Origin of the sequence: Paenibacillus sp. ISL-20 (assembly GCF_018613005.1) — a bacterium.
In the GTDB taxonomy this organism is placed as follows: domain Bacteria; phylum Bacillota; class Bacilli; order Paenibacillales; family Paenibacillaceae; genus Paenibacillus_AQ.
Window position 1 is genome coordinate 57,672 of record NZ_JAGGRD010000019.1, and the last position, 110,930, is coordinate 168,601.

Sequence of the window (110,930 nt, forward strand, 5' to 3'; positions counted from 1 at the left end):
AATGAAACCAAATACGTTGCTAAATATCTGCTTAAGGCCCATAGTCACCACTTTCCAAGCCCCGAATGCGGCCATCGCAGCGATAACTAAAGAAATTAACAGCATAAGAGGATTAGCCTTAACCACCATATTAAATAATCTCATTGCACCTGCCGCTATATTCGTAACCGTAGCCATCACAGTTTGTGCCGCAGTAAACGCGTAAGCCGATATTCTTCCCATAATCATCCCTGCATTTAACATCGCAAAGAAAACACCCACTAAAGCGATAACAGGAAGCAACCCCATAAATATAGTGACCAGATTCCATATAGTGTTACCGACACCAGCAATCGTAGCTTTAATGAATTCCCAGGCTGGAGGGATCATTTGCGCTACCCACAAAAACCCCTCAGCAATTACGGTTAATCCTATGGATATAGCATCAATAAAAGGCTGGAAAGTCCCGTTTTCAAAAGCTGCATTCAACATATCCAGAATTGGCATGATTGCAGCTAATGCGCCACCCCCCATCTGAACAAAAGAATTGTTGACGGATCCCATTAATTGCTGCCACTTATTAACAGGCGAATCCAGCATGGTTTCCATAGCTTCCTGTGTCATGCCTGATTTTTGCAGCAGTTTGTCCATAGATGAAAGAAATGCAGTAAAATTGCCTTTAGATGATATGATTTCTGCATTAAAGCTTTTAATCTGGGAATCAGGAATATTAAAATCTTTAGCTAGAGAGCTGGTATCGCCACGCATCGCACTCATAATCGCCCCTGTTGCATCTTTTGAACTCTTGCCGTCTGTTGATAGTGTGCTCATTCGATCAGCGAAGCCATTTAATTGCGCAATTTGATCTGAGTTTTTAGTCATTGACATGAACGTTAAAGCATTATTTAACGAATCGTTAACATCTAACCCGGTTTTCAATGCATTCTGTTTAATGTTTTCGAATATAGCTGAACCTACCTCAGCATCACCAGTCTTAACTTTAAAGAAGTCTTCCGTTACTTGTTCTTTTGCTACTGGAATAATCGTCATTTTCGCAACAAAGTCGGCCATATTATTTAAGCGCAGGAGTGCATCCTTTACACTCGCCATTCCTTCACCCCCTTTTTCTACAACCTATCTCCGCTTCCGGACTCTCTCGAGCTTCTCCTTCTCCACCCGCATCGAGATCATGGCATAGATGGCGGCCCGTTCCCGGACCGTCATCGCCATGAGCTGGTGAGGAAGGATGTGCAGTTCATGGAGGGCGTAGTACGCATAGTTCGCGTCACCGTCACCCTCTTTGATTAGTTTTTTACGTCATCCACCAGTTCGTTCATATCCCGGTCAAACCCGTTAAGGGCTTGCACCCGCTCACCAAGCGCGGCAAATTCGCCGGGCAGCAGCATTTTGCGGAGCAGAGATTCTGCACCGAGCACGCCGTAGGATTTTTGCAGCTCGCTATTTTTCAAATCAGGGAAGATGACGCTCGATACCATCAGCTTCGCCATATAGTCATTCGGGTCGATTTCCGGCGTGAATACGCCGTTCTTGCCCTTGACCTTACGGGTAGCCGCTTTGCGGCACTCCTGGTTCTCTTCCTCCGTGATGCTGCGCAGCTTCCAAGGCACGGGGCTCCCTTCAGCATCCTTAAAACGAACAGAGACCACGAATTCCTCCGTGATCTCTGCAGACGACTGCCCAGCAAAAAACATACTAAAATCACTCATATTCCTTCCTCCTCATTCAATGTTAAGTATTAGGCCAATGGGTTAAACGGCGTCTCAATCCGCACATTCTCAAACGTGAAAGCCACTTCTTCCTCCAGCGCCTCCGCTTCGGTGTCGAGAGATGCCATAATCACGCTGTCGAGATTGACCCCTTCCAAAATCACCGTCTGACGCCCCGTCGACGAACCTGGATCCTCATTGCGCACTTCAATCATGAAGTAGGCGTCTTTCCCTGTCTGGATGTATTCCATCATCAGCTCGCGGAACAGTGAGGTCACATAATAAATGGTCATCGTGCCGCTGCCCTTCCAGCCAATGGCTTTATGCTGTACGGCGCGTTGGCCCATCGTTTTCAGCTCGGCTTTTTCCTTCTCCACCGTAGCTTCCAGTGTTTTAATGTAGAACATTTCCTCCATACGCTCGCCAATTTTGACGAATGCCTTGCCCTCTTGCCCGGAAATCGTGTCGTTTGCCCGCAAAAATGCCATCTTAGACCACCTTCACTTTCATGTATACTTTTTCAATTGCATCCACTGGCTGTACCTTAATATCCACAAACAGCACATCACCTTCTGAGCCCGGCGTCACCACAATATCCTCGTTCGCATCAAAATTCTGGATGGCACCGATATTCTGCAGAGATGCAAAATACGCCGCACATTCCGCCCAGAACAGCGTCCGGCCATCCACATTGTTATCTACCTTACCGATATAAGACTTCTCGAAAATCAGCTTTAGATCGTTTGCAATTCCATCCAGCACGCGGACCACCCGGTTTTTGGAAAAATGCCGCGCTTTCGCCGGCTCAATCGAGGTAAAGCTATTAATATCCTGCTCGACCACGGCCTTGCCGCCGCTGTAGTTAAACAGAAACTCACCCTTCGTGAGCGCTGCTTCAATCTCCGTATGGCTCAAGCGAACATCGGTATCCACCGCTTCATCGTAAGCCGCATACGTAAGGGATTCGTTAACGGCTGCCGCAGCTGTAGCGCCAGTGACCCAGGCAACTGCCTTCACCTTATCCACGACGGTGCTGTCGGTGAGAACAACGCCATTTTTCACGGAGATGACTCCTTCATAATCCGCAGCCGAATAATCAGACAGCACAGCTTGAACCTTCTTGCCTTCCTGCTCACGAAGACGCTTGACGAATGCGGTATACAGAGACTTAAGCGTTGGGTCACCCGACAACAGGCCTACAGTCTGGAAGTCTTGAACCTCAAGCGCGGCAAGAAAATCAACATGCTCTTGGTTGGTTACGGTGCCGTTCGCGCCGCCTGTGAGAGCAAAGCCAGCCGTAGCTGCCAAATCGCCGGTATCCGGTGCGAAGGCTACGTACAAGTTCGGTTTCAGTTCGGCCGCACTGGCTACAAGCTGTTTTTCTACGACTTTGCCGCTCAGCAGGGTGCTGACCACGAACTTGCCGGGATCATCAACGGCGTTCTCAATGACGATCTGGATGTCATTTCCGCGTTCGCCGCCATAAAGTGCGGTTACTTTGAGACCAGCAACAGAAGCTGCAGCCTGGGCGCCGCTATTTAAGCGGTACAACAGAAGCGTGCCAGCACGCTTAAGTACTTCTTTTACCGAGAGCAACTGTGGTGATGTGATATCATAACCCAGCACCTCCACCAGATTGGTACCTGGTTTGATCGTCAGGATTTTATGGGGCTCTCCCCATGGAAGGGTCAAGCCCAACGCCGCAATCCCCCTTTCACCTACGCGCCCAATCGGCTGCTCCTGCGATGAGATTTGGGTGTATACGCCTGGTCTTACTTTGTTTGGTGTTGTCCATGTTCCTCCGGCCATTTAGATGACCTCCTTTTTCAAAAATGTGGTTAACTGGTCTTTCGCTTGCTGAACGGTGTACGTCTTGCCCTCTTCGAGAATGGCGCTCAGCACATCCTTCTCGCGATTACTGAATTGATTGGATTGTGCCAACTGGTGCTTGTTGAACGCTGGTGCTGTTTCTTTTTTACTCATTTCAATCCGCCTCCCTGTTTCAATGTTTGCATCTTCATGTCGTTCTCTTCCTGATCCGTTGTCATCTGAATGACATACTCTGCACGAAAATATCCTTCTCCCGCTGCCCCATCATTCCGCATTGGTCGCTCCCACGCCACTGATGAGGCGCGACAAAGCTGGCCTTCAACTTCAAGGGAGGTTAGGCTCTCCAGTAACTCGTCCATGATTGTTGCCACCGGCTTCCCGTCAGCGGGCATATAAGAGATGCGGAAGCGAAAACGAGCCGCATATCGACTTGTCGATATCGGCTCGAGCTCGGATAGGGTTAGTTCGGTTAGGAAGTATGGGAGTGCTGGTAATGGTGCGGCATCCTCTTTGGTGATGAGGGGGATGTCTTTAAATTTCGTTTTCAAGGCGCTTTTCAGAGAAGTTTGCATTTCCTGAACAATCATATCTATTGTTCCTCTCTTAAATGAATGTTTACTATCTCAAGAAGACCCGGCGATTGCACACTTAAGCCATTTTTGATTGTCTTTAATTTTGTCTAATGTTCTGATTTTGATTTAACTAAAGCTTCGCTTGCTGTTTGATTTGCATGGATCGCTCAATTCAGATTCAAGTCCATGTTATCAACTTTGGTCTCAAACGCGGTGATCCGCTGGAGCATCTCCGACTGTACCCCGTTCATACCCTTCCCCCTTGTTATATAAAAGAAGACCCGGGTAAACGAGGGCATAAAATAAGATCACTTGTTACTTAAAAGAGTGTATTATAACCCATTCTATTTTGAGGATCAGAAGAAATTAACGCTTTAATTACATCCGATTCTGTTCCTCCATTATTAATTGCAGCTTGACCAGCTTCACCATACACTGTAAGGACAAAGCTAATCGGCGTAAATACCGGAAATCCTTGCTTCCTCAAAAAAAATATAAAACATTCTTGATCATAATCGTTATATCCTATTGGATAACGATCCCTCATAAATTCTTCAAAAGTAGAAATCGTCTCGTTTACTGGCATATTAATTTTTCCTCCCTATTATTATGGCTTGGGCATTATTTCCTGTGCCGCATAACTGCATTGATAAGAGTTCGTACCACTGCTTATTCCCAAATTGACTCTATTAGCGGCTACCCGATTAAACGTAAATTGATAATGACTTCCCGTATTTCCCGTCACATCTTGTGATTTAATTGTTTCACCGGACCAAGCCGCAACAGTTCCTATGGCCGTTCCTGCTAAGAATAGACCATAGTCAAAAGGTAGAGTCACGCCCACCGTGCCATTTAATGGGATAATAATTGATTCACGGACAAATTGCATAGCATAATTACCAGTTACCCCGAATAAGTTAACACCCTTCCGTATATTCCCAGATACTAAGGCTGCACTACCTTGAACAATGATATCCGATGAATAATAACCGGATTGTCTAGTTACATTGGTTGTTCCTGGTGTAATAGTTCCTCCAGCACCTCTATCCGGGATGGTCCCTGTGAGGATGCCGTCAGGAGTCCCTATTGTTTTTGGAGCAAGGACATCAGTCGCTGTTGCTGTTCCATAATCCCCCCCCCTCACCCTGTAAGATAAAAGCCGATCCATCCCGGAACAAAGTATAGACACCAGCGTATAACTTTGCGTTATTGCCATTCGCTTTTTTAATAGGTAATGCTGTATCGTTATTGATTTTGAGTGTCGGAGCTGTAGAACTTGCGACATTGAACTTTATCGTAAACTTTTGATTCGTGCTGATAGGCGTATTAGATGTAACGCTATAAGAATTGCCGCTATTGGTTGTTGTGCCAAGATGTGGGACAAGGCCCGATGCCGTCGCCGAATCCATCTCCTGCGCTGTTATTCCCTTTGGCATATGTGTTCATCTCCTTTGTTACAAGTTGAATCCCTTAATGTTTTCAGCGAGCCTGCGCAATGATCTGAGATATTTCATACAGTCCCCCTGTCTATAAAAGAGCCCCCGGACACCCAGGGGCAAAATAAAAACGCCTCACGGCGCACTATGCTGCATAATCAACATTTGTGATTTGCTCGTATTCTTCTGAAGTGATCATCTTGGCTGCTACAAAGATTTTCAGGCTGTCATTGTTGTACAACAGATGCTGGTTATCATAATAACGCTTGATGATCGAATACCACATTTATTCTGTACCTCCCTTCAGTGCAGCCACTTCGAAGAGCAGGGTTCACACCGTGTCCTCCTTGGATGCAATTGTCGCCTTATCGTTGGCGTTCTCTAGAATAAGGTTGCCCAGGGTTAAGTTCAAATCGGCATTTTCCTGCTGCAAACCAGATATCTTATTTTTAATCGTCTCGGGGGCATAGTAATCGTAGTAAAGATCATTTGTCTCCAAATTGATCATTAGCTTTGATGTCATTCCTGGAATATTATCTGGGTAGACCATCGGTTTTTGACCAATATCTCGACCTGACCCTCGGTTTGACACGGTTGGTATAAAGACAATTTCCTTAACAACTCCCGATACTTCTGACACTTGATCATAAATAACATACATTGATAAAAACACCTGTCTTTATGTTATAATTAAATACCCTTTAACAAACCCTTCCGCCCTATTTGTCGATGCCGGATTTGAAATGTGCCTTATTTTTACTTTTATATCTCCGAAAATATTAAAGTCTGAAGGTAAGGTATATACATTCGTTGTAGGGCTAGTACCAATATGCCTATAAATCCTCAAAAATGTTACTTTACGTGCGACCCTATCCAGAATCATCCCCTGATAGCCATTACCGTTATTGTATTCACCTGAGCTTGGGAGCATATTTTCATATCTCTTTCCCTGATCATCTTCGAATGTTAAACTGACCCTACTTAATCCGGCACCTCCTCCCCCGTTTGTGCTGCCACGGATAACAAATTCTGAATCTGTAGTTGGCACATCAGTACCAGAATACATATCCGCAAAATTTTCACTTGCAGGAATAGTAAATAAATCTTTGTATAGAGTAGTACTAGGCGGCATAGGCTCATTATACGACAAATCAAAATACAACCTACTAACCTCTTCCATTGACGGGCCATCCAGACTATAAGCGTCCAGTCTGTAGACATCTATCTTCGGCATTACGGCGTCACCTCTTTGCCGCTGATGTAGTAGTTAAGAGATCCGCTTGCAATTTCAATAGTCTCTCCAGAATGCAATACTTGGTCTAAAAAAGGGATAGTAATTGTGTCATTCGCTTTTATCGTGTGTGCATTTATCACATTCAAGCCAGCCAAAATTAAAGTGAAAAGTACATTTGTACTAGAGGTATTGCAAAGTGTGACTGCCTTAATCATAGTAGTCGTTCCGCTAGGTACGGTGTAAGCAATTACTAAAGCGTTCGAAACCGTACCTTTACCCAACCTTTTCGCTACATCTGCCATTTATAGCGCCCCCCATCTAGTAATATTATTGAGAGCTTCTTCAAGCCCATTCACCCTGTTAATAGGTAGGCTATTAACCGCCAGCACTGCACCATTGATCGATCCGTCCGGGCCGATTGGAACATTTTTCAGGACTACCATGGTCACCTCAGACGTTGAGGCCACGCCTGAAAGAAGAGTGATCTTCGCCCGTTGCGTGACCTCACCAGCACCGTTCCGAACCGTGTTGGTCACGGTGTACTGAGTCGAATCCAATACCGCCCGGTTAATTGCTACTAGCAAGGTGTCGGTGTTGGCGTCGAAAAGATCAAGCGGAATCTCGAATACCTTCTGATTATCGGCTGTGGCCGTCACCAATAGCGGATAGCTGACCAGCTTCGGGATGCCTGTTTCCGTAACCAGGCTAATCTGTTGGTCGGTGTATGACTTCGCCTGAAGAGCAACATCCTTTATGGCCTTCTCTGTAGCAGCCACATTCTCCCGAGTGCCGTTTGTTGCATTGGAGAGCTGCACTATACCCTTCTCCGTCAACGAAGCGTCTGGAACTTTGATGTTCCCCACGGCCTCATCAACCTTATCCCAGTTCTCATTCAGCATCGTCTCGATGTTAAAGGTCTCGTTGCCATCCACCATCGGGTCTTTCTTCAACAATCCTAAATTCGGTGTGTTACTGGACAACTCAAACACCTCCTGCAAATTTGTTTAATGGCGTTTGGCCCATGTCAAACAGGGTCATCACGTCATGAATATCGCGTATCAGCAAGTAGTTGAATGCATACGCCACCGCCAGATGCGCCGGCTTGATCTCCTCAATCGCAGCCTTCAGATCCTCCAGATTCGGCGGGATGCCGAGCGTATCCACGAATTTAACCGTGAAGCCCCATTCCTCGGGCTGGAAGGATACCTCGACCGTGCCGCCGTCATAAGCTTCCGCCACGTTTTTCACGAGCGCCCCGGAGAAGGTTCCCGCTCCGCGCAGCTTGGACTCCAGCACCGCCCGTCGCTGCTCGATCGGCTTGTTTCGGTCAGTTGGAATGCCGAGCTCCATCTCCCAGCGTTCCAAACCCCAGGTCGCTGTACGGACAAAAAACTGATCTGCAGCTGAGTTCAGCGCTTGGTAAAGCGCGTCCAGCTCGCTGCCCTTGGCATCCATATCGGATTGCATGACGCGGGAGGTCTCATAATAGGCCGGTAGATAAGAAAACAGCTCGCGACCGCGCAAGCTGTTCATTCGGACATTATTCACTTACGCTCACCGTCCCCAGCACCGCTACCTGACCAGAGCCAATTTCGATATTTTGCTGCTCGGTGTGGCCGTTAATCGTCAAATCCGTATAGTCGATAATAATCGGGATATCCAGCAATACGGCGGCAATTCGCGTATACCTCACCAAAGGATCCTTTCGGTTAAAAGCGATCTGCTGTAAATACGTGCGAACGCCGTCCTCGATCAGCTTCCGGATTTCTTCCATCGTCGAAGGCTGCTCTTGCGTGCGCTGCACTTTGACGGAGATATCAATCGCCACTTCCGCCGCAGGCATCACCGTGATAACCGGACCGGCCGGGGCAACGCCTTCACCCTGTCCATCCTGGGACGGGTCAATGTACTGCTGAACGGCATTCACGATATCCTGGCTTGCCGCACGCTTGTCAGTATCTATGAGATACAGCCCGACGGTACCGGGTCCTTTCCACAACGGCGCCACTTCCACGCCGCCAACACCCGCAATCTCATTAGCCCACTGCATGTACTGCGCTTTGTTGCCGCTCGTTCCCTGACTTCGGACTTTGGCGTAAAAACGCTCCAGGAGCGACTGATCGCTTTCGGTATCCGTCCCGCTCCGTGTGGGTTCCGGGTTCGTAACCGATGTCACACCGCTGACTGACGTCATCATGAGCTGAATGACGCCTGCGGGAACATTGCCATTACTGCCCGGCGTGACAGCTCGGATCGGCGCCGTGCCGGTACCCAAGTCACCCAGCGTAACGCCTGATGTGGTCACATACTCCACTGAGGATTCCCCGGAACCCTCATCGGCTGGTGTAGCGACATAGGTTCCGGCAGGCACGGTTGTCCCCGGCTTCCCCGTAAACAGAACGCCGCCGGACGAAGCGACCGCTTCCCGCCTAGTAATCCCATGCTCTGCCGTCCTCAGATCGAGTTCAGCGGACCGAATATCTGGACGATCGCTTACCACCGTGCTTGCAAAGCCTCGACGCAGCAGCTCCTGTGCCCACAAGGCTGCCTCAGACAGCATAAATGCCACCGGCGCCTGCGCATCCCAAATAAAAGAGCCTTCCGACTTGTCGATGTCCGAAGGCACTTTGTTCAACATGCGGTTCATAATGTTCTCTTCCGTCTGATCCAACAAATATAACGGCAAATCTGCCATCATATCACCACGCTTTCTATGATTTCCGTCTCATCCCGGACGCTCGTAATGCGGCAGCTGAAACGGCAAGCTTCTCCTTCCCATTCAAAAAGGAACTGATCCACACTCTCCGTCCGAGCGTCCGCCAGCAGCGTCTCGGTCACCATGCGCTGAATCTCGCTCTCTTGCAGAGATCGGTCATAGCCTTTGCCGACCAGTTCCTCCAGCTCGCTGCCATAATCGCGCGTATAGATCAGATGACGGTAACGCGGCGTGCGGATCGCTTTTTCGCACCAGATGACCCAGGCTTCCTTCTCGTCCGCAACCGGAATCTTCCGGGTCGGGGACATCACGAACTCGCCGACTTCAAAATCATACCGCCAGCTCCGTCCAAAAACAGCCCCGTCTCCTTCCAGTACCTCTGGATCGGTCGCATCCGTCCAGATCATGTCATCGCCTTCCGGGAATAAATTAGCCACCACTGCTCACCACCTTGCATACAACCACCACGTCGTTACCGCTGTTGACCCGAACGGCGAGCACACGGTCTCCCGGTTTCAGGCCTTTTCCCAATTCAAAAAGGGTATCTTCAACTTCGTTCTCTTCAGCATCAAACGTCATATCCTGCTGCTGGCCCCCCAAAGTCACGATGCCCTTTGCCGTATAACGGGGCAAGGACAGCATTCCTGGCAGTTCCGCCACCATATAGTCCTGCAGCTCATGCTTGAAATCATCCAGCTTGAGTCCCGTCGAGGTAATCGTGCCGAGCACGGCCCCTACGCCGCCCATGGCTTGACGGGTTTGCTTATTCATTGAGGCATATAAGGAGGACGCCAATTGTCCATAGGGGTCTTTATTCAAGGTAAAACCTCCTTTTTACATCGTCATAACTCCCCAGCTCAAGCATCATGCTCCCGGGATTCCCCAGCTCCCGGCTGACAGAAATCACGAGCAGTTTCATCGAGCCCAGCATGACCGCATCTCCGGCGCGGATCGTATTGACATCAGGTGCATTCAGGGAGATGGTCTCCCGAATCCCCCTCAGTTTGCTCCGGGCCAGCTGGCGGGCAGCCGCAGGCGACTTCACTTCATCGTCCTGAATAATAGCCTGGAGTTGGCCGTATTTTGCGATATCCTTCTCCTCGATGGCCATTACCTTGGAAGGAACCTCTTTTCCCGTCTCGCTTGCGGCTGTCGCCAGCACTTTGACCTTGGTCGCCGCGCCCTCCAGCGTCCGCGATTGCGTAGTATCCGTGATGGCCTCCAGGATGTAGACATCTTTGTTCGTTCCTAACTCATACAGCTCAAGCCCTGAAGAGATCATCCGCGGATGATACAGCTTGCCGCCGGCTTTGGCCGTCTCCCGCAGATCAGCAAACATGCTCGCATAAATCGACTGTGTCCGGTAAACGGAACGCCCCAGCTGCTTCTCGGTATCCGGTAAAAGCGCAATTTTCAGGTTCCAGTCCGCCGCGTACTTTTTGAACCGCTGGGTAGCGGTCTGCTTCGCCGGGAACAGATATTCATCCTCCGATTTGTCCAGATATACCGTCCGATCGTACAGCGTGAGGGTCATCCGCTTCACCCCGTAATTCGAGGTTTCTACTTCCCACACGACAGCCGGGTGCAGCAGGGGGACATAATCCTTCTTACCGTAAGGAATTCCGCTGATTCGGATCGCCATTCCCGGCGAGATCGGCGGCATATCCGGCGTTACGACCAGATTGACGGTTCCCTGATATGCAACTTGTTCAAGCGAATCCCTTAGACTGATAGCTTCCACCAAAGGGGATAAATCGTATTGATCCTGCAAAATCACCTTATAACTCATGAAAACACCAGCTTCTGGCCAGGTTTGATGGCGTTCGGATCTTTACCAATCATCTTCTGATTCAGCTTGTAGATCTGGTTCCATTTCGAGCTGTCCCCGAGCTCCAGCTTGGCGATTTTGGAAAGTGAGTCCCCTGGCTTCACGGTGTACGTCTTGTTCTGTTCCTTCATGTCGGCCCGGGGCTTTTTATTCGTTCCAGATGCCCCGCTGCTGCCAGCCGTTTTGGCCACCTTCATTTCGCTCCATGTCCGGAGCGTGATGTCAAAATACACATCCCCGACCTCCCCGCCACGAAACGTGGACTGATGGGAAGCGACATACACCGGTACATTCACCGCCGTCTTGGTAATGACGAATTGCAGCGGTGTTTTATACGCCAAAAACTCATTAAGTTTATTCATCGCGATTTGTGGTTTAATATGATCCTTCTTTTGTCCTTTGCAAAAAGCTGCATCATACTCTTGGGGAAAAAATGAAGAGAACGATATCTCCTTGATCCGATTGCCTTGCGGAAAATCAAATTCCCCATAGTTGAGAATCGTAGCCGTTTCCAGTCCCTTTTGGCGTGAAATGCTCACCTCTTCGGGATTAACCGGGAATAGGAACGTCATGCCTTTTCCATTCTTCAACATAAACTCCACCTTAGCCCCCCCCTCCTTTCTGTATGGATGCCTTCGGACCGACTTCATGCCTGCTGTTAACCATCATCTTCAATAGGCCATCGGAGTCGGCTTCCGGTTCTGTGCCGCTTTACTGAATTCGGCTCTCAGCCGCTGCCCGATCTGAAGGATCAACCCTTCCACATCGATCGGGTGTTCCTCATGCACCGTAACCTGCACCGCGCCTGGAGGTAGATTGTAATTTACCGTTGTCTCCGTTTTGAAATCCATTAACAAGCCGGATAGAGTGGTCATCTGCTCGGGACTAATTTTCACGGATTGTGAAGACATCGTGTCCTTGGTCAAGGGAAGTTTACTTGCTAGTTGATTATCTTCACTCACCCTACCCCCTACTGAAGAAGGAGTCGGGCTAGCCGGCATTATTGGGCCCCCATGTAATTTCTCATAAAGCGTTGACGGTTTTTCGGGCCATGAGGGCTTTGGCACAATAGGATCAGGTAGCTTTGGTACATTAATGTAAGGCACATGTTTGGAAGGCAACTCGGTTTGAGTAGAGTTTGCTGCTGATTTTCCTGTTAAAATAGCAGGTTTCTTCGCAATCTCCTCGAAACTAGGTGTCTTCTTCTTCCCGAAAGAAAACCAATCTTTAATCTTGATTGCTTCACCCAAATCATAGGTTAGCCCACCAATTTTATCACCAATATAATATCCTGCAGTTCCTCCGAGCGCAGAACCAATTATATTTCCTATCACAGGAAGACTCGACCCTAATCCCCCTACGACGGTTGCACCAATCGTTCCCACCGTAGCAGCGCCAATGGCCCGAGACCTGTCTCTTTCAGAACTGGCAGTCGCAATAGACGCAGCATCTACAGCAATACTTGCTGGACCTAGAACCTTTGTAGCACCTTTGATACCACTTGAAACGGTTCCTCCCCCTCCGCCAAACCATTTTTTTCCTTGATTCCAGACACCTTCTATACCATCCATTAACCCTCCGGCACCTGTACTTACGGTTTCAATTAAGTCAGCAGTTGTGGTCATTCTATTCCAGAACTTTCCTTTCCTTGAACCTGGTTCGATGTCTCCCCCTCTCCAAGCTTCCTTTGTTTTTTTCCACTTATCTGGTGTTTCGCCGATGCTTCTAACCGTTTCTCCAGACGCTTTACCAAATCCAAAGATGCCCCTAATAGTTCCCCACAATCCATCAGACACTTGTTCGCTGGAACCAACTCCAGCACTTAATTTGTCAAAAACACTCGTCAGTTTAATGGTTGCGTCAGTATTTGCCGCCAACGCATCTAACATACGAGAATAATCGATCGCACCAACAGACTGTATGATCTCAACTTGTACATGTGTATCCATCTTCTTGGCCACTTCCAGCTTCACGTTCCCCGACGCATTTATCACCTGCGACCTCACCCGCTCCATCTTTGCCAGCAGGTTGTCCAGCCCCTTCGAGGCGCTGTCCTTCAGCACGATTTCAGGCGCCATGCGGGTACGTCCGATTCGCATGACGCGTCCCTGGATCCGCTCAAAATAACGCTCCATCGCCCGCAGCTCGCGGTTGGCCTTGATCACGTTTTTCGGATCGATGACCAGATTCATGCGGTAGTTCATGGCTTCAGCCATTTCGTTTCACCCCCTGTTCACTTCAAACTCTGACCGGCCATGCCCTCGATCTCCTCCTGGGAGAAAGCGAGCAGCAGCAGGCGCTCGCCTCGCGGGAGCCGCCAAAAATCTCCGGGACGAAGGTGATGCCGGACCCACAGATGATACAGCATCGTCGTCATTCCCCCGGAGCCGATCAGTTTTTTAGGTCAGCAATCTCGACACCAAAGCCGGACAGCTCTAGCACTTTATCCCCTACGGCGTCCAGCTCTCCGGCCAGCAGCATACGGCGGACCGCCTGCTCTCCGCCCGACAGCTTCAAGCGGCTTGTAATCCGCGGATCGCCCCAGCCGCTGAGCGTCAAACCCTTCACCGACAGACTGCTCGTGGCCTCGGAAATCAGCAATGCATTAAACGTTTCCGTATCCACCTTCTCATCCACTGCACCCTTTACCGTACGGCGAACGGTGCAGCGCTCGCGGATGCTGTCCACCTTGCTCGAAGTCAAACCCTGCAGCACCATCTTCATATCCAAGCGCTTAATGCGGACCGTTTCCTCCGGCAGCTTCTCGGCTGCCTCAAACAGGCTGTCCAAAATTTGCTCTTCGCTCATGTTCTCATGTAAGCTCATGCGTATATCTCCTTTGCTCATTAAATAATAGATTCCATTTCCTATTGCAGCGGGCGATACTCGCCCGTATGAGGTACACCATCCCGGGCGAACCCCCGCTTTTTGACGTACTCAAGCACCGCTTAAGCAGAAACCTCTAAACCTCTTAATCCCCCCGAATCGGATCCAACAGCTCGTACCCCTCGAAGGTAAATGAGGTTTCTTCCTGCACTTCTTCACCGGCTGTCCAGTTAGCCAGCTGGATTTTGTCCGGCATGCAGCGGATCAGGCGAACACGCTCATGACCGTAGGACTCGGGATCATCCAGCTTGGAGATAATATCGAATTTGGTGAATCCGCGGGCGATCATATCGGAAGTGACCTTGTAACCGCTCATCGTGCCGGTTCCTTTTTTGCTGCCGTTTTTGTGCACCGTCCAGTCGTTGCCGACCAGCTTCAGCTCGCGCTTCTCCAATTCCACGCTGGCTTCCAGCTTGTTAATATGCGTCTGCCATACCCCGTCAATATACGCCTGGCCGTATGTCCCCATAATGACTCTTGAAGCATCCAACATGTTAAGTTCCTCCTCGATTTCTTTAAGTTTTTATAAGAAAAATATTGATCGACGTTCTAGTTATTGCACGTAAAAAGTACCGAACAACTGCTCCATCACATCGGTCAGCTTCACATTCCACTGCAGGAAGACCTGATCCGGCTCCGGCGTGTTCACAGCGGAATCGCCATAGTATGCCGGATCGAGAATGACGTCGTAACCGTCTGGCTCGATGACATTACTCAGCGACAACGAAGCGAGATATTCCTTCACGGCGCCGATCAGCGCCAGACGGCCTTCCTCCGTATTGTTCACCTTTCCGATGTAGGTCTGTTCCGCAGCCAGCTGCAAATCCGCATGAATCGCATCCATCACGCGGATAGAACGGATTTTTTTCCAGGCATTGTTTTGGCCTTCCGCCGGATTCACCAACGTGTTGATGCCGCGCAGCGCCTTCACCTGACGTCCGTCATAGAAAAGCACGAACACGCCGTTGCGTACAGCCTGCTCTTGCTCGGAGCGCGTCCAGCGGCGAGTCACATCTTCGAATGGTGTTACCGCGTATGTAGCGGATTGGTTCAAACGTTGACCGGCAATAAGCCCGGCCACATAAGCAGCCGTCTGGGCAGAACTATAGTTCACGCCGGACAGGCGAACCCCCGTACCTACATTGATAATCCCTTCATGGTTCAATGCAAGCGACCTGGCTGCCGCCAGTTTGGCTGCATCCTTGGAGGTATCGTCCGCAGCGCTGCCGCCGAATACGGCCATCACGCCGCGTCCTTCTTGACGAAGACGCTTCACCCAGGCCGCAAAGCTCTGCAGCAGAGCCATATCCGCAGCATAATCCAGCGCAAGTACGTTGAATTCCTGGCCTTCGACCGCATCCTGCATCTCGATATAATCTGCATTCGTCAGGCCGCCGTTGCCGCTTTTGCCTCCGGACAGAGCAGCTCCGTTCACATCAGCAGGAATGCCGGCCGCCTCCAGTGCGGTAGCCGTTACCCACAGATTCTCATCGTCTTCATTGATCTGCGCCGCAATCGACGCTGCTGTCCCGTCCAGGCTTGTATAAGTACCAAGCAGCTTGGCGCCTTCATAGAGGCGAAGCTCACGCGCTGCCGGGTCGATCAGCGACGGTTGCACGGTTACGGAGAAGCCGTTGCCTCGACTGCCCGGATATTTGGCCTGCAGCTTCAACACGTCGGAAGGCGTGGCTTCCGCATTTTGCAGCGTTACGCTAGCCGCTGCCGCCGTGCTATCTGCCAGGCGATAAGCCAGCAGCTTCTTCGGCCCGCCAAGTAAAGCCAGATAAAGCGTTTCGTATGCCGTAGCCCCATCGTGGCTATCTGCAGAATACAGTTCGGAAATCGCGAACTCGCTGCCGATCTCCACGAACTCGCGCACCGGTCCCCAATTGGCTTTAACGGGCACGACGACCGTGCCGCGTGATCCGCCCTGAATAGCCGACGCGGCTGCCGCCTTGAAATTCATATACAAACCCGGGAGTACCGGTTTATTTGTGCTTTCCCATGTTCCACCTGCCATGATTAGACCACCTTCGCTTTCATAAATTGTTGGATTCTTTCTTTGACTTCGGTTACCGTGAACAGCTCTCCGTCTGTTCCATACATGGCACCTGCGAGCACTTCCGCCCGAACCTCGAACAGTTCCTTGGCGTGTGCTTCGAGTTCATTCAGCGTATATCGTGGAGCGCTGAAACTTCGAGATTCTGCCTTGAGTGTTTTTTTCACAGCCATTTGTAACCACCTCACTTTAAAATTGGATGAACGTTAATGCGCCTGATTAAGGCGGCTTCCTCCGGAGAACGCATCTTTCGCTGCGCCAGGGTCAGCTTCAGCTGCCCGTCCAGAATGGGATCGGCCTGCATATCGGAGGAAATCTCCGCAACGGATAAATAGCGGCGATCCTGTGAATCCAGCATCAGCTGAACCTGGGTTCCAAGTTCCTCCACCAGCCTCGCAGCCGTAAGCTGCTCGTCCGCGGAATCAAGAGCGGCAATATGCCCGGTAAAGGTTTTGCGAACCTCGAACATCGAAGCGCCCGCCATCTTGGTCTCGCAGCCCGTCATCCGCCATAGTACGGCGTGATCTTCCCGTCCCGCCGGCCATGCCGTATGATAGATGCGCCAAGGATCACCCAGCACATCTCCTGTCCAGGCTGTCAGCGTATGCAGCCATTCGTCGGGTTGTCCGGTGGAACCGGCCCCGGATGCCTGCGGCATATAGACGCCGAATCGCATGATCCGGATCATTTTGCCTGAAACAGAATCGAACTTGTCGGCTTCCGGCACACCCAAATAATGCAGCTTGAATGCTTTCCCATCAGCTCCGATAACCCGCTTGCGATGAAGTCCCGGGATTAGAAGTTCCACCAAGCGATCCAACTGAAGCAATTCGGAACGATCCGCATACAGCTTCAACCGCACCACCTGCCGGTACCCTGCCCATGAAGATTTCCAGACGTCCTCGCCGAGCGTGATCACAGCATAAAAAGGCTCGCTTACCCCATCCGGCGGATGTACGTCATATATTTGGCCTTCAAGCTCCGGAACGATATCTAGAGCGGCCTGCTTAATCGCCCCTCTCATTCCGCAGATAGCCGAGTGGCTTCCGGTCGGTTATAGGTTAGCCAGCTTCTTACGACGGTCACATGCTTGCGCAACACGGCCCCCTCCTTTCTAATTCATATAGGGATCGGAAATGAAGAAATCAAAGCCTAAAGCCGCAGCAAAAAACCGGTCCTTCTTAAGGCCGGCTCACATCTACACTGTGTGTGTTCGGTATGCTCTGTTTAACTTCATTTCCGATAATACAATCTTACACCCTTAAATCGGATGCGCTGACGTCTTATAGGACGGATAATGCGGAACTTTAAGTGGAATGTCGGCGGAAAATAGTACGAACTCATGTTCGTATTTTATAAGCCCTCTTGGTCTCTATCTCAGGCAACGTCGCCCTCGACTTGAAACAGAAAAAAACCGGAGGGCCTCCATTCTGAGGTCCTCCGGTTTTGGCTCGTTTTGATTATTCACGCTCGGCGCTTATCAGCTCATTTTGCTCTTTGCGACTTTCTCCAATTCCTGCAGCTTCAGCAGCCCCCTGTCAGCTAAAGCCAGTGCCAGTTTATAGAAGGCTCGGGTGCGGATCTTGGTATACGTATCCTTGCTGACCGGCGGTTCGAGGATATAGTTGTACACCTTGTAATCAAATACGTCGTCTTGTTTCATATACCGTTCCCGAATGAGAGTTTGTTCCCGGTCGCCAAGCCGTTCCACGATCGACTCGATCGTCTCGCAATACTGCTTCCTGGCCGCAGGCATATCTACATTATATATGGCAACCGCTGCCGTTTGATCCGAGGTGACGTTGGTCGGTCCGTGGAATCGTTCCGTGTAGGATGCGGTCACGCTCGTCTCCCTGACTTCGAATGTAATGGTTTTATAGATACGATATTTCTCGAATATCGCTTCAACAGCATTTTGGGTCTTTCTGCGATCCAATTCCGGTAAAAATGGGTTCATTCGAAAAACACTCCCCTTTTGATTGTCGTTGTCGAGGTTTGCTTTGCCATTTGGCAGAAGTTTGTCTCATATCAAGTGTTCGTATATTGTTCGTATTTTTCATTAATATACCACTATTTGGAGACCGGCGTAAACCTTCAAATGGGCGAACTATTCAGGAGAATATGGATCATACCTTTCATATTCTTGCCTTTTGGCAATAATACTCTCTTTTATTTTACCTGTTGGCAAAGGAGAGGGATGTGTTTATACTATATGTAGATGTTTTAGATGGACTATGGTGACTATGGTGAGGAGTGGCCGGAACGTGGATCACATATTTGGATCATACTTGAAAGAGATGAGGGAGAACAAAGGCTGGAGCATCAATCAGTTGGCCCAGGCTGCCGACATCAGCGGATCACAAATCTCCCGGATCGAGAATGGGCTGCGGGGCATACCCAAGCCGCAAACGCTTCGCAAAATGGCGGAGGCACTCGAAGTTCCCTATGAAGAGTTGATGAATAAAGCAGGTTATCTCCAGCAAGATGCTGCCAAGCACGAAGACATCTCGGCTCCCGTTTGGGCAACCTCCAGGGATAAACGGGATTTCAAGAAAATGCTTGAGGATGACGGTGAGCTCATGTTTGACGGCGTCCCTCTGAACGAGGAGGACAAACAGCGCATCAAGGACGTCCTGACCGGACTGTTCTGGGAAGCCAAGCAGATGAACAAGCGCAAGAAATAAATCTACATGGTAAGGAGATACATACCGATTACAACGATTCAACCAAAACCAATATTGCAGGTGAACCGGCATGGATGATCATTTACAACCCTTAATCCGTCAGCTGATCAAAAAACATCATACCAACTGCCCTTTTGAAATTGCGACTTCCTTGGGCATACATATTCGATTTGCCGATTTAGGCCAAACGACCAAAGGGCTGTATTTCCGTAAGCTAAGGCGGAGATTCATCGTCATCCACAATCAGCTGCCGCCGCCATGGCAGCGCTTCGTATGCGCGCATGAGCTCGGGCATGACCGTCTCCATAAGGGAATCAGCCGCTTTTTTCTGGAGGAGCATTCCTATTTCAGTCCCGGCAAACTGGAGCGGCAAGCGAACCGCTTTGCCATTGCCCTACTGACGGCGGGTCTGGCTCCAGGACCGGGTGAGTCCTTACACGAGTTCTATCTACGAGCTGGCATTCCACAAGAAATGCTATATTTTTTTAGATTTTAAACGAACATGTGTTCTCTTCTTGTGATATAGGATTCCAAATAGTAACTCCCTCCTCCGGGTAAGAAGAACAACCCGCTCTTGACTATGACGTCAAAAGCGGGTTGCTATGGAAGCCTCTTTGGAGTTCATACACTTGGTTAGCAGCAGAAACGGGCGGAGCTTCTATGGTTCGGTCCCCAATCCTCCGTTCAAAGCGGTTCAAAGATGGCTACCTGTCGTTTGCCCACCTTCGCATGCTGAATCCTTTGAAACCGGTCATGCTTTAATTTTTGCCCTTTGTCGGATATGACGGCAACCACGGAACAAGAAGGATTCAGGATGGAATGAATGCCGTTAAAGAAATCCTCCACCGGCTCATTGCTTCCACCACCCCAGCTAACCAGGTCACCATAAGGGAGATCGGTCATGACGATGTGGGTTCCCTTGCAGGATGCCAGACTCTCCTCCAGTTGAGTTATATCAGCTTGAAAACAAACCGTCTCTTCCACCCGGGACGACCTTAGCAGCTCCCTCAATCGGCCAGCGCTTTGCAGTGCATCCTGGTGGGACGGCTTATGATACAACGCCAACAGTTCTTTCAGCTGTTCGGTGCGTTGTTCCAGCCCCTCTTCACGGAGCAGCGACAGGTTCTTCCCGGCTATTCCGAGCACCTCCGCGTTAATGTCGGAGCCGATCACGCGATGAATGCGCTGCCCGTGCAGCAGCCCAACCACCGTTAACAGATACGCCCCGCCGCAGCAGGGATCGAATAATGTATACGGCTCCTGTACCCCTTTTTTCTCCAATAGTTGAAAGCACCGCTGGGCAATCTCGCTGGCTAGTCTGACAGGAAACGAAGTCGTTCCCTGCGCATTATACAGAACTCGGCCGCTGGCGAAATCCTCGTAGCTGCGCTGGGCTGATTCATAGATATATTCCATTCGAACGATTCCTTCCATCCGGCTAACGCCTGAGTAATATCAAATAATCCAAATACAGATTAACATCCCTAGGCCATATATCAAAATCCGCATGGTATATCTGCCCTGCAGCCCGCTTTTACTTATCCAGATGGGACATATAATCAAACGCCGTCGTGCCGTACACATTCTTAAAATGCCGATTCAAATGGGCAAGATCCGTGAAGCCGCACTGGGTAACGGCCTGATATACATCCCGGCTGTCCTCGATCAGCTGCTTGGCGTGCTCCACTTTGCAATTCAGATAATACTGATACGGAGACAGACCCGTATTCGCTTTAAAGGTACGGATGAACTGATACTTCGACATCCCGAACTCCCCGCTTAATTCGTCCAAACGGAGAACATGCTCCAGATGATCCTGCATCATATCTTTCGCCTTCCGCGTAAACATACTGTCCTTCCGGCTATCAGGATTCAGAATATCCTCATTAAAATGCCCCGCCAAACCCAGAAGCAGCTCGCTGCTTCTAGCCTCCGGCTCACCGGTGAAGATGGATCTCGTCACATCCAGGATGCTCTTCCGCAGCCCGGCATGATAGACAATCGGGGATTGGAACCGGACGATATCCTTTTTCTGAATCAATTCCAGGAATAACTCTGGATGAATGTATATCATCACATAATCGATGCCCGTTCGTTCCTGGGACCAGCCATCATGTTTCTGCTCCGGATGGAACAGCATAACCCCGCTTTGGTAAGAAGCCTGCTGACTGCCGTCCAGCGAGTACTTCTGAATGCCGCGCAGCGTGACGCCGAGGGCATACTCCTCGTGATAATGCTTTTTATATTTGAAATCCGTCAGGCTCGCGGACAACGCCGTAATGCCCACCGCTTTTTTATAAATAAACTGCTCCATCTTCCATCACCCCTTTATGAGCTCCGGTATGCCGGATACGACGATTGCCGAGTACAGCAGAAACAAAGCCAGGATCGTGTTGGTCGTTCTCCGATATTTTTGCATAATTCCTTGAAAAAGGCTACCGCACACGGCCCAGGTCATATACGCGGATAGCCCGATTAACGATACCGCGACAACAAACGCCGAGATGACAGGGCCTGCCGTATAATACGGCATGACGTAGCTGGGAATGACCGTCAGCGTGAACAATACCACCTTCGGATTGAGAAACTGCATCAGAAAGCCGGACGTGAAAGACGCCGTTTGATTAGTGCCGGACCGGGATACGTCCAGGGTATATACTTGATACGTGAGATACAGCATGAACAGACAGCCGACGATCCGCAGGATCGGCAGTATGATCGGCATGCTGGTAGACAGCAGCTGGCCTAATACGACCGAAGCGGCGATTAATAAGAAAAAAGCGATGGAGGCACCGGCGATGTAGCGCAAGGTCTTCTTCATGCCGGAATTTTGGACTGAAGACAATATGACGATATTGGATGGCCCCGGCGAGAATGCCACGATAAAACAGTAAATAAAAAACGAAGATAGATTCATGATGATAGCTCCTAACAAAGGAATTTCCTTTGCCATTATAGAGCCGGAAGCGAAGCGGGGCATAGTACATTATTGCAGCGGAACAAGAGCCGCACGAGTACGGCTCTTCCGCAGATTCCGGTTCATTCTATCGCCCTTAGTGACCGGACTGGTGCGTCTTTGGTTGTTCCTGCGCATGTGCGCTGCCGGATAGATTCAGCAGAACGACCCCCGCGATGATCAGCAGGATCGAGAATATTTTCAGACCATTAATCTGCTCCGCAAAGAACATATAACCGATGACGGTAATGATCATGATGCCAAGTCCCGACCAGATCGCGTAAGCTACGGATATTTCAATCTGCTTCAAGCTCAGCGTCAGGAAGCTCAAGCTGCAAATATAGAACACCACCAGCAGCACGCTGGGCAGCGGTTTGCTGAATCCCTCCGACAGCTTCATGTTCAGTGTCCCAGCCACTTCAAATAGAATAGCCAAACTTAAATATAACCAATGCATAATCTCAAGACTCCTCCCGTTTCTCTGCGGCAATGCCGAACAATAAGATGTCCATGACGGACTGCAGCAACTCCCCTAGCGGCAATTGATGCTTCACCGTTGCCCTCGAATCATAAATCTGATGGAGCGAGCCGAGATACAGATCAATGAATAGCGGCATATGAATTCGTTTGATACTTCCCTCGGCCATCCCCTGCTCCATCAGCTCAGTAACAATGCCCCATTCCTCTCTGAAAAAGGTGTCCAACTTCTCCCATTGCGCATAATGCGAGCGCTTCAGATCCGGCAGCATTCCCAAATCCATCTTCTCCATCTCCTGCGGCAGACAGATTAGAATCTGATGAATCTTCTCCAGAACGGTAAGCTCCTCATCCCCCGCAATTTCATGTTCGCGCTGCTGAATATGCCGGATCATTCCGTCGATGATATGTTCGACAATCTCTTCCTTGGATGAAAAGTGCTCATAGATCGTCCGTTTACTAATTGCAAGGCCGCGGGCCAGATCACTAACCGTAAAAGTAAATCCCTGCCGCTGAATCAAGCGGATTGTTTCATTCAATATTCGCTCGCGCAAGTGAACAAACTCCCCTTCTGGTACTGCAAATACGTTTTCGGTACCGCTAGTATTATAACGCCTCGATCCGCATGAAATCCAGACATGATTTCTATAAAATATACGTGAGAAGAAAAACGCGATCCGTGCATTTTATCAGGAGCCAGAACGCCGCTTACAATAGAAAGTTTTCTTGCGAGCTAGGCCCTCTGGAGTTAATCTGATCTCATAAAAAAAGAACCCGCTTATATACCTTAAGCAGGCTCTCATTGAGAAAACAACCCTTTAATCAAACCGTACGTCGCCAATGCCGAACCAAGGAAAATATCCGGCTGCCGCATAAGCGCAGCAGGCGGCAACTGCGAGTAAACCTATGACGAGAAGGTCATAGCGCGAGTAATGCGACGGGTAATAATACGTCCTGGACTTCGCCTGATCGCCGTCAAATTGCTTGGCCTCCATCGCGGCGGCTACCCGATGGGCCCGGCGGATACTCTGCGCCAGCAGCGGCACCACATACAGTCCTGCGCGGTTGACCATGCCGCGAACTCCGCGAATCGGGCGGACTCCTCGTACCTTCAAGGCTTGGCGGCGGATTACATATTCCTCCCACACCATGGGCAGCAGCCGGATCGAAGCCATGAAGCTGTAGGCATACTTCGGCGCCAGCCTCAGCTTCTGCATCAGGCTGTAGAATAAATCCACCGAGGACGTTGTCGTAACGAGCAGCAGCCCCTCCGAGGCAAAGGCAATTCCCTTAAAGCCCAGATGCAGCCCCCGGTAGAAGCTTTCTTCCGATACCCGGAACAACCCCCACTCCCACCAGATCGTCTCCCCCTTACCGAACAGCATCATGGAAGAGGCGGACGATATGAAGGCAAGCAGAAACGGAATGAAGAACAACAGCATTTTCCACGGCTTCACCCCGCTGAGCACCACGAGGCAGACCATAAAGATAAAGGCCTGATACATAACAAAATCAAGATCATGGGTTAACACCGTCATGAAAAACAGCGCACAGATCAGTCCCAGCTTCACCACCGGATTCGCCCGGTGCAGCCAAGTGATCCGCACGGGGTTCCATATATTCATGCGTTCACCCCCGTGAGGCGTTGATCGGCCCCGGCAAAGGTACCATGAGGGTCGGCAGCGCCATTCACTCCCTTAGCCGCCTGCTCGGATGCAATCCCGCCAGACCATCGGGGGGAAGGCATGCTTGACGTCAACTGCCCCTCCCGGATTTCCCATATATGCGTGGCGACCCGCTGCGCGATCTCCATTTCATGCGTCACCATGAGAATGGCGGTTCCCGCGCGGCGCAGCTGCTCGCACATCTCCAGAATCGCGAACGTATTCCGCGCATCCTGTCCGAAGGTCGGCTCATCCAGGAGCAGGACGGACGGCTGTCTTGCCATGGCCGTAGCCACGCTCAAGCGACGCTTTTGACCTGTCGACAGCTGGTACGGATGCCTGGCCTCCATGCCCGTCAGTCCAAAGCGTTCCAGACAGCGGTCGGCCTGCGCCTGCGCTTCTTCCGGCGGCACATGATCCACCAGCAGCGAGTAAACCACCTCATCCCCGATGCGTTCCGTCAGGAATTGAAGCTCCGGATTCTGAAACACGAATCCGATTTGGCGCAGCTGCCGCTCTCTCTTCTTCCGCACCTTCCTGCGTTTGCCCTGAATGACCTCTTCCCCGCAGAGTACATAGGTCCCTTCGGTGCGAAGCAGCCCCATCAAACTGAGCAGCAGCGAGCTTTTGCCTGCTCCGTTCGGCCCTACCACCGCAATGAATTGTCCCGGAAACACCTTTGCCGAAGGGAGGGTGATGACAGGTTTATCCCATCGCATTCCCCTGAAATCGGCCAGCTGAATGACAGGCTCTCCACGTTGAGGGTACGGAGGAGCAGCCTCATACAGGAGATTACCCAGCTCATCGCCAAGCCCGTTGACAGGAGCAAACAACTCTCTGCCCGCCCGGGTCTGCTCGTAATCTTCCCATACGCCGGGATACCAGATTCCATATGTTTGAAGTTCCTTCTCGTATTCAGCGAATATCGCTGCTGGGGGACCTTCGCCCAGAATCACCCCATCCGGGCTGAACAGCACGACACGATCCACGTATTTGGCCATTTCTTCAATCCGGTGCTCCACGATGATCAGCGTGCGCCCTTCCGAAACGGCCTTCACCGCGGACCAGATTTGCTCCCTGCCTTCCGGGTCGAGCAGCGCAGACGGCTCGTCAAGGAACAGCACTTCCGGCTCCAGCAGCAGAGCCGATGCCAGCGCAAGTCGCTGCTTCATGCCTTGGGACAGATGCCCGATCGGCATATGAGGCTCCTCAAGATCAAGCCCCACCTCGCGCAGGGCCGCTTGCATCCGATCCTTCATCTCGTCACGAGGGACACTTAGATTTTCCAGTACGAAAGCCAGCTCTTCATCCACGTACGGCATACAGAACTGGGTATCCGGATCTTGAAATACATAACCCCAAGAGCGCGGAATCAGCTGGGCCCCGCATTTCATCGGCACCTCCGTTGCGCGGGGAAACATCCCGCTAAGCACCTGCAGCAGCGTGGATTTGCCACAGCCGCTCGGACCGAGCAGCAGCACCTTCTCCCCGCGGACAGCCGAGAAGGAGAGGTCTTTGAACATCAATCGCTCCTCGCCCGGATACTTCAGACGCAATCCCTCCACATACACGGCCGGTTCCGGAAGCATCTCAGCAGACTGAGCCGAAACCGGGCTAACCGTGGCATTAGACATGGCGCGGATCATCCAGTGCTTCGTAATCCTTCTTCGACGCAGGACGGAGCAGGGATGTCACGCCCGTACGGTCGAGCGCTTTAGCCAGCAGGAGCATAAGAAGGCCTGCAATGACGGCGCCGCTAAGTACCCGCATACCGTATTTAGCGAGGAACATCCACGTCTGCAGGTCATCCGTATAGCTGTAATAGAAGTCCATGATCATCGAGCCGATGGCTGCGCCGGCACCGGCAATCGCCAGCGTCCACGCCGAGGTGCTCCGATAACGGAACGCCGCGAATACCAATTCAGCCCCCAGTCCTTGAATGAGGCCATACAGCAGCAGGGTCAATCCCCAGCCGCTGCCAAACAGCACTTCCACGTGGGCCGCCGCCACTTCCGCGATAATGGCCACTCCCGGCTTCCGGATCAACAAGTAAGCAAGCGTGGCTGCAGCGAACCACATGCCGTATAACAACTCATCCGCTTCAAAGAACAGCGGTTTTAACAGATTGTAAACCGAACCCCAGAAGTGATAAATGACGCCAAGCACCAGTGATACCAGTACCGTAACCAAAATATCGCTTAACCGCAGTCCTTTTCGGGGCTGAACCCCCAACTTCTCTTGCACAGACGTTCCCATAACAACACATTCCCCTCTCCACCTCTATTTTTGTGTAAACACAACAAAAAACCGTCTGGAAAAACGCGCAGACGGAAAAATAGGCCCTATGTAGGCAGGGTCGGATATTCTCTACGCTGGCATTACCCAGTTCAGATTAACGGTCAACAGCGGATAACAGCTGCAATCTCAGCCTGATTCACTCAAGCCCCCGTATTCCTATTCGGTTTTATGTTAACTTTAAAATACACATTCACTCCGGAATAAGCAAGAACCTTTTTTCAAAAATGGCTATTTATTGATTTCCATCTCATTCTATGTCAATATCAGAGTGATTGGCTTTTCCACCAACGTTTATTGCTGACACCTATGCACAAAGGAGAATGACATGGCTAAACAATTGCTGCGTCTGATGACTGAGCTGTCTTCCCGCAAGTGGCTGTCCCGAATCATGGGGCATTGTTCCCACAGCCGGCTGAGCCGTCATCTAATACCTGCATTCATACGAATTTATCAAATTCCGGCGCACGAAGCGGAGAAAGAAATCAACGAATACCGCTCACTGAACGAGTTCTTTTCCCGCCGGTTAAAAATAGGCCTCCGCGCCATAGATGACACCGCCGACGCCATGGTAAGCCCAGTCGATGCCACAATTTCGGCAATGGGCGTCGTCAACGCCGGTACCATTCTGAGCGTTAAGGGACAGGATTATACCTTGAGCGAGCTGCTCGCGAAATCACCGAGAATGGAAAACTACATCCACGGTTATGCATTTGTATTGTATTTAAGCCCGACCGACTATCATCGCATTCATTCCCCGGTAACCGGTGTTCAGGCGGAAAGCGAGCATTTGAAGGGACGCGTTTACCCCGTGAACGATTTTGCGATGACCCATATCCGGAATGTGCTCAGCCGCAATGAGCGCCTCATTACCTATATTGCGCATGAGTTCGGCGAAGTTGCCGTCGTGAAGGTCGGAGCCATGAACGTAAGCAGCATCCGTTATGCTGACGAGAACGTGAAGAAATACGAAATCGGCGATGAACTCGCGTACTTTGAATTCGGCTCTACAGTTGTGCTTTTGACGGAGAACGGCACGTTTACCCCTCGCGGTGACCTGGAACCCGGCTCCAAGGTGAAGATGGGAGAACTGCTCGGTTTGCTTCACCCGTCCCCAGCCAGAAAAGGGTAATTCCATCCATTTACCTTACCAAACATCGTATGACAAGTTAAGGCCATAAATCATTGGCTGCATGAGCGATTAACGCCGGCCCAGCACCCGATAAATGATCCGCTGAAACAGCCGATCCGGCAGTACACCCTTGATCCATGCGGTCAGCCGCGTGCCTCGGGGCAGCATATAGCGGAACCTTGGTTTGGACATGCACGCGATTTTTGCCACAAGCCTGGCTACCTCCTGCGGATCCCCGCTTCCTCTGGCTGTCCGCTCGGAATAGTCCAGCACGCCCTTCAGCAGACCGCTGTAGGGTGATCCTTCCTTCACCGTAAGCTCCCCAAAACTTTTGTTCCAGATCGGCGTACCATAGGCACCAGGCTGGATCAGCACAACATCAATGCCAAAGGGCATCACTTCCATGGACAGGCTTTCGCCAAACCCTTCCAGCGCAAATTTGGATGACGCATAGGGTCCATAACCCGGAAATCCGACCACGCCGCTAATGCTGCTCATGAGAATAATTTTGGATTTTCCAGTTCGCCGGAGCAGCGGCAGCATATGCTGTGTCACCGATACGGTCCCGAAAAAATTCGTCTCCATCTGCTTTCGCCAGCCGCTGAGCGGCACTTCCTCCACCATACCGCCTACCGCCTCCCCGGCATTGTTCACCAGCACGTCCAAGCGGCCATACCTCTGCTCTAACTCCAAGGCAGCAGCCTTGACTTGTTCCTCCATACAGATATCCAGCTGAAATACATGAATGCGCTCGACAACATCGGCTTGTTCGGCTCGGGCCAACAGTTCTGCAGCCGCCTCCGGCCTGCGCAGACCCGCTGCCACGTCATAACCTGCTTTTGCCAGCTCCAAGCTGATGAGCAGTCCGAACCCGCTCGACGCGCCCGTGATCAGCGCAACCTTTCCTGCTCCTGTCGTTACCACCGGATCACCGCTTGCTCGGCCAATGCCACTCTCTCCTTCACTCCCATCACCCTTCCGTTATTTGAAATGCCTGCCCGGCCATTTTTTCTTAAACCCTGCCTTCAACGCTTTATGCTTATCCCTAATATAACAAAATTTCGCAACGTCAGAATCCCTATCCGTATATGCATCCTTTTACAACGCAATCAGAGCCCCTATCCACATATGTATCCACTAAATAGCCCCACAAAGTGGAGCCTATGCTTCGATGCTTATTCCAAATACTTTGCGGGGACCCCAAAACATATCGAAAAAAGGGAGCCATTTAGCTCCCTTTTGCGTTCATCCAGAGAAAAGCGTATATGATAACGGGATTCAACGCCACCCGTATGTAGGCCAGGTCTCAATTAAAACCATACATCCTGATGATCCTGAGTCGTTGTCTTCATGCGGCGCAAGCGATTTCTGAAAATAGCGCAGCCACCACGGCTGAAGAAACGTCCACGCACCCGTCTTCTTGGGCTCATTCCTCTCTCCCCCCCCTTCATAAAATAAAACTGTATCTCGTTTTTTACCCTAAATCGCTTGTTATGAAACCATTAACCCCTCCCACCAATCAGGTAAGTTATGGAAGGGCGAGGGAATCACCGAATCTCGGACGGGCTCTTGCCCGTGTACTGCTTAAATTGCCGGCTAAAAAAGAAAATATCCCGGTAACCCAGCGCGTCGGCTACCTCCGTTACGTTCATGCCTTGATGCAGCAGCAGATGCTGCGCTCGCTCGATCCGCATCTGAATGATGTAAGATTGCACCGGCGTGCCGATCAGTTCCTTGAACTTGATCGAGAAGTAACGGGGGGACAACCCCGCTCTAGCGGCCAAATCCTCTACCCGATGGGGAACCCCCGGGTGCTGACGGACATAATTTGCGATTTCATGGATAGCCTCTGACAGCTGATTGCTTGCTTTTTTGACCACCGGCTCAGCAAGATCCGAACGCAGCAGATGAATCATCAGCTGTTTCAGAATAAGCTGCCCCTCCTCCAATGATCCATAGGGCTTGTCCAGATACAAACGCACGTAGCGCGCGAGCAAATATTCAAAATCCATCGTTTCCGTCAGCTTGCGATAGGATGCAGGGATATGTTGCACCGGGTCGGCCACATCAAAATGGATATATGTCAATACGAGCGGTTTCTGCGGATTGTGCGTCGCACTCGTATGATCTCCTGGTCGGAACAGGAAGCAGCTTCCTTTTCCCACAGCAAAGGGCTCGTCATTGAGCTCGACCGTGCCTTCACCGCTCCATACATAGAACAAATCATAATTCTGCATGGGTCTTTCGCGTTTTTGCCATTTCCAGCCTGGCTCACATACGATTTTGGCAAGCGCAGACATGATTATAAAAGAAGACGGCGATGCATTTAGCATCACGTCATAACCCCCTCATCTCATTCAAAAATTGACCTCTTTTCCATCATACCCGTTTTTTATGTTTTTTGCATGTCCAGCCATGCCTGCGCAATCCGGGTAACCCCTTCTTCAATGCTGGCTATGTCCAGATGCGAGAAGCCAAAGCATGCGGCAGGCAATCCGGGTATACGATGATATACCGATGCATCCCGAAACATGACACCGCGTTTGCGGGCAGCTTCTTGGAACTGGGCATGCTCTTCCTCGGAACGCAGCCAGTTCGCATAAACATGCAGGCCGGCATCGCCGGGATGAAGACGAAACAGTTCGGAGGCATGCGTATCCATCGCCTGGCGAAGCGCCTCATACCGTGCACCATACAGCCGAGTCATTCTTCTAAGATGCCGACCGTAACCCCCTCGCACAATAAAGCACGCCAGCGCGCGCTGCTCCAATACGGCTGGTGAGATCGGCTCGTACAGAGCCTTAGCCTGCACAACCGCCTCAACCAGGCTTGGGGGCAGCACGGCATACCCGATGCGGAGCCCGGTGAACATCGTTTTGGAGAACGAACCGACGAAGATGACACGTCCCTCGTTATCCAGCATCCGCAAGGGCTCAATTGGCTTGCCGTCCCAGCGGAACTCACTGTCGTAATCATCCTCGATAATAAAAGCCTGACGGCTTCGCGCCCAATTCAGCAGCGCCCGTCTTCGCTCCAGCGGCAGCACCGCTCCCGTCGGGTATTGACGGCTGGGGCTTACGACAAGCAGACCGGCGTCCCAGTCACGCGGTATCAATCCGGCATCGTCAACAGGGGATGGCAGCGGAATCCCGCCGCTCAGGCTGATGCCCCGATAGATTCCTTGATAGCCCGGATCCTCCATGACCACCTGATCGCTAGGATCAACCAGCAGTTGAAACATGAGGACTAGCCCCTGCATGGATCCGCTGAAGATCACGATATGCTCGGGGTCGGCCTGGATTCCCCGCGTAAAACGCAGGTGTCCGGCTATCGCCTGGCGCAGTTCGAGATCTCCCTCCGGCGGCGCTCCGTTCTGCAGCTCGCCCCCCCCGCTTCCACCTGCATAGGATAACGCGCTCCTCCACTCCGAATACGGAAAATCCTCCATGGGCATCCGTGCATTCGCGAATGAAATTGTACCTGGGGGAGGTTCTCTCAGCAGCATCTGTGCCGAGGTATAATCCCCGCTTTGGCTCACCAGTCGTTGCCCCCATGCAGAGAGCCCCGGCGCTCCCTCGACCAGCGGCGGCTGTTCTTCCATAGCTATCCCTTCCGCCACGTAAGTTCCGCTGCCCTGCCTGGACACAACATAACCTTCGGCCATCAGCATGTCATAACTCTGCGCGGCCGATCCTCTGGACACCCCATACAGCTTCGCCAGCTCGCGTGTGGCGGGAAGGCGGGTTCCTTCCGGCAGCTTGCCGCTATGAATGGCAGCACGAATCGCGTGGTATAGAGCCAAATATTTATATCGATATTGTTCCACATACGTCTCGAACGGCAATCCCAGTTCCATCATGACGACTCCTATCATTCTTGATATACAATTGGACTATATAAATTACTCTAAATTGGTGCTTTTTCCTTGTCAATATTCATCGTAAACTGTTATTCAAAATGATAGGGGGAGCGTTTAACCATGAGAAGAGACGAATTTGCGATGGAGGATCAACAAGAGATCGAGGATTTCCTCAGCGGCATGAGCTTTGGTTTCCTTGGAACAGCCGATGAAGAGGGAATCCCGCGCGTAACGCCATTGAACTTTGCCTATGTTAACGGAGCGTTCTATTTTCACGGCAGCCGGATGGGTGAAAAAATGGATCATCTGCGCCGGATGCCCGCCGTGTGCTTTACCATAGCTGATGAGTATGCACTGATCCCTTCCTATTTCTCCGATCCGGAGATGGCCTGCCCGGCTACGGCTTACTTCAAAAGCGTAACGGCGATCGGCGAGGTGGTGATCGTGGATGATCTGGAGGAAAAGGCTCTTGCGATGGAGGCACTGATGACAAAACTGCAGCCTGAAGGCGGATACCGCGCCATTGACGCGAATGACCGGGCTTATATCCCGAGACTGAAAGGGGTAGCGGTCATCAAACTCGCTCCGCAGCGAATGAGCGCCAAGTTCAAGTTCGGCCAGAACCTGAAGCCGGATTCGCTTCAGACCGTAGTCGAAGGGCTTGAATGCCGGGGCAAAGAACGGGATAAAGAAACCGCCGGACTGATATGCAAGTATCATCCTGGACCGCGTTAAAGCGTTACAATTATCCGTGACGGTTACTGGGCTAAGTGGTATAATGTTAGGCAATGAAAACGTAAAGGCAACTTGTCACCTACACTTACCTTAACCAAAAGTATTCGGAAGGAAGGAATCAGTTCATGAACCCATTGGTTGGTCAATTGAATGGAAAAATGCAAGCCGGCAATCCGCATGTGTACGACATGCTCTCCACACTCGGCAAAGAAATCTACTTCCCGAAAGAAGGCATCCTGAGCCAATCTGCGGAAGCAACGAGCCATGCGAAAAAATATAACGCTACGATCGGTATTGCAACCGAAGGCGGAGTCCCGATGCATCTGGGCGTCATCCAGGACAAACTTTCGGCTTACCAGCCGAAGGATCTGTACCCGTATGCCCCTCCGGCAGGCAAGCCGGAGCTGCGCTCCGTATGGCGAAACAAGATGATTCAGGAGAACCCTTCGCTTGAAGGCAAGAGCTTCAGCAATCCCATCGTCACGAATGCGCTGACGCATGGTCTTAGCATCGTAGCCGATTTATTCGTGGATGAAGGGGACGCCGTGATTTATCCCGATAAGAACTGGGAGAATTACGAGCTGACATTCGGCATTCGCCGCCATGGCATTCATGTAACCTATCCTCTCTTTACGGACGATATGAAATTTAACGCCGAAGGACTTCGTCAGGCTCTGCTCAGCCAGAAGGATAAAGGCAAAGCGGTCGTTCTGCTGAACTTCCCGAACAACCCGACGGGCTATACGCCTGGTGCTCAGGAAGGGGCTGCCATCGTGTCCGCGATCCAGGAAGCCGCCGAAGCTGGCATGAATATTGTCGTCGTTACCGATGATGCGTATTTTGGATTGTTCTTTGAAGATTCGCTGAAGGAATCGCTCTTCGGACGTCTGGCAGGCCTTCACCCTCGCGTGCTTCCTGTGAAGGTCGACGGTGCGACCAAGGAAGAATTCGTATGGGGATTCCGTGTCGGCTTTATCACGTATGCGGCAGAAGATAAAGACGTGCTGGACGCACTGGAGCAGAAAACGCTCGGCATTATCCGGGCAACGATATCCAGCGCCTCCCACCCTTCGCAAACCTTTGTTCTGGAGGCGCTGAAGGCGCCGGAATTCCACGAACAGAAGGAAGAGAAATTCGTCATCATGAAAGGCCGCGCCAACAAAGTCAAGTCCATTCTCGACAGCGGCAAATACGGTGATGTATGGGAATACTATCCGTTCAACTCCGGCTACTTCATGTGCCTGAAGCTGAACACGGTAAATGCCGAGGAGCTCCGTTCCCATCTCATCCATGAGTATGGCGTAGGAACCATCGCCCTTGGCGAGCATGATCTCCGGATCGCCTTCTCTTGTATTGACGAGGAGTATTTGGAGGATCTGTTCGACCTGGTCCACAAAGGGATTCAGGACCTGCAGAAGGCTTAATGATCCGCTGTATCTGAAGAAGATATAAGCTCCAAATAACGAGAACATTAAACTCTTCAGCCCTCTCACTTCCCTGTAGGAAGTCGGGAGGGCATTATTTATGTTCAGGAACACCCCTACAATACACCGTTCATTCCACCAAATATCCGACCTAAAACATTAAAATATATCATGATAAAAGACAATATAAGGGCTATAGGTAAAACGACTACAAATTGCATTTTATTTTTAGGAATGATAAGTAATAAAATTAAGATCATCATTAGATATACTCCCATAAGCCATGGGATTAAATAGTAATGAGTGTGAATGGGTAAGTAAGCATGACGTAATTCAAACCCTTCTGACAGCAAAGCTGTGATGGGAAGCGCCGAAACCATATGAGAAAACAATCCATTTCCACGCGCATACCACATAATATAAGCGCAGACAGGAGATATCACCGCGCATATACCCCAAAAGACAATGGCTCTCTCTGGGAAAAAGTGTAGAACAAGCACGGTGTAAGCATAATTAACGGTAAGCATCGATCCAAAAAAGGCGAATATTTTTACAGCTGCTAATTTGGGCGAGTAGCTAAAAACCGATAAAAGCGTTGCAACAAAAACCCATATACCAAGACGTCCACCGATATTGTCAAATACGGGGTTGATAACCGGAGTATCCACAAGTTTTGCTGCTAAACCCAAAATAACTCCGATCATGATTGCATTTACTATTGAAAAGACTTTTTGTTTTGTAGTTGATTTGTTCTCTACTCTAATCTGATTCAACCTATTATGTATTTTCATCTCATCCCCCCATTTCCCCATGATTATTTCCCATCCTAACATAAATGAAGGCCCCCTTCTTGCTGTTAGAAGACGCTTCATGTACGAATCGTTCCTCCCATCGCTGTTGCCCCCACAAACGGATCTACTCTTCTCGTCAGATCGCCAAAGCCGTTCGCGAGAATGTCATGTTCATGTGGATTGCCAGAAACAGCGTCCGGATTTCCGAACCATCAATCGCTTTTGGAACATTACTTTGTAGACAGCACCTTCATTTTTTCTTCTGTCACAAATAAACGCTCGCCCATACACATAGACGATTAGCTACATACAATACCGTGTACTACAAATCAACGAACTGAAAGGGGAATGAACATGGGTGCAGTTGAAGAAGTAAGACATGGTGGATACGGCGGATACGGCGGTGGATACGGAGTTGGAGCAATCCTGGTTCTCTTTATCCTGCTCGTTATCATCACTCGTTCTTTCTGGGTATAATGACAACTAGATAACAGCCGAACAGAAATCGCAGCTCGCCACACCACGCACTGCGATTTCTGCAAACGGAATAACCCATACTATAAATGACAATAGAAGGCCGGGACGCTAACGTCCCGGCCTTTTCCCATTTATTCGTCGTCATCGTCTTCACGCCGGCTCTTCCGAGCAGCAGCGCTTCGGAACAGAAATACAAGCACGATACCTGCAACCAGCGTACCCAATATACGCCCGGGGGCACTAAGAATGCCCGGAATGAGCGGGAGCCACAGCAGGACAGCCCAGAACAGCTGCACCTGGAAGATGAGCTTCCCTTCATTGTCGCGACGCGTTCCTTCCGGAAGCGGGTAGACATGCAGCCAGAACGATTCCGGATGAAGCTTTCGCAGTGCAGACAGCTGGAGTCCGATGATCATCAGGCTGATCAAATACACAATCGCCGATACCAGACTCTCCCGGGTTGCCCACACAAGAAAGGCACCCAGCAGTCCGACCCGAATCAGTATACCCAGAATATCACTGCGCGTCAGGCTCTTAATAAGAAGAAATCGATAGGCGCTTTCCTTCTTCCACGCCAATCCCTTGCCCCATCCTGACAGCCATTTCCGCACATGGACACGCTGCCCGCGCTGAGGCACATTCACGAACCAGCTCAGCACCATCATCACCCGGCTCGCCTGTCTCTCATCGACGGCGATTAATCGCTCCCAAGCGACCAAATGCTTGACGGGGACTGACAAGGCGGCAACATACGTGAGGCCGAGCAGAGCCATAAATAGGAGGGCGCGGCCCGGTGGATGCCATAACCAGGCGGCTAAGCTCAGCGCCGGAACGATCCAGCGGAGTGCCCGGTAGGCTGCTGCCGCGTTCCTTGACACCATAAGTTGCTCCTTCCAGCTCCCATAGCTGGACAGCAATTTAAACAGCGTCAGAACAACAAACGTAGCGAGCAGCGGTTTTGGCGAAACATCGCTGCGTATGTATAGAGGCCATAGAATTAACATCACCAGTCCTAAACCGATGATTTTATAAATGACGCCGCTGAACCACGCTTTACGGAAGTATTCCTTCATCCGGGATTCCTGCGGAATGAGGAACACCGTATCCGCCGAACGCAGATACGTGCGGATACTGCTGTTGATCATGAGAGGCACAAGGATGATCATCATGATCCAGCGAATCGGCAGATCTGGTGGAATATTCTGCAGTAGTGCGGTGTACCAGGCAGCGAACGCAATCAGCACGAACAGAAATACGACGGCTACCCCGCTCTGTATGACATAACCCAGATAGGGGAAAATTTCACCCCAGAACTGTCCGCGTCGTTTGACATACAGCTCACGCAGATTCATTCGCCGTTACCGTCCTGAATCAGCACATTAAACAGCTCCTCCAACGACATGCCGGGTCTTCCGGCTTGATCCTGAATTTCCTTCAGCGTCCCCTGAGCAATGATGCTGCCGCGGTGCAGCACGATGAACCGGTCGCAATAATTCTCAATCGTGGAGAGAATATGAGAGCTCAGCAAGACCGAAGCGCCGGACGCCTTCAGCTCCAGCATGAAGTCAAGAAGCGAACGTATCCCTAGCGGATCAAGCCCAAGGAAGGGCTCATCAATAATGTACAGCGACGGTCTGGCTACGAACGCGCACATGATCATCACTTTTTGGCGCATACCCTTGGATAAATGCGTGGACAGGCTGTCCATCTTCTCTTCCATACGGAACATCTTCGCCAGCTGCTCCGAACGCGCCTCATAATCTTCATGGGATACGCCATAGGAACGGGCCGTAAATTCCAGATGCTCGCGTACCGTCATCTCCTCATACAGCAGCGGGGATTCAGGAACAAACGCCAGGGCGCCGTGATAAGCTTCCGAATGCTCTGTGCGGCTCTTCCCTTGAACCTGAATACTCCCTTTTTGCGGATTCATCAGCCCGAGAATATGCTTCATCGTGGTACTCTTGCCCGCGCCGTTCAGGCCGATCAAACCTACCATCTCACCCGGTTCAACCTGAAAGGTTACGTCATGCAGAACCGGTCGGTTCATGCTATACCCGCCGCTTAATCCTTGAACAGACAATACCGGCTGTTCACTCATTATCAATCACCTCTTATTCTGAAAAGTCCGGTCCTTATGGATTTCGACCACATCCGCTGAATCGGACCCGAAAACAACATACCGGTTACAAGCTTCGCGTTTATGGAGTATTAGCTCCGTGGAGGCTTGTTCTTCAACCATTTCGGAGCGCCCTTGTTCTTGCGGTCCCGCTCCCTTTCACTCTGACGCTGACCCGATGCCTTTCCGCTTCCCGCCTTTCCATTGGCGCTGGTGGAAGCAGGCTTTCGGGCTGGTTTCTCTTTACGGGCAGTATCCCCGGCTGACCCACGTGGACCATGTCCTCGATCGGCTGGTGTTGAACGCGGGGCTCTTACCTTACCGCCATAAAGGGCGCGTTCTTCGATCGATATGCCCAGCTCGCGATTGAACTTGCGCATGATAAACGTCTGACGGTCCGTTACGAGCGTTATCGCCATGCCGCTCCGCCCCATGCGTCCAGTGCGTCCTGCGCGGTGTGTGTAATGCTCGGCATCAATAGGAGGATCGTAATTGATCACCATGCCGAGTCCTTCGATGTCAAGTCCGCGGGCAGCGACATCGCTAGCGACCAAGAGCTTGGTACGCCCTTCTCTAAACGAATTCAGAACCCGGCTTCTAGTCATCTTGTCGGCATCACCATAGATGGCAGCCGCATTTAAGCCGAGGTAGTTCAACTTCGCTTCAACCTCTGCCAAATTCTCGGTGGCATTGACGAAGACAATCGCACGGTCTGGATTGTAATGCCGGACCACGCGGCGCAGCATGTCCAACTTGTCACGCTCTTCCGTCACAAAATAATAATGCTCCAGCGCGGACGGCGTCCGCTGCTCCGGATCAATCCCGATTTCGACCGGCTGATCCATCTCCTTCTTAACGAGCTCTGCCGTTTCCGGACTTACCGTGGCAGATAAGAACACCAATTGACGGTCACGTAATGCACTGCGCAGAATACGATCCACATCGCCGGCGCCGCCCAGATTAAACACCTGATCCACCTCGTCCACTACGATCGTAGTCACTTGGTGCATTTTCAGTTTCCGGATTTCGATCAGTTCCCGCACACGTCCCGGTGTTCCTACGATCAGCTGCGGATGCAGCTTAAGCTTCTCAATCTGACGCTTGGCTGCGGCACCGCCGATAAGACCAAGCACACCGATTCCGCGGGCTTCCCCGTAACGCTCGCTCTCTCTCACAATCTGTACGGCAAGCTCTTGCGTCGGCGCAAGAATCAATTTCTGAGCTCCCTTGATCTCCGGATCGATGCCCTGAAGCATAGGCAGCAGATAGGCAAGCGTCTTTCCTGTGCCTGTCTGGGAAGTCGCAAGCACGTCCTTGCCTTCGAGTATGGGCGGAATCGCCTCAGCCTGAACGGGAGAAGGCGTGACAATGCCGAACTCCGTTAATCTGGAGGACAAATCCTCGGCTATTCCTAATGTATGAAATGTAGTTGCAGTCATATGTTAGTCCATCCTTTTTTTAGATATCAGAAGTCTATCATTCCAAAGCGCTTCTGCCTGATATCGCTAGAAAAACCTTCCGATACATGTGGTTTGTTTACTTTAATAGTGGTGGTAGCAGGCGTGTTTCCTAAACAGTCTTGTTCGCTCTTTTTCATTATATGCCAAAACAGGAGTCCTCACCAAATCAAACATCCTAAACGGCAGTGAACAGCACTTTATACATGGCCATTCGAATAGGCTTGATCCCCTACCTGTTTAAGGCAAAAGAGAAAGAAACGATTTGGCGGCAGCAGATAGCGGAGTACCTCGAAGCGTTGCAATTCCTATGCTGCGCTCGGGAATCGGCGGATGGAGCGGCACCTCAATCAGCTGACCTGCTTGCAATTCCTCGTTAGCATAGTCGCGAATGACAAAAGCCATTCCAAAGCCGCTCCGGGCAAACTGTACCAGCAGCTCAATGCTGCCAAGCTCGAACTCGGGTTTTAGCGTCACTCCCTGCAGCTCAGCATATTGATCAACATACTTTCTTGTGCTCCCGCCCCTCTCCAGCATCAGCAGCGGGTAGTTCTGAATATCGTGAAGGGACAACGGGTGCTGTGACTTGGCCTGCTCCGCAAATGATTTACCGGCAACTAAACAATCATGAATCGGGGAACTCGCGCGAAAGTCGATTTGTTTATCGGAAGCCGGTAAATGAACGATGCCAAAATCAATCTTCCCTTCCTTGAGAAGGGACAACGTTTCCGGGGTTGTGCGGTTGGAGATGCGGATGCGAATATCCGGATAGGTGGCGTGGAAATACTCCAAATGCGGCAGCAAGTAATACTTGCACAGCGTATCGCTTGCTCCGATATTGATTTCGCCGCTATGCAAATTATGCATGTCCGCAATCGCCTTTTCCCCGATCTCGATAAAGCTGAAGGCCTGCTCGATATAGCGAAACAGCACATCACCCTCCGACGTGAGTTTAACCCCCTTGGTTGTCCGAAAGAACAGCGGTCCTCCGATCGTTCCCTCCAAATGCTTAATGGTATGGCTGACGGCCGGCTGGGTGATATGCAGATGCTCCGCTGCCCTCGATAAACTGCCGAGCCGTGCGGTCCAATAAAAGACACGATACCACTCCATATTGATTTCCATCATGATGACCTCGATTTTATCAAATGATAACGGGAACCTTCATTGAAAGATCAACTTAGAAATCATCCGTTATCCGTATTCTTCTCTACAGAATCGTATAACATAACTGAAACTAATGTCTACTATTACTAATATCAATTTTATTTATGATAATTTTACTCATATAATGAGCCCTGTAAATGAAAAAGACCGTAGGAGGCGAACACGTTTTGACAGTCACAGCCATAGTAGGAGCCAATTGGGGAGATGAAGGCAAGGGAAAAATGACGGATGTTCTTGCGGCGCAATCGTCGTATGTCGTTCGATTTCAGGGAGGGAGCAATGCAGGGCACACCATTATTAACGATTATGGGAAGTTTTCGCTGCATATGCTGCCATCGGGTGTATTCTATCCAAACGTAACGAATATCATCGGTCCTGGAACGGCTTTGGATATGGAGGTATTGATCAAGGAGCTGCAGGAGCTGGAAGCAAGGAACATCCCCGCCCCCAAACTGTTTATATCGGAGCGCGCCCAAGTCGTGCTTCCTATTCATCGGCTGCTGGATGAACTGGAAGAAGAACGGCTCGGTGCCCGGGGATTCGGTTCTACGAAACGCGGGATCGCGCCATTCTATGCGGATAAATATGCAAAGCTGGGCATTCAGGTCGCTGATCTGTTCCACCCCGAGCGACTTCGTGAACGGCTCGAGCAAATGCTCGCCATCAAGAACGTGCAGCTGCAGCATCTTTACGGGAGAGATCCGCTAAGCGTTGATGAGATGGTCAAGCAACTGCTGGAGTCCTTCCAGTTCCTGTCTTCGTATATCGAGGATACCACCACGCTGCTGCAGCAAGCTTATATGAAAGGCGACCCTATCCTCGTGGAGGGCCAATTAGGGGCACTGCGGGACCCGGATCACGGGATCTACCCGTTCTCCACCTCCTCCTCCACGCTGGCAGGTTATGCGCCGGTCGGAGCAGGACTGCCGCCGTACGCCATCAGCCAAGTCATTGCCGTTGTTAAGGCTTATTCAAGCTGCGTCGGCGCTGGCCCCTTCGTAACCGAACTGCATGGGGATGAAGCAGATGAACTCCGCCGCCTTGGCGGCGATGCAGGTGAATACGGGGTTACGACCGGCCGGCCAAGACGAATGGGATGGTTTGATACGGTAGCCACCCGTTACGGCTGTATGGTACAGGGAGCTACCGAAGCCGTTCTCACCAACCTTGACGTACTGGGGTATCTGGATGACATTCCCGTATGCGTTGGCTACGAATTAGAAGACGGAAGCATCATTGACCATTTTCCGGTAACGGCCGATCTGCAGTCTGCCAAGCCTGTTCTGAGAACGCTGAAGGGCTGGAAGTGTGACCTGTCGCATATCCGATCCTTTGACGAGCTCCCGGAAGCCGCACAGCAATATGTGCAGTTCATCGAATCGTCCATTGGCGTTCCCATTAAGACGATTTCCGTCGGACCGAGACGGGAACAGATTATGATGAGATAACAGGGTAACGGCTGGCTTTCACTTGATTTACGAAGCCTTCCAGAATCCGCTGGACTCCACGGGGATCACTCAGCATAGGCAGATGGCCGGTGCTGAGGCTTTCCACCCCATCCGCAGACAGATTGGCTATCATGCTTTCCTGCATGGATAATCCGAACGCTTTGTCTTGGGTAAGCTTCACATAAAGCTTTGGCACATCGGGAAGAGACGCTTGAACGCGATCCGTATAGACTCTGCGGGATTCCGGAACAAACTCCGCTACGATTCGGGAGGCCTGCTGCTCCGGCAGATCACTGCACAGCCCAGTACGGATTACGGATTCGGGCGGCTTCGTGCCAGCCGTTCTTAAGATGAGCGGCATGATCACCCTCTGGGGAAACGGAAGCGCCGAAACAAACGAACCGCCGCGCTTAGGAATGGCCGCACCGATTGCAACAAACCCGGCAATACGATCCGGGAACCGGGATGCCAGTTCCATAGCCAAAACCCCGCCCAGGGAATGCGCAACAATGACAAACTTGTTTATACCCCACTTTCTCACCTGCTCCGCCATATGGGTTACGTAATCCTCCAGCGCCAAATGATGTCCGGATATCTCAGACCCATCCCGCAATGGGTAATCCACTTTCAAACACGGATGACCCAGCCCTTCTACAACGAAATCCCATACTCCTCCGTTCAATCCTGCTCCATGAATAAAAACAAATCCCAGCTCTTCTTTAAACCTTTCTTGTTTCATTCTATATTCTCCTCCCATAAAGGACCCTGTTCCAAGGATTCATCGTAAACCCTTGCTTCTTGAGAACATCATATCCTTCAAACAAGACAAATGTTGTCTTATTTAGAGAATAAGATAAAATAAATGATATGAGACGGAGGTAGTTCTATGCAGAAATCCCAGCGCCTGATTCAATTAATGATGATGATCAATGCAAAAAAATCGTTTACCGTAAAAGAGCTGGCCGATGAATTCGGTCTCTCCGTCAGGACCCTTTCAAGAGATTTGGATGAGCTGAGCGGGCTCGGCGTTCCCATCTACTCTGTGCAAGGTCGAGGCGGTGGCTACAGATTGCTGCAGGAGCGGATGCTGCCGCCGATCAGTTTTACGGAAAGCGAAGCGATCGCCATCTTTTTTGCCTGCCAATCCCTAAGCTATTTCAGCACGCTGCCATTCGGTGACGGAGCCGCCACGGCACTCCACAAGTTCTATCATTATTTGCCGGCAGATACCAAGGAGCAGATCGACCGTCTTAAGGACCGCGTTATGATTCACAGTCCATTCCGTGCGATGTCCACCGAGATTTTACAAACGCTAATGGAAGCCGTCATGGTTCGGCAAGCGGTCACCATCTCCTATCGTTCATCCGCCGGAAGCAGCCAGCGGCATATTCAGCCTATCGGTTTGTATGCAAGCTCGGGCTACTGGTATTGTCCGGCCTACTGTTTCACTCAAGAGGATATCAGACAGTTCAGAGTCGACCGGATCATTGCGGCCAGTCCCAATGCATCCATCGCGATCCGTGAAGATATCGCTAACCAAACGCTGCGTGACATACCGGAAACCGGGAATGGGGAAATGAAGCCGTTTGAGGTACAATTAACTTCTAAAGGGGTTTGGCTGCTTGAAACGGATACTCGCCTCGGTCCCCACATCGATAAGAACAAAGATGGTAGCGGAGTCGTTCAGCTTGAAATACCAGCAACCGACGTCATCTTCTATTCGGACTATGTGTGGCGTCTCGGAGAGGAAGCAACCATCATCTCGCCAGCTGAAGCGGTTCAGTGGACCCGGGAGAAAATTGAATCCATGAGGCTAAGGTATACATAAGGGTAAAATCGATTCCGTATAAAACATATAAAGGAGGAGAAGGTACATGACTTCACAAGTTGATCGTTTAATCCAGCGGATAACAGAAGAACTTCGGGAGGTGCCCGGCGTTATAGGGGTCGTACTCGGGGGATCCAGAGCTAAAGGAACCGCCAAACCGGATTCCGATATCGATATCGGCATTTATTACGATGAATCACAAGGATTTAAGGTGGAGAACATCGCTAGGGTGGCGCAGAAATTAGATGACGAGCATCGGGATGGGATTATCACTCCATTTGGCGAATGGGGTGCCTGGGTTAACGGGGGCGGATGGTTAGTGATCGAGGGTTATCATGTGGATTTCTTATTCCGTGATGTACACCGCGTGTCCGGCATCATCGACGACTGTTCCGCAGGCTTGGTGTCAGCCCATTACCAAACCGGACATCCGCATGCCTATCTGAATGTGATGTATATGGGGGAACTTGCGATTTGTCGTATACTCTCAGATTCGGATAACCGAATACAGACCTTGAAAGCCAAAACGGTTCCTTATCCAAAAACATTAAAGGATGCGATGGTCGGCTTCTTTACCTTCGAAGCATCCTTCTCCTTGATGTTTGCGGATAAAACAGCTGCCAGCGATGATATCACTTATGTTACCGGTCACTGCTTCCGCTGCATTTCGTGCTTGAATCAAGTGCTGTTTGCCAAAAATGAGTTGTACTGCATCAATGAGAAGCGTGCGGTGGCCATGATCGAAACCTTTCCCATCAAGCCGGCAAATTACAAGCAACGCTTGGACCAGGTAATCACACTGCTCTCATCAGATACAGAAAAAACAAAACAAGCCACTGCGCTGCTTCAGGAGCTTGTTGCCGAAACGGAAGCGTTATAGCGCCGCAGCTGTTATTTCTTATTCATCCATTTGTAAGACACGCGGTCTGCAAACCTTGGAAACAGCTGATACAGCCTGATGCCAAATGAGGCAAGCGTCGGAAGATTGAGTTCTTCCTTGCGCTTTCTCACCAGCTTCACAACCTGATCCGCAACATATTCGGCCTTCATCATGAACCAGCTCACATTGTTGACATAACCGCCTGTCGGATCTGCCAAGGAAAAGAACGGGGTATCAATGGGGCCCGGGTTTACCGTAGACACGGTTATGCCCGTGTTCCGCAGCTCCTGCCGGAGTGAATTGCTAAACCCAAGCACGGCATGCTTGGTAGCCGAATAGGCTGTGGATTTGGCCGTTCCGATTTTCCCAGCCATGGATGCAATGTTCACGATTTGGCCGTCTCCCCGCTCCAGCATCCCCGGCAGCACGGCTTGCGTACAGCGCACGATGCCCATATAATTGACGTCCATCATGTCCTGAAACTCTTCTTGGCGCATGTCCATAACAGCTTCGAACTTGCCGTATCCGGCATTGTTAATCAGCACATCGATTCTGCCATGGCGACGAAGAAGGCCTTCCATGACAGACTGCACCTGCTCAGGGCTCTGAACATCCATGGTTGCAAGCTCATGGGGGCCCGGCATTCGCGCACCCACCGCCTGCAGACGTTCTACCGAACGGGCGCACAGCACCACGTATGCTCCTTCCGCAGAAAGCTTCTCCGCGATCAAAGCGCCAATTCCGCTGGATGCTCCCGTTACGACGACAACTTTATTTTTCAGCATGATTTCATTATCCCTTTCTTCGCCGGCACAGCTCTTGATCCCTCATCAATTACAGAGCCTTATATACACGGCCATTGGGTTCATTACTCCTATTTTATGAAATCATGACTTGAATATCCAGCTCTCCGATTCCTTCCATTCTCAGCGGAATACAAAGTGCCTTCTTCCGAATAAGACTGGATGTGCTATCCGATTTCATGACTTTGGGAGGTGTAATATCCACGCTGACTCCCTGGTTCGATAAAATGGTGCTGGCATTGCCGCTGATCATGTTGCCGAGCTCTGAAATCGCGCTTTGTCCCATCTCATCCATCTCGGTGATGACATAGCCGCCCATCATCACTGATACCATCTGCAAGGCTACCTGCTCCTGAATCCCAAATACAATGTCACCGTTCATTTGGCCTGTCATGCCGATTTGGATCCAGATATGATTCTCCAAATATCCGATCTCTTTGACCCCAAGATTCCCCGTGGAAGGTGAAACCTGTATGACTTGTTCGATCACGTGTCGTGCGGACTCTAAAAAAGGATTGATGACTTCCGCTTTCATTCCTCATTACGCCCCTTTCACTGGGTTGTTGGTCAGGGTCCCAAAGTCCCACCTATATATTTAAACATTATAATGGATACCTTGTAATAAATCATCACAAAATAGCGACAGCCCTCATTCCAACAACTGTCTTGCCATGTCAGCTATCGCTTGAAACGCTTTAGTACGAAGATATTCCTTTCGCTTAAACGGGCCTTTGGTCTCACCTTTGTTCTATGTCTACTTTACTATTATCGGAAGGTTTCCCCATCTTTTAATAATAATTAAATGGAAATTAAAATGTTTTTCATTTTTTTGGCCGAAAACGAACAGGTTTGCTCCCTTCGTTGCTCCACCGGGAAGAATAACCTATAATTTAAATAATACAGATTGCACGCGATAGATGAGCGGAAGAATATATCAAGTAAGGAGGAAGGCTATGAACATCAGCCAATTGGAAACGCTTATTACCATCTCCAAAACGATGAGCTTTCGCAAAGCGGGAGAGCTTCTTAATCTAACACAACCGGCGGTATCCGCCCAGATCAAGAGCCTGGAAGAAGAATTTAAAACGGTGCTGGTGGACCGGAGTCAGCCCGTGACGTTAACCGACCGGGGGCAGGTCTTCGTGGACCATGCCGAACAGATCCTCGGGATCGTGGATGAGCTGAAGCAGCGGCTATCCGACCTTGATCAAACTCCCCAGGGTCATATTCAGCTGGGTACAACCACTTCCATAGCGATTCAGATCCTGCCACGGGTACTTTCCTACTTCCAGGATCAATTCCCTCATATTAAAACAACCATTCAATCCATGGCCTCATCACAAATCTATCACAGCGTAGAGAACGGGCTCATCGACATCGGGATCGGCTATCTGATCGAGCGCAATCCCAACTTGAGCACATCCATTCTGTACTACGATACCTTTGAGCTTGTCGTATCCCCTCAGCACCCGCTAGCCAAACTCTCTACGGCCAGCATGGATGTGCTAGGTGGAACCCCCCTTATTCTGCTAACACGTGACACCGTCGGCCGCCGCTTCGCAGATGACGTAATGAAGAAGCACGGCATTGAGCCGCAGGTTGTCATGGAACTCTCAAGCAGTGAAGAAATTAAACGGATGGTCGAGATCAATTTGGGCGCAGCCATTATATCGAAGCAGTCCGTCGCGACGGAGCTGCGCAACGGCACCCTGCAGATTGTTCCCCTGAGCGAGCTTGAAGTTAGCCACCCTGTCGGCGTAATCTATAAGAGCGGACGATACGTCAGCTCCGCTATGCGTCAATTCCTCAGTGATCTGAAGGGCATGCCCGAGACACAGTTCATCAGCAGCGAATAACGCCACATCAAACCTAGAATAATAACCAATCAAGCGATATGAAGGAGGTCAACATGAAATTTGATCTGCACACCCATCATTTCCGCTGCGGCCACGCAGACGGCAACATTCGAGATTATATCGAGGCTGCGATTGCGGCAGATTTACAGGTGATTGGAATCTCGGACCACACTCCATACTTCGGGAGCCCGGAAGAGCAGCCATTTCCCGCCATCTCCATGGCAAAAAGGGACTTTGCGGAGTACGTACAAGAAGTTCTGGACTTAAAGCGGGAATATGAAGGTAAAATCAAAGTCCTGCTGGGCATTGAATCCGATTATTTTCCGAATCATGCCCAGGTTTATCAGCAGGCGTTAACGGCCTACCCTTTTGACTACATCATCGGCTCCATCCATCACGTCAGGGATGTCAGCATCTTCAATAAGAACCGCTGGAAGAACCTGACGCAGCAGCAGCAGGTTGCCGATAAAGAGGAATACTTCAATCTAATCCGCCAATCCGCACGAAGCGGCATGTTCCAGATCATCGCCCATATGGATGCCATGAAGGGCAATTATCCGCTGTTCTCCGAAATCAAGGCCGACGAAGCGATCGAGGAGACGTTGAAAGTCATCGCGGAATCGGGCCTGGCGATCGAGATCAACACTTCCGGCAAAACCAAGCTGTGCGGCGGCTGGTATCCATCGGGCGCCATCTTGGAGGTCGCGCACCATCACGGCGTTGACGTCACCTTCGGCTCCGACGCCCACAAACCGTCACGAGTCGGAGATGAATTTGACGAAGTGGCCAAAGTGCTCAAAGAAATCGGATACACGGAATGGGTATATTTCGAACAAAAACAGAAGGTGACCGTACCTCTTTAAGGGGGTACACCCTCCTTCTGTTTTTTTGAATTTACATAGGAAGCACAGCAAAATAGGCAAAAAAAAGTGGACCCGTTACCGGGTCCAAAACATAATATATATTCTCAAAAGGGGGTCATGTGATAAGTTTAACCCGCGGCTGTTAGAGTTTGATAACAGGTATATTTCATTTGTGTAACAAATTCCAAGTGAGCCTTTCATCTTGACATGTTCAGATCACAGATTTCATTCCCTTCATGCCATTGAGCGCAAGGTGAGCACGGTAAGCTCCGGTTTGCATAAGAAACGAAAAGGCAGCTGCGTCGTGCCGATTCCCCTATTTACATAGAGCAGCATTCCTTGTGAACCGATGGTATATAGGCCTTGCACATAACGCTTTGCCCCGGGCGGCGTGATCACCTCTCCCATCCAGGGCAAACGGATCTGGCCCCCATGGCTGTGTCCCGACAGCTGGAGATGGAATGAATGGGCTGCAGTTGTGTCAGCATAATCCGGCTCGTGCATCAGCAGCAGCTTGAACATCCCGTCGGGTAAATCTTGAATGGCCGCTGCCGGATCCGGCTGGCCCCAGAATGCATCGTCCAAACCTGCCACGGCGATAACAGCACCATCCCGCCTTAGCTTCACGGCGGTGTTCCGCAGCACCTGAAATCCGGCCTCTTCCTCCATAGAAATCAGTGTCTCCACATCTTTGTAATCATGGTTACCCAATATAGAAAATAAGCCGAGAGGGGCCTTCAGCTCGGTGAACGGTTGAATGGCGGCCCTCATATCCTCTGTGTTGCCGTCCACCATATCCCCTGTGAAACAGATCATGTCCGGTTTCTCATTTTGAATCGCTTGCACCACACGGGCCACGTCTTTTGCCCCGGTGTGAAAGCCCAGATGCAAATCGCTAAACTGAACGACCTTCATCCCATCAAAAGCCTTAGGCAGTGAAGGAAGCGCCAATGTCCGTCTCGTAATGTCCAATTGACGAGGCTCCCATAAAGACGCGTAAGCCCCGCCTGCAGCGCCAACACCAACCACGGCGGAAACACCGATCTTCAGAAATTGGCGGCGCGACATCTTTGTCTGCATGATGTCTCGCTTTGCCCCGTCATGGGCTGTGCCATGGGGAGTAGACGAGGATGGATTTCTCATAGGTGGACTTCCTCCTATATAATAATAAAAGAGTGCAAGTTTTAACGGCCTTACGGTTATTCATATATATGGAATAGCAAGAGAAAGGGGTTTACGTATGACTGATAACGATTCAATCACAGCATTAGTTTCAGCGCAGCGGCGTTTTTTTCATAAAGACATCACCAAGGAAGTGGATTTCCGACTGCAGCAGCTGACCAAGCTCCGCCAAGTTCTGATTGCCAGGGAAAACGATATCATGGAGGCCCTTCGCAAAGACTTGAACAAAAGCGAGCAGGAGGCCTTCACGACTGAGATCGGGATTGTCTATAAGGAGCTTTCCTTTGTCATAAAGAATCTGAAGCGCTGGGCCAAGCCGCAGCGTGTCAAAACAGCACTGACGCATGTAGGCAGCAAGGGAATGGTCTACGCTGAGCCCTACGGGACGGTACTGATTATTGCTCCCTGGAATTATCCTTGGCAATTGGCCATCTCTCCGCTGATCGGAGCTTTAGCCGCTGGGAACACCGCAATTGTAAAGCCCTCCGAGCTGACACCTAACGTATCCGGACTCATTACGTCCATCATCACGGAGACGTTTGAGCCGCAATATGTGGCTTCGGTGGAGGGAGGACCCGAGATAAGCACGATCCTGCTGGAGCAGCCGATGGATTATATCTTCTTCACCGGCAGTACCCCTGTCGGCAAAATTGTCATGGAAGCCGCCGCCAAGCAGTTGATCCCGGTGACGCTAGAGCTAGGAGGCAAAAGCCCCTGTATCGTCCACGAGGATGCTCCCCTGGCCCTGGCGGCTTCACGTATCGCATTCGGCAAGTATACAAATGCCGGCCAAACCTGCGTTGCCCCGGATTATGTTCTCGTACACAGCAAGGTCAAGGAGAAGTTCATCGCGCACCTGAAAGACGCCATCACTTCGTTCTACGGCGAGAACCCGCTAACCAATCCCGACTATGGGCGCATTGTTTCGGAGAAGCATTTTGATCGGCTGTCCGGCTTTCTGAACAACGGAACCCTGCGCCATGGCGGAAACAGTTCTAAGGAAAAATTGCTCATCGAGCCCACCGTGCTGGACGATATCACTTGGGATATGCCAGTCATGGAAGAAGAGATTTTCGGCCCCCTGTGCCCGATCCTGACTTATGAGAATGTACACGAAGCTGTCCAGGCGATTAATCACCGCCCCAAACCGCTCGCCCTTTACTTGTTCACGGAGAATGAAGACGTTCAGGATTACGTACTCTCCTCGGTTTCTTTTGGCGGGGGATGTGTTAACGATACGCTGATGCATCTGGCCACTCCCTTCCTTCCATTCGGGGGTGTCGGCGAGAGCGGAATGGGCGCCTACCATGGGGAATACAGCTTCCATACCTTCTCCCATAAGAAGAGCGTGCTCAAGCAAACCAACCGGTTCGATTTTAAATTCCGCTACCCTTCCAAGAACGGGCTCGGCATTCTGAAAAAGCTGATGAAACCGTAGCTTGAACTAAGACTTTGCTTAATTGCCCATTGGCACAAATAAAAAAGGCACACCGACGATAAAATGTACCTCACAGAGTAGACACCTAAAAAAGGGTCAACCTACGGGGTACATTTTACAATGGTGCGCCTTTTTACATGGATGAATGCTTTCTCCGATGCGGCTTATTGGCCTTCGCCTTCTCTTCACTGTCATCCATCTCCAAGCCGTCATCGCCGGGCTTAAAGATCCGGCGCAGCGTCCCCAGCATGGACAGCGCATACGCAACGGTAATGAAACTGAAGGCAATCTCCATCACCACGACAAGCCGGGACGTATTATCGACTGGGGCTATATCGCCATATCCGACCGTGACAAACGTCGCCATACTGAAATACAGGAAGCTAATGAACTGGCTTAGCAAATCCTGGCCGATATTCTCGCCTTCGAAGGAAATGCCTCCGAACAGCTTATAGATCGACATATACACCATCGTGAAAAACAAAATGCACATCCCCGCCGCCATGCTAATCCGAACCAAGGTTGTTTTCATATCAACATGCTGATTGACGGAGTCTGCAATTCTATCGAATATATACAGCACATAAAAAATAACGGAGCATAATGCAAACAGCAGGATCAGAGCGCGCATGCCGCCTTCACCGGGTACCACGTTCATCAGATCGATCCACCCCAGCAAATCTTCAACCGATACCAGGACATAAATGAGCAGTGGAGCAAGCAGCAAAGGCCTGCTGGACCACTTCTTGTCCATACTGTAGAACAAATAAATCAACAGCAGGAAGCCCGTCAAATTGAGCAGCCACATCCACCATGACATCTTCAAGTCCCTCCTTTGGCTTGTGGCCCTCAAACGGCAGCCCGTACCATTACATCTTTATTACCCTCGTAACGGTATTTATGCACCTGAAGGTCACTGGTAGTCGGCCCCTGCTCGCTTTAAACTACATTCATCTCCACCTGATCTTTTGTTAAAAATAGCGACAAAACACGTACAGCGAGTCGAACGAAAGCCGTCCAACTGCTTTAGATCTAACGGTTCTTCTCCAACCACTGCGCAGCATGATCCACCATCGCCCGCTGTTCTGCCAACACACAGACTGCCTTTCCTACACGGCCATGCTTATATGCATCGGGACATTGCGCTTCAAACGAGGCTCCAATCGCTTCAAAATCGTCGGAATGATAGTTGATATCCTGGAATGCCTCCCACTTTGTTATTCCCTGCATCCTGCGTACTGGCGCGTGGGCGGTTACCACCTTCTTGCCTGCCCAATCCGTGCGGTATTCGCTAAGGTGGAAGGAAGTATTATTGCCATAGCCACTACCCAGCATAAGCACGTAAGCACCCGCTTCATATAAGCGTGCCAGCGGCGAGGCTTCGCCCAAGCTGTCATCCAGCGGATGAGAATGCATAAGTTCGATCGCGTCCCTGCCGCGTGCTGCAAAAGAAACATGAGGATGGGAGCTTCGAACGACCCCTTCTTGCTTGCGGAACACCTCCGGAATGATCCCCATCCCTGATGTAACGGTCAGATCTGGGTCATAGGGAGGCATGCTCTCGCGGATCAAATCCCACCATTTTGGGTCGGCCGGAGGGTTTCCCCATGTCTTCGGATCGGTTAAGTTCGCAGACTGCGTTGGCATCACCAGTGTCCCTTCATCGCCCAGTACGTCTTCCAGGGCCAGTATAACCGCCTCCGGACCACCGACAATCCATCCGCCCACGCTTTTGAGCGAGGAATGGACGAGCAGGGTCATTCCCTTCCGTACGCCAAGAGCGAGCAGGTCATCGCTTATATCCTTTATCGTAATCGGTTTTTCGATGATCAAGTGACTCATCTCCATTTCAATATCCTAATAAACACATGTTTTATATCATACAACAAAAAAAGCGCCTGCCCGAAGCCATGCCCCGGTCAGACGCCTTGGTGTTGAAGCTAAACCGATTAAACGCCAAGCCAGCGCTTAAACAGATGTTTGGTTGTGTCCTTGTTCATTTCCGCAATCGACGTAGTCAGCGGAATGCCCTTCGGACAAGAACGCACGCAGTTCTGCGAGTTGCCGCAGCCCTCGATGCCTCCGTCCTGCATCAGCGCTTCCAGACGCTCTTCCTTGTTCATCTCACCTGTCGGGTGAGCATTGAACAAGCGAACTTGGGAAATAGCGGCTGGTCCGATAAAGTCTGTTTTTTCGTTGACGTTCGGGCAAGCCTCAAGACATACACCGCATGTCATACATTTGGACAGCTCGTAAGCCCACTGACGCTTCTTCTCCGCCATTTTAGGTCCGGGGCCAAGGTCGTAGGTACCATCGATCGGAATCCACGCCTTCACGCGCTTGAGCGCCGTGAACATACGACTGCGGTCGATAACCAAGTCTCTTACAACCGGGAACGTCTTCATCGGCTGAATCCGGATCGGCTGTTCCAGCTTATCGATCAATGCCGCACACGCTTGGCGCGGCTTGCCGTTAATGACCATGGAGCAAGCTCCGCACACTTCTTCAAGGCAGTTGGAGTCCCAGCATACTGGTGCGGTGGTTTGGCCCTGTGCATTTTTGGGATTGCGCTGAATTTCCATCAGCGCACTAATGACGTTCATGCCGGGACGGTACGGAATTTCGAATTCCTCAGTATAGGATTTCGTCTCCGGATTGTCCTGACGTGTAATGATAAACTTAACGCTCTTTGAGGCGGCTGCCGTTTGAGACATCGTAAATCCCCCTTCCTTCTTACTTGTCTTTCGAATAGTCGCGAATACGCGGTGGGATTAAGGAAACATCCACTTCTTCGTATGAAATCTGTGGTCCATCAGGCGTCCAGGTTGCTTTGGTTGTCTTGAGGAACTCTTCATCGTTACGATCAGGGAAATCCGGCTTGTAGTGAGCGCCCCGGCTTTCGTTACGGAGAAGCGCACCCAGCGTCATGGCCTCGGACAACTCCAGCATGTTCCACAGCTGGCGTGTGAACGCCACGCCCTGGTTGTTCCAGCGGGAGGTATCCGTCATATTGATATTGCGGTAACGCTGCTTCAATTCCTTGATTTTGCCGATGGTAGCTTCAAGCTTGTCGTTGTAGCGAACAACCGTCATGTTGTTGGTCATCCATTCGCCGAGCTCTTTATGGATCACATAAGCATTCTCGGTTCCTTCCATCTTGAGCAGGCCTTCATACTTGGTCGTTTGCTCTTTCGCTACGCGGTCAAATACGGTGGAGGAAACATCCTCAGCGGACTTCTTCAAGCCTTTGACATATTCAATCGCTTTCGGTCCGGCCACCATACCGCCGTAAATGGCGGAGACCAGGGAGTTCGCTCCCAAACGGTTCGCACCGTGATATTGATACTCGCATTCTCCGGCTGCAAACAGCCCGGGAATGTTCGTCATTTGGTTGTAATCGACCCACATGCCGCCCATGGAATAATGGACTGCCGGGAAGATCTTCATCGGGATTTTACGCGGATCGTCGCCCATGAATTTCTCATAGATCTCGATGATACCGCCAAGCTTTACGTCCAGCTCTTTCGGATCTTTATGGGAGAGATCCAGGTAGACCATGTTCTCGCCATTGATCCCAAGTCCCATATCGACGCAGACGGAGAAGATTTCACGCGTAGCAATGTCACGCGGCACCAGGTTTCCGTAAGCAGGGTATTTCTCTTCGAGGAAATACCACGGCTTGCCGTCTTTATAGGTCCAGATCCGTCCGCCTTCACCACGTGCCGATTCCGACATCAAGCGGAGCTTGTCATCGCCTGGAATTGCTGTCGGGTGAATCTGGATAAACTCGCCGTTCGCATAATGCACGCCTTGCTGATAAACGGCACTGGCCGCTGTTCCCGTGTTGATCACCGAGTTGGTCGTTTTTCCGAAAATAATACCAGGACCACCGCTTGCGAGTATAACGGCTTCAGCTTTGAACGCCTTAATCTCCATCGAGCGCAGATCCTGGGCAGCGATACCGCGGCATACGCCTTCGTCGTCGATGATCGCATTAAGGAACTCCCAGTTCTCGTACTTGGTCACAAGACCCGCAGTTTCCCAGCGGCGAACCTGCTCGTCAAGCGCATAGAGCAGTTGCTGTCCGGTCGTTGCGCCGGCGAATGCCGTCCGGTGACGCTTTGTTCCGCCGAAACGGCGAAAATCGAGCAGACCTTCCGGCGTACGGTTAAACATAACGCCCATGCGGTCCATCAAGTGGATAATGCCCGGAGCCGCTTCACACATCGCTTTGACCGGAGGCTGATTCGCAAGGAAGTCGCCGCCGTATACCGTATCGTCAAAGTGCTCCCAAGGAGAGTCACCCTCACCTTTTGTATTCACGGCTCCATTGATGCCGCCTTGCGCGCACACGGAGTGAGAGCGTTTAACAGGTACAAGTGAGAATAGATGAACGTGAGCTCCTGCTTCTGCCGCTTTGATGGTTGCCATCAGCCCGGCGAGGCCGCCACCCACTACAATAATATTAGATGCCATTTTTCGTTCACTCCCCTTAACTTAAGACTGTCTTAACTAGATCGATCATTGCTGTCGCCGCCTCGAATTCGGAACTGCGGAATGCTGTCATAGCCAGAACGAACAACACGCTCATCAATACGAACAAGCCCATGCAGATGTAAGTGGATACCTTCTGCGCGCGTGGACCGACGGTGATGCCCCAGCTAACGAGGAACGCCCACAGGCCGTTTGTGAAGTGGAAGACTGCCGACACAACGCCGATGACGTACAGAGTAAACAGAATCGGATTGTTCATGATGCCATGCATGGTCGCGCCCAAATCGTCATGCGTGATTTTGCCGATCATGATTTGGAAACGCGTATCGTACATATGCCAGATAACAAAAACGAACGTAATAACGCCGGTGATCCGTTGGACGGTGAAACGGATGTTCCGTTCATAGTTGAAATTGCCCACGTTGTTATTTGCCTGGTAAGCAATGTATAACCCGTAGACACCGTGATATAGCAGTGGCAGCCAGATCAGGAACAGCTCGAGGAAAAATATCAGCGGCATGCTGTTCAAAAAATGGACCGCGCTTGCAAAGCCTTCCTTTCCACCCTCGAAAGCCTTATAGTTGGAAATCATATGGCTGAGCAAAAATGCTCCAAGCGGTATGACACCGAGCAAAGAATGCAGCTTTCTGGAATAATACCCTTTCATCAGTTGACGTTCCCCTTTCCAATGTGCAGCGTTTTCATTTTCAATCTTTCCTATTTTCAGAACAATTACACTTACCCTGTCCTAAAACCGTTGCAACGACAAAAAGCTGCCGATTTCGGCAATCGTGTGAACAACTTGTGTCATGTTTCATGTTACTCCTTTTTTTCTTATAATGGAATTGCAATATAATTATTAATCGTTATAATCTATACGCATAAGCAATATTTTGCACATATGTCTATTTTATATAGGAGGAATTCCATGTTTGAAGAACTGGACATGTTCGCCGTCGTTGTAGAGCAATCCAGCATAAACCAAGCCTCCAAGCTGCTTAACTTGTCACAGCCAGCCCTGTCCAGGAAAATAGCCAAGCTGGAGGACCAGCTCGGGCTGCAGCTGTTCAACCGCCGCGGCAAACGGCTGGAGCTTACCTCCATCGGACAGATTGTGTACACCTTTGCCCTGGAGCAGCGCCAGCAGCAGATCAAATTCATGCAGACCTTGGCCCATTACCGGGAGGGGGATCAGATCTCGATCAACCTGGGGGCCAGCCTAACCACACTGCAGACCACCTTGCCCCCGCTCGTTAACGCATTCATGGAGCGTCATCCCGCGGCCGAAATCAAGCTGATCACCGGCAAGACCCATGAGATCGTTTCTTATGTAAGAGATAAACGGGTCGATGTTGGCATTGTCGCCTCCTCCATCAACCAGCCCGGCTTAAACTGCATTCCGCTGTTTGATGACCATCTTGAGCTTGTCATCCCATCTTCACACCCGCTGGCGGAGATCGAGGATGTCGGCATCGAGCAGCTTCAAGGCTTGCCGATGATCATTTTCTCAACCGGAACCTGGTACCGCAAGTTGACGGATGACCTGTTCCACCGATGGGGCATTATGCCGGATATTCGGATGGAGATCGATTCCTTCGAAGCGATCGTCAGACTCATCCCGACCTGCAAGGCAGCCGCGCTTCTGCCCAAATCCTATCTGAGGCCGCAGCTGTTGTCCGATAACGGGCTTGTCGACATTCATATTCCGGCACTCATTGAAACCCGGCGAACAACTTCGCTGATCTACGGCCAAGCCTCGGAGCTGAGCAAGGCAGCCAGCCGCTGGATTGACGAAACGGAAGTCCTGTTCCGTAAGCTGGAGGAGGATAAAACGAAGAAAACCTGACGATAAACATGGGGACTGACCCCATAACCGTCAGGTTTTTTTTCTTCTATATTTATTTTTCGAGCATATTCACGACCTCAGACTCAAAGAGATCCACATTATCATTGGACCCGATTACGACCATAATGTCGCCGGAGTTCACCACATCCATGGCTGTTGGCGCTACGATGATGCCGGATTGTTTATTCAGGGCCACCACGCTGACACCGTAGCGAACCCTCGTATTGAGCTCGCTAAGTGTTTTTCCGTCCATGCAGTCCGTGACCGTCATCTCCACAATCAGATAGTCCTTGGATAATTCGATATAGTCGAGCAGGTTGGGCGTGACAAGCTGGTGAGCTACCCGGATCCCCATATCCCGTTCCGGAAAGATCACCCGGTCCACGCCCAGCTTCTCCAGCGCCCGGCCGTGCAGCACCGAAATCGCCTTGGCAACGACCATAGTGACACCAAGCTCTTTCAACAAGATGGCGGATAAGATGCTCATCTGAATATCGTTCCCGATCGCCACAATCCCGCAGTCGAAGTTACGGATACCGAGCGATTTAAGCACCTCTTCGTCCGTAGCATCCGCCACCACCGTGTGCGTCAGCAGCTCGCTCATATCCTCGACAACCTCTTCACTGCGGTCGATGCCGAGCACCTCATATCCCTGTTCCATCAGTTCAAGCGCCAGGCTGGCGCCAAATCGTCCCAAACCGATGATTGCAAATTGCTTTGGTTTCATGTCTCTCCTGTACTCCTTATCCAATAATCATTTTGCCTTCCGGATGACGATATAATTCTTTACCCTTTTTTGGCCCCAGTGCATAAGCAAGCGTCAAAGGCCCCAATCGCCCTGCAAACATCGTAATACTGATCAAAATCTTCCCGAATCCCGTCAGTTCAGGCGTTAAACCCATGGAGAGACCCACCGTACCGAAGGCGGATGTCGTTTCGAATAGGATCTCCAGGAAGCTCCCTTCCTCTGTCGTTGACAGAATCATCGATACGATTAGAACGAGCAGCAGTGCCAGTAATGCAATGGTCAGTGCCTTCAGCACCCGCTCCTGGGCCAGGCGATAACGGAACATGACGATGTCTTCACGCCCGCGCATCATGGCGATAACCGCCCCCACCATAATGGTGAAGGTTGTTGTTTTGATACCGCCACCGGTTGACCCTGGGGATGCTCCGATAAACATCAGAATCACGATAAAAAATTGCGTGGCCTGTCGAAGCCCCGTAATATCTATAGTATTCGCGCCAGCTGTACGGGGCGTTACGGACTGGAATAACGCACCGAAGAATTTTCCGCCCCAATTCAGAGAGCCGAGCGTCTTCGGATTGGTGAATTCAAATATAAGAATGACGATAAATCCAACCAGCAGCAAGGTAGCCGTCATGGTGAGCACTACTTTGGAGTGCAAGGAAAGTCTCAGCTGTTTTCGGAAATCAATCAGATCGGATAATACGATAAAACCAATGCCGCCTGAGACAATCAAAAACATCACGACTATGTTGACTACAGGATCGTAGACATACCCGGTCAAACTCCGAAAATCACCAAACAAATCAAAACCGGCGTTGTTAAACATCGTGACTGCATGAAAAACGCCATAATAAATCGCCTGGCCGAACGGCATATCAAACGCCCAGCGGATCGATAGAATGATGGCACCGCAGGCCTCAATGATGAGGGAGTACAACAACACTCTGCGAATCAGCCTTACGATTCCTTCCATTGAGGACTGATTCATCGCTTCCTGCAGAATGAGACGATCCTTGAGCGATATGCGTCTTTTCAGAGCCAAGGCAAATAAAGTAGCCATCGTCATAAATCCGAGCCCGCCGATCTGAATCAGCAGCATAATCACGACTTCTCCGAAGGAACTGAATGTCGTTCCTGTATCCACCACAACCAGACCCGTTACACATGTTGCCGATGTTGAAGTGAACAAGGCATCGATAAATTCAAGCGGTTCACCTGTACTTGTGGAAATCGGCAGCATTAACAGCGCCGTCCCGATGAAGATAATAGCCGCAAAACCAAGCACGAGAATCTGCGGCGGAGACAACCTGAGCCAGTTAAATTTAGAGTTCAATCGGTCACCTTCTTAAAAAAAATCAAGAAAAAAGACACTGGAAAACGCAGTGCCCTTTACGGTCTGGTTCCTGTGCTGCAGCCTACGAGGTTAGCTGACGGATTCGGGCATTTCCACAGGTCGCCCTATTCATTATTCGAGGAATAATGAAATTCACCCCAATTACATGGTTCCCCCATTTTCAGTACGAAATTCGGCTGGAATATTCGGTTCCTTGAAGCATGATGTGATTATAACGCAATCTGGTACGTAACCCAATGCCGTTTTTTACCCAAAAAATCTTTAAAAGAGCGCGAATTGGGCATATTCAAGAATACAAGCATAGGGTTCTCTAACGTTTTCGAAACCTTTCATTCATTTTCATCGATTTGTTTCATTATTCCGGATATTGGGATAAGCTGCTTATGACTTTCATAACTATGTTATATTGACTCTATGTGTTCTTAATCAGGCATATCGAATACCAGTGGGAGTATCAACTTTCCTAGAGGAGGAATTTCATGAATCGTGCAAGAGAGTCCTTGAAGCTGAAGCCCAATCTGAAGCAGCTCATCGCGCCTGCCGCAGTCGGCCTGATTCTGTTCCTATTATTTCAGGTATTTCCGTCGACGAATCCGGATTCTACCGAGATGACATCTCCGAATATCATATCCAAGGAGCAGGCTCGGCAAGCTGCTTCAAGCTTTACTCAGGAGCATTTGCAGTTTATGGCTGCAAAAACGGATGATACATTGGTTACATATCAATCCAAATCGGAACTTTACGGATATCTGGCGAAGGAAAAGAAACTTTCGGAATACAACAAAACCTATGAAGCCAAATATCCCTATGACGTATACCGCGTTCGCTTCAGCGAGCCGGGAGGCGACGCCCTCAATGTGGACGTGCACATGCAAAATTCAGGCATCGTCGGATTCTCGTACGATTACGCCCGCTCCAGCTATGACCGGATTGAGCTGAACAAGGGCGATGTACAAAGGCAGATGCTGCTTGTCGTCGAGGACGGCATGTCATTAGCCGAGAAGCAAGCGCTCGCGGAGCCTTGGCTCCAGCGAGCGGGCTATGACCTGTCGCGCCTTGAGCTGGTTACGCGGGAAGGGGAACCCCGGCTCCGATATGTGGACCCGGAATCCAAGATCGGCGATTCCCGATTGGAGCACCGTTTCACCTTCGAACATGGGAAACTACGCTCCTATGAGCCATCCTTCTCAGTCCCAGCCGCCCATTCCGCCTATGTCAACAAGCAGACTCAGAATGCAACGCTGCTGACACTCGCAGGGTATGGCCTGTTCACCCTCATCCTTGGCATTCTTGCGATTGTGTACAGCGTGAAGACCAGAGCCTATACGTCGTTTAAGCGCGGCCTGTTCCTATCGGTGCTGCTGTTTATCATTCAGATGCTAAATACGTATAATCTGATTCCCGTTTTCAAATCCGAGGGGATGTCGCAAACCGGTATATTCGGGATGATGATTTTCTATGCGGTCTATTCACTCATCTTCTCTGCCCTGCTCTATTTCTCCCTTGTCGGGGGCAACGGGCTATGGCAAAAAGAAGACGGGCTCAATCCATGGCCGCGCGCCAAAGAACCCGGATACGGACATTATGTTCTGGACAGCATGAAGCTGGGATATATGTGGGCTTTCATCCTGCTTGGGATCCAATCCATTATCTTTATCGTTCTGGGCCTAACCTTAAAAACATGGTCCACCACGGATGCCACACAGTCGCCTTACAACATGCTCTATCCTTGGCTGTTTCCGCTGATGGCCTGGCTGGCCGGCATATCCGAAGAGGCCGTCTATCGACTGTTCGGTATCAAAATGGTGAAAAAAATCGTCCGCAATACTTTTGTGGCCAGTTTGATTACCTCGCTCATCTGGGCGCTCGGGCATACGCTTTATCCGATATACCCTGTAATTTCCCGACCCATTGAACTGGTTATCATCGGCTTGCTGTTCAGCTACATCTTTTTGAAATACGGGTACTTGGCAGCCATGTTCTCCCATGTCATCTTTAATAGCATCTTGATGGGCATTAGCCTGATCCTGCTCAAGGACACCACCAACTTGCTGATCGGTGCTTTCTACATGGTGCTTCCTGCGCTTGTCGCCTATGCGATTTATCGTTTCAATCCAACAAAAAAAGAGAAGCCGTATGTCACGACTCCTCCTCACGAAGTACCTTAAGAATTTCCGTTGCTAATTTCTCACCGATTGAAAGGGGCTTGAAGTCTTCGACTGAAGCCTCTTTTATTTTTTTGACCGAGCCAAAATGCTTCAACAGCAGCTTCCGGCGCTTCTCTCCAATGCCCGGGATGGAATCCAGCTTGGAGGATACCATCGATTTGCCGCGCTGTTCGCGGTGGAAGGAAATCGCAAACCGGTGAACCTCATCTTGAATACGCTGCAGCAAATAGAACTCCTGGCTGTCTCGGGGCAGCGTAACCGGCTCCGGCGGGTCTCCGACCATGAGCTGCGCTGTTTTATGCTTGGCATCCTTCACAAGGCCACAGACCGGGATAAACAACCCCAACTCATTCTCCAACACATCGCTGGCGGCGGAAATCTGTCCCTTCCCTCCATCGACCACAATCAGATCGGGAAGCGGCAAGTTCTCCTTCAAGACGCGCTCGTACCGCCGCCGGATCACTTCACGCATCGTATCATAATCGTCCGGTCCCAGCACGGTACGGATCTTGTACTTCCGGTATTCCTTCTTGTCCGGTTTCCCATTGGTGAATACAACCATGGCCGATACCGGGTTGGTCCCCTGGATGTTCGAGTTATCAAATGCCTCGATCCGGTTCAGCGACTGGAGGCCGATTACTTCGCCCAGATTCGCTGCTGCGACCGAGGTGCGTTCTTCATCACGCTCAATCAAGCGGAATTTCTCGTCTAAGGACACTTTTGCATTATCCGACGCCATGCCCACCATCTGTTTCTTCAAACCACGCTGCGGCACATGTACCTTCACGCCGAGCCATTCCTGCAGGGCGGCAGCCCCTCCGGCTGCATCCACGATGCCAGCAGCTTCGGCCTGCTTCTCCTGTGCCTGGACAAGGGCTGCCTGCTGCTCATCGGATGTTCCTGCGGAAAGCGTATTCGCCGAATCCACGGCCTCCTCTGCGCCTAGCACACCTTCATCCACAGCCGTTCCAGCAACCGACTCTGGATCAGCCTCGCCTATCAACAGAGGCTCAGGCAGCAGAATTTCTTGCGGCACTGCAGGATTATCACTGTAATACTGGGCAATAAAAGACATAAAGTCACTGTGCGCATCGCCGTAGAACGGAAAAACGGACTTGTTGCGCTGTACCATTTTCCCTTGGCGCATGTACAGAATCTGTACGCACATCCAGCCTTTATCCACAGCATAACCGAATACGTCGCGGTCCCGCGTATCCGTCGTCGTGATCTTCTGCTTCTCCATTAGCGTATCGATATGGATGATCTGATCCCGCAGTTCTTTGGCACGCTCGAAATACAAATCCTCCGCAGCCTCCTGCATCTTGCGCTGCAGTTCCTTCTTGATCTCTTCATGCCCACCGCTCAGGAATGACGTAATCTCCCCGGTGATCTGTTCATATGCAGACTTTGGAATTTCCTTCACACATGGAGCCAAGCATTGTCCCATATGATAATACAAGCACACTTCTTTCGGCATAACGCCGCATTTGCGCAAAGGATACATCCGGTCCAGCAGCTTTTTGGTCTGCTGTGCCGCATACGCATTCGGGTAGGGGCCAAAGTATTTGGCTTTATCTTTAAGCACTCTTCTGGTCACTTCCAGACGGGGATGCTCTTCATTCGTTATTTTAAGATATGGATAGGTTTTATCATCCTTCAGCAGCACGTTGAATCTCGGCTGATGGGTTTTGATCAGGTTACACTCCAGAATCAAGGCTTCCATGTTGCTGCCGGTCACAATATATTCGAAATCGCGGATTTCCGAAACCAGCATCTGGGTCTTCCCGTTATGGCTTCCGGTAAAATAAGAGCGTACCCGGTTCTTCAGCACTTTAGCCTTGCCCACATAAATTATGGTGCCTTCATGATTCTTCATCAGGTAACAGCCGGGCTGGTCCGGCAGCAATGCCAGCTTGTGGCGGATATTCTCCAGCGCCCTCTCCTGCTCCTGAAGCTGTTTGGCATAATCGTCCATGCTATCCCTCCTCTCCAAGGAGATTATATAGTATTAACCTTAAATATAAAACATTATGAACAACCACACAAAGCGCCTCCGGGTTTCACCGAAGGCGCTTTATGAAAGCAGATTGCAGTCTATGACCAATCCTGCTTATTGATGTTTTGCAATGATGCCCTTCAAGGCTTCTTTGGAGTTCAGACCTACCACTTTATCGACAGGCTGGCCGTCTTTGAAGAAAATCATAGTCGGAATGCTCATCACGCCGAAACGTGCTGCGGATTCCGGATTCTCATCCACGTTCACCTTAGCAATTTTTACAGCATCACCAAGATCTGTGGACAGCTCTTCCAAAATCGGGGCAAGCATTTTACAAGGACCGCACCATGGCGCCCAGAAATCAACTACAACCGTTCCTTGACCTTCCACTTCACTTACGAAGGATTGATCGGTAACGTTTACGATAGCCATTATATTCTCCTCCTCACGGATAATTTTACATATAGTACGAACATAATTGTCGAATGGGTCGACGAATTTAGTATACCACAACCAGTCGGAAAAAGTGAAATATACTCACCTAAAGAAAGAGGATTTTACGGGTTTTTTATGCAATCTTTACAAATGATTTGCGCATTGGGTATACTACTAGTAACAAGTCGGGTGACTGTCAAGTTTTTCGTGTTGGCACGGCATGTTCACCTTTTGAGGAGGCAAGCACCATGGATGTAAACGTACGCGTTAACGATCCACGGGAGCACATCAATGAAGAACCACGCAATGACTTTGGCGATTTGATGATGGGCTTCGTGGGGATGTTTGGTTTCATGACCGTCATCTTTTTCGGATTCGTCATTATCAAGTTCTTGGTTGGCTAATTATTGATGACTCCTTGTGCACAAATAAAAAGTCTGATCCTGCTGCGTTCCACACGCTAACGGGATCAGACTTTTTACAATTCAGGGAAAGCTAGTCCATAGGAAGTTTGCTTGCAATACTAGAATTTCCCTCTCTGATTCTCACCGAATAAATGAACGACATCGACAAAAGGCGCAATTCGGTTCATCAACCGCTGTCCTTTGTGAGCCTCCTCCCCATCCTTGCTCGTGAAACTCAGATGCTGTTCAAGCCCGTCGAGCGGATAGTTCGACGTATAGAAGGTCGGCAGCCGGTTCATCCGGAAATTCAGAATGGAACCGAGGACATGATCCCGAACCCACGGATTCAAATTCTCCGCTCCGATATCGTCAAAGATCAGCAGATCGCAATGCTTCATCGTCTCCACCATGTCCTTCAGCTTCTGTCCGTCCTGCATCATGGTTTTCAGATCTTCCACGAAATCAGGCATATACACGATAACGCCCGAATGGCCCGCTTTCGCGAGCTCATGCATCAGGTAGCCCATCAGGTAGGTCTTACCCGTACCAAACGAACCGGTGAGATACAGGCCGCGCGGGGACAAGCCATTCTCCTTCGTATCCCGGATGTATTTAAAGAGCTGGTGCACCGCCGGTGCCCGCAAGCGGTCCTTCGCCATAATCTCCATGTTGTCATAACCTTCGTTCAAAGCATGCTCATCGACATAAAAGCTGCGAATCCGCTTTTTGATCTGATTCTCATTAGTTTTCGCAATCTGCAGGGAACACGGCGCCTTCCGCTCATAGATCTCCACGGTTCCGTTCATCCGCTGGATATCCAGCTTGCTGAAATGACCCTGAAAATCATTCGGACACCGGTCCAGGCCGGGACACTCCTTGCAGTGGGCCTGATCTCCCGCATATTGATACAGTTTGCTTAAATTCAATCGTATGACCCGATCATCGATCTCCGGGTATTCGCTCCGCAATGCTTGAATCAGAGGATTCCTAAGCAAATCCTCCGTAATCTGCTCCGTTCTGCGCCGGAGCGCAGGACTTTTCATGCTTTCCAGCAGTTCACCAAGGGACTCCATCTCTTGTTCCCTCCTCTCTTCAGCAGGATTTCTTTATCCACCCTTCTTGTTGCCAGCCTGCATTTCTGCCGCAAATCGCATCATTTCTTCGAATTCCTCATCCGATACGGCCTCCGCCTGATCGGACTCTAGAGCCACTGGAATTTCCGGCTTCACCTTTCCGCCTTTAGCGTATGTACGCGTACGTTGTGTGGTTGCCTTCTGCTTGCCTTTCATCTTGGCTTGATCACGTATATACTGAACAGCTTTCTCATAGCTGTTAATCTGCTTCAGCAGCATATTGGAAGCAATGGCCTCCACGAAATTACGGTTGATTCGCTGCTCGCCGCCTGCGGCCATGAGTGACATTAAATAATGAATGAGCACGTTGATGACTTCACCCGGCAGCTTATAGCTCAGGTCGATCTTTTCGAAGATGTCCAGGAACTGCGCTGGGACCGAGCCGGGAAAGAAAGTCTGAAGCAGCCGGGTATAAGGCTCGTTCCGGAGCATCATATTATATTGGTGAATATCGCATTTCGATTGGAACTGGGCAGGAACTTCTACATAGTATTCCATCTCTACGGCATGCTCCTGTGCAGGCTCTTCCGGATCGGCCGTCATCTCCTGATGCAAAGCAACGACCTTGCCCGCGGTAATCTGCCGCTTCTCCTGCATCTTCATTCCCTGCCTAAAGTGAAGACTGGCCTTGTGCTGCAGATCATCCAGCACGACCTCACCATGCTCGGTAAATATGCCGTCCTCATCCAGCAGGCGACACAAATCCTGCGTGCTGAGATCATATTTGCGCACCACGTAATTCACAATGCCCATCTGTTCATGGTCGTAGCGAAGACGCTCCACAAAGACCCGATTGCGGGATTCACGCGGGAAACGGAGAATAATGTCCGCATAGTTCAGACCCTCTCCTTGCGGATTTGGCGGCACCACTGACTTCCGTGACACCGCGACCTCTTCCAGCGCTTGCTCCAGTTCATAATCAATGACATGCGTGTTCAGCTCAAAAATATCATAAAAGGGAACCGAAATGTTCTCCTTGTTGAAGGAAATACCAGACCATTCAAGGGGTTCCTTGCTCCAGAGCTCTTCTCTTAACGACAGAACGGCGAATTTCCCCACCTTGTCGCGAAGCAGCAGCGTCAGATGCTGGGTGTTGAAGAACTCCGCTGGACTGAGCGGTGCTTGCAGCTCATATTCATAGATATGGTCGTCCGTTTCCGGGACAAACATCCGGCTTGTCTGCAGTAAACCTACCGCTTCCAGCTTGGAGGTTTGCTCAATGAGAAAGCGGCGTCCTTTTTCACTAGGCTCAAGCCCTAATGTCAGAAATAATCTTCGCTGCTGTTCAATAGCCGAGTAACCCACCTTCTCCACCGGCACATGCGATACGAGAAGACGGTACAGACTGATCGCAAACGCGCCAACCATCGGTTGATATATCGAACCAAGCATTTTGTCATCCAGGCCGCTTAAGCAGAAGTCACGGTATACGCAGTAACGGTGGTTCTCGGTAAAATGTAAAAAATTAGTCATGCGCATCGTTTATGCTCCCCCTGTCGCCCAAAAATAGACTTCCTCTATTCTATCATAAATCCGTCGTTTCGAAGTCGGTTCTTTCGCATCAAAAATTCTGGAATTCGTGCACCCGCCATTTGCATGCTTCCATAAATAATAAATGACGGCCCCCGGGTATTGCAGAGCCGCCATCAACACTACATTCAATTTGCGCCACGCGCCTTAAAACATTCTAAAGCCTTTAATACGCAATGTCTTAATGGTCCATCCGCTCATGTAGGCACCAATCAGACCTGCAACTCCCGTTAAGTAATCCACCAATTGGAATGACCCGACGTGAGTCCAAAACGACATTTGGTCCCGATCCCACAAGCTGTATACAACGACCGGCAAAATGACAATCACAAACAGATAGCAAGGAAACCAGGTCGTCTTCATCAACATATTGAGGATAAAACCGATACCGAACATCATGACAAAAAACAAAATCATCAGCACGAGCACAGGAATAAATTGAAGCATGATCGCTGTTTTCACCTCTTCTTTATCACCTACGCGTAGCAGCTATTCTACTTTATTGCAGCAAGAAACAGCACACCAAGCTTTAGCTAATAGCTAGTTTACTAAAAATAATGTCACAGATCAACGAACAATCGTGAAATCATTGTGTCGGCGTTTGCCCTTCCGACTGCGCTTACAGTACAATATAGGAAGTTAATGCAAGCGGCCATCCGCTTCTATAATAACGAACATAACGTTTAGGAGTGATCACATGAACGAAGCTGCAATGACGCTTGAGGGCTGGTATGCGCTGCATGATTTCCGCACCATCAATTGGCCGGCCTGGAAAGCTGCAGATGAAGAAGTACGTGCTTTTGCGCTGGACGAGCTGAATGCGTTCCTCGAGGAATGGGATGCCGTCGAAGCTGCCCAGAAAGGCAGTACCGCTGTATATACCATCGTCGGTCAGAAAGCCGATTTCGTATTCATGCTTTTACGCGAGACGCTGGAAGAGCTGAACGCGATCGAGAACGCCTTTAACAAAACAACATTCGCCCAGTTCACCAGCAAGGCTTATTCGTATGTAAGCATTGTCGAGCTGAGCAACTACCTGGCTGGCTCCTCCGACGAGGATCCGATGCAGAATCCGCATGTCATTGCCCGTCTGAAGCCGGCTCTGCCTAAATCGAAGCATATTTGCTTCTATCCGATGAACAAAAAGCGGGATTTGTCCGACAACTGGTACATGCTGAGCATGGATGAACGCAAATCCATGATGAAGAGCCATGGGATGATTGGCCGCGGATATGCCGGCAAGGTCAAACAGATCATCACCGGTTCCGTTGGATTCGACGATTGGGAATGGGGCGTAACCCTGTTCAGTGACGACGCGCTTCAGTTCAAGAAACTCGTGTACGAAATGAGATTTGACGAGGTAAGTGCGCGTTTCGGCGAGTTTGGTCCGTTCTATGTTGGCAACCTGCTCGATCAGGCTTCGTTTACAGATTTAATGAAGGTATAATTCCTTCTGCACATAAAAAACATGTACAAAACCCCACAAAGTGGAGCCTATGCTACGATGTTTATTCCAAATACTTTGCGGGGACCCCAAAAAACTTATAAATTCTAATATGTCAAAAAAGGGATGCTCTCTTCCATGAGAGCATCCCTTCTTCTATTACTCACTGTCGTCCTCATCTTGCTCTTGCTTGCGCAAGGTTTCAAGATATTCAGCCGTCGCCCGGTCTCGAGCACGTCCCTTATCCTTGAGCCGCTCAATAGCAGGTAGTATAAGAATGTCGACCTCCTGCTGAATGGTATAAGCCAGATCGTACCGCTCTTGCGACTCCAAATAGGAGCCGACCTCCATCAGCGCGTTATAACGATCCAGCTCATCTCTTGTGAGCAGCCCCCGTACTTGAACGCTGCAGTGTCTCATTTATAGAAACCTACCTTTTTTCAGGACGAGTGGAATCCCTCCGATGATGAAGAGGTAGCGCAGATCAACCAATTTTTTCAGCTGAGCCGCTTTCCATCCCTGATATTTCTTATCGCCGACTACCGCAATGCCTTCGCCCCGGCCGAGGGAAGCAACCGTGCCTTTATTATGAAACTCGAATTTGCGCATGGACTTGTCCCGAATCGCGGCAACGATATTTTGGGCACAACACACGCCCTGCTGCATCGCCATTTGAGCGGTCGGCGGATAAGGTCTGCCTTCCTCATTAAAAATCAGGGAGTTATCGCCGATAATATAAATGTTCTCATATCCGGGAGCGCGCAAATATTCATCCACCTTGACGCGGCCTCTCATCGTTTCGAAACCGGCTGCTTCCACCAGACGGTTCCCACGGATGCCGCCGGTCCATACCACCGTTGCCGCCCGGATCTCTTCACCATTGTTCAGAACGACTCCGCCTGGGAGGCATTCCTTGATTGCAATGCCCATCTTGAAGGTAACGCCTTTCTTCTCAAGAACGTTCATGGCGTACTCCACCAGCTCCGGTGCAAACCCCGGTAACGCGGCAGGCGCGGCTTCAACATTATAAATATTCACCAGCGTCGGATCCACGTCATATTCCTTGCACAGTCTCGGAATGCGGTCCGCCAGCTCGGCTACAAACTCGATGCCGCTGAATCCGGCCCCGCCAACCACAAAGTTAATGCGCTCTTGCGGTCTGCGCTCATTTTTATATAAAGCAAATTGATACTCAATATGCTCACGAATCAATCGTACCGAGTTGATGCTTCGGATCGTCATCGCATGCTCTGCGAGTCCTGGAATGCCAAAGGTTTCCGGCTCTCCGCCGAGTCCAATGACAAGATAGTCATAGGATAACGTTCCATCTTCAAGAATAACCTTCTTATCGTGAAGGCGGATTTCCTGAACCGAGGATTTGACCAGGTCGATTTTGAATTCGTCTATCAACTTGGAAATGGATACCCGGGTGTTCTCAATGCTGTCTGTTCCTGCTGCCGGCATATGCAAATGCGTTGTAATATAATGATAATCATGGCGATTCACCAATGTAACATCAGCCTCATTATAATTCAGCTCTTTTTGCAGCCGCTGCGCTGTCAATATGCCCCCGTAACCCGCGCCAAGGATTACGATCTTCGGTATGCTGCTCATTCTATTGCTCCTTCCAGCTTACTCTTTATATATACAGTATGGTACACATGTTAACATTCTGTGAAAATGCATCCAAAAAAAGAGAAGAGCCCTTATCAGAGCCCGTTTCATCATTTGACCTGAAGGTTCATTAAGGTTCAAAAACAGCTGAAACACTAAGTTTCTTTACTGCTGCTGCAGTTGATAATATATGGGACTACCCTGTAATGAACACAAGTTATCACGTTAATCATATGCATAAACCATGCAAATATCAAGAATTTTTTTGCCATATAATGTGCAAATAATTCCGCCATTTATCCCCTTGCTTACTAAGTAAGCGCATCCATTCCAATGTTAGGTATTTTAACTCAATTCTCGTCTTTTCATGCCGGTTCGGGACGATTATAATAGGTAAGGAATTCATGAATCAGCTTTATCCGGACAAGAACGTCTGTCTGATTCGAATATAAACTCATTTTATGGAGGTGCTTACCGCATGACAACGATGCCACAAGACAGCAATATGACGGATCTTTTGATTATCGGTGGCGGACCTGCAGGTATGTTTGCTGCTTTTTACGGCGGAATGCGCCAAGCTTCGGTAAAACTTATCGAGAGCATGCCTCAGCTTGGAGGCCAATTGGCTGCGCTGTATCCTGAGAAATATATTTATGACGTAGCAGGCTTTCCGAAAGTAACCGCTCAAGAGCTTGTGAACAATCTGTCTGCCCAAATGGAGCTCTTTAAAACGGACATTCGTCTTGAAGAGAAAGTACAGGCTGTGGAAAAACTCGAAGAACGTCATTTTGTCGTAAAAACGAATCTGGGTGAACACCACGCCAAAGCTGTCATCATTACAGCCGGTGTAGGAGCGTTCCAACCCCGTCGACTGGAGATTGAAGGAGCAGAAGCATACGAAAAGTCCAACCTTCATTATTTCGTCAACGACCTCAGCCGCTTTAAAGGTAAGAAGGTTCTCATCAGCGGCGGCGGCGACTCTGCGGTAGACTGGGCGCTCATGATCGAGCCGATCGCCGAGCAGGTTACACTGGTTCATCGCCGTGACAAATTCCGTGCCCATGAGCATAGTGTTGAACAGCTGATGGCATCGAAGGTGAACATCATTACGCCAACAGAGATCACCGAATTGCATGGTGATGATACCATTACGAAGGTTACGCTTTCACATATTAAGACCAAAGAGACGCAAGAGATTGAAGTGGACGATGTCATTGTCAATTTCGGGTTTGTGTCCTCCCTCGGTCCGATCTCCGAATGGGGCATCGCCATCGAAAGCAACTCCATTGTGGTGGATTCCCGTATGGAAACAAGTATCCCGGGTATTTTTGCAGCCGGCGACATCACCACCTATCCGGGCAAGGTCAAACTGATCGCTGTTGGATTTGGCGAAGCACCAACCGCCGTAAACAATGCCAAGGTTTACTTCGATCCTGAGGCCAGATTGGCTCCGGGCCACAGCAGTAACATGAAATTGTAAGGACAGCTCGGATTTTAACTTCATATACATCTATATTCATAGAAAAAAAGGTATCTTCATTCCGAGGGGGTATGCACCACCCCGGAATCGAAGATACCTTTTCTATTCTTCAAACCATATGTAGAACTTGGTTGAAAGCTCCCACATTATATACGTATCATGTCGTAAGTTATCTATTCTATATACGAAAAATCTGATTAATGCAGGATGCTGCCGGAATCGGTGTCCAAGTTCCGTTTATGAATCTCGGCTAGCAGTAGAGTGATGAACTCTCGCTCCAACTTCAACTCAATAGCCATATGATAGGAATCGAGAAGCATCTCATCCGTCAACATAGCCATCCCTCTCACACCCCTTCCTCAAATTTCCTGAATCTATCATATCAGACATACCAAAACGGAACAACTGTTCGCTTATCCACAACCTCTTGTGGAAATCCTGTGTATAATTTGTTGGTAAGTGTAAAAAACAGGGTCATATCAAAGTGGATTATGGGGATAAATGTTATACACAGGATATTGGGGAAATCTACTATAAAAAAAATTGATCAATTATAATATCGGTAGATTATCGTTATTTTTTTATTACCCTATTAAAAAATCATATAAACGGCTACATTTGGGAATATTAAACAAAAATTCAGCTTGGTCTTGTATTAACCTCCAAAATCCAAATCTTGCCCTCATTGTCTAATCCGTAATCAAATCCCAGTTCGCCGATCCCTGGAAAACGGGATTCCAGGATTCCTATGCACTGTCTGGTTACTTGACGCATTTCATTGCGCTTTTCCCTCGCATTAATATGGGGCAGTGACAGCCGGAGTGCATGACCACAACGAAGCAGCGTCCCCCCTTTACAAATATTCGTCACAAAAAGCCCTGGGTTCGCGAGTCGCCCCAGCATGGCCCGGAATTTCCATCTTCCTCGATCCTTGACTACCTTTATACGGTAATCCAGCGGACGTCCCTGAATTTTAGCCAAATGAATCCCCTGCTGTATCATGTAGCTCCGTCTCAGTCTTATTCTGCCCAGTACGTATAACAGGGAATTCAATGTATCTACATGAACAGTACGCCTCTTATGAGTTACCAAGTATCCCGTTCCGTCTTTCTGTATTCGGATGACTCCGTTACCACCGGTTCCTACAATCGGCTTGATCACGACCATTTCGTGTTCGGCCAGCATTGAGGCCAGGGTATCCCCTCCATACGACTGGGTAGCCGGAATGTAGGGAGCAACCTGCGGATCGGTCAGCAGCGCTTCCGTCTTCAACCACTTGCTGGCCAGTTGTCTTCCCGCCATGCTGCTTTCGCCTCCTTTTATTCATGACATACGTTATCCTATTCCCCAATCCGCTCTTTGTCTTGGATGATTGTCCGTGATGGTATGCCTAATAATTGAGGTTCTTGCTGCCTCACGGGAGCCTCCCTTTGCAAATGCTGTGATCTATCGTATAGTAAGAACAGAGCTTTGTCCGTAATAAATCCATCACCTTGGATAACGATAAAGGAGGCTTTGTCACCTTGGCAGCATTGTTTGAAGTTTTATACTGGATCGCCATTGTCGGCATGTCGATTGCACTTGCAGCCGTAACCGTTCTTATCTTTGCCATGGGCTTCAAGTTCATCAAGGATAAGCGCAGAGGACTCGGAGCGGGCTGTATCATATTTTCGCTTGTGGCCGCCGGCATGATCGTGCTGATGCTGAACGATACCTTCTTCTTCCCGGTCTGAACTATGAAGAACCCCAAAAAGCAGCCTCTTCTTATCGCGGAGTTGGCTGCTTTTTCGGGTTCTTATGTCTATAGCGGGTGTTCCCGATAACGCAAAAAAGACCTCCCCGACAAGATTGTCTGGAGAGGTCTTTCACTGTTGGACTCAGGCTTAACCCTCTTGAGAGTCCTTATTAGCAAGGCTCTTCGTTCGGTTTGCCCGCATCCGTTGCCGTACGGAATGACGAACCGCAGCCGCACGTTACGGTGGCGTTCGGATTGTGGATGGTGAATCTGGCGTATGGCTTGCGCTCAGCTAAAACCGCGTCAGATCAACGTTTATCACGAATGAACGGGATTGATAATCTCCGAATGTACATGTTAATCACGCGCCTCTATAGCGCATAATCTCGTTGATCGGATTATACCCTAACGGAAGCTATTTGCGCAATGCCAATGTATATAAGTTTACGCCTATGTTTGCGTTGGACTCCGAAAAGTCAAACGTTATTTTTGATACGCGGATTTCTCGGGCACCAGATTTCGGCGCGGCTCCGGTGATACCCCCGCCCCTATCCGATATTACACTTCACTGCGGTGAAGGACTGAGTTTTATGCATCTCGATTGCTTATTTGTAATCATTACAATATACATCGTTTATGCATAGACATGTACACAAAACACGGATTTTGAACATATGTCACAGCCGGAAAACCGCGCCACTATGCGGTTCTTATCGGGCAGTATAAAACATCGTTATGCAATGAATATACATTTCCATTTGCATAAGGTGTATAAAACGCACAACCATGCGGCTTCCCGGCGTTTTCGTCCGATTTTAACTGGTAATTTATGCAGCGTAAAATAGGCGGATTCTCACCGAGTATGCAACGCGTATTCACGTGCATATTTACGCAATTTTGCATGAACTTTAGCGCGTTAAATCGTCGCATAAAATTACGAAAAATTTCGGAGGGGACGTCCGCCAAAAGCTCGCGGCGGGAAAAATGGACCAAATCCGAAGTAATCCGAAACGTAATCTCCGTCTATTATGCGCGTCACTATGCGGATAATTTGTATCTATTATCGATTTCGGATTGCGCTAATTTAGACACAAATGGACATCGAAAAAAGCTACGCAAATTCACCGTTTTCCACAACTTATTAATCGCTGAAATACCGCGTCATTAGTCGCCCATAGTCGGTATCACCGTTCTGTGAATACGCTCATTTTCGGCCGTATTCCGTCTTTGTCCGTCGTCTCGTTATGTTAGCGAAAATCCGACTATATGTAAAGCAGCGTAACCGTTTATCTCGGGAATATACTCGCTAAATCTTCGCCAGACATTGCGTTATCTCTTTATAGCTTACTTTTCGTAAGTATTTCCACAAGTTTACACGCACAAAAAAAAATAGCGGAACCACAGCGCAGTGTTAAACGCCATGTTTCCGCATGTAATTAAATCCGGTCTAACACGAGATAACCCTGATTGTCCGCATACATAGCTATAGCAACGCGGTCGCCGGCCTTGATTGGAGACATAACCGTCATCTCTACGATTTCCCCGCCATTGATCGCTACCTCGCGCTTATGATCGCGTAGGTGCTCGCAAACTACAACGTCATCCGCGTCCAACTCGACTGGCATATTATCAATTTTTATTCGGATGTCCGGTAGAGGCGAAAGAACCGTCGCGAACTCGATATCGACATTTTTGTTGTACCCGATCGCCTTTATCAGTGCTTTAAGCTGACTAACTGCGCCGCCTTCGATTATTTGCGTCAAGTCCTCATGCCTCCTTACAGAGCTAGATCACGCACAAGGGCGCCTACAAAATTTTTGTAATCTGTCTCGTTATTAACATTAACGTTGTGGATGATAATATTAGGCGCAGTCTTTCCGCCACCATTAGCGCCACTATCTCCGCGCCAGCGTTTAGCTTCTTCTCGTGTTAGGACGGCCTCACCGGCGTGGAGAGTGGCGTTGTAACCCGAATATGGAACGCGATCCAGTCCGCCATTATGTCCTTTGAAGACGCCCGTTACCGAATCCCATAGCGACTTAGGTTGCGGCGCCTGCATGACGGCCTCACCGCCAAACATAGGCGTATTGTTGTCTGTATCGCTCATTTTCTGGTTAAACTCAATCAACCGTTTAGTCTGCGCAGTATTTCCGCCTGGTACCAGATTGAGCAGCTCTTCCGGAAGTTTCAGCGAGTCCATAATTCCCTTACGTACACCATCCGCTATACCTACCCCTAACTTAATTGCAGCGTTAATGAGTGGTTGGGAATTTCCTAGTACACTAGCGATGACGCTCGTAATCTTTTCGGCGGCTGCTGTTACTTTTGTCTTTCCGCCAGCGTTCCACCAGTTATTGAACAACTCGCCAAACTTATCGAACGTAAATTCAATCTTCTGTTCCAATGTCGTCAATCGCTGCCACTCCGGATTATCGATAAAATTCTTCTTTACGTAAGCTTTCGCCTTATCAACCATCGACTGCATGCCCGCCACGATTTGCGGACTATACTTCTCGATGAAATCCGCAGCCGCATTCGCCATGTCTTTAATGATCGGCAATAGCGGAGTCATTCCCGATATTTGCAACGTCTCGAGCGCGCCTCTAAACTGCTCGACCGCACCGGACGCGTTGTCCATCTTCTTACGCGCAACATCAAGCGCCGTAACCTTCGACATTTCATCGCGGAACTTATCTACACCCTCTGCGCCTTCCTTAAAGAGAATCGTAGCTGCACGTACCGCATCCGTACCGAACATGAGTTTAAGCGCATGCTGTCGCTCTTGATTCGTCAGCTTCGCCATAGATTTACGCAAGGTTCCTGCGATTTCGTTCAACGATTTGATGTTGCCGGCCGCGTCGAAGAATTGGTTAGATCCGTCCTCCGTCACGAGTCCAAGTGCGCGGAATAATTCGATTTGCTCGTCCGTCACCGGCTGCAGCGTTTGAAGCATCGTTTTCAAAGACGTACCGGCATCCGATCCCTTAAGACCGCGGTTTGCGAATAAGCCCAGCGCAACGTTCGTATCTTCGAAGTTCATGCCAAGACCAGCCGCTACTGCCGACGTCATCGAAAGGGAATAGCGCAATTCCTCAACGGATGTGGCCGATGCGTTCGCCGTTCCCGCGAGTATGTCCGCCGCCTGTGCCGCCGTCATCCCGTCTTCCTGGAATGCGTTAAGCGCGGTCGACATAATTTCCGCGGCCGAAGCGAGATCCAATCCGCCAGCAGTCGCAAGGTTAAGCGCCGCCTCTAGTCCGCCCGCCTGAACGGTTGCTGGCGATAATCCCGCCTTGAGCAATTCTTCGATACCTTGCGCAGCTTCCAGCGCATTGTACTTCGTATTCGCGCCCATTTTGAGAGCGAGCGCCTGCATCTGCGCCATCTCTTTATTGGTCGCGCCTGTTAACGCCGCAATCGATGACATTTGCGCCTCGAAATCCATCGCTTTGCCAAGCGAGTTGGCCGCTACTGCTGCGGCTGTTAAGCCGGCGCCCAACCCAGCAATCGCAGCGGATGCGCCGATAACCTTTCCGCTAAACGAGCCGAGTCCGCCGGTTATGCGTTTTAATTTCGACGACATATCGTCTACTAGGCGCAACTTCGCAAGTAATTCAATCATCGTTTACCGACCTCCGCGCAATAGGCTTTATACCGCTCAGATTTCTTGAAGATGCGCTCTCTTTGTCGCCGCCATCCGCGACTCTCGTACTTGTAACTGCGCAGTGCATAAACTGCTGGCAATAATCCGCATATATCCACGTCGTCGTACTCTTTGCGTAACCTTGCGTATTCTTCTGCCGCAGGCTTTCGTTTTATTAACAACTCGTACAGCTCCGCGGCTTGGATCGTTAGTTGGCAAGCCTTTTGTAAATCTATCAACCGTAGCACCTCCGAATAAAATAAAATAAAATAAAAAGAGCCGTCCGAAGACAGCTCTCGAGTTTTTGTAGATTAACTGACCTTCCAGTATTGAACGGTTATACCTGTAATGGTAATTTCACCTGTTAGAGAATCTCTTTTTGTAACAAAAGACTGCGCATAGTGGTAACAGTCGGGATTACTGTCGAAAAACTCATTCACTTCTTCTTGTCCAGATGCCTGAAATGAACTCTGTAGTATAGACTTGCCCACTAAATCTTTTTGTTTAAGCTCGCTTGCGTGTCTCATTCTTCATGTCCCCTTTTTATAACTATTATTTTTATTGATTTACACAAAACTAATGTTGAATGGTCCGTTTTAGGTGTTGTTTATTCACGAGCATCGGCGCATTTCTCCGGATAATCTGTTCACTTATCGAGTCTCCGAAAACCATCTCGTATTCTTGGTTGGTCTTCTCATTTCGCAAGGTAATACGCAGCTTATGACCGTACTCGCACGGCTCAATCTCAATCACCTTAACGTCATTCATGCGCAGCCATCACCCCCATAACCTGCTCGGCCACGTTCGGCACATTCGAGCTCATCGTTATAACTTTAGCGCGGTACTTCTTCGCCAGCTTTTCCGCGATCGTGTAACCGAACATTACCGATTGGATTGCGCCCTCCACGACGGTCATGAACCGCACAGGATAGTTGCGTTCGAGTTCGTGGACCGGTTTTAACAGGTCGTTAGGAGCGTAGATTTTCGTGATTTCGTATCGGATTCCGCCTTCCTCCCACGTTTTGTGGTCGACGTGCATCGTTTTCACCTTCCTTCATCCCCTTTTTGCAACTTGAGTGTCTAAGAACCTGCAGCGGATACTTTCCTCGCCGCGCCAAACCTTGCAACGAATATCCGCCTTATTCATCGCTTGAAGCAAAACGCAGCCGCAATCGCTTCGAAAATAAGGGCAGTAATGTTTTGCATCGACTTGTTTGTCATTCATGTTCCACCTCACCTTCCGCTAAAATCGAGCATATTCGGTACGCTTTACGCTGACTTCGCTTGATTTCCGGACGACAAATAGCCCGGCAAGGTGTTTATACCTCCGGACTTCTACGCGTCCATTTCGCCGTGATTTTACGTTTGCTGAACATTGACGCCGAGCAAATGGCGCGCCGATCGCTTTCGTTTCGATGGAATACGGTATTGTCTAGCGTAGATTACTCCGTCCTTCTCGTATGTTGCCATTAACGAAAAGTCGGGATAGCTTCGGTGGATCTTGCGCATGACTTCGAGGTCTTCCGTGTAGGCTGCCAGGTTATCGCCATCCATGCGCCATAATGCGTTGTTACTCATCGTTCGTCATCCTATCGGTGGCTTTAGCAGTTTGCCGAGAATTTTCCTGCGTGTTGCCCTAGCGTTTAATGTCCGCCTGTACGACATTGGATTAATGCGGTGAATCGTTAAAGTTTTGGAACAAAAAATAAAGACGCTAATTACAGCGCCAGTCTTTCGGATTCTTTCGCTCGCTCGATCGCCTGTATAATATCCTCACCGGTACCGAATGTCTGCGCAATCTTAACACGTAGATTACTCGTTACACCCCGTCGCCCGTTCTCTACATCGGATATATGCGACTGACTGATGCGCAACTTATCGGCAAATTCCGCTTGTGTCATCCCGAGCATAATCCGGATTCCTCTTACCGCTATTCCGTTCATAATTGCAAACCTCCTAATAAATTTGATTTAACGCAATAAGGCCAAAATAAACATTCGGGAACGTTTGTTCCCTTTCTCATTACTATGTGCTTATGTACGGGGTATTTAAGCTATCCCCATACTTCATCCGCAGGTACCTCTCCACTACTTCTGGACTTCTCTTTTTAGTGGTTACAGCACCGCTCTCACCTATTTCTGATGGACGATAAGGTTTAAAATGCGTTGATACTTGTTTACTGTCCATCGTTACCCCTTGCGGCTTCTTCCGTCCTCCGTTGCTCTTAGCTCGAATCTTCCGATCAATACTATCATCGGTATAACAACGCTCTGGAAACTGATTGACGTGTTCCAGTTCATACGGGCTATAGAATGGGTACTCGAATTGCTGTCGCTTGCGGTCACGCTTTTTTCGATCATCACCATCATTTCTATGACGACGTATTCGAAGCATCTCGGACCATCGTGTACAACGAGGGCCGCAGCGCTTGGCGTTTCTGGCTGGGCTAGTGTCAATGAAATAACTCAAGCAGCATTCGCATACTTTCCGTCTTTCTAATAACGCTGGAGTGAGTAGATTCATCTCCATTTCTTGATATGCACGTGCTGCCCCACCCAACGGAGGATGTTCAAGGCTATTCTCATCCGTTTCCTCGCGAAATCGGTCACGCAGCAAATAGCCGTCAGCTAGATCATCCGCAAGTAGAAAGTCGGTCAGCAACTCAACCACATGGATCTCGTTTTGAGACGGTTTCCCGTCGGTGGTGTGCCCGTACGCAAGAGGCAGGACGTCAATAACAGCCCGCATTCGGTGAGGTAATGGAGTTTTAGCGTATTCCCCGTAATACCGCTTACGTGTGTTAGGTAGAGCTGAGCGGACTGCGGCGAGCAACTCGATACTATGGAAGGACCGAAAATGCTCATCGAACCGATTATAAACATACTGATCGATCGGAGTTGTAATCACCTTAATTTCCGAAACCGTTGTATCTCGTTGAGTTAATTGTTTAGCTGCTTCCATTTAATTTCCTCCTTAGTATTTTATTGAGCTCGTTTGATATAAAACGTCCTTTCCTTCTCTACCCCACTTTCCCTCATCGCAGCAATCACGCGCGGGTCCTCCTGTATCCTTGAAAACTGCCGTTGCGACATGCCGATTGTTTCGTATATCTCTTTCGACTTGACCCTGCTACCTCTCTCCATCACCTTAAGGAAATCGATAAGATTATCAGCGTGCGTCAAGCGTCCGGAAAGCCTGCGTTGTGGAATGAACTCTCGTTGACTTGATCCGGGAAAACTGCCGATTATCTTCCGGATAATTTCTTCGTCACGATGGAATAAGTACACACTAACCGGATATGTACTTGCTCGCGGTCTAATCCGGTGTACGTCCTGAATGCGCTCAGTGACGATTTCCCCTAGCTTAAATGACTCGACCCGTTCATCTCTGTAATGAACACCAGAAACATCGGTATAAGAGTCGTAAGACAGAAGCTCGTCATAGATAGCACTGGCGACCTGTGGGTAATAAGTTTCTCCCTTTAGAAGCCACCCAAGGAACACCGCAGCGTCACAGTCTTTGAAATCATTAGTCGCGCGCCCACTATCGAAGTGCTTCGTTAAGACTGTTCCTGTCTCGATCTCATCCGAAAGGTAACTTTCGAGCTGCGGCAAATGCTCCTTATAGAAGACAACCATCGTCTTACTGTGTTTGGCCGATATTTCCTTTACCATCGCGGCAGCTTCTTCAAATGATTGCGGATGTGACTCGAAGAATGATTTCGATAGATTCTCACCATTGCAGACGTAGAACTGTACATTCCCGTAAGAGTGCGGAGTTGGCGACTCAATTACGGTAAAGTTGCCGGCAGCGTAATACGGATCAGTCGCGGCGGTAGCATCCAAGATAAATGGCCGATAGGCGGTCCACTCGTAATAAATCCGATGTGATACCGTTATTACCGGATCAACACCGCGCCGCAAGTGGACGGCCCCTCCGAATCGAACGGTACTCTCAAACGTTGCTAGTGCGTCGTATCGGTCCCCGTCATAACTATCCGACCATAGCCGGCGCAGGTCGTCCGGCAGGAAGTATTCGAAATCGATCGGCTCAATTCGCCCCCGTCCGTCACACGCTTCTAATTCCGCACGGAGCCGCTGTGCACAGCCGAGAAACTCCCGATAGTTAGCGGCCGCATCCCTGTGCTTCGATACATGCGTGATTTCCCGAACATCCTCGATCAACTGGTTCACGTCATCCACGGACATGGAGTGAGTTCGCGTCAGAACGGGACGCTCATCAATAACTAGTAATCTGCGCGGCCGTCGCTGCTCATCACGGTCATAAAAAGATGAGAACCGGTCGAGCAGTCGCATTGTAGACTGGCGCGCAAACATCTCCGCAGTCATGACAATAACAGGATAGTACGCTTGCCGGCTAAACTGGCGGCTGTAGGATTTGTAAGTCATAGCTAGCGGATCGTAGCCGCGGATCGCAAACGCTCGCCGATACCGTATACCTTCGCGTCCGTCAGCGTCCGGGTTCCGATTTATGGCGTTTGTCAGCGCCTCGACTTCGTCTTTCTTCTGCTTGACTACGATCGCCCCGAAATGCGGGTCATTAAAGGTCATGTGGCGCAGGTAGATTTCTAGTAGCGTCGACTTTCCGAACCCACACTCCGCCGCGAAGACGATAGGTCCGTCCATATTTTCGGTCGCGTTCCATGCCGCAACCATTCCGCCTGCGAATGCGATGTCTCCGTCACTAACTGAGTGGTCGCGAGCTAAGAGCAGCGATTTAAATCCGTCCATAACTTCGTTGTTCATCGCAATGTCAATCCGTGTTTCCATCCGATCTCCTCCGTTTCGTTTCGTTGATAACGTCTGTACTCGTAGATTCACAATGAATCAGCGTGAACTTAAGATATGCTGCCGCCTCCCTTCGGTCGTTGCCCTATCCGCGAGGAACCCATTCGCGTCTAGAATATCGATACAGATTAGTCCGCGATATCTCTATAAGTGAAGACGCGATGATAGGTTATCGTTGATTCGGATACGAGGCCGTTTTCCTCGGATTCGTGACAAGGGGCGCTCTTCCCCGCAGGCAGCTCTCCCGTGAAAAACCGGACATAACTCTATAAGATACTCTTATAGGAATGTGTCCACTTTTTCCGCGCTGTAATTCCGAATCAGCCGCCTGTATACCGCTCTTTTAGCTTGCGAAGAATCTTCCCGATGAGTACGCTTCATAAGCCTTGTTTACAAGCTTGAATAGTAGTGCGGACCCTCCCTAACCGCACGCACTACCTCCCTGACCTCCGTTCGCGACATCTCGGAGACGAACTTCCTTGCCCCGATTGACGGAATTGGTTGCGTTCTTCCGAGGAATGTCGACCGGTCAATCTCGTCAGGTAACTGGATGAGTTCGAACAGCGTAGATATCGATAAACCCGACGCCTGCGTCGTATTTCCGAATTGCTCATACGCTTGGATACAACGTTGGGCCGTCCGTTCCCCTAACCGATTCAAGCCACCGGAGCCACTGGCCGTGAGTAAGATCGTTATCGCGTACGTGTTTGAGCATCATCCCCCGTTCGAGTGCGTTCTGCTTCTCACTTAGTTCGATCTCTCCCAACCTTCTTTCAATTGACTCCAAGTCCGCAAGGAATACCCGTTTAGTTGCTGCTACTGACATTGTCCATCATCTCCCTATCAGATATTGTTGTTCCCAATGTATTATCTACGGTCACTTCGCAAACCCTACCCACTGTCACCGATATTCCCCCTCATTAATTAGGACGTATGCCGATTCAATACCGTACATCAAATCTTAAAATTCCTTTCTCTCTTCCTATTTGCTGATATCATATTGTCTACACTGACCACAACGCTTGCACACCCATCTACTACATATGTTCTCTTAGAACCCCCCTTTCGCCGATTTTCCGCAAATTTATTTTCACCCTCGTACATTAGGACACCGCAATTGGGTATACTGTACACTCTTGTCTCCAAGTATTGTTACGAAAAACCATTGAACCGTACAATCAAATTCGAAATTCCCCCTCACATACTCAGACCGTCTTGAAGTCCATTCCGTACATCGTGACGGCGAAATTTTTCCACGCACACTAACCTCGACGTACGAAGTTTATGTTTTCCACACTCCTCCCTTATAAAAATGTTCCCTTCGCCCCCCCACTTCAACACACCTTACCTGAGAGTAAATTTATCCTCCTACTATTTTTTAACTACACTCAAGTGCCATCCGCACAAAATTGACTCTTTTTTTTAAAAAAATCCGAAACCAATCGGAACGTCAGTTCGTATCATAGGTAAACAAAAGCGGACGAAGGTTGCCGCCTCCATCCACGCAATTGCCTTTCCGCTCAGCCTGTTAGCGAAAATTACGCGATACATTCCGGGAGAGTTTGGCGCCTCTCATACCGCGTTGTAAATCGATCGCCTGAACGTTTGGCGCCGTCCAGACGATTAGTACAGCGTCCGCATAGCGATTCTCTACCGTTGGAGCGGAAGAGATACGGACGGTGGTCACGTTAGCAGCCGCGACCGATTCCACGCATGGCGATCCTAACCGGTTGCCGCCGATAAGGTACGTGGTCAAGCGTTTTACCTACGACCTATGCGGGTCAATTACCGATTCTTGTCCTCCGGTCATCAGCCGTTCGCGCGGCCGCCATCATCGGACAGAGCACTATGCCAGCGCCTCCTTTACTTTAAACCCAGGGTTTGAGCGCGCGACTAAAAATGCAAGTAAATCCCCCGCACTAACTCCCTCTAATCGACGTTTAAAGAGCTGCCGCGTTTCCTCGCTCCAATCAAGCTGTACCTCAGCGTGTTTGCCGATAACAAGCACGCTCTCCACCTCATCGTAAACTTGAAGTTCAACACCCGGCATTATTGGGATATGGCGCACGATAATTGTTCCACCGTCCCAAAGCGAAACGACCTCGGTTGTCTCCCTCATGCCAGCACCTCCTTAATTATCATTGCGATAAACCACGCTAGGCCGCGGATTAGATAACGCTGAGTCTTCCGGCTTGTCCGGCGGGATGATGTGCGGTGAGAACGTGAAAGCTCGTTGTTAAACGTTGCCTGCATTATGCGTCACCTCCACGTAAAAGCCTAAATCGCGTAATTCCGATTCCGTCACCTCAACGCAGCCGGCCGTGTAACCTGCGCAAATACTCGCGAATGTTTCCGGCAATGTGAGCGCGAGAACACGGATAGGAACGTCGATTTCTTGCTTGCGCTTGCTCTCCGGCTTCCATACGAGGATGAAACGGTCGATACGGCGGGAATAGCGGTAGCCTACCGGATACAAGCAGGTAACGAGGGATGGTGCGTTCGATTCGTGGGAAATTTCGATTGTAGTTTGCAAAATATATTCCTCCTAATTGAATTAACTGAACCAATTTGATAACATGAACGTATTAGAATATAAGTAGTCAACATTTCAATATGTCAACATGTTGTGCTGATGGTTCTATCTTAAACTACCTCTGTTCGGATGTCAACATGTTGTGCTAAAATATTTGGAGGAATTTTTATGTCTATTCGCTGTAGGCTTGGGGATATAATGCAAGAACGCAATCTTAGTAATAAAGACGTTGTCAAATTGACCGGAGTAAGCCGCAATACAATCACTTCATTAGCAGCCAACGCTACTAAGAGGATTGATTACGATACGTTAGAAGGTCTCTGTCGCGGACTTAACGTACTACCTGGCGACCTTATTGAATACATAGAGGATAAAAACTAGGGGGAGTATTAATGAGAAAAATACCTGATCAAATTAAAACACATGAAGATTTGGAGCTTTGTCGGAGTACTAACACAACTATTTATGTCGCTTCCGTTGATGACTTACAAAATCACATAGCTACAGGACTAATTACTGGTGGATCTCCACTTTCAGATTTTATTGAAATCAATAATAAATCCTATAGCACCTCTGACTATGTATTTTTGACTGAGGAATAGTATATAACGCCATGAGTACAGGACGCGAATTACGCCAACTTTATCAAGACGTCCATTTCTTCGCGGTCGCCCTATCGGAAGCGCTCATTTCCGTTTGGGAGGAGGATCCGGCAGGCGTCTACGTCGAAGTCGAACGCGGATATATCGATCGGTATACGGCCGATTACGTGCGCGTCCGGAACGTTAAGACTGGCAGCAGAACGCACTATAGCCGTGATACTGCGATGTTTAAGCGAATATAAACGAAGAAAAGACCGCCAGCCCGTTGAAGGTTAGCGGTCAATTTTAGAATGTAATTTTTGACTTAAATTTTGAATCTTTCTCGGATGTCATTTTCGATACATCTTAGTAATATTTCTCTGATTTCGATGGGAAAAATCTCAATATACACAGCCAATTCTTTAAGACCTGTGTCCAAGTCATTCTTATATTTATTAACCCGGTATCTCGTCGTAGCTTCGGGAATATTGAATGCCTTTGATACTTTCGTCGGGCTATACTCAGTGAACACGCAAAGTCGGGTTGTAAATCCTTTAGCATCTTCTGTCAATTCAAATTTCCCCATTTTTAAACCGCTCTTCTTTTTAGAAGTTTTAGACATCTCCCCAAATCACCTGCTAACTTGTTTCAACAACTGCTCAACTATAGCCAATATACGGGCATTGTTTTCTTCTTTTAGAATCCTATATCTCAGTTCTTCGTCTTTAAGTTTAAGACCTTTGTCCTCATAGAATGCGTTTTGTTCTATTTCGATGTTCTTCCAACCGCGAATCGTAGACTCGGATACTCCGGTCTCCTTAGATAATGCACTAACCGACTCACCAGCCGCTAATCGTTTCGCCATTTCTTGCTTAAATTCCCTATCGTGACTTGTTCGTCCTGCCATCTGTCACCCTCCGTGATGTTGTAAGTTTATGTAGCTAGCGCGGGTAAGTTAGCGCTAATCGAGTATAACATCGGTAAATTCGGCATGTCTCGGTCCAAAATAAGACAGTCATTTAACAGCGTAATAACGTGTAAAAACCGCACAATCAACGCAGTAATCGCGCAATTATTCTGCGTTAACGCGGTAACATCGAGTGAATTATCGCAACTTTTGCAGACTTATCGACAATTACCGCGGAAAAAAACGCGTATAAGCGCGTAGCTGGCTAGGCTATGAGCAATTCGGAAAAACGACGACGTCGTCGCATCTACCGGTCGGAAAGATATTCGAAATATTCTCGCATAAATAGACTATATGCTATACTCAGTAAAAGGAATAATTTAGTAGATGGAGATGACTAAATGAATAATGAGCTATCTGGTCAGTTCTTCTTACCGCAATACGTATATCATGGGACAGTCTCTAAATGCATTAAAGGATTCGAGAGACGAATTCTAGATAAGTCGTTTTGGCGTCCAACTGACAGAGATTTCGGAGCAGGATTTTATACCACAATAAGTGAAAAACAAGCAAAAGATTGGGCATTTAAAGCGGCTATGAAAGATCCAGATATTTACTCTAATCCTGCTGTTTTAAAAATCCAAATAATTCCAATGAATTTACCTAAAGAAATAAGAAGTCTTATTTTTCTGGGACATACTTCTCCAGAATGGACTAAGTTTATAATAGACCATCGACTCGAATGCCTCAGTGGGTATTGTCCTTGTGGTGTAGGGCAGCACCCTGAAATTGTTGTGGGGCAAATGGCTGACAACAAGATGGATATTGTTTTAGAGGATTTTGAGCGTTTGGATTACTCCTTAACTGGTGAAGATAAATACGAATGGTTTTATGAAAAGATCACACGAAACTATAGAAGAAGGAAACTGGATGCTTTAGAATTAGGTAATCAGATCGTTTTCTGTGACGATAATTTAAATGAAGCATTGTTACTATACAGTTCCTCAACATATGATACTAATAAGAAAGGGTGGGTTGAGCATGAGTATGAGACGAATTAGCTTTGAGAACCTAATAGTTGAGAAACTAATCGACTTCGGCATTTCAAGACTTGAGGCTGACGAAATAGTGCTTAAATACCTACCGGTTATACATGAATTAAATGATACTCACGATAGTGCCCGAATACAGGCTGAACGTTACTACAACGCACATCTAAACAACGTCAAGCCCACTGAATGGCTAGAAAAAATTCACGATTTAAAGAACGACATGTTAGAAGAGGAGACCGGTTCTCGATCAACTTCATTCCTATTCAAATATTGAAATAACAATGCCTTACCCCTAAGACAGTTTTTTACTGCCCTATAGGTAAGGCATTTTATATTTTACTCATTAGTTTTCAGAGCCATTAACAATAGGCGAGTTGTAATCCGCAATCAATCGCTAACCGCTATATGAACACCTTATTTAACTGAAACAACTCCATCAATCTTAATCCACTCCCATTCTCCCTCACCAATTGACAATTTAATCTCACGTCTGAACGTGTGGATAAGAACGACAATCCCTGTCAATTCTGTATCCTGGTATTCATCGAATAGTTTCACTTTAACAGCACGGTGCTGATGAAATGATTCGGCCAGCGCTTGTTCTACGCATTTCATACTCGCTTGTTCGATGAATCCCTGTCCGTGCAGAGAACACCTCTAGCATTTATATAATGAAGAAAAAAATCTGCCTCTTAACAATACGCCATTGTCTCCTGATACTCCTGGTTTAGGAATCCGGACAGCACGAAATGAAGCCAATTTAACAATCAGAGAACTGGCAACATTGTCCGGACTAACACCAGAGACTATTTCAATGATGGAAAATGGCGTACACCCTCCTTCACTAAAAAGCCTCAGAAAGATATCGGCCTGTCTTAGCCGGCCTATTTGGGTGTTTTGAGGTTCTTCCAGAGAACACCTTAGGTGAGCGTTTAATCAAAGCTCGAAAATACCATGGATATACTCTAATTGAAGCAGCGGATCAATTAGGCGTAGATGTTAAATCTATTAGCCATTGGGAATCTAGCAGAATTATACCCTCATCAAAATATTTTGCCAGAATACATGCGTTCCTAAAAATAATTGAATAATAAATAAACCCGCGCAAAAACCGCGGGTTTATTTATTATGAAGAAAAAATCGGAAGTTTTAATTATTCGTAGTTAGAATGTTAACGTAAGCTACTTCACTAAGCTATTGAATAAAGTAACTTATCATTTTTGTTTTTTATCTTTGCCTAAAATACTCTCAATTTCTGACCAGACTATATATATTATACCAACAACTAGAGCGATTCTGCTTATCAAAAGTGGTTCATCACCGACGCTTTGTAATATAGCATTAAACAAATTGCTGTCCCATGACTTTACTCCAGATCCAAAAAAACCAGCAGTTAGATACCTTGCGCTATACAACAAAGCTGCTATTAATAACATTCCGACACCTGCTGCACGTTTCGACATTGTGAATTCCCTCCTAGGAAGAATATAGAATTATTATATCATTTTTCTAAAAACTCTACCAATAAAATGATTTTTATGGTATTATTTTCTTGCAGTTGAAAATAAAACACACTTAGGAGGTTTTTGTATTATGAAGAAAAAATTCGGATTATCTGCGATATTAGCAATTTCGTTCGCAGTGTCTGCTCTGCTAAGCCCGGGACTAGTAAAAGCAGAAGAAGCACCGAAACCAGAGGTTGTTGTCGATTTAGGCACTCCTCAGTACTATGACAGTGAAACAGGGGTAACGTATTCTCGTATTTACCAAAACACTGAAAACGGTTTCGAAGAAATTAGCTTTGAAGAATTTAAGGCAAGTGAAAAGAAGTCCGAGGAAGCAAGAGCGGAAATAGCTGCAATTCAAAGATCACAAGACCAACAAAGTTTATCAAATATTTCTCCACTTGCTAATCCGATCTATGTTGAGAACACTTATATTGAAACCTTCCATGGAACAAATGAAAAAGTTTCTAGCGATATGAACTGTCCAAGTGCTTCTTCAGGATGCGCTATTGAACACGCTTTTTCCCTTACTAAAACGGAATCTTTTCAAGCAGGTTTAGACTTTAGCATAAAGCAACTTATAACAGTTGGAGCTTCTTTCAACTGGCAAACTAGTGCTACTACCTCCACAACCTACATAATCAATATTCCTAAAGGTGCGAAAGGAAGCGTTTGGTTTAGACCTTATTACAGATATACCGGAGGAACCTATCACCCATCGTTTGGTTCACCATATAGTGTATACGGAATGTCTCCAAAAAAACTGTCTAGCGGTCAATTAGATGGATTAATCTTCGGAATTATTAATTAATTTTATTTAAATACCTTACTTCAAAATAGAAGCCTTTAGCCCAATGGGATAAAGGCTTCTATTTTATTTATATCTGAATGTTTAATTTTTATGACATGTTTCCAATTAATGATTAAGTCAATTATTTAACATCATCCATCTTACTTATTGCTATTGGTTCCTATAATCAAGGTTCCTTTGTGTTCGTTTCGTTAGAATCGTTGCCGGTTCGTGAACGTATTTGGAACGATTTATCTTTCTAGTGGTCGTGTATATATTATATATAGGTATGACAATGTATCTATGGTCTTCTAGGAATCTAAGCCCAAGTTGGATTTCAGTCCAATTTCGTGGACTCAGGATCTCAAACGCACCACTAGTAATCCGTCCAATACCGTGCACTCATCTTAGGTGCAGGCCGTTTATTTGCTTCAGGTTCTCGTTCCCATCCTTCAATTATCTTAATTGTTATCAGGCTGGATTTGTCTTCCCATAATATGTACCTTTCTTTCTCCAACATTAATAATGCGTTCTTTATTTGCTTTTTCCCTCGTCCAGTCATGATCTCTAATCCGTGCATTGTGGGCATTCTTTTGTGCTGACTTGCATAATTGTACAGAATCCTAAGAATCTTACGTTCTAGGTCAGGAAGCATTCATCCCTGCCCCCTTCGATGCCCTCCAGGATAAGACGTTATCCATTCGGAATACTCTTGGCTGATTGGTATTTAAACATGTCGCACGAATCAAGTTATTTCGGATCCCCTGCAGCCTAATTTTACGGTGAGTGATTGTGCCTTTGCGGTCCACGTAAATGAGTTCTATAACATTCCCGATGTACTTCTTCATCATTATCCGCCTCCAAATAAGGACGTTTGTTCGTATTATATGCGAACATTAGTTCCTTTATCAATGTAAATTTAACCCTTAGGTAATGACATAACTTACCGCCTGATCAGCATATCCTTGAACGTTATAATTGAATTGAGGTGTTTTTATGTTTATTGAACCGATGTTACTCGCAACTGCGCCGACTCCTTTCTCGGATTCGTGCTATATATTCGAACCTAAAATCGACGGCCACCGCTTGATCTTCTCGCAACAGAATGACGTAGTCCGTTTATACACTCGCCATAACAACGACTGCACTCGCCAATATCCTGAGATAGCCAACGCTTTATTCCCGCATGACATCGTATTGGACGGCGAAATCGCATGCGTTGATCCGGCGACGGGCATTTCCGACTTAGAATCCGTTATGACGCGGTTCCAGGCGAAGAAGGCGGATAAAATTGCATCATTAACCGGCACTCTCCCGTCCACTTTCGTTATATTCGACGTGCTGCAGATTAACGGTAAGGATCTACGTCGGCTGCCACTAATGCAACGCAAGGAAATACTCGCATCAATTCCGCTGCCGTCTGCGAGCTTCGGGATTGTTCCGCATATTGAAGGCTCCGGCGAAGCGTTATTTGAGCAGATTGAAGCGCGCGCTATGGAGGGCGTGCCTGCTCTAGACAACGCAAAAATGCGCCCAGCAGGTATTATCGAGCTAGGCGCAAATCCTACGCATAAGAAGGCGTTTTATAACGTTGTGAAGCCGTTGATTACCGGTGAAGACCGCAATTTCGTCTATGTTGAGCCGCGGATTAGGGCGCGTGTGAAGATGCGGAACTGGACGCGATCAGGAATGCTACGGAGTCCGGTATTTAGGGAATTTTAGTTCGAGTTTTCAAATTCCTCTGAAAGGATAAAATCTCTCCAATTTAGGCTTTCAAATATTCCGCAAGTACTAAAAAGGTTTTCTACTATCTGTACTTTTTTCTCGGGATTTTCCATTACGAAAAAATAAATTGCTAGCAGGTCTAGACCTGTTAAAAGACAATGATTTCGATTCTTACTGTATTTCAACATTTGATCAGGGAACGGATCTTCCATTCTTTCTTTTAGAGGAACATCTTTAAATGCATTTACTACTAAAATGCCTTTCGGCATTACATCTTTTGTAGTAAAGTATTCGCTCACCCATTTTTCCAGCTGAGCCGCATGTTTTTCGGCAGCGCTCTTCGCCACACCTTTAACTTCCACAACCGCAACCTTTTCTTCATATTTAATAATTAAGTCATCACGGCCAGGAAGCCCTTCAGCAACCTCGAAGCCAAGAGTTTTAAAGATAGTTCCCACTGTCTTCTCTAAAGCCTTTCCGGAACTCGTAAATAAAAGTTTGAATTCCTCTAAAGAGTTCAAGTCCTCTTTATTTTTCTCTATTTCATTTTGGATCTCATATAGCTTTTGCTCATAAAGCTTAATATCCTGTTTAATTTTGTTCTCGCTAGGTAAGAAGTAATTATTACTCCACTCAGGTAAAGCAAACTTTAATTTCTTTTCGTTCTCATTAAGTTGAAATGCAATACGTTTCAAAACTTTAGCAAGGTGGTTTGCTCTTTCTGTTTTTGGGCAGTTAATTCTTGGTAAATATACAATGTGTCCGTTACCGTATTTAATATACGCACCTACAAAATAATTTGTACCCTTCACCTTGAACAGCGGAGTCCCGAACGAATTGCTATACATTGAATCATAATAAAAGCAATCACTGAAATCGGTCCATAACTCAGTGAAAAATGCGTTGTCAATAAATTCTATTTGTGTACCTGAAGATAAAATAGTATCGGGATAAGAGAGCATGAAATTCCTAAAATCGACCTCCGAAAAATAACCACTAGTTGAATATCTTAATGATAATTCTATAGGGGGTGGGGTGAACACAAATATTGTTCTTCCCAAATTTAAAAATTCGACAACTTCATTACGTCTTCTATTAATATCTCGGCTAAGACTTTCACTATATTCTAAGTCTGTTAGACGCAGCTGAGTCTGGGGGTAATCCTTCAGACCATATTCTTTTAATGCAGTTAATGGATCGATTAGTAAAACGTCAGAATCTAACAAAGTTGAAGTTGAGCTGAATTTTATTCCTTTATTTGTTAAACCTTGTACTATTGGAATACTGCTTATGTGAATCATGCTCATCGTGGTAATGCCTCTTTTCTATATCAAATTGCGAATTTAAACGTACACGTTTCGCGAAGATAACGCCTTTTCCCGACCTTAACGCTATTCTCCGTTATTTCCTCTATCTTACCGCTGCCAATAAGCTCGTCCGCGATAAACACGACGATAGGTGTCCGATCGAGCATCGCGGTATAAAAATGAATATCGGCGGTCAGCGGTTTCATAAATCGTCCCATAACCGAAATTTTACCATATTACGACATGGTTGTCCGCATGAAAAAAGACCGCCAAGTTAGCGCTCTAATTTATCAGCGAATCTCCCAACGATAACGGCAGAGATCAACGCGTATAAACGTGTGGCCGGCGAAGCGATATTCGAAATTGGTCGGCGGCTGAAACACGTTAAGGAGAACGATCTGGCACACGGTCAATGGGAGCGATGGCTCGAGTCGGTGGACATTGCGCCGCAGACTGCTCGAAAGTTTGTCCAGGCCTATGAGCAATTCGGAAATCGCGCGACGTCGAGCGGTTTGCAAGTCGGAAAAATATTCGAAATGCTCTCGCTCCCTTCTGACATCGATCGCAGTGACTTCGTTTCTCAGCCGCACACAATCCCGTCAACTGGCGCTGAAAAGGCCGTTGATGAGATGACCGTTCGGGAGCTGTGCGAGGTTAAGGCGGCGTTAAAAGCGGAAAGGGAGGCGCGTGAGAAGGCGGAGGCCGATTATGAGACGGTGCGAGATACGCTGGAATCGATGAGAGACAAGCAGCCGCGGGTTGAGATCCGGACTGAGTACGTCACGGTACCGGACGAATCCGCGGAAAAAAGACTTCGTAGATACGAGGAGAAATTCGGAGACATCGAGATTTACGAAGCCGGCGCAGCTAGGATCGATGGAGTGTCCGATATATCTGCATCATTGCAGACGTTCAGTTACGAGGCGCGAACACTTATGAAGAAATACGGATTCCTGGCGCAGTTTGGCGGAACAGGCGGTCGGCCGCATCACATCAACGGTTTACCGAGTTTACGCAGATTACTTGACGAGAGTATTGTCCCATTCCAGCGTATTGTCGCAAGCTAAAAGAGCGTTATACATGCGGTTGATTCGGAATTACAGCGCGGAAAAAGTAGACACATTCCTATAAGAGTATCTTATAGAGTTATGTCCGGTTTTTTCACACCGGCTACTCCACTCCGTTATCACTTTTTACTACGTTCCTTTAAGGAAAACGCAAGAAAACCCAGTAACGACGCGGCTTTTCAGACACGTTTAGCACTTTTTTGTGATAACCGTTTCCGACGCGATAGCGGAGGTGAGGAACGAAGTGACGAAAGCATTAAACTCCGGGAAGAGCGTCCGTAGTTCCGAGTCCGCTAAAGCGTCCACGGGCCATATCAAATCTACCGCGATAGAAGTTGTTAGAGGTAAACCATTGCGGATAAGTCATGAAGCGAACGAGACGTATCCCATGTAGAATGCGCGCTAGCTCTTAAACGGAGACAAACCGAATATCCCGCTATGGAGTAGTAGCGCTCACATGTCCGTTTTAACCGAAATCAACACGATATCAGCCGCTTTATGCCGCGAAGTTACGTTTACCCTCCGATCTAATTAGAACGGCTCCCGTGCGGTTAGAATCGTCAATACCGTGCGAAATATGTACCGTAAATGAAAGACGCCCGACCAGCGAAATTAAGATTCGTTGATCGAGCGATGGTTACAGATTATGATCTCGCGGAATGGGGATATCTCCGAGTTTATCGTACAATCTCGAGTCTATCCGATACTTCCGCGCTAGAGTGTACGGGATAGTGAAATCGCCGAACATATTATCTAAGACTGAATCGTAGTCGACATTCTCAGCTTGATCGCGACGCCAAGAAATGTACACCCCGTCATTTTCACCGCCACCACCATTATCGATTTTCACGTCGAGCGAAACTTCATATACTTCCGGATTTTCAAATAAAATCTTGGAGTAGGCAATTAGCGACCCGCCGGCTTTTTTGACGAAATCTTTTTCATCCCAATATGTACCTGGATTGATTGTTAATTCAATGTACTGCCCCTCTAAATCTTCACTAGAAGTAAATTTTCTAAATGTTTCATCTTTGATCGGTATTGCCATCGCTGCCCCTACGTTGTTCTCAAGAGCTAACCTGACATTATCCTCGGATACATCCGCGCTATGCCATTCAAATACACTTTCCTTAGGTTTAGGGTCGGGCGGAGCTAGCGGGTTTGATTCAGGTTCTTTCACTACTGGTTCTGTTTTAATTGCATTCTCTACTGGTTCGTCCGTTTGGCCAGAAGGAGAAGCACAACCCGTTAATATTATAATTACACAAATAAAAATAGAGACGACTCTTTTCACTAGGCAACCTCACCTTTTTATCCAAATTATACCATGCATTGTGATGAACTGGACATGAGAAATCTCGATCAAACAAATTTCCTTTTAAAATCCCTCGCTCTCCACTCCGCCAGTGCCTCCGTATAGCAATCGTGAAATACTCCCACCGGAGAATAAACGCTAGGCTTCGGCAATCCCGTCCGTAGATCAACGGCCTTCGTGAAATACCGATCGGCGGCAAGCGCAATAACCTCCGCCTCAAGTTGACCGCTAAATCTACGCGTCAGCATCGCGTATGCATCCTCGAAATAGTGGTCGTATAGGCTTGCGGTATCGTTTAGCGGCAGCTTGCGTAATGCTTTAGCCAGCGCTTGTAATACGGCGTCGTTGTCGCTCTTATCTATTTCTCTTTTAAAGTCATTATTACTAAATTCATTAATAACTTGTCTCGGATTCTCCGTCTTCGGTTTATCCACGTCCGGAATATCCGTATGTGGTAAGTCCGGATCTGGATCGTCGATAATCGGGCGCTCATAGATTACCGTTTCCATTCCGGTTATACGGTTCGCTTCATCGCGCGTTTGCCGGCGCTCCACATAGCCACAGGTCTCTAGTTCCTTTATCGCGGAGTATACAGCGTCACGTCCGTCCTTTGACCGCTTCACTAGGTCGCCGATGTAAACTCGCCAGTTTGACGGTTTAGACAGGAGATACGCGAGCAATCCCTTCGCCTTCCACGTTAGACGCTCGTCCGATAAGAAGAACGGGTCCAGTATCGTATAGCCGCTATCACGTTTGGAGACGCGGACAATGCCGCCTGATGGTTTCGTCATAGTCGCGCCCTCCTATTTCCGCTTCTTTATGAACCGGTTTGTCGGCGAATATTCATCATGACTCTTCCGCAAGTCGTCCGTATCTAACTGCACATATCGACGCATCGTCCGCATATCGGCCCAGCCGCCCATTTTCTGAATTGTGAACGGATCTGCTCCGTTTAGGACCATTGCTCGCGCCCATGTATGGCGGTACACGTGGGCGGTCATTTTCTTACCTTCTATGCCGGCCTTATGACCATAATTTTTCAGCCTCTTATTAAAGTGATTCGGCGATACAGGATCTCCGAAAGAAGACATAAAGATTCGATCCGTGCTGAAAAACTGTTTATTTTCTTCGATAAGTTCTAGTAACAACTTTGCAGTATGGCCGGAAATCGGTACCATCCGCGGCTTGCGGTTTTTGTTCAATTCTCCGGGCAAAACGATAAATCGCGTTTGAAAGTCGATATCCCCGGCGCGAATACTTAGTAACTCCGATACTCTGAGTCCGCTGTCTAGTAAAGTTACGATGGCAACATAATCCCGAAAGCCTACAAAATCCCTTCGATTCGGCTGCGCCAATACCGCTTTTACCTCCTCGTCCGTTAGGCAGTTCGTTAGATCGACGTCCTGGCGTAGTAGTTTTACCTTTGCGAACGGATTGTTCTCGAGCAACTCGTCGCGCTCCAACTGGTTAAAAATCGCTTTTAACGTACGGAGCCGAATATTAACCGTCGTATCCGATAGGCCTACGTCCTCAGTCGTTATATATTTGTGTCCCTCATACCGCGTCCGGTCGTATTTCATATACGAAATGTGGTCGCGGATCAATTGCGTACTGATTTCGTCTATGTACTTCACGTCTGGATGCGCCTCGTTTAACCAAGCGGCAAAGTATCCGTAGTGTTTAGCGTAATCGGCCAGCGTCCGTTCACGTAGGCCCTCCGCCTTTTTAGCGTTAACAGCAAAGTCTAGCGCCTGATCAAGTGTTAGTCGCGGGAATTCTCGCAGCGTCCGGGCTCCATTTGGTACACGTCTCTCGCGTTTCTTTAATGACATAAAAAAGACCTCCAAAGCGTAAATTTACGCAATAGAGGTCGTGATCCACAATCCATAAACACCGTTTTTAGGATTGTTAATGTACATGATTCGGGATTGATAACGTTCAATTTTGACCCGTTATCCGCAATTCCAAACGTCCATTCGCGCACTGGCTTCCGCTTCGGCTTCCGTTCAGATCAACGGAGTGAAAACCGCGTAACCCCGCTGCTTAGCAAGGCTCTTCGTTCGGTTTGCCCGCATCCGTTGCCGTACGGAATGACGAACCGCAGCCGCACGTTACGGTGGCGTTCGGATTGTGGATGGTGAAGCCGCCAGTCATGCCGGATTCCTCAAAATCAATCTCAAGACCGTTCAGGTACTTCAGATCGTCCTTCTCAACAACGACCTTCATATCCTGCAGATCCATATATACGTCAGCTTCCGTTTCATTATCGTCAAAGCCCATTGCATATGAAAAACCACTGCAACCTCCGGCAGTGACACCCAGTCGAAGGAACATATTGGGCGTTTCCTGTTCAGCAAGTATTTCTTTCAAACGTTCTGCAGCTGAGTCGCTGATTGTAATCATAGGTCACCCTCCTTTTCGTTCACTCCTTAAGTATACTCCTCTTCGCGAATTCGCTCAAGGTTGTTATGATGGCTTTTGATATGTAATGAATAACCTATTTTCAATTCCTCTATTTGTATTGCTACCCCGCGGGGTCAGGTTTATAATAGGGAAGGAACATGGGCGGCAACTGTTGGATAATTGTCACATCCCTCAGCTAAAAAGCGGCAAAGGTTATGGCTGGTCCACAGTTGTATATTTTTTCACAAACTTATTTATTTATTCAGCCCATTATTGATGTTGTTGTTATACCACTATAAACGGACCGTTCCCTTAGGGGAGTGATTCACTTTATGATCGCTTTTCTGCAGAATCTTCTAAGCAGATCAAGTGTGAACAGGAGGATTGAACATGTCCACAATTGTGACACCATTTACCGATCAGAGAATGGCCGAGATCGTTGCGAAAGTCCAAAGCGGCGAACGCCTGAATCTTGAAGACGGTGTGTATTTGTACCAAACCGATGACCTGCTGACCCTCGGGCAGCTGGCTAATGAAGCAAATTTGCGCAAGAACGGGAAGAAAGTTTACTTCATAGAGAACATGAGTCTCTATTTCACGAATGTATGCGAATCCTACTGCGCTTTTTGTAATTTCCGGAAAGATCAAGGCGAGGAAGGCTCCTATACCCTCTCCGGCGCTGAGATGATTGAATATGTCGAGCAGCATATTCATCCCGGCATTCGTGAATTTCACATCGTTGGCGGACATAATAACCATGTGCCGTTCCAGTACTATGTAGATTCCCTGAAGGCATTGAACGAGCGTTTCCCGGAAGTAACGCTAAAAGCCTATACGGCGGCGGAGATTGAATTCTTCACTCGCATTAGCGGACTTAGCACAAAGGAAGTACTCCAAGAACTGCAGAAAGCAGGTCTTCAATCCTTAACAGGCGGCGGCGCCGAGATTCTGTCTGACCAATATCGTCAGAAGATGAAAGTGGACAAAGCGAACGTGGATCAATACCTCGACGTTCACCGTACCGCGCATAAGCTTGGCATGAAGACACACACCACCATGCTGTATGGATCGATCGAGAGCCACGAGGACCGGATCCGCCATATGCTGCAAATTCGGGATCTTCAAGATGAAACGAACGGATTCATGGTATTCATTCCCCTATCCATGCAGCCGAAGAATAAGAATGCAGGCATCATGCGCCGCAATTCAGCCTACGAAGATTTGAAAACCATTGCCATCAGCCGTTTGATGCTCGATAATATCGATCACATCAAAGCGTACTTCATTAATATTGGGGCGCAATTAACTCAAGTTGCTCTCAGCTTCGGCGCTTCCGACGTCCATGGTACGATCCTCAAGGAACGTATTAGCCATGCTGCAGGAGCCTTAACACCGGAAGGGCTGACACGCAAAGAGCTGGTCTGGCTCATCCAAGGCGCAGGCCGGATTCCGGTTGAACGCGATACCTTCTACAACGAGATCAAGGTTTACGAATAAATCTTACCAGCAGGGATTTAAGCAAACGAGAGACGTTCCAAAAAACGGAAAACAGGTTAAAGAGATAATTGCGTGGGTAACCTAAGCCGCTTCCAGCGGCGTTTTTCTTGCGAATCGGCGCTCACCTTCTTATCTCTTGAGAAAGGAAGAAATTTATGAAAAAGCTCGTCATTCTCGGCGGAGGCTATGGTGGTCTTGCCCTAATTCAAGAATTATTCAGCGGCTATCTTCCTCCGGATGTGGAGGTCGTGCTCATCGACCGCATGCCATACCAAGGACTCAAAACCGAATATTACGCGCTGGCAGCAGGCACCGTGGCCGATACCGCCGTTCGTGTTAAATTCCCGGTATATGACCGCCTCCAAATTGTATATGGTGAAGTCACATCCATTGATCTAGAGAAGAGGCTTGTTAACCTGACGAACAACGATCCCGTGGAATACGATCAACTCGCCATTGCTCTGGGATGTACGGACCGTTATCATGGAGTACCGGGTGCTGAAGAATTCACGTTCAGCCTGCAATCTTTCTCTACATCCCGGGAAACCTATTTGCACCTGAACAACCTCAGACCTTATGGTCATGTTCATATCATTGGCGGAGGCTTAAGCGGCATCGAGCTCGCTGCCGATCTTCGTGAAAGCCGGCCTGACCTTAATATCGCCATCTTGGACCGAGGACAACGGGTACTTTCTTCTTTTCCTAACCGTTTGTCTGCTTATATTCATCGCTGGTTTGAGGAACACCATGTGGATATCCACAGCGGCGTTTCCGTATCCCGAGTTGAGAAGGACGCCGTGTACAATCTGGATGTGCCAATCGCAACCGACCTGGCTGTATGGACGGCGGGTATTCAGCCCGTAAAGGTCGTACAGGATCTGGATCTGCCAAAAGACCGCAGCGGACGCATTATGCTGAACGAGTGGTATCAGGTTCCTTCCCATCCGGAAGTGTACGTGATCGGCGACTGCGCCAGCCTCCCGTTCGTCCCAAGCGCCCAAGCCGCTGGGGCTCAAGCCGAGCAAGTGGGACATGTCCTGAAAGCTTTATGGCGGGATGATACGCCAAAGGTATCTCCGCTGAAGCTCAAGGGAACCCTCGGTTCCCTCGGCAAACATGCAGGCTTTGGACTCATGGGCAGCACCTCGGTGCTGGGCCGGGTACCAAGGATACTGAAGAGCGGCGTTCTCTGGAAATCCAAGCGTCACTACTAGCACTGAGCAGGCTGCAGGCGCTTTGTAGATCCTTACGGAAGGAATATGCCAGGAATCAGGGTCAGCTTTCCTCTTCGCTGTCCTGAAAGCTTTCCAGTTTGGCTATGACAACGTCAAGCAGTTCTTCAGCCGTGGGAGCCTCGACCCATTCGCCATCCACATAAGCGAAGGGCATCAGGTAGCACTGGCCGCAGCTGGTCAGGCAGCCGTATTCGATGACTTGACAATCATACTTGGCTTCAAGCGTCTGTAGAACTTTATCCGTGCCGAAATAGGAATTGCTTGTGCAAAACTCAATGATAATGGACATTGTTATTCGACCTGCCTTAAGATTGGCATTTTATTTTGCCGGTTTATGTACTATAATATAGGGAGGAAAGGAGTTGAACAAGATGAGTGAAAACACGCAAACCACTGTATATGATGAAGTGGCTGAAGTGCTTGATAAACTTCGTCCGTTCCTGCAGCGCGACGGCGGTGACGTGGAACTGGTTGACGTTGAAGACGGCATCGTTAAGCTGAAATTGATGGGTGCATGCGGTAGCTGCCCTAGCTCCACCATTACTCTGAAGGCAGGGATTGAACGCGCCCTGGTTGAAGAAGTAGAAGGCATTCAAGAAGTAGTTCAAGTATTCTAAATCTTCTTTAACTATAAAGAGTCTTGGTTTCCCTCGTGGAACCAAGACTCTTTTTTTGAGATAAAAGAATGTATATGTTTTCAGCGAAGCGTAAGCATTCTTTAATCGCATTTATATGTTTTGGGGTCCCCGCAAAGTATTTGGAATAAGCATCGAAGCATAGACTCCACTTTGCGGGGCTATTTTGAGAATGATATGTTATTCCGGTTTAATCAACGGGCGGATCGGGTCCAGCCCGCCGGATATATCCATAATATTGCCAGTAATGAAATCCGACTTATCCAGGCATAAATATTCGATCACCCTGGCGATGTCCTCCCCGCTTCCCGATCGTCCGCGCGGGGTCAGCCCATCTTGAATGCCCGAAACTTCATCGATGGTCTTCTCTTTATTGGCTCCGCGGATGTCCCCCGGACAGATCATATTCACGGTGATTCCATACGGGGCTTCTTCCACCGCAAGCGTCTTCGTAAAGGAGACCAGGCCCACTTTAGCAGCCGCGTAGGCTGAACGCTGGGGCCACGCGCGGGCTTCTCCCGCATGTCCGAATCCAAAGTGGATGATGCGTCCCCACTTCTTCTCCCGCATGGCAGGCAGAACGCGGTGGTCCAGCAGCATGACGCCGGTTAAATTGCCATTCACCATATGGACGATCTCGTCGCGACTGTACTCTGAGAACAGACGACGCTCCCGAATGAACGGGCCTGCGTTGTTCACCAGGATATCGACGCTTCCCAGTTGCTCCTCCGTCTGATCCACCAATGAATACAGCTCACGCTCGCTGGCGATATCGGCTTTAATTGCAATGGACTTCACGCCAAACCCCTCGATTTCACGGGAGAGCGCCTCCGCTTCATCCTTGCTGTTTACATAATTTATAGCCAAATGACATCCCTGCCGAGCTAACGACAGCGCCGTCATTTTCCCCAAACCTGTCGCACTGCCTGTAATCAGCGCTACTTTTCCCTTCAAGACTTTCCCTCCTCAGATGGATATCCTTCCTTCAGTATAAAAGATTTGATAAGGCCTAACAACTTGCAACCCGGCATAGATCGCCGCCACACAAAAAAAAGAAAGGGCTTATCCAAAAAGACCCACGTCTTTTGGATAATGCCCTCTCTTCACCGCTACGATGAACTAATCTACAGCATCATCGAGCCTTTGGTCCTCGAATTAGAATGCCGGAATTACAGCACCTTTGTACTCTTCTTCGATAAAGGTCTTCACGTCCTCGGAAGTCAGTGCCTTCGTCAATTTTTGAATGGCGTCGGAATTCTTGTTATCCGGACGAGCTACCAGCAGGTTGGCATAAGGGTTCTCCTTGTCTTCGATAAAGAGCGCATCCTTTGTTGGGTCCAGTCCCGCTTCAAGCGCGTAGTTCGTGTTGATGACAGCCAGATCCAGCTCATCCAACATACGCGGCAGCATGGCGGCTTCAACTTCCTTGAACTCCAGGTTCTTCGGATTTTCCACGATATCCTTAGCGGTAGCTTCAAGCTTGGTTTCATCTTGCAGCTTAATTACGCCATTCTTGGACAGCAGAGTCAATGCACGGCCCGCATTCGAAGGATCATTCGGGATTGCTACAACTGCTCCATCCTTCAGCTCATCCACAGATTTAATGGTTTTGGAGTAAGCACCCAGCGGCTCCACATGCACCGCGATCACGGATTCAAGATTCAATTTACGCTCTTTGATTTCGTTATCCAGGTAAGGCTTGTGCTGGAAGAAATTCGCGTCGATTTCTTTGGAGTCCACTTGCGTATTTGGCAGAACATAATCCGTGAATTCCACGATTTCCAGGTTCACGCCCTCTTTTTCAAGCGCTGGTTTAACATGCTCCAAAATTTTGGCGTGCGGTGAAGGCGAAGCGCCTACTTTCAAGGTTACGGTCTCTTGAGCGCCACCTCCTGTTGTTCCCCCTGGCTCAGCTGCTTTATCCGCAGGCTTGCTGCCGCACGCAGCCAGCACCGTAACCAATGTCAAGCTGATCAATGCCAATGTCCATTTTTTCATTCTAAAAACTCTCCCTCCGAAAATATATTATTTTTTATATTGTCTTCCTTGATGCCTCATCCATCCCGTTATTTTCTTGTAAAATGTCGGACCAGTCGATCTCCTGCCATTTGCAGCAGCTGTACCAGCACAATCATTAATACGACGGCCAGAATCATGATCTCGGTCTCATAACGGTAATACCCATACTTGATGGCCAAATCTCCCAAACCGCCGCCGCCAACTTGACCAGACATCGCGGTATACGATACCAGGGTTACAATCGTGATGGTCATCCCAGCCAGCAAGCCCGGACGAGCCTCCGGGAGGAGAACCCTCCATATGATCTGGCCTGTCGAGGAGCCCATGGCATGAGCCGCTTCAATAACCCCTTTGTCCACCTCATTCAAGGCTGTTTCCACGAGTCTGGCGAAGAATGGCGCCGCGCCTATCACGAGCGGTGGAATGGTTCCCAGCACGCCATACGAAACACCCACAAGCGATTTCGTAATCGGGATCATCGCCACGATCAGGATAATGAAAGGAATCGAACGCAGGATGTTCACAATGAACGACAGGATCGAGTAACCGAAGCGTACGAGGCCGGATGTGGATCTAGAAGCCATGTAAAGCAGCACGCCAATCGGCAGTCCGATAATGAAACTGAACAATGCCGATGCCCCCAGCATCCGAAGGCTATCCAAGGTTGCTGTCCATATTTCTTTCCAGTCGATTTGGGTAAAATCGAGTTCGAACATTAATGAATCACCTCCACGTCTAATCCTTGTTCAAGCAGCTTCCGGATCGTATCTTCAATGGCGCCCTCTTCCCCTTCGAAACGGACAATGAGCTGGCCGTACGGCGTTTCTTTGATTGTGGAGATCGTGCCCTGCAGAATCGCAAAATTCACGCCCGTCTCATGGACCGTATGGGACAGAATCGATTCGTACGTTTTCGATCCAAGGAACGTAATCTGCACCGCCCTTGAAGGTCCGTTCGCCTGGCCCTGAATGGCCAGACGGAAAGCTTCGCCGCTGTCCATCTCCTGACGGATAAATTCCTGGGTCACTTCATGTTTCGGCTTCAGGAACACTTCCGTTACCGGCCCTTGCTCCACAATGCCGCCCTGATGAATGACCGCGACCTTGTCGCATATACTCTGAATCACGTGCATCTCATGGGTAATGAGCACGATCGTTAGATGAAACTTTTTGTTAATGTCCAGCAGCAGGCGCAGGATCGAATCCGTGGTCTGCGGGTCAAGCGCCGAAGTCGCTTCGTCGCACAGCAGCACTTCCGGATCGCTTGCAAGCGCTCTGGCTATGCCGACCCGCTGCTTCTGACCACCTGATAGCTGAGACGGGTATTTATCCCGATGCGCCTCCAAGCCGACCAAAGCCAGCAGTTCGGATACTTTGCGTTCCATTTCCTCCTTCGGCGTCTTGGCCAGACGGAGCGGAAACGCAATGTTATCGTACACGCTAGCGGAAGACAGCAGGTTAAAGTGCTGAAAAATCATGCCGATTTTTCGGCGTTCCGCCTGAAGCTGCTTCTTGCCAAGCGACGTTAAGTTCTTACCGTTCACCCACACCTCGCCTGAGGTGGGACGCTCCAACAAATTGATACAACGGATCAATGTACTTTTACCTGCACCGGAGTGTCCGATCACTCCGAAAATTTCTCCTTTTTCAATCGACAAATCCAATTCGGACAACGCAGTTGTTAAGGTTCGGGCTTTCCCGTACTGCTTCGTCAATTGCTTGAGCTCAATCAATCCGATAATCCTCCTTTTTCCGCAGCTTCATATCTATTTACCCAAAAGAAAAGAGCCTCTTTTTGTAGAATCAAAAAGGGCCCTCTTTACGTAAAAGTCAACGCCTTTTCTCATCTGTCAAAGCCAAAGGATATCCTGTAGCTTTGAAGGAATTAGCACCATGTCACTCCATGCGTCATTGCGTTAAGCAATTACACTGGAGTCGGTTGCCGGGCTTCATCGGGCCTGTCCCTCCGCCTCTCTCGATAAGAAAACATCGATATGAAATTTTTCCGATTAATTTGATCTGATTTAATAACATTTAATGAATGCAATAGTTAGTATAGATTCTTTTCAGGTTTTTGTCAAAGGGAATTTCATGGCGATTTTGTGCCTATGCCCTGACTCCATTTTTCGCCCAAAGCTCGTTTGTATATTTATATGAAGCCGCCAGGCTCCGGCATACCATATCAACGCCCTGTTTGAGATCGTCCAGGTGCTGATCGATATCCTCCAGTTCGATCTTGTCCGACAGCCCTTGATGACGCTGCCATAAATCATCCTGCATCTCGGAATTCATGTAATGAATTTCGGCGTTGCGCCGTTTCCGGAGCGAGTTCAGCGGCGTTTTGTAACGATCCTTGATCGCTTCCAGCTCTTTAGCCAGCTCTCCGTGGGCCTTCAGGAATTTAAACTGCCGCAGGACCGTAAAATATGAGAAATGCTCCTTCACCTTAGAGGTATGAAGATCGTACAAATCGTTCAGCACCGTCCCCAACTTGTCAAGGATCGAGAATACGCGTATGAAGCCATTTTTGTAAAAATACACATACCGTTGATATTCCCCTTGCTCCTGAATCGACATGTCATCGATGTAACCCGATTGGATCGATTGACTGAAATGTCTGGCCGCATTCCAGCTCTGTTCCAGCTCATCCAGGGAAACGATCAACCCCCGGGTCCAAATCTCAAGCTTGCGAAAGTCATGCGTCGGATCCTGATTTTTCTCCATTTCCTTCTGCAGCAGCCGGGTTGTTTGGACCATCGATTCAATGGCTTCCTCAAGCAGACCGTTATTCTGCCGGGGCTGTTCCCCAAGTAACATACGAAGCATGGCGGTACCCCCTCGCGTCATCAGATTAACCTTGGTTCTTGGATCGCTATTTGCCAAAATTATGATTTCCACCGCGTTTCAACCATCTTCACGATATCCTCACGCGGGAATAACTCATCCCGGTTTCATTCGTGCATCAATGACCAGAGGATTGTTCTTATAGGATGCCCCGATCTTTTTGTTTAATGATTTTCGCTTCTTTTTTATACAATCTTTTCACGAGACATGCTATGATCTGGCTGCCTTTCAGCTCTAACCGGCTTGCTGAGCTGCCATACCCTGACACTTAAATAACAGAGTACGCCGAATAAGGCCGAGATCAGCAGTGTATGTCCCAGTGCGGAGAATACGTAAACCTCCTCGTTATGCATCGTTGCCATAATGAGGGCACCGCTAAACACTTGCAGCAAGCAGAGCACGGTTGCCGAGATGCCCAGCATCTGTATCTCCCGGTTGTCGCGGTTGCGCCAATATGCAAAATGCCCCATCACCGCAACCACGATCAGCAGCAGAAGCGCTGCCACCCGGTGCATAAAAGCGATGCCGACTCCACCGCCGAGCTCCGGGATCACTTCCCCGTTACACAGCGGCCAGCCCGAGCAGCCTTCCCGAGAATCAGTATGACTGACGAATGCACCAATATAAACAACGATGTAGCTATACAGGGCTGTGCCCCAGACTAAATTGCGGAAACCCTTGCTTACCCGAGGCAGACGTTCCAAGTCTGCGGGCCCCTTCGCCTGTTCTACCCGCCGCATACCCAGAGCCAGCATGACGGAGCTAGCAAAAGCAATCAGCGAGAAGCCAAAATGCAGCGCCATAATCGCAGCCGATTGAGGCTTAACCACCGCAAGCGCACCCATGATCGCCTGCACCACAACGAATACCGAGGTCCCGATAACATAAGCCATTAAATCCCGGCGATCCCGCTTGTACTTCCAGAACGCAATCAGCGAAGCCAGCGCGGCTAACCCCGCCATTCCGCTGACAGCCCGGTGCGAATACTCAATCATGGAGGATACCGTGTAAGCGGGAACAAATTTACCGTTACATAGCGGCCACTCCTGGCCGCAACCGAGTCCCGAGCCCGTCTTTGTCACAACCATGCCTCCGAACGTCGCGAAGAACATAATTAAGCATGTTATGTAACTCAGCCATTTTAATTGTTTATCATTCACTTATCTCACCTGCTGCTCATAATCATTCACTATTTAAACCTTTACAGGATCGCATCGTACACAGTCCACATTTCATTATACCTGATTCTACGGCTACGGTCACTTGAGCGATTGTGACAAAATGTTCAAAAATGAGAAAAACCTTCATGATGCAGGTACTTGACTTCATCGCCCTACTTCTATCCGATATGTAAAACAACACCGCCGCCAGTTATAGATCAAGGCAGCGGTGCTATAGTCACTCTTACTTATGAATCGTACTGTATACGTCCACGGCACGCTGCATGAAATCTTCAATCTCCTGGCGCGATTTGCGGAGTTTGTTAACGTAGCGAACCAGCTCGCGTCCATCGGAATATGCAACAAAGCTAGGGATACCCATAATATTTTGCTGCTGACTCACGTCACCGACAGCATCGACGTCAACCTCTACCAGAGTCAATTGGTTTGAGAACTTCGTCTCAACCTCCGGCATGAATGGATCGATAAACTTGCAATCGCCGCACCAGTCTGCTTTAAATACGGCAACAGTCAGTCGCGGAGACTGGATTGCAACCTGAAATTCTGCTTCTGAAGTGATTTTTTCCATTGATTATCTCCCCTTTACGTCGAGTTCCTTCACCCTTAGTGAATCAAAATGTTGAGTGGAAGTCAAATTTTAGAGCATACTGACATTATGATGCTCACAGGCTGGGATTAACCATCAGAAAGTCAGGTGACCCCCCAATGCACTCGAATGGAGTCAATGATAAAAAAAACCGGGGCAAGGATGTATGGTCATGGACGGCAACCATTCCGCAAGCCCTGACCGAATCATGGTCGGGGATGATCGCGTCGTGGCGATTCTCCTTAAAGCTCCGGACAAGCAGACATGAATTGCAATGGGATCCCACAGCCGTTAGAACAATTCGCAGGCAGCTCAAGGACATCCTCTCCTCCCATCCCTATCTGCAGCAGAGCGTTTCCCCGTTTCCGCTCCCTTCCATGCAAGGGTATAGCGATATTCGGATTCATGAGCCCGGTACAGATGTTCAGCTATCTCCAGAAGAGCAGGAGTTGATTCATCATATTCAAGAGGCCACAGCTGCAGCCAATCGGAGCAACGTGACCCGTACGCATGCCTATTGGGACTGCTATGTATCACATCCTGAGCTGCATTGGGCCTTTTTGGCCCACATGGTATCGCGTAATGCCGGGTGGAATATGAGTGATCTGAAGGGCGGATTGATGTCAGATCTTATGGATCCGACATTCAAGAACAACCTGTACCGTTTCTTGGAGCGCTGCAATGCACTGATCTTCCAGGACGCCTACCCCCAGCTGCTGCTCTATATACACAGTCAAAAAAAAGGTAAGCCCCTATTTCATTTGCTCCCCTACTTTCATGTTTCATCGTTCATGACACCGTTCTGGGAGCAGTTCTGGCAGGATCAGAGCAGTTCGCTGCTTACGGTAGCCCTCATCATTAATGAGCAGAATTATATTGAGGGGCGTGTGGCGAGGCACCCTTTTTACCAACAGCATATTCTACAGGATCCCTTCTTTCGGATGCACGAGCTGACCCGGTTGAATCAAATCGTGTTTCCGCTGGGTCAAGTCCATAGAACAGAGTCGGGCGCAAGCCCTGCCCAGGAGCCCCTATCCCCAGCCAGGCCGCTGGCCGGACTTACCCTACCCAAGTTTGACGACCTCTCCATTAGGATCAAGGCAGGCCGTTCGCTGTATGCTTTATTGTTTGGGTATGAGGAGATATACCGCGCCGTGCTGGCATTCGCACGATCCACCAAGCACCAGGGATCGCGCGCCGAATATTGGCCGGCCTTATTTACGCCGACGCTTGAGCAAGCTATGAATCATGGCCACGCGGGATTTGACCTCATCACATCAGAATGGCTGCCCGATGGCCAGCGCCTGTACAGCCCTTATCTTGAGGAGATCTGGGAGGATGAGACCCCTGAGCCGATTCCCCGGTATGACTGGTATCAGGGCCGCGCGATGTTTAGGCATATCCGTAAACCGTTACGGCCGCTGCTGCCGGATATCACCCACGCCCATCGGACCGCTCTGGAGAAAACCTCCATCGTGCATGATGTGTCTGATCAGTTCCATCAGCATTAAAATGGAAAGAGACCGTCCCGATACTGCAAGGATGGTCTCCGTTCCGTTCTATTCACACGATAAGTGCGTGTTCAAAAAGGTCGATTTTCAGCACCGAGGCTTATGCTTCCGATGTGTGTTTTTTCAAAACGCTTCAGTTGGATGAAGCTAGGGACGTCAGGAACGGAGCGTACGTTTTCGGGTACGTGAGCACCTGAAATGTTTCCACAGGAAACATACCTCGGAAGCATCTGCTTAGGCCCGGCTGAATTCAAGATTCGATGCCGAGCTGCTTCCTGATTCGCTTCGTGTTAGATATAGAATTTATTAGTTATCAGCGGAGGCTGATGAAATTCTATATCGCAAGAAAACCTACCTATCATCGCGGTCGCTCATCCTTGAAGTGGCATCGATTAGGTTTTCTTATCAAAAGCGGACTTTTTGAACAACCTCTATAAGTGAAACTAAGTATATGTTTTTATCCCCGCTCCCGCATACGTGCAGGCTGCAGTCTCATAAGCGGACGGAACACTTTCTGCAAAAGGCGCGGGTAACTGCTCAGCTCCGATTGCCGCAATACGCCAAACACCACCAGCAGGACAAGATATATAATGACCACGGCCACACCTACAACCAGGCAAGTCAGCAAGAATGCCAACCGTGCCGGCATGATATCGACCATTTGAATACCGGCCAGATTCAGGCCATATCCGATTCCCCCGGCGGCAATCACCGTCAACACGAAGCCCGTCCAGCGTTTGCCCAGGATGGAGAAGGGTACAATCGCTTTAATCGATCTTATATTCAGTATCGTAATGACAAGGAAACAGAGCGCCGTGCTCCCTATGATCCCGTAGATCCCAAAGAACGGAGCAAGCAGGAAGCTGGCTGCAAGCTTGATCGCAACCCCGATCATCACGTGAATCATCGAGAGTTTGGCCTTGCCAATTCCAAGAAGAATGGAATTTGAGGTCATCATCGTGATCTGGAAAATCGTACCGAACGTCAGAAAACCAATAATCCCGCTGCCGCCCAAGGAACTAAACAGCAAACCATTAATGGAATAGGATGCCACGCATAGCGCAATCACCATCGGCATGCCCGTCAATATGGCTATACGCATAGCCAGCGATACTTGCTGTTCCAAATGCTCCTGATCCTTCTTCGCAAAAGCCGCAGAGATGATCGGAATGAGCGAGGTACTGAGGGCAATGGCTAGTATCGGCGGAATCCCCGCCACGCTTTGAGCCCGGTTCCCCAGCACCGCGAGGGCTGCGGTCGCCTGATCCAAACCAATCTGCCCGATCAACAGCGGCTTCACGATGGAACTGTCAATGAAGTAAACAGCCGGAACCGCCAGGGAAGACAGCACAATCGGTATAGACAGCGTGAATATATCCCGGTATATCCCGCTAAGCGGAATGGAGCGGTCCGCCGCCGGCATCTTGAGCTCACGATCGCTTCGGCGAAGTTTAACCGTGAAGTACAGCATGACTGCAAACGCGCCAATACTGCCGAGTACGCCACCGAAGGAAGCTCCGGCCGCAATCCAGGTATCGTCGTATCCCATCCGCAGCAGCACATAGGCCAAACCGATGGCTGTCAGAACCCGTGCAATCTGCTCGATGATCTGCGATATGCCGCCAGCCACCATGTTATTACGTCCCTGGAAGTATCCTCGCATCATCGCGATGGCCGGAAACAGCAGCAGCGCTGGGGCGAGTGCCTGAATGGCAGCGGCTGCCTCAGGCTGCTTAGCAATATTTGTAGCATAATAAGGAGCTCCGAAATAAAGCAGCAGCGTCATGATAACGCCTGCTGCTCCGGCAAAAATAAGTGCAGCATGATAAACACGCCGAGCCTCCGCAGGCTTATTTAATGCATGCCGTTCTGATACCATTTTGCTGAGTGTGCTGGGAATGCCGGCCGTTGCTACCGTTAACAGCATTAAATACACGGTATTGGCGATCGTAAATGAGGCATCCCCTACATCGTTCAGCATATGTTCCAGCGGCACCCGCTGGACAAGACCCAGCACACGAGCTACCAGCGCAGCAGCGGCCAAGATGATCGTGCCTTTAATAAATGACTCTTTCTTTGACAAAACCGTACCCTTCTTTCTCCTCCAAAGCGCCTCTTACAGCGATTCCTAAGCGTCTATTAGAAAATCCAAATGAAGAAAATAATAATCATCGCGAGCTGTAAAATAATCTTCACCACAATGCTGCTGAACAAGCCAATGACCGATCCGAAACCAACCTTCATGGATTTGCTTGGTCCCGAGCCTGCCAGTATTTCACCCAGAAATGCCCCGAGGAATGGTCCAATTATCAATCCAAAAGCGGGAATAACGAACGGTCCGATAATCAGTCCGATGGTGCTGCCCCATATCGAGGCTTTGGAACCACCAAGCTTCTTAACTCCCCAGGCGTTAACCGCATAATCGGCAATAAAGAGCACCACCAGAATGATCGTCTGGATAATCCAGAACCATGTATTATAATGCTCGAATGTAAAGAACCAGCCGTAAACAAACAGCGCCAGGTAAATGGCGATAACCCCCGGCAGAATAGGGTAAATCGCTCCGGCCATCCCAATGATAAACAGAGCAATTACGATAATCCAGCCCAATATGTCCATCAACATCTCACCCTTCGATCAAAATATGATCCCTGATGACCTCGACGATGCCGTTCTCATTGTTGCTGGAAACCACAAGGTCCGCTTCATCCTTTACCGTCTGCTGGGCATTGCCCATGGCCACGCCGAGGCCGGCCTGTTGAATCACAGCCAGGTCGTTCAAGCTGTCACCTACGGCTACGACCTCGGACATGCTAATACCGAGCAGTTCACACACCTGCCCGATCCCGGTCGCTTTATTGACGCCCTGCGGATTGATCTCCAGGTTAATCGGCGAAGAGTTCGTGATCTCCAGTCCGCCCATATCCTGCAGGCGCATCAGGACGTTGTGGCGTACATCATGATCATTCGTGGTGTAACCGAATTTCAGCCACTCCTGATTCGCGACATCATCTGTCCAGTTCTCAGAGTTATACAATTTTCCTACTGAATACGCCCAGAACCATGATCCGGTTTCAATAGCGAGTGCATGCATTTGTTCCACAAGCTTGCTGTCCAGCAGCGCGCGGCGATGCAGTTCATATGGCGCTCGCCATACTTCACCGCCATTCACCGTCACCATCGGTGTCGTCAGTTCGAGCTGTTTGGCATACGGATAAGCATCCGGAAACGACCGGCCTGTCGAGAGGCAGACATGAATGCCATGCCGTACGGCTTCCTTGATCCACTTTACCGTTTCCTCCGACACTTCATGATCGTCCTGAAGCAGCGTGCCGTCCATATCCAATGCCAACAAACGATATTTATTATTCATGGTATTAACCCCCTTACGAATTGCGAGCAAACATAACGACATTTTACCACAAAAGACAGGTCGTCAAAACACACCTCATGAATAGCGGGCCCCAGACAGGCCAAAACTGAGGTAAAGCTAGCCTTACGCAAGATTTCTCCAAGCGCTCGAACAAATAACACAGCCCTTGAAATCAATGAGCCATGTAAAAGAAAGAATATGATCTCCTTTATGCTACGATATTTACTG

General features: G+C 49.1%; 131 protein-coding genes, 2 pseudogenes and 3 riboswitches (1 of these 136 only partly in view). Of the genes and pseudogenes, 33 read left to right on the forward strand and 100 right to left on the reverse strand.

Going from position 1 to position 110,930, the window contains the following annotated elements; all coding sequences use genetic code 11:
• The 27 genes from J7E85_RS11305 to J7E85_RS11430 form a co-directional block, all read right to left on the reverse strand.
• A protein-coding gene (locus J7E85_RS11305; protein WP_251035650.1) for a phage tail tape measure protein crosses the window boundary here: on the reverse strand, positions 1–1,089 show its 5' portion. 609 nt of this gene lie to the left of the window's left edge; the window shows 1,089 of its 1,698 coding nt (coding positions 1–1,089); its start codon is at positions 1,087–1,089; its stop codon lies beyond the left edge, outside the window.
• A 194-nt stretch (positions 1,090–1,283) separates the two neighbouring features.
• Positions 1,284–1,706, reverse strand: coding sequence for a phage tail assembly chaperone (locus J7E85_RS11310; RefSeq protein ID WP_215157841.1), 423 nt, complete (start codon positions 1,704–1,706; stop codon positions 1,284–1,286).
• Positions 1,707–1,735: 29 nt separating this feature from the next.
• Complete coding sequence (locus J7E85_RS11315; RefSeq protein ID WP_006212529.1) at positions 1,736–2,194, reverse strand: phage tail tube protein; 459 nt, start codon at positions 2,192–2,194, stop codon at positions 1,736–1,738.
• Between the two features lies 1 nt (position 2,195).
• On the reverse strand, positions 2,196–3,515 hold the full coding sequence (locus J7E85_RS11320) for a phage tail sheath family protein (RefSeq protein WP_215157843.1): 1,320 nt from the start codon (positions 3,513–3,515) through the stop codon (positions 2,196–2,198).
• Entirely contained in the window at positions 3,516–3,689 is a 174-nt protein-coding gene (locus tag J7E85_RS11325; RefSeq protein ID WP_215157845.1) for a hypothetical protein, read from the reverse strand.
• Positions 3,686–4,123, reverse strand: coding sequence for a phage tail terminator family protein (locus tag J7E85_RS11330; RefSeq protein ID WP_215157847.1), 438 nt, complete (start codon positions 4,121–4,123; stop codon positions 3,686–3,688). Before J7E85_RS11330 ends, J7E85_RS11325 begins: the two co-directional genes overlap by 4 nt.
• Positions 4,124–4,427: 304 nt before the next feature.
• Entirely contained in the window at positions 4,428–4,694 is a 267-nt protein-coding gene (locus tag J7E85_RS11335) for a hypothetical protein (RefSeq protein ID WP_215157849.1), read from the reverse strand.
• Between the two features lie 21 nt (positions 4,695–4,715).
• The gene (locus J7E85_RS11340; RefSeq protein WP_215157851.1) at positions 4,716–5,324 is read right to left on the reverse strand and encodes a hypothetical protein; all 609 of its coding nucleotides are present in this window, start codon (positions 5,322–5,324) and stop codon (positions 4,716–4,718) included.
• Between the two features lie 365 nt (positions 5,325–5,689).
• The gene (locus tag J7E85_RS11345; RefSeq protein WP_215157853.1) at positions 5,690–5,830 is read right to left on the reverse strand and encodes an XkdX family protein; all 141 of its coding nucleotides are present in this window, start codon (positions 5,828–5,830) and stop codon (positions 5,690–5,692) included.
• A 45-nt stretch (positions 5,831–5,875) separates the two neighbouring features.
• Positions 5,876–6,205 (reverse strand): hypothetical protein, encoded by a 330-nt coding sequence (locus J7E85_RS11350; RefSeq protein ID WP_215157855.1) that lies wholly within the window; start codon positions 6,203–6,205, stop codon positions 5,876–5,878.
• Between the two features lie 18 nt (positions 6,206–6,223).
• Positions 6,224–6,778, reverse strand: a complete 555-nt coding sequence (locus J7E85_RS11355; protein ID WP_215157857.1) for a hypothetical protein — start codon at positions 6,776–6,778, stop codon at positions 6,224–6,226.
• A complete protein-coding gene (locus J7E85_RS11360; RefSeq protein WP_215157859.1) occupies positions 6,778–7,080 on the reverse strand; it encodes a hypothetical protein in 303 nt (100 codons plus the stop codon). Before J7E85_RS11360 ends, J7E85_RS11355 begins: the two co-directional genes overlap by 1 nt.
• Positions 7,081–7,758 carry a phage tail protein gene (locus tag J7E85_RS11365; RefSeq protein WP_251035652.1) on the reverse strand — a complete coding sequence of 226 codons (678 nt, stop codon included), beginning with the start codon at positions 7,756–7,758 and terminating at the stop codon, positions 7,081–7,083. It lies immediately after the preceding gene.
• A gap of 1 nt (position 7,759) precedes the next feature.
• Entirely contained in the window at positions 7,760–8,311 is a 552-nt protein-coding gene (locus J7E85_RS11370) for a YmfQ family protein (RefSeq protein ID WP_215158119.1), read from the reverse strand.
• A gap of 7 nt (positions 8,312–8,318) precedes the next feature.
• Positions 8,319–9,473, reverse strand: coding sequence for a baseplate J/gp47 family protein (locus J7E85_RS11375; RefSeq protein ID WP_215158117.1), 1,155 nt, complete (start codon positions 9,471–9,473; stop codon positions 8,319–8,321).
• A complete protein-coding gene (locus J7E85_RS11380; protein WP_215157861.1) occupies positions 9,473–9,931 on the reverse strand; it encodes a DUF2634 domain-containing protein in 459 nt (152 codons plus the stop codon). The genes J7E85_RS11375 and J7E85_RS11380 overlap by 1 nt, the downstream gene beginning before the upstream one ends.
• Entirely contained in the window at positions 9,924–10,313 is a 390-nt protein-coding gene (locus J7E85_RS11385) for a hypothetical protein (RefSeq protein ID WP_076324769.1), read from the reverse strand. The genes J7E85_RS11380 and J7E85_RS11385 overlap by 8 nt, the downstream gene beginning before the upstream one ends.
• Entirely contained in the window at positions 10,306–11,283 is a 978-nt protein-coding gene (locus tag J7E85_RS11390) for an XkdQ/YqbQ family protein (RefSeq protein WP_215157863.1), read from the reverse strand. Before J7E85_RS11390 ends, J7E85_RS11385 begins: the two co-directional genes overlap by 8 nt.
• Positions 11,280–11,924 carry a LysM peptidoglycan-binding domain-containing protein gene (locus J7E85_RS11395; protein WP_215157865.1) on the reverse strand — a complete coding sequence of 215 codons (645 nt, stop codon included), beginning with the start codon at positions 11,922–11,924 and terminating at the stop codon, positions 11,280–11,282. Before J7E85_RS11395 ends, J7E85_RS11390 begins: the two co-directional genes overlap by 4 nt.
• Before the next feature lie 69 nt (positions 11,925–11,993).
• Entirely contained in the window at positions 11,994–13,538 is a 1,545-nt protein-coding gene (locus J7E85_RS11400; RefSeq protein WP_215157867.1) for a hypothetical protein, read from the reverse strand.
• A 17-nt stretch (positions 13,539–13,555) separates the two neighbouring features.
• Positions 13,556–13,690 carry a hypothetical protein gene (locus J7E85_RS34565; RefSeq protein WP_015737373.1) on the reverse strand — a complete coding sequence of 45 codons (135 nt, stop codon included), beginning with the start codon at positions 13,688–13,690 and terminating at the stop codon, positions 13,556–13,558.
• 23 nt (positions 13,691–13,713) lie between these two features.
• On the reverse strand, positions 13,714–14,148 hold the full coding sequence (locus tag J7E85_RS11405) for a phage tail assembly chaperone (RefSeq protein ID WP_076324773.1): 435 nt from the start codon (positions 14,146–14,148) through the stop codon (positions 13,714–13,716).
• A 145-nt stretch (positions 14,149–14,293) separates the two neighbouring features.
• Entirely contained in the window at positions 14,294–14,701 is a 408-nt protein-coding gene (locus J7E85_RS11410) for a phage tail tube protein (protein ID WP_215157868.1), read from the reverse strand.
• A gap of 60 nt (positions 14,702–14,761) precedes the next feature.
• Positions 14,762–16,228, reverse strand: a complete 1,467-nt coding sequence (locus J7E85_RS11415; RefSeq protein ID WP_215157870.1) for a phage tail sheath family protein — start codon at positions 16,226–16,228, stop codon at positions 14,762–14,764.
• Positions 16,229–16,230: 2 nt separating this feature from the next.
• Positions 16,231–16,440: a YqzN/YkzM domain-containing protein gene (locus J7E85_RS11420; protein ID WP_215157872.1), complete on the reverse strand. Its 210-nt coding sequence runs from the start codon at positions 16,438–16,440 to the stop codon at positions 16,231–16,233.
• A gap of 11 nt (positions 16,441–16,451) precedes the next feature.
• Entirely contained in the window at positions 16,452–17,291 is an 840-nt protein-coding gene (locus J7E85_RS11425) for a hypothetical protein (protein WP_215157880.1), read from the reverse strand.
• Positions 17,292–17,747: 456 nt separating this feature from the next.
• Entirely contained in the window at positions 17,748–18,224 is a 477-nt protein-coding gene (locus tag J7E85_RS11430) for an ArpU family phage packaging/lysis transcriptional regulator (RefSeq protein WP_215157882.1), read from the reverse strand.
• A 307-nt stretch (positions 18,225–18,531) separates the two neighbouring features.
• On the opposite strand from J7E85_RS11430, the gene J7E85_RS11435 reads away from it, so the two are divergent.
• Positions 18,532–18,951, forward strand: a complete 420-nt coding sequence (locus J7E85_RS11435) for a helix-turn-helix domain-containing protein (protein WP_215157884.1) — start codon at positions 18,532–18,534, stop codon at positions 18,949–18,951.
• Positions 18,952–19,021: 70 nt separating this feature from the next.
• Positions 19,022–19,447, forward strand: coding sequence for an ImmA/IrrE family metallo-endopeptidase (locus tag J7E85_RS11440; protein ID WP_076324780.1), 426 nt, complete (start codon positions 19,022–19,024; stop codon positions 19,445–19,447).
• A gap of 188 nt (positions 19,448–19,635) precedes the next feature.
• Here the strand turns inward: J7E85_RS11440 and J7E85_RS11445 are convergent, their stop codons facing one another.
• The 8 genes from J7E85_RS11445 to J7E85_RS11480 form a co-directional block, all read right to left on the reverse strand.
• Complete coding sequence (locus tag J7E85_RS11445; RefSeq protein ID WP_215157886.1) at positions 19,636–20,367, reverse strand: hypothetical protein; 732 nt, start codon at positions 20,365–20,367, stop codon at positions 19,636–19,638.
• 118 nt (positions 20,368–20,485) lie between these two features.
• A complete protein-coding gene (locus J7E85_RS11450; RefSeq protein WP_098748821.1) occupies positions 20,486–21,265 on the reverse strand; it encodes an AraC family transcriptional regulator in 780 nt (259 codons plus the stop codon).
• A gap of 6 nt (positions 21,266–21,271) precedes the next feature.
• On the reverse strand, positions 21,272–21,868 hold the full coding sequence (locus tag J7E85_RS11455) for a LysE family translocator (protein ID WP_215157889.1): 597 nt from the start codon (positions 21,866–21,868) through the stop codon (positions 21,272–21,274).
• Between the two features lie 136 nt (positions 21,869–22,004).
• The gene (locus J7E85_RS11460) at positions 22,005–22,364 is read right to left on the reverse strand and encodes a DMT family transporter (RefSeq protein WP_076324790.1); all 360 of its coding nucleotides are present in this window, start codon (positions 22,362–22,364) and stop codon (positions 22,005–22,007) included.
• 4 nt (positions 22,365–22,368) lie between these two features.
• A complete protein-coding gene (locus J7E85_RS11465) occupies positions 22,369–22,938 on the reverse strand; it encodes a TetR/AcrR family transcriptional regulator (protein WP_076324791.1) in 570 nt (189 codons plus the stop codon).
• Between the two features lie 264 nt (positions 22,939–23,202).
• Positions 23,203–24,009: an energy-coupling factor transporter transmembrane component T family protein gene (locus J7E85_RS11470; RefSeq protein WP_215157891.1), complete on the reverse strand. Its 807-nt coding sequence runs from the start codon at positions 24,007–24,009 to the stop codon at positions 23,203–23,205.
• Positions 24,006–25,682, reverse strand: coding sequence for an ABC transporter ATP-binding protein (locus J7E85_RS11475; protein ID WP_215157893.1), 1,677 nt, complete (start codon positions 25,680–25,682; stop codon positions 24,006–24,008). The genes J7E85_RS11470 and J7E85_RS11475 overlap by 4 nt, the downstream gene beginning before the upstream one ends.
• The gene (locus tag J7E85_RS11480) at positions 25,675–26,304 is read right to left on the reverse strand and encodes an ECF transporter S component (protein ID WP_100539197.1); all 630 of its coding nucleotides are present in this window, start codon (positions 26,302–26,304) and stop codon (positions 25,675–25,677) included. Before J7E85_RS11480 ends, J7E85_RS11475 begins: the two co-directional genes overlap by 8 nt.
• A 91-nt stretch (positions 26,305–26,395) precedes the next feature.
• Positions 26,396–26,508, reverse strand: a riboswitch (TPP riboswitch).
• Positions 26,509–26,671: 163 nt separating this feature from the next.
• On the opposite strand from J7E85_RS11480, the gene asd reads away from it, so the two are divergent.
• Complete coding sequence (gene asd / locus J7E85_RS11485; RefSeq protein WP_076324795.1) at positions 26,672–27,475, forward strand: archaetidylserine decarboxylase; 804 nt, start codon at positions 26,672–26,674, stop codon at positions 27,473–27,475.
• 69 nt (positions 27,476–27,544) lie between these two features.
• On the opposite strand, the gene J7E85_RS11490 is transcribed toward asd, so the two are convergent.
• The 3 genes from J7E85_RS11490 to pdxR form a co-directional block, all read right to left on the reverse strand.
• Entirely contained in the window at positions 27,545–28,399 is an 855-nt protein-coding gene (locus tag J7E85_RS11490; RefSeq protein ID WP_215157894.1) for an SDR family oxidoreductase, read from the reverse strand.
• Between the two features lie 623 nt (positions 28,400–29,022).
• Positions 29,023–29,808, reverse strand: a complete 786-nt coding sequence (locus J7E85_RS11495) for a helix-turn-helix domain-containing protein (protein ID WP_076324797.1) — start codon at positions 29,806–29,808, stop codon at positions 29,023–29,025.
• A gap of 59 nt (positions 29,809–29,867) precedes the next feature.
• The gene (gene pdxR, locus J7E85_RS11500; RefSeq protein WP_215157896.1) at positions 29,868–31,331 is read right to left on the reverse strand and encodes a MocR-like pyridoxine biosynthesis transcription factor PdxR; all 1,464 of its coding nucleotides are present in this window, start codon (positions 31,329–31,331) and stop codon (positions 29,868–29,870) included.
• A gap of 123 nt (positions 31,332–31,454) precedes the next feature.
• Here pdxR and J7E85_RS11505 point away from each other — a divergent pair, with 123 nt between their 5' ends.
• Positions 31,455–32,069, forward strand: a complete 615-nt coding sequence (locus J7E85_RS11505; RefSeq protein ID WP_215157898.1) for a pyridoxamine 5'-phosphate oxidase family protein — start codon at positions 31,455–31,457, stop codon at positions 32,067–32,069.
• 125 nt (positions 32,070–32,194) lie between these two features.
• A complete protein-coding gene (locus tag J7E85_RS11510) occupies positions 32,195–33,493 on the forward strand; it encodes an aminotransferase class I/II-fold pyridoxal phosphate-dependent enzyme (protein WP_215157901.1) in 1,299 nt (432 codons plus the stop codon).
• A 116-nt stretch (positions 33,494–33,609) separates the two neighbouring features.
• Here the strand turns inward: J7E85_RS11510 and J7E85_RS11515 are convergent, their stop codons facing one another.
• Positions 33,610–34,365 carry a hypothetical protein gene (locus tag J7E85_RS11515; RefSeq protein WP_215157903.1) on the reverse strand — a complete coding sequence of 252 codons (756 nt, stop codon included), beginning with the start codon at positions 34,363–34,365 and terminating at the stop codon, positions 33,610–33,612.
• A gap of 35 nt (positions 34,366–34,400) precedes the next feature.
• Between J7E85_RS11515 and J7E85_RS34005 the strand changes: the two are divergent.
• Positions 34,401–34,507, forward strand: a pseudogene (locus J7E85_RS34005) (transposase); the annotation flags it as partial.
• Between the two features lie 131 nt (positions 34,508–34,638).
• Positions 34,639–34,761: a hypothetical protein gene (locus tag J7E85_RS11520; RefSeq protein ID WP_009592125.1), complete on the forward strand. Its 123-nt coding sequence runs from the start codon at positions 34,639–34,641 to the stop codon at positions 34,759–34,761.
• A gap of 131 nt (positions 34,762–34,892) precedes the next feature.
• Here the strand turns inward: J7E85_RS11520 and J7E85_RS11525 are convergent, their stop codons facing one another.
• The 4 genes from J7E85_RS11525 to J7E85_RS11540 form a co-directional block, all read right to left on the reverse strand.
• Positions 34,893–36,113, reverse strand: coding sequence for an ABC transporter permease (locus J7E85_RS11525; RefSeq protein ID WP_215157905.1), 1,221 nt, complete (start codon positions 36,111–36,113; stop codon positions 34,893–34,895).
• The gene (locus tag J7E85_RS11530) at positions 36,110–36,862 is read right to left on the reverse strand and encodes an ABC transporter ATP-binding protein (protein WP_213643262.1); all 753 of its coding nucleotides are present in this window, start codon (positions 36,860–36,862) and stop codon (positions 36,110–36,112) included. The genes J7E85_RS11525 and J7E85_RS11530 overlap by 4 nt, the downstream gene beginning before the upstream one ends.
• Before the next feature lie 110 nt (positions 36,863–36,972).
• The gene (locus J7E85_RS11535; protein ID WP_215157907.1) at positions 36,973–38,319 is read right to left on the reverse strand and encodes a DEAD/DEAH box helicase; all 1,347 of its coding nucleotides are present in this window, start codon (positions 38,317–38,319) and stop codon (positions 36,973–36,975) included.
• A gap of 258 nt (positions 38,320–38,577) precedes the next feature.
• Positions 38,578–39,462, reverse strand: a complete 885-nt coding sequence (locus J7E85_RS11540; protein WP_215158121.1) for a LysR family transcriptional regulator — start codon at positions 39,460–39,462, stop codon at positions 38,578–38,580.
• 209 nt (positions 39,463–39,671) lie between these two features.
• On the opposite strand from J7E85_RS11540, the gene J7E85_RS11545 reads away from it, so the two are divergent.
• Positions 39,672–40,952, forward strand: coding sequence for an adenylosuccinate synthase (locus J7E85_RS11545; RefSeq protein ID WP_215157910.1), 1,281 nt, complete (start codon positions 39,672–39,674; stop codon positions 40,950–40,952).
• Here J7E85_RS11545 and J7E85_RS11550 read toward each other — a convergent pair.
• The gene (locus J7E85_RS11550) at positions 40,939–41,691 is read right to left on the reverse strand and encodes an alpha/beta fold hydrolase (protein WP_215157912.1); all 753 of its coding nucleotides are present in this window, start codon (positions 41,689–41,691) and stop codon (positions 40,939–40,941) included. The genes J7E85_RS11545 and J7E85_RS11550 overlap by 14 nt on opposite strands.
• 147 nt (positions 41,692–41,838) lie before the next feature.
• Between J7E85_RS11550 and J7E85_RS11555 the strand changes: the two genes are divergently transcribed.
• Positions 41,839–42,780: a helix-turn-helix transcriptional regulator gene (locus J7E85_RS11555; protein ID WP_215157915.1), complete on the forward strand. Its 942-nt coding sequence runs from the start codon at positions 41,839–41,841 to the stop codon at positions 42,778–42,780.
• Positions 42,781–42,826: 46 nt separating this feature from the next.
• On the forward strand, positions 42,827–43,660 hold the full coding sequence (locus tag J7E85_RS11560) for a nucleotidyltransferase domain-containing protein (protein ID WP_215157917.1): 834 nt from the start codon (positions 42,827–42,829) through the stop codon (positions 43,658–43,660).
• 11 nt (positions 43,661–43,671) lie between these two features.
• Here the strand turns inward: J7E85_RS11560 and J7E85_RS11565 are convergent, their stop codons facing one another.
• Entirely contained in the window at positions 43,672–44,445 is a 774-nt protein-coding gene (locus tag J7E85_RS11565) for an SDR family NAD(P)-dependent oxidoreductase (RefSeq protein WP_215157920.1), read from the reverse strand.
• Positions 44,446–44,539: 94 nt separating this feature from the next.
• The gene (locus J7E85_RS11570; RefSeq protein ID WP_215157922.1) at positions 44,540–44,998 is read right to left on the reverse strand and encodes a chemotaxis protein CheX; all 459 of its coding nucleotides are present in this window, start codon (positions 44,996–44,998) and stop codon (positions 44,540–44,542) included.
• Positions 44,999–45,416: 418 nt separating this feature from the next.
• Between J7E85_RS11570 and J7E85_RS11575 the strand changes: the two genes are divergently transcribed.
• Both J7E85_RS11575 and J7E85_RS11580 read left to right on the forward strand, forming a co-directional pair.
• A complete protein-coding gene (locus J7E85_RS11575; protein WP_071222421.1) occupies positions 45,417–46,319 on the forward strand; it encodes a LysR family transcriptional regulator in 903 nt (300 codons plus the stop codon).
• Positions 46,320–46,372: 53 nt separating this feature from the next.
• Entirely contained in the window at positions 46,373–47,182 is an 810-nt protein-coding gene (locus tag J7E85_RS11580; RefSeq protein WP_215157924.1) for a histidinol-phosphatase, read from the forward strand.
• A gap of 234 nt (positions 47,183–47,416) precedes the next feature.
• On the opposite strand, the gene J7E85_RS11585 is transcribed toward J7E85_RS11580, so the two are convergent.
• Positions 47,417–48,325 (reverse strand): metallophosphoesterase, encoded by a 909-nt coding sequence (locus tag J7E85_RS11585; RefSeq protein ID WP_215157926.1) that lies wholly within the window; start codon positions 48,323–48,325, stop codon positions 47,417–47,419.
• A gap of 97 nt (positions 48,326–48,422) precedes the next feature.
• Here J7E85_RS11585 and J7E85_RS11590 point away from each other — a divergent pair, with 97 nt between their 5' ends.
• Positions 48,423–49,802 carry an aldehyde dehydrogenase gene (locus J7E85_RS11590; RefSeq protein ID WP_215157928.1) on the forward strand — a complete coding sequence of 460 codons (1,380 nt, stop codon included), beginning with the start codon at positions 48,423–48,425 and terminating at the stop codon, positions 49,800–49,802.
• A 133-nt stretch (positions 49,803–49,935) separates the two neighbouring features.
• Here the strand turns inward: J7E85_RS11590 and J7E85_RS11595 are convergent, their stop codons facing one another.
• From J7E85_RS11595 to J7E85_RS11615, 5 genes are all read right to left on the reverse strand, one after another.
• Positions 49,936–50,622 carry a potassium channel family protein gene (locus J7E85_RS11595; protein ID WP_215157930.1) on the reverse strand — a complete coding sequence of 229 codons (687 nt, stop codon included), beginning with the start codon at positions 50,620–50,622 and terminating at the stop codon, positions 49,936–49,938.
• Between the two features lie 212 nt (positions 50,623–50,834).
• Positions 50,835–51,635: an AAC(3) family N-acetyltransferase gene (locus tag J7E85_RS11600; RefSeq protein WP_215157932.1), complete on the reverse strand. Its 801-nt coding sequence runs from the start codon at positions 51,633–51,635 to the stop codon at positions 50,835–50,837.
• A 116-nt stretch (positions 51,636–51,751) separates the two neighbouring features.
• A complete protein-coding gene (gene sdhB / locus J7E85_RS11605; RefSeq protein ID WP_076324823.1) occupies positions 51,752–52,516 on the reverse strand; it encodes a succinate dehydrogenase iron-sulfur subunit in 765 nt (254 codons plus the stop codon).
• Positions 52,517–52,535: 19 nt separating this feature from the next.
• Positions 52,536–54,278, reverse strand: a complete 1,743-nt coding sequence (sdhA, locus tag J7E85_RS11610) for a succinate dehydrogenase flavoprotein subunit (RefSeq protein WP_076324824.1) — start codon at positions 54,276–54,278, stop codon at positions 52,536–52,538.
• Between the two features lie 16 nt (positions 54,279–54,294).
• Entirely contained in the window at positions 54,295–54,963 is a 669-nt protein-coding gene (locus J7E85_RS11615; RefSeq protein WP_215157934.1) for a succinate dehydrogenase cytochrome b558 subunit, read from the reverse strand.
• A gap of 261 nt (positions 54,964–55,224) precedes the next feature.
• Between J7E85_RS11615 and J7E85_RS11620 the strand changes: the two genes are divergently transcribed.
• Positions 55,225–56,142: a LysR family transcriptional regulator gene (locus J7E85_RS11620; protein ID WP_215157936.1), complete on the forward strand. Its 918-nt coding sequence runs from the start codon at positions 55,225–55,227 to the stop codon at positions 56,140–56,142.
• Between the two features lie 52 nt (positions 56,143–56,194).
• Here J7E85_RS11620 and J7E85_RS11625 read toward each other — a convergent pair whose 3' ends face one another.
• A complete protein-coding gene (locus J7E85_RS11625; RefSeq protein ID WP_215157938.1) occupies positions 56,195–56,869 on the reverse strand; it encodes a potassium channel family protein in 675 nt (224 codons plus the stop codon).
• A gap of 16 nt (positions 56,870–56,885) precedes the next feature.
• The gene (locus J7E85_RS11630) at positions 56,886–58,226 is read right to left on the reverse strand and encodes a TrkH family potassium uptake protein (RefSeq protein WP_215157946.1); all 1,341 of its coding nucleotides are present in this window, start codon (positions 58,224–58,226) and stop codon (positions 56,886–56,888) included.
• Positions 58,227–58,290: 64 nt separating this feature from the next.
• A riboswitch (cyclic di-AMP (ydaO/yuaA leader) is annotated at positions 58,291–58,435 on the reverse strand.
• A gap of 291 nt (positions 58,436–58,726) precedes the next feature.
• On the opposite strand from J7E85_RS11630, the gene J7E85_RS11635 reads away from it, so the two are divergent.
• Complete coding sequence (locus tag J7E85_RS11635; RefSeq protein WP_215157948.1) at positions 58,727–60,415, forward strand: CPBP family intramembrane glutamic endopeptidase; 1,689 nt, start codon at positions 58,727–58,729, stop codon at positions 60,413–60,415.
• On the opposite strand, the gene uvrC is transcribed toward J7E85_RS11635, so the two are convergent.
• Positions 60,387–62,390, reverse strand: coding sequence for an excinuclease ABC subunit UvrC (gene uvrC / locus J7E85_RS11640; RefSeq protein ID WP_215157950.1), 2,004 nt, complete (start codon positions 62,388–62,390; stop codon positions 60,387–60,389). The two genes, J7E85_RS11635 and uvrC, sit on opposite strands and share 29 nt — an antisense overlap.
• 135 nt (positions 62,391–62,525) lie before the next feature.
• Entirely contained in the window at positions 62,526–62,843 is a 318-nt protein-coding gene (trxA, locus tag J7E85_RS11645; protein WP_076324831.1) for a thioredoxin, read from the reverse strand.
• A 251-nt stretch (positions 62,844–63,094) separates the two neighbouring features.
• Between trxA and J7E85_RS11650 the strand changes: the two genes are divergently transcribed.
• Positions 63,095–63,250, forward strand: coding sequence for a YqzM family protein (locus J7E85_RS11650; protein ID WP_215157952.1), 156 nt, complete (start codon positions 63,095–63,097; stop codon positions 63,248–63,250).
• 119 nt (positions 63,251–63,369) lie between these two features.
• Here the strand turns inward: J7E85_RS11650 and dnaI are convergent, their stop codons facing one another.
• From dnaI to J7E85_RS11665, 3 genes are all read right to left on the reverse strand, one after another.
• Positions 63,370–64,323 (reverse strand): primosomal protein DnaI, encoded by a 954-nt coding sequence (gene dnaI, locus J7E85_RS11655; RefSeq protein WP_215157962.1) that lies wholly within the window; start codon positions 64,321–64,323, stop codon positions 63,370–63,372.
• Positions 64,324–64,356: 33 nt separating this feature from the next.
• On the reverse strand, positions 64,357–65,862 hold the full coding sequence (locus J7E85_RS11660) for a replication initiation and membrane attachment family protein (RefSeq protein ID WP_076324833.1): 1,506 nt from the start codon (positions 65,860–65,862) through the stop codon (positions 64,357–64,359).
• 198 nt (positions 65,863–66,060) lie between these two features.
• Complete coding sequence (locus tag J7E85_RS11665) at positions 66,061–66,360, reverse strand: YuiB family protein (RefSeq protein WP_215158123.1); 300 nt, start codon at positions 66,358–66,360, stop codon at positions 66,061–66,063.
• A gap of 250 nt (positions 66,361–66,610) precedes the next feature.
• On the opposite strand from J7E85_RS11665, the gene hemQ reads away from it, so the two are divergent.
• Positions 66,611–67,360 carry a hydrogen peroxide-dependent heme synthase gene (gene hemQ / locus J7E85_RS11670; protein WP_215157964.1) on the forward strand — a complete coding sequence of 250 codons (750 nt, stop codon included), beginning with the start codon at positions 66,611–66,613 and terminating at the stop codon, positions 67,358–67,360.
• 156 nt (positions 67,361–67,516) lie between these two features.
• On the opposite strand, the gene J7E85_RS11675 is transcribed toward hemQ, so the two are convergent.
• Both J7E85_RS11675 and J7E85_RS11680 read right to left on the reverse strand, forming a co-directional pair.
• Positions 67,517–67,777 carry a hypothetical protein gene (locus J7E85_RS11675; protein ID WP_076324835.1) on the reverse strand — a complete coding sequence of 87 codons (261 nt, stop codon included), beginning with the start codon at positions 67,775–67,777 and terminating at the stop codon, positions 67,517–67,519.
• Entirely contained in the window at positions 67,778–68,971 is a 1,194-nt protein-coding gene (locus J7E85_RS11680; protein ID WP_076324836.1) for an NAD(P)/FAD-dependent oxidoreductase, read from the reverse strand.
• Positions 68,972–69,449: 478 nt separating this feature from the next.
• On the opposite strand from J7E85_RS11680, the gene J7E85_RS11685 reads away from it, so the two are divergent.
• Positions 69,450–70,451, forward strand: coding sequence for an NAD(P)/FAD-dependent oxidoreductase (locus J7E85_RS11685; RefSeq protein WP_285228812.1), 1,002 nt, complete (start codon positions 69,450–69,452; stop codon positions 70,449–70,451).
• Positions 70,452–70,648: 197 nt separating this feature from the next.
• On the opposite strand, the gene sda is transcribed toward J7E85_RS11685, so the two are convergent.
• Positions 70,649–70,792 (reverse strand): sporulation histidine kinase inhibitor Sda, encoded by a 144-nt coding sequence (sda, locus tag J7E85_RS11690; RefSeq protein ID WP_098748866.1) that lies wholly within the window; start codon positions 70,790–70,792, stop codon positions 70,649–70,651.
• 298 nt (positions 70,793–71,090) lie between these two features.
• Entirely contained in the window at positions 71,091–71,753 is a 663-nt protein-coding gene (locus tag J7E85_RS11695; protein WP_215157967.1) for a YheC/YheD family protein, read from the reverse strand.
• Between the two features lie 221 nt (positions 71,754–71,974).
• On the opposite strand from J7E85_RS11695, the gene J7E85_RS11700 reads away from it, so the two are divergent.
• Positions 71,975–72,184 carry a hypothetical protein gene (locus J7E85_RS11700; protein ID WP_076324839.1) on the forward strand — a complete coding sequence of 70 codons (210 nt, stop codon included), beginning with the start codon at positions 71,975–71,977 and terminating at the stop codon, positions 72,182–72,184.
• A gap of 172 nt (positions 72,185–72,356) precedes the next feature.
• Here the strand turns inward: J7E85_RS11700 and J7E85_RS34010 are convergent.
• The 15 genes and pseudogenes from J7E85_RS34010 to J7E85_RS11770 all read right to left on the reverse strand — a co-directional run.
• Positions 72,357–72,455, reverse strand: a pseudogene (locus tag J7E85_RS34010) (iron-sulfur cluster assembly accessory protein); the annotation flags it as partial.
• A gap of 1,167 nt (positions 72,456–73,622) precedes the next feature.
• On the reverse strand, positions 73,623–73,949 hold the full coding sequence (locus J7E85_RS11705; protein WP_215157969.1) for a DUF2577 family protein: 327 nt from the start codon (positions 73,947–73,949) through the stop codon (positions 73,623–73,625).
• A gap of 14 nt (positions 73,950–73,963) precedes the next feature.
• Positions 73,964–75,808 carry a phage tail tape measure protein gene (locus J7E85_RS11710; protein WP_215157970.1) on the reverse strand — a complete coding sequence of 615 codons (1,845 nt, stop codon included), beginning with the start codon at positions 75,806–75,808 and terminating at the stop codon, positions 73,964–73,966.
• A gap of 332 nt (positions 75,809–76,140) precedes the next feature.
• Positions 76,141–76,356 carry a hypothetical protein gene (locus tag J7E85_RS11715; RefSeq protein WP_215157972.1) on the reverse strand — a complete coding sequence of 72 codons (216 nt, stop codon included), beginning with the start codon at positions 76,354–76,356 and terminating at the stop codon, positions 76,141–76,143.
• A gap of 49 nt (positions 76,357–76,405) precedes the next feature.
• Positions 76,406–76,597, reverse strand: a complete 192-nt coding sequence (locus tag J7E85_RS11720; RefSeq protein WP_215157974.1) for a hypothetical protein — start codon at positions 76,595–76,597, stop codon at positions 76,406–76,408.
• Positions 76,590–76,877, reverse strand: a complete 288-nt coding sequence (locus J7E85_RS11725) for a hypothetical protein (RefSeq protein ID WP_215157976.1) — start codon at positions 76,875–76,877, stop codon at positions 76,590–76,592. Before J7E85_RS11725 ends, J7E85_RS11720 begins: the two co-directional genes overlap by 8 nt.
• 6 nt (positions 76,878–76,883) lie before the next feature.
• Entirely contained in the window at positions 76,884–77,054 is a 171-nt protein-coding gene (locus J7E85_RS11730) for a hypothetical protein (RefSeq protein WP_215157977.1), read from the reverse strand.
• A gap of 134 nt (positions 77,055–77,188) precedes the next feature.
• A complete protein-coding gene (locus tag J7E85_RS11735; protein WP_215157979.1) occupies positions 77,189–77,407 on the reverse strand; it encodes a hypothetical protein in 219 nt (72 codons plus the stop codon).
• A gap of 140 nt (positions 77,408–77,547) precedes the next feature.
• The gene (locus tag J7E85_RS11740) at positions 77,548–77,772 is read right to left on the reverse strand and encodes a helix-turn-helix domain-containing protein (RefSeq protein WP_215157981.1); all 225 of its coding nucleotides are present in this window, start codon (positions 77,770–77,772) and stop codon (positions 77,548–77,550) included.
• 82 nt (positions 77,773–77,854) lie between these two features.
• The gene (locus J7E85_RS11745; RefSeq protein ID WP_215157983.1) at positions 77,855–78,790 is read right to left on the reverse strand and encodes a hypothetical protein; all 936 of its coding nucleotides are present in this window, start codon (positions 78,788–78,790) and stop codon (positions 77,855–77,857) included.
• Between the two features lie 20 nt (positions 78,791–78,810).
• Positions 78,811–80,619 (reverse strand): hypothetical protein, encoded by a 1,809-nt coding sequence (locus tag J7E85_RS11750; RefSeq protein ID WP_215157985.1) that lies wholly within the window; start codon positions 80,617–80,619, stop codon positions 78,811–78,813.
• A 628-nt stretch (positions 80,620–81,247) separates the two neighbouring features.
• Entirely contained in the window at positions 81,248–81,463 is a 216-nt protein-coding gene (locus J7E85_RS11755) for a hypothetical protein (protein WP_215157987.1), read from the reverse strand.
• A gap of 702 nt (positions 81,464–82,165) precedes the next feature.
• A complete protein-coding gene (locus J7E85_RS11760; protein ID WP_215157989.1) occupies positions 82,166–82,393 on the reverse strand; it encodes a hypothetical protein in 228 nt (75 codons plus the stop codon).
• A 90-nt stretch (positions 82,394–82,483) separates the two neighbouring features.
• The gene (locus J7E85_RS11765; RefSeq protein ID WP_215157991.1) at positions 82,484–82,756 is read right to left on the reverse strand and encodes a hypothetical protein; all 273 of its coding nucleotides are present in this window, start codon (positions 82,754–82,756) and stop codon (positions 82,484–82,486) included.
• Positions 82,757–82,873: 117 nt separating this feature from the next.
• Entirely contained in the window at positions 82,874–83,170 is a 297-nt protein-coding gene (locus tag J7E85_RS11770; protein ID WP_215157992.1) for a hypothetical protein, read from the reverse strand.
• A gap of 168 nt (positions 83,171–83,338) precedes the next feature.
• Here J7E85_RS11770 and J7E85_RS11775 point away from each other — a divergent pair, with 168 nt between their 5' ends.
• From J7E85_RS11775 to J7E85_RS11785, 3 genes are read left to right on the forward strand one after another with little or no spacing between them, the layout of a single operon-like run.
• Positions 83,339–83,551 carry a helix-turn-helix domain-containing protein gene (locus J7E85_RS11775; RefSeq protein ID WP_215157994.1) on the forward strand — a complete coding sequence of 71 codons (213 nt, stop codon included), beginning with the start codon at positions 83,339–83,341 and terminating at the stop codon, positions 83,549–83,551.
• 11 nt (positions 83,552–83,562) lie between these two features.
• Entirely contained in the window at positions 83,563–83,772 is a 210-nt protein-coding gene (locus J7E85_RS11780; protein ID WP_215157996.1) for a hypothetical protein, read from the forward strand.
• 11 nt (positions 83,773–83,783) lie between these two features.
• The gene (locus J7E85_RS11785; protein ID WP_215157998.1) at positions 83,784–84,014 is read left to right on the forward strand and encodes a hypothetical protein; all 231 of its coding nucleotides are present in this window, start codon (positions 83,784–83,786) and stop codon (positions 84,012–84,014) included.
• 62 nt (positions 84,015–84,076) lie between these two features.
• Here the strand turns inward: J7E85_RS11785 and J7E85_RS11790 are convergent, their stop codons facing one another.
• Both J7E85_RS11790 and J7E85_RS11795 read right to left on the reverse strand, forming a co-directional pair.
• Positions 84,077–84,373 (reverse strand): hypothetical protein, encoded by a 297-nt coding sequence (locus J7E85_RS11790; protein WP_215157999.1) that lies wholly within the window; start codon positions 84,371–84,373, stop codon positions 84,077–84,079.
• Positions 84,374–84,382: 9 nt separating this feature from the next.
• Positions 84,383–84,658 carry a transposase gene (locus tag J7E85_RS11795; RefSeq protein WP_215158007.1) on the reverse strand — a complete coding sequence of 92 codons (276 nt, stop codon included), beginning with the start codon at positions 84,656–84,658 and terminating at the stop codon, positions 84,383–84,385.
• A gap of 401 nt (positions 84,659–85,059) precedes the next feature.
• On the opposite strand from J7E85_RS11795, the gene J7E85_RS11800 reads away from it, so the two are divergent.
• On the forward strand, positions 85,060–85,719 hold the full coding sequence (locus J7E85_RS11800; RefSeq protein WP_215158009.1) for a DUF3990 domain-containing protein: 660 nt from the start codon (positions 85,060–85,062) through the stop codon (positions 85,717–85,719).
• Entirely contained in the window at positions 85,700–85,984 is a 285-nt protein-coding gene (locus J7E85_RS11805) for a hypothetical protein (protein WP_215158012.1), read from the forward strand. The genes J7E85_RS11800 and J7E85_RS11805 overlap by 20 nt, the downstream gene beginning before the upstream one ends.
• Before the next feature lie 140 nt (positions 85,985–86,124).
• Here the strand turns inward: J7E85_RS11805 and J7E85_RS11810 are convergent, their stop codons facing one another.
• Positions 86,125–86,325, reverse strand: coding sequence for a YolD-like family protein (locus tag J7E85_RS11810; protein WP_215158014.1), 201 nt, complete (start codon positions 86,323–86,325; stop codon positions 86,125–86,127).
• A gap of 91 nt (positions 86,326–86,416) precedes the next feature.
• On the opposite strand from J7E85_RS11810, the gene J7E85_RS35135 reads away from it, so the two are divergent.
• Positions 86,417–86,611: a helix-turn-helix domain-containing protein gene (locus J7E85_RS35135; protein WP_215158016.1), complete on the forward strand. Its 195-nt coding sequence runs from the start codon at positions 86,417–86,419 to the stop codon at positions 86,609–86,611.
• A 34-nt stretch (positions 86,612–86,645) separates the two neighbouring features.
• Entirely contained in the window at positions 86,646–86,801 is a 156-nt protein-coding gene (locus J7E85_RS34015; RefSeq protein WP_215158127.1) for a helix-turn-helix domain-containing protein, read from the forward strand.
• Positions 86,802–86,924: 123 nt separating this feature from the next.
• Here the strand turns inward: J7E85_RS34015 and J7E85_RS11825 are convergent, their stop codons facing one another.
• On the reverse strand, positions 86,925–87,173 hold the full coding sequence (locus J7E85_RS11825) for a hypothetical protein (RefSeq protein ID WP_215158018.1): 249 nt from the start codon (positions 87,171–87,173) through the stop codon (positions 86,925–86,927).
• A gap of 130 nt (positions 87,174–87,303) precedes the next feature.
• Between J7E85_RS11825 and J7E85_RS11830 the strand changes: the two genes are divergently transcribed.
• Positions 87,304–88,026, forward strand: a complete 723-nt coding sequence (locus J7E85_RS11830) for a hypothetical protein (protein WP_215158020.1) — start codon at positions 87,304–87,306, stop codon at positions 88,024–88,026.
• A gap of 623 nt (positions 88,027–88,649) precedes the next feature.
• Here J7E85_RS11830 and J7E85_RS11835 read toward each other — a convergent pair.
• Entirely contained in the window at positions 88,650–88,856 is a 207-nt protein-coding gene (locus tag J7E85_RS11835; RefSeq protein ID WP_215158022.1) for a hypothetical protein, read from the reverse strand.
• Positions 88,857–89,001: 145 nt separating this feature from the next.
• On the opposite strand from J7E85_RS11835, the gene J7E85_RS11840 reads away from it, so the two are divergent.
• A complete protein-coding gene (locus J7E85_RS11840; protein WP_215158024.1) occupies positions 89,002–89,727 on the forward strand; it encodes an ATP-dependent DNA ligase in 726 nt (241 codons plus the stop codon).
• On the opposite strand, the gene J7E85_RS11845 is transcribed toward J7E85_RS11840, so the two are convergent.
• Positions 89,724–91,037 carry a hypothetical protein gene (locus tag J7E85_RS11845; protein ID WP_215158026.1) on the reverse strand — a complete coding sequence of 438 codons (1,314 nt, stop codon included), beginning with the start codon at positions 91,035–91,037 and terminating at the stop codon, positions 89,724–89,726. The genes J7E85_RS11840 and J7E85_RS11845 overlap by 4 nt on opposite strands.
• Positions 91,038–91,060: 23 nt before the next feature.
• A complete protein-coding gene (locus J7E85_RS11850) occupies positions 91,061–91,243 on the reverse strand; it encodes a hypothetical protein (protein ID WP_215158028.1) in 183 nt (60 codons plus the stop codon).
• Between the two features lie 114 nt (positions 91,244–91,357).
• Here J7E85_RS11850 and J7E85_RS34020 point away from each other — a divergent pair, with 114 nt between their 5' ends.
• Positions 91,358–92,104, forward strand: a complete 747-nt coding sequence (locus J7E85_RS34020; RefSeq protein WP_483311312.1) for a DUF3102 domain-containing protein — start codon at positions 91,358–91,360, stop codon at positions 92,102–92,104.
• A gap of 637 nt (positions 92,105–92,741) precedes the next feature.
• On the opposite strand, the gene J7E85_RS11860 is transcribed toward J7E85_RS34020, so the two are convergent.
• The 4 genes from J7E85_RS11860 to J7E85_RS11875 form a co-directional block, all read right to left on the reverse strand.
• Positions 92,742–93,398 carry a hypothetical protein gene (locus J7E85_RS11860; RefSeq protein WP_215158030.1) on the reverse strand — a complete coding sequence of 219 codons (657 nt, stop codon included), beginning with the start codon at positions 93,396–93,398 and terminating at the stop codon, positions 92,742–92,744.
• A gap of 68 nt (positions 93,399–93,466) precedes the next feature.
• Entirely contained in the window at positions 93,467–94,210 is a 744-nt protein-coding gene (locus J7E85_RS11865; RefSeq protein ID WP_215158032.1) for a helix-turn-helix domain-containing protein, read from the reverse strand.
• Between the two features lie 12 nt (positions 94,211–94,222).
• Positions 94,223–95,251: a tyrosine-type recombinase/integrase gene (locus J7E85_RS11870; RefSeq protein WP_215158034.1), complete on the reverse strand. Its 1,029-nt coding sequence runs from the start codon at positions 95,249–95,251 to the stop codon at positions 94,223–94,225.
• Positions 95,252–95,462: 211 nt separating this feature from the next.
• Positions 95,463–95,822 carry a HesB/IscA family protein gene (locus tag J7E85_RS11875; protein WP_215158036.1) on the reverse strand — a complete coding sequence of 120 codons (360 nt, stop codon included), beginning with the start codon at positions 95,820–95,822 and terminating at the stop codon, positions 95,463–95,465.
• Positions 95,823–96,212: 390 nt separating this feature from the next.
• Here J7E85_RS11875 and mqnE point away from each other — a divergent pair, with 390 nt between their 5' ends.
• Entirely contained in the window at positions 96,213–97,319 is a 1,107-nt protein-coding gene (mqnE, locus tag J7E85_RS11880; RefSeq protein ID WP_098748869.1) for an aminofutalosine synthase MqnE, read from the forward strand.
• A gap of 155 nt (positions 97,320–97,474) precedes the next feature.
• On the forward strand, positions 97,475–98,533 hold the full coding sequence (locus tag J7E85_RS11885; protein ID WP_215158038.1) for an NAD(P)/FAD-dependent oxidoreductase: 1,059 nt from the start codon (positions 97,475–97,477) through the stop codon (positions 98,531–98,533).
• A 61-nt stretch (positions 98,534–98,594) separates the two neighbouring features.
• Here J7E85_RS11885 and J7E85_RS11890 read toward each other — a convergent pair whose 3' ends face one another.
• Positions 98,595–98,843, reverse strand: a complete 249-nt coding sequence (locus J7E85_RS11890) for a YuzB family protein (RefSeq protein WP_076324843.1) — start codon at positions 98,841–98,843, stop codon at positions 98,595–98,597.
• 82 nt (positions 98,844–98,925) lie between these two features.
• Here J7E85_RS11890 and J7E85_RS11895 point away from each other — a divergent pair, with 82 nt between their 5' ends.
• Complete coding sequence (locus J7E85_RS11895; RefSeq protein WP_006212609.1) at positions 98,926–99,171, forward strand: NifU family protein; 246 nt, start codon at positions 98,926–98,928, stop codon at positions 99,169–99,171.
• 198 nt (positions 99,172–99,369) lie between these two features.
• Here J7E85_RS11895 and J7E85_RS11900 read toward each other — a convergent pair whose 3' ends face one another.
• The 7 genes from J7E85_RS11900 to J7E85_RS11930 form a co-directional block, all read right to left on the reverse strand.
• Positions 99,370–100,143, reverse strand: a complete 774-nt coding sequence (locus J7E85_RS11900) for an SDR family oxidoreductase (protein ID WP_215158040.1) — start codon at positions 100,141–100,143, stop codon at positions 99,370–99,372.
• A 201-nt stretch (positions 100,144–100,344) separates the two neighbouring features.
• The gene (locus J7E85_RS11905) at positions 100,345–101,187 is read right to left on the reverse strand and encodes a MetQ/NlpA family ABC transporter substrate-binding protein (protein WP_215158042.1); all 843 of its coding nucleotides are present in this window, start codon (positions 101,185–101,187) and stop codon (positions 100,345–100,347) included.
• 68 nt (positions 101,188–101,255) lie between these two features.
• Positions 101,256–101,924, reverse strand: a complete 669-nt coding sequence (locus J7E85_RS11910; protein WP_215158044.1) for a methionine ABC transporter permease — start codon at positions 101,922–101,924, stop codon at positions 101,256–101,258.
• Positions 101,924–102,940, reverse strand: a complete 1,017-nt coding sequence (locus tag J7E85_RS11915; protein WP_215158046.1) for a methionine ABC transporter ATP-binding protein — start codon at positions 102,938–102,940, stop codon at positions 101,924–101,926. The genes J7E85_RS11910 and J7E85_RS11915 overlap by 1 nt, the downstream gene beginning before the upstream one ends.
• Before the next feature lie 107 nt (positions 102,941–103,047).
• A riboswitch (SAM riboswitch) is annotated at positions 103,048–103,192 on the reverse strand.
• Positions 103,193–103,313: 121 nt separating this feature from the next.
• Positions 103,314–104,033: a Cthe_2314 family HEPN domain-containing protein gene (locus tag J7E85_RS11920; protein WP_215158048.1), complete on the reverse strand. Its 720-nt coding sequence runs from the start codon at positions 104,031–104,033 to the stop codon at positions 103,314–103,316.
• A 203-nt stretch (positions 104,034–104,236) separates the two neighbouring features.
• Positions 104,237–105,211, reverse strand: a complete 975-nt coding sequence (locus J7E85_RS11925; protein ID WP_215158050.1) for a COX15/CtaA family protein — start codon at positions 105,209–105,211, stop codon at positions 104,237–104,239.
• 244 nt (positions 105,212–105,455) lie between these two features.
• The gene (locus J7E85_RS11930) at positions 105,456–105,800 is read right to left on the reverse strand and encodes a thioredoxin family protein (RefSeq protein WP_215158052.1); all 345 of its coding nucleotides are present in this window, start codon (positions 105,798–105,800) and stop codon (positions 105,456–105,458) included.
• Between the two features lie 137 nt (positions 105,801–105,937).
• Between J7E85_RS11930 and J7E85_RS11935 the strand changes: the two genes are divergently transcribed.
• The gene (locus J7E85_RS11935) at positions 105,938–107,329 is read left to right on the forward strand and encodes a DUF2515 family protein (RefSeq protein WP_215158054.1); all 1,392 of its coding nucleotides are present in this window, start codon (positions 105,938–105,940) and stop codon (positions 107,327–107,329) included.
• A gap of 457 nt (positions 107,330–107,786) precedes the next feature.
• On the opposite strand, the gene J7E85_RS11940 is transcribed toward J7E85_RS11935, so the two are convergent.
• Genes J7E85_RS11940 through J7E85_RS11950 form a run of 3 tightly spaced genes read right to left on the reverse strand, consistent with a single transcriptional unit; the run spans position 107,787 to position 110,702 of the window.
• The gene (locus tag J7E85_RS11940; RefSeq protein ID WP_215158056.1) at positions 107,787–109,412 is read right to left on the reverse strand and encodes a putative polysaccharide biosynthesis protein; all 1,626 of its coding nucleotides are present in this window, start codon (positions 109,410–109,412) and stop codon (positions 107,787–107,789) included.
• Positions 109,413–109,468: 56 nt separating this feature from the next.
• Positions 109,469–109,948, reverse strand: coding sequence for a DUF456 domain-containing protein (locus tag J7E85_RS11945; protein ID WP_215158058.1), 480 nt, complete (start codon positions 109,946–109,948; stop codon positions 109,469–109,471).
• Between the two features lie 7 nt (positions 109,949–109,955).
• The gene (locus J7E85_RS11950) at positions 109,956–110,702 is read right to left on the reverse strand and encodes a Cof-type HAD-IIB family hydrolase (protein ID WP_215158060.1); all 747 of its coding nucleotides are present in this window, start codon (positions 110,700–110,702) and stop codon (positions 109,956–109,958) included.
• Positions 110,703–110,930 lie beyond the last annotated feature (228 nt).

What these genes read in the sequence shown, in the direction of transcription:
- hemQ (WP_215157964.1), top strand. Translation starts at nt 66,611, where the DNA reads ATGAACGAAGCTGCAATGACGCTTGAGGGCTGGTATGCGCTGCATGAT.
- J7E85_RS11595 (WP_215157930.1), bottom strand. Translation starts at nt 50,622, where the DNA reads ATGTCATGGTGGATGTGGCTGCTCAATTTGACGGGCTTCCTGCTGTTG.
- uvrC (WP_215157950.1), bottom strand. Translation starts at nt 62,390, where the DNA reads ATGGACGATTATGCCAAACAGCTTCAGGAGCAGGAGAGGGCGCTGGAG.
- dnaI (WP_215157962.1), bottom strand. Translation starts at nt 64,323, where the DNA reads ATGGAGTCCCTTGGTGAACTGCTGGAAAGCATGAAAAGTCCTGCGCTC.
- J7E85_RS11375 (WP_215158117.1), bottom strand. Translation starts at nt 9,473, where the DNA reads ATGGCAGATTTGCCGTTATATTTGTTGGATCAGACGGAAGAGAACATT.
- J7E85_RS11415 (WP_215157870.1), bottom strand. Translation starts at nt 16,228, where the DNA reads ATGGCAGGTGGAACATGGGAAAGCACAAATAAACCGGTACTCCCGGGT.
- mqnE (WP_098748869.1), top strand. Translation starts at nt 96,213, where the DNA reads ATGTCCACAATTGTGACACCATTTACCGATCAGAGAATGGCCGAGATC.
- J7E85_RS11505 (WP_215157898.1), top strand. Translation starts at nt 31,455, where the DNA reads ATGAGAAGAGACGAATTTGCGATGGAGGATCAACAAGAGATCGAGGAT.
- J7E85_RS11615 (WP_215157934.1), bottom strand. Translation starts at nt 54,963, where the DNA reads ATGAAAGGGTATTATTCCAGAAAGCTGCATTCTTTGCTCGGTGTCATA.
- J7E85_RS11335 (WP_215157849.1), bottom strand. Translation starts at nt 4,694, where the DNA reads ATGCCAGTAAACGAGACGATTTCTACTTTTGAAGAATTTATGAGGGAT.
- J7E85_RS11750 (WP_215157985.1), bottom strand. Translation starts at nt 80,619, where the DNA reads ATGGAAACACGGATTGACATTGCGATGAACAACGAAGTTATGGACGGA.
- J7E85_RS11400 (WP_215157867.1), bottom strand. Translation starts at nt 13,538, where the DNA reads ATGGCTGAAGCCATGAACTACCGCATGAATCTGGTCATCGATCCGAAA.
- J7E85_RS11450 (WP_098748821.1), bottom strand. Translation starts at nt 21,265, where the DNA reads ATGGAGCAGTTTATTTATAAAAAAGCGGTGGGCATTACGGCGTTGTCC.
- J7E85_RS11890 (WP_076324843.1), bottom strand. Translation starts at nt 98,843, where the DNA reads ATGTCCATTATCATTGAGTTTTGCACAAGCAATTCCTATTTCGGCACG.
- J7E85_RS11945 (WP_215158058.1), bottom strand. Translation starts at nt 109,948, where the DNA reads ATGGACATATTGGGCTGGATTATCGTAATTGCTCTGTTTATCATTGGG.
- J7E85_RS11320 (WP_215157843.1), bottom strand. Translation starts at nt 3,515, where the DNA reads ATGGCCGGAGGAACATGGACAACACCAAACAAAGTAAGACCAGGCGTA.
- J7E85_RS11410 (WP_215157868.1), bottom strand. Translation starts at nt 14,701, where the DNA reads ATGTTGGATGCTTCAAGAGTCATTATGGGGACATACGGCCAGGCGTAT.
- J7E85_RS11430 (WP_215157882.1), bottom strand. Translation starts at nt 18,224, where the DNA reads ATGAACCCATTTTTACCGGAATTGGATCGCAGAAAGACCCAAAATGCT.
- J7E85_RS11895 (WP_006212609.1), top strand. Translation starts at nt 98,926, where the DNA reads ATGAGTGAAAACACGCAAACCACTGTATATGATGAAGTGGCTGAAGTG.
- asd (WP_076324795.1), top strand. Translation starts at nt 26,672, where the DNA reads ATGGCTAAACAATTGCTGCGTCTGATGACTGAGCTGTCTTCCCGCAAG.
- J7E85_RS11445 (WP_215157886.1), bottom strand. Translation starts at nt 20,367, where the DNA reads ATGGAATATATCTATGAATCAGCCCAGCGCAGCTACGAGGATTTCGCC.
- J7E85_RS11470 (WP_215157891.1), bottom strand. Translation starts at nt 24,009, where the DNA reads ATGAATATATGGAACCCCGTGCGGATCACTTGGCTGCACCGGGCGAAT.
- J7E85_RS11405 (WP_076324773.1), bottom strand. Translation starts at nt 14,148, where the DNA reads ATGAGCTTACATGAGAACATGAGCGAAGAGCAAATTTTGGACAGCCTG.
- J7E85_RS11765 (WP_215157991.1), bottom strand. Translation starts at nt 82,756, where the DNA reads ATGAGGGAGACAACCGAGGTCGTTTCGCTTTGGGACGGTGGAACAATT.
- J7E85_RS11565 (WP_215157920.1), bottom strand. Translation starts at nt 44,445, where the DNA reads ATGCTGAAAAATAAAGTTGTCGTCGTAACGGGAGCATCCAGCGGAATT.
- J7E85_RS11455 (WP_215157889.1), bottom strand. Translation starts at nt 21,868, where the DNA reads ATGAATCTATCTTCGTTTTTTATTTACTGTTTTATCGTGGCATTCTCG.
- J7E85_RS11475 (WP_215157893.1), bottom strand. Translation starts at nt 25,682, where the DNA reads ATGTCTAATGCCACGGTTAGCCCGGTTTCGGCTCAGTCTGCTGAGATG.
- sda (WP_098748866.1), bottom strand. Translation starts at nt 70,792, where the DNA reads ATGGCTATGTTGACGGATGAGATGCTTCTCGATTCCTATCATATGGCT.
- J7E85_RS11510 (WP_215157901.1), top strand. Translation starts at nt 32,195, where the DNA reads ATGAACCCATTGGTTGGTCAATTGAATGGAAAAATGCAAGCCGGCAAT.
- J7E85_RS11835 (WP_215158022.1), bottom strand. Translation starts at nt 88,856, where the DNA reads ATGATGAAGAAGTACATCGGGAATGTTATAGAACTCATTTACGTGGAC.
- J7E85_RS11885 (WP_215158038.1), top strand. Translation starts at nt 97,475, where the DNA reads ATGAAAAAGCTCGTCATTCTCGGCGGAGGCTATGGTGGTCTTGCCCTA.
- J7E85_RS11710 (WP_215157970.1), bottom strand. Translation starts at nt 75,808, where the DNA reads ATGATTGAATTACTTGCGAAGTTGCGCCTAGTAGACGATATGTCGTCG.
- J7E85_RS11555 (WP_215157915.1), top strand. Translation starts at nt 41,839, where the DNA reads ATGCAGAAATCCCAGCGCCTGATTCAATTAATGATGATGATCAATGCA.
- J7E85_RS11560 (WP_215157917.1), top strand. Translation starts at nt 42,827, where the DNA reads ATGACTTCACAAGTTGATCGTTTAATCCAGCGGATAACAGAAGAACTT.
- J7E85_RS11390 (WP_215157863.1), bottom strand. Translation starts at nt 11,283, where the DNA reads ATGAGTTATAAGGTGATTTTGCAGGATCAATACGATTTATCCCCTTTG.
- pdxR (WP_215157896.1), bottom strand. Translation starts at nt 31,331, where the DNA reads ATGGAACTGGGATTGCCGTTCGAGACGTATGTGGAACAATATCGATAT.
- J7E85_RS11775 (WP_215157994.1), top strand. Translation starts at nt 83,339, where the DNA reads ATGTCTATTCGCTGTAGGCTTGGGGATATAATGCAAGAACGCAATCTT.
- J7E85_RS11870 (WP_215158034.1), bottom strand. Translation starts at nt 95,251, where the DNA reads ATGTCATTAAAGAAACGCGAGAGACGTGTACCAAATGGAGCCCGGACG.
- J7E85_RS11620 (WP_215157936.1), top strand. Translation starts at nt 55,225, where the DNA reads ATGTTTGAAGAACTGGACATGTTCGCCGTCGTTGTAGAGCAATCCAGC.
- J7E85_RS11935 (WP_215158054.1), top strand. Translation starts at nt 105,938, where the DNA reads ATGCACTCGAATGGAGTCAATGATAAAAAAAACCGGGGCAAGGATGTA.
- J7E85_RS11345 (WP_215157853.1), bottom strand. Translation starts at nt 5,830, where the DNA reads ATGTGGTATTCGATCATCAAGCGTTATTATGATAACCAGCATCTGTTG.
- J7E85_RS11845 (WP_215158026.1), bottom strand. Translation starts at nt 91,037, where the DNA reads ATGAGCATGATTCACATAAGCAGTATTCCAATAGTACAAGGTTTAACA.
- J7E85_RS11720 (WP_215157974.1), bottom strand. Translation starts at nt 76,597, where the DNA reads ATGAATGACGTTAAGGTGATTGAGATTGAGCCGTGCGAGTACGGTCAT.
- J7E85_RS11785 (WP_215157998.1), top strand. Translation starts at nt 83,784, where the DNA reads ATGAGTACAGGACGCGAATTACGCCAACTTTATCAAGACGTCCATTTC.
- J7E85_RS11800 (WP_215158009.1), top strand. Translation starts at nt 85,060, where the DNA reads ATGAATAATGAGCTATCTGGTCAGTTCTTCTTACCGCAATACGTATAT.
- J7E85_RS11535 (WP_215157907.1), bottom strand. Translation starts at nt 38,319, where the DNA reads ATGACTGCAACTACATTTCATACATTAGGAATAGCCGAGGATTTGTCC.
- J7E85_RS11460 (WP_076324790.1), bottom strand. Translation starts at nt 22,364, where the DNA reads ATGCATTGGTTATATTTAAGTTTGGCTATTCTATTTGAAGTGGCTGGG.
- J7E85_RS11875 (WP_215158036.1), bottom strand. Translation starts at nt 95,822, where the DNA reads ATGATTACAATCAGCGACTCAGCTGCAGAACGTTTGAAAGAAATACTT.
- J7E85_RS11740 (WP_215157981.1), bottom strand. Translation starts at nt 77,772, where the DNA reads ATGAACGGAATAGCGGTAAGAGGAATCCGGATTATGCTCGGGATGACA.
- J7E85_RS11590 (WP_215157928.1), top strand. Translation starts at nt 48,423, where the DNA reads ATGACTGATAACGATTCAATCACAGCATTAGTTTCAGCGCAGCGGCGT.
- J7E85_RS11660 (WP_076324833.1), bottom strand. Translation starts at nt 65,862, where the DNA reads ATGCGCATGACTAATTTTTTACATTTTACCGAGAACCACCGTTACTGC.
- J7E85_RS11680 (WP_076324836.1), bottom strand. Translation starts at nt 68,971, where the DNA reads ATGAGCAGCATACCGAAGATCGTAATCCTTGGCGCGGGTTACGGGGGC.
- J7E85_RS11695 (WP_215157967.1), bottom strand. Translation starts at nt 71,753, where the DNA reads ATGGCGGGAAGACAACTGGCCAGCAAGTGGTTGAAGACGGAAGCGCTG.
- J7E85_RS11790 (WP_215157999.1), bottom strand. Translation starts at nt 84,373, where the DNA reads ATGTCTAAAACTTCTAAAAAGAAGAGCGGTTTAAAAATGGGGAAATTT.
- J7E85_RS11495 (WP_076324797.1), bottom strand. Translation starts at nt 29,808, where the DNA reads ATGCTAAATGCATCGCCGTCTTCTTTTATAATCATGTCTGCGCTTGCC.
- J7E85_RS11810 (WP_215158014.1), bottom strand. Translation starts at nt 86,325, where the DNA reads ATGAAATGCGTAGAACAAGCGCTGGCCGAATCATTTCATCAGCACCGT.
- J7E85_RS11920 (WP_215158048.1), bottom strand. Translation starts at nt 104,033, where the DNA reads ATGCTTCGTATGTTACTTGGGGAACAGCCCCGGCAGAATAACGGTCTG.
- J7E85_RS11805 (WP_215158012.1), top strand. Translation starts at nt 85,700, where the DNA reads ATGAGTATGAGACGAATTAGCTTTGAGAACCTAATAGTTGAGAAACTA.
- J7E85_RS11440 (WP_076324780.1), top strand. Translation starts at nt 19,022, where the DNA reads ATGGATGATCATTTACAACCCTTAATCCGTCAGCTGATCAAAAAACAT.
- J7E85_RS11420 (WP_215157872.1), bottom strand. Translation starts at nt 16,440, where the DNA reads ATGGCTGTGAAAAAAACACTCAAGGCAGAATCTCGAAGTTTCAGCGCT.
- J7E85_RS11715 (WP_215157972.1), bottom strand. Translation starts at nt 76,356, where the DNA reads ATGAGACACGCAAGCGAGCTTAAACAAAAAGATTTAGTGGGCAAGTCT.
- J7E85_RS11515 (WP_215157903.1), bottom strand. Translation starts at nt 34,365, where the DNA reads ATGAAGCGTCTTCTAACAGCAAGAAGGGGGCCTTCATTTATGTTAGGA.
- J7E85_RS11910 (WP_215158044.1), bottom strand. Translation starts at nt 101,924, where the DNA reads ATGTTCGAACTCGATTTTACCCAAATCGACTGGAAAGAAATATGGACA.
- J7E85_RS11340 (WP_215157851.1), bottom strand. Translation starts at nt 5,324, where the DNA reads ATGGCAATAACGCAAAGTTATACGCTGGTGTCTATACTTTGTTCCGGG.
- J7E85_RS11850 (WP_215158028.1), bottom strand. Translation starts at nt 91,243, where the DNA reads ATGAAACCGCTGACCGCCGATATTCATTTTTATACCGCGATGCTCGAT.
- J7E85_RS34565 (WP_015737373.1), bottom strand. Translation starts at nt 13,690, where the DNA reads ATGCTGTATCATCTGTGGGTCCGGCATCACCTTCGTCCCGGAGATTTT.
- J7E85_RS11575 (WP_071222421.1), top strand. Translation starts at nt 45,417, where the DNA reads ATGAACATCAGCCAATTGGAAACGCTTATTACCATCTCCAAAACGATG.
- J7E85_RS11530 (WP_213643262.1), bottom strand. Translation starts at nt 36,862, where the DNA reads ATGAGTGAACAGCCGGTATTGTCTGTTCAAGGATTAAGCGGCGGGTAT.
- J7E85_RS11520 (WP_009592125.1), top strand. Translation starts at nt 34,639, where the DNA reads ATGGGTGCAGTTGAAGAAGTAAGACATGGTGGATACGGCGGATACGGC.
- J7E85_RS11310 (WP_215157841.1), bottom strand. Translation starts at nt 1,706, where the DNA reads ATGAGTGATTTTAGTATGTTTTTTGCTGGGCAGTCGTCTGCAGAGATC.
- J7E85_RS11795 (WP_215158007.1), bottom strand. Translation starts at nt 84,658, where the DNA reads ATGGCAGGACGAACAAGTCACGATAGGGAATTTAAGCAAGAAATGGCG.
- J7E85_RS11355 (WP_215157857.1), bottom strand. Translation starts at nt 6,778, where the DNA reads ATGCCGAAGATAGATGTCTACAGACTGGACGCTTATAGTCTGGATGGC.
- J7E85_RS11840 (WP_215158024.1), top strand. Translation starts at nt 89,002, where the DNA reads ATGTTTATTGAACCGATGTTACTCGCAACTGCGCCGACTCCTTTCTCG.
- J7E85_RS11830 (WP_215158020.1), top strand. Translation starts at nt 87,304, where the DNA reads ATGAAGAAAAAATTCGGATTATCTGCGATATTAGCAATTTCGTTCGCA.
- sdhA (WP_076324824.1), bottom strand. Translation starts at nt 54,278, where the DNA reads ATGGCATCTAATATTATTGTAGTGGGTGGCGGCCTCGCCGGGCTGATG.
- J7E85_RS11370 (WP_215158119.1), bottom strand. Translation starts at nt 8,311, where the DNA reads ATGAACAGCTTGCGCGGTCGCGAGCTGTTTTCTTATCTACCGGCCTAT.
- J7E85_RS11905 (WP_215158042.1), bottom strand. Translation starts at nt 101,187, where the DNA reads ATGAAAAAATGGACATTGGCATTGATCAGCTTGACATTGGTTACGGTG.
- J7E85_RS11625 (WP_215157938.1), bottom strand. Translation starts at nt 56,869, where the DNA reads ATGAAACCAAAGCAATTTGCAATCATCGGTTTGGGACGATTTGGCGCC.
- J7E85_RS11930 (WP_215158052.1), bottom strand. Translation starts at nt 105,800, where the DNA reads ATGGAAAAAATCACTTCAGAAGCAGAATTTCAGGTTGCAATCCAGTCT.
- J7E85_RS11685 (WP_285228812.1), top strand. Translation starts at nt 69,450, where the DNA reads ATGACAACGATGCCACAAGACAGCAATATGACGGATCTTTTGATTATC.
- J7E85_RS11550 (WP_215157912.1), bottom strand. Translation starts at nt 41,691, where the DNA reads ATGAAACAAGAAAGGTTTAAAGAAGAGCTGGGATTTGTTTTTATTCAT.
- J7E85_RS11525 (WP_215157905.1), bottom strand. Translation starts at nt 36,113, where the DNA reads ATGAATCTGCGTGAGCTGTATGTCAAACGACGCGGACAGTTCTGGGGT.
- J7E85_RS11825 (WP_215158018.1), bottom strand. Translation starts at nt 87,173, where the DNA reads ATGTCGAAACGTGCAGCAGGTGTCGGAATGTTATTAATAGCAGCTTTG.
- J7E85_RS11745 (WP_215157983.1), bottom strand. Translation starts at nt 78,790, where the DNA reads ATGGAAGCAGCTAAACAATTAACTCAACGAGATACAACGGTTTCGGAA.
- J7E85_RS11730 (WP_215157977.1), bottom strand. Translation starts at nt 77,054, where the DNA reads ATGAATGACAAACAAGTCGATGCAAAACATTACTGCCCTTATTTTCGA.
- J7E85_RS11665 (WP_215158123.1), bottom strand. Translation starts at nt 66,360, where the DNA reads ATGCTTCAATTTATTCCTGTGCTCGTGCTGATGATTTTGTTTTTTGTC.
- J7E85_RS11325 (WP_215157845.1), bottom strand. Translation starts at nt 3,689, where the DNA reads ATGAGTAAAAAAGAAACAGCACCAGCGTTCAACAAGCACCAGTTGGCA.
- J7E85_RS11540 (WP_215158121.1), bottom strand. Translation starts at nt 39,462, where the DNA reads ATGGAAATCAATATGGAGTGGTATCGTGTCTTTTATTGGACCGCACGG.
- sdhB (WP_076324823.1), bottom strand. Translation starts at nt 52,516, where the DNA reads ATGTCTCAAACGGCAGCCGCCTCAAAGAGCGTTAAGTTTATCATTACA.
- J7E85_RS11755 (WP_215157987.1), bottom strand. Translation starts at nt 81,463, where the DNA reads ATGTCAGTAGCAGCAACTAAACGGGTATTCCTTGCGGACTTGGAGTCA.
- J7E85_RS11950 (WP_215158060.1), bottom strand. Translation starts at nt 110,702, where the DNA reads ATGAATAATAAATATCGTTTGTTGGCATTGGATATGGACGGCACGCTG.
- J7E85_RS11360 (WP_215157859.1), bottom strand. Translation starts at nt 7,080, where the DNA reads ATGGCAGATGTAGCGAAAAGGTTGGGTAAAGGTACGGTTTCGAACGCT.
- J7E85_RS11330 (WP_215157847.1), bottom strand. Translation starts at nt 4,123, where the DNA reads ATGATTGTTCAGGAAATGCAAACTTCTCTGAAAAGCGCCTTGAAAACG.
- J7E85_RS11585 (WP_215157926.1), bottom strand. Translation starts at nt 48,325, where the DNA reads ATGAGAAATCCATCCTCGTCTACTCCCCATGGCACAGCCCATGACGGG.
- J7E85_RS11635 (WP_215157948.1), top strand. Translation starts at nt 58,727, where the DNA reads ATGAATCGTGCAAGAGAGTCCTTGAAGCTGAAGCCCAATCTGAAGCAG.
- J7E85_RS11650 (WP_215157952.1), top strand. Translation starts at nt 63,095, where the DNA reads ATGGATGTAAACGTACGCGTTAACGATCCACGGGAGCACATCAATGAA.
- J7E85_RS11580 (WP_215157924.1), top strand. Translation starts at nt 46,373, where the DNA reads ATGAAATTTGATCTGCACACCCATCATTTCCGCTGCGGCCACGCAGAC.
- J7E85_RS11735 (WP_215157979.1), bottom strand. Translation starts at nt 77,407, where the DNA reads ATGAGTAACAACGCATTATGGCGCATGGATGGCGATAACCTGGCAGCC.
- trxA (WP_076324831.1), bottom strand. Translation starts at nt 62,843, where the DNA reads ATGGCTATCGTAAACGTTACCGATCAATCCTTCGTAAGTGAAGTGGAA.
- J7E85_RS11865 (WP_215158032.1), bottom strand. Translation starts at nt 94,210, where the DNA reads ATGACGAAACCATCAGGCGGCATTGTCCGCGTCTCCAAACGTGATAGC.
- J7E85_RS11480 (WP_100539197.1), bottom strand. Translation starts at nt 26,304, where the DNA reads ATGGGAACGTCTGTGCAAGAGAAGTTGGGGGTTCAGCCCCGAAAAGGA.
- J7E85_RS11350 (WP_215157855.1), bottom strand. Translation starts at nt 6,205, where the DNA reads ATGTATGTTATTTATGATCAAGTGTCAGAAGTATCGGGAGTTGTTAAG.
- J7E85_RS11570 (WP_215157922.1), bottom strand. Translation starts at nt 44,998, where the DNA reads ATGAAAGCGGAAGTCATCAATCCTTTTTTAGAGTCCGCACGACACGTG.
- J7E85_RS11315 (WP_006212529.1), bottom strand. Translation starts at nt 2,194, where the DNA reads ATGGCATTTTTGCGGGCAAACGACACGATTTCCGGGCAAGAGGGCAAG.
- J7E85_RS11425 (WP_215157880.1), bottom strand. Translation starts at nt 17,291, where the DNA reads ATGAGAGGGGCGATTAAGCAGGCCGCTCTAGATATCGTTCCGGAGCTT.
- J7E85_RS11675 (WP_076324835.1), bottom strand. Translation starts at nt 67,777, where the DNA reads ATGAGACACTGCAGCGTTCAAGTACGGGGGCTGCTCACAAGAGATGAG.
- J7E85_RS11780 (WP_215157996.1), top strand. Translation starts at nt 83,563, where the DNA reads ATGAGAAAAATACCTGATCAAATTAAAACACATGAAGATTTGGAGCTT.